The sequence below is a fragment of the Methylobacillus draconifructus genome (assembly GCF_045984385.1).
Taxonomy (GTDB): Bacteria; Pseudomonadota; Gammaproteobacteria; order Burkholderiales; family Methylophilaceae; genus Methylobacillus; species Methylobacillus flagellatus_A.
In genome coordinates, this window is sequence record NZ_JBJQIJ010000004.1 from 170,015 (window position 1) to 281,151 (window position 111,137).

A 111,137-nucleotide genomic window follows, 5' to 3' on the forward strand; every position below is an offset into this window, starting at 1 on the left:
CCGGTGGTGATGATTTCCTCGCTGACCGAGCGCGGCTCGGAAATCACCATGCGGGCCATGGAGCTGGGCGCGGTGGATTTCATTACCAAGCCGAAAATGTCGATTGCCAGCGGCATGCATGAATATAGCGAGATGATTGCGGACAAGATACGCGCAGCTTCCAGGGCGCGCCTGATTGCCAGGAAACCATTGACTCCGGCGACAGGCAGCACTGGTTTGCCTTCGGTCGGCAATCCCCTGATCAGCAGCGAGAAGCTCATCATCATTGGCGCCTCCACGGGCGGCACCGAGGCGATCAAGTCCTTCCTGATGCAAATGCCGTCGGACTGTCCCGGCATCCTGATTACGCAGCATATGCCGGCAGGCTTTACGCAATCTTTTGCCAATCGCCTGAACGCCTTATGCAAAATCTCGGTGCAGGAAGCCAAGGGCGGCGAGCGCGTCCTGCCCGGCCATGCGTATATTGCGCCTGGGCATTCGCACCTGTTGCTGGCGCGTAGCGGCGCCAATTACGTGACGCAGCTGGATGACGGCCCGCCCGTGAGCAGGCACCGCCCCTCGGTGGATGTCTTGTTCAGTTCTGCCGCAAGCAATGCGGGCAAGAATGCGATTGGTGTTATTCTCACGGGCATGGGCAAGGATGGTGCCGACGGCATGCTGAAAATGAAGCAGGCCGGGGCCTACAACTTTGCGCAGGACGAGGCGAGCTGCGTCGTCTTCGGCATGCCCAAGGAGGCAATTGCCATGGGCGGGGTGGACGAGGTGAGCTCATTGTATGATATGCCTGGCAGGGTGCTGCAATACCTCGCAACCAACAGCGCGCGGGCATTGCGTGTTTAATATGGAGGTGCCGCAGCATGATCGACCGGCATTTCCGGCAATACAAATAAAAGTTGAAATGGAGTAACAAATGGCAAATCCCAATACTAAATTTCTGGTGGTCGACGACTTTTCGACCATGCGGCGTATTGTGCGTAACCTGCTCAAGGAGCTGGGTTACAACAATGTCGATGAAGCTGAGGATGGCGTCATGGCCCTGGCCAAGTTGAGGAGCGGAAGCTTCGATTTCGTGGTGTCCGACTGGAACATGCCAAATATGGACGGGTTGACCATGTTGCAGCAGATACGCGCCGACCCGGCGCTGTCATCGCTGCCGGTGTTGATGGTGACCGCAGAAGCGAAAAAGGAAAACATCATTGCGGCTGCCCAGGCAGGCGCCAATGGCTACGTGGTGAAGCCGTTCACCGCTGCGACATTGGATGAGAAGCTTAGTAAAATTTTTGAGAAGCTTGAAAAAGCAGGGGGCTGATAATGAGTAACCCACTTCAACATGTAGAACCCGTACCGGGTGAAGCCGAGAACATGCAATCCCAGCATGATGAAATGCTGCACCGTATCGGCTTAATGACCAGGAACCTGCATGAAAGCTTGCGCGGCCTTGGATTCGACAAGCTGCTCGAGCAGGCGGCGCACGGAATACCCGATGCCAGGGACAGGCTCAATTACGTAGCGCGCATGACCGAGCAGGCGGCAGAGCGCGTATTGAATGCGACCGACATTGCGACACCCTTGCAGGATGAGTTGAACCAGCAGGCCGTCAGCCTGGAAGAGCGTTGGAAAAACATTCTGGCCGTACCTTCGCTCAAGAAGGATTATGACCAGGTGGCCGACGAGACGATGGCATTCCTCACCAAGACGGTAAGCCATACCGATGCGACCAAGGCGCAATTGCTCGACATCATGATGGCGCAGGATTTCCAGGACCTGACTGGACAAGTGATCAAGAAAATCACCGAGCTTGCGCAGGAAATAGAACAGCAACTGGTGCAGGTGCTCATCGACTTCTCCCCAGGCACCGGGGTGAAAAAGGAAGACAACAGCCTCATGAACGGCCCGCAGATCAATCCTGATACCGCCATCGACGTGGTGGCGAACCAGGAGCAGGTGGATGATTTGCTCGACAGCCTCGGTTTTTGAGCGGCTGGCAGCCGATGGCGATGGATGGCTAGTCCGATTGGCCTATTGTTCGCCAATTAAGGATGAGCGACCATGCGTACCCAAGAGCAGTACAAAATAAAATGTGCAAAAAAGCACGCAGTACATCACATTTTCCAGGGGAGCTTCCGCGTTATACGCATAGAAGCGACAAGTTGCGCTTAACCTAAGGTAAATGACAATCGAGAGGTGGGGAGGCTGTGGAGATCACGGCCTTTTTAGTACCTGCCGTGATTGAAGGAACGGCTATTTGCGGAACTTGGCGACGGCCTGTGCGCGATTCAGCACATTGAGTTTCTTGAAAATGCGTTGCAAATGGTTTTTGACAGTGAAGGCGCTGATGTCGAGGATCATGCCGATTTCCTGATTGGTTTTGCCCTTGGTGACCCAGTCCATGATTTCCAGCTCCCGGCCGGAAAGAATATTCAGGCTTTCATCCTTGGGCTCTGGTTCGACCTTGACCGGTGTGGGCTGCTGTTCCGGCAAATGCTCGATCTGCCGCAACGCACTGTCGATGTAAGGCAGGAGCGCTTCCAGCATGGGGCGCGAGGCCGGAGGAAAACTCAAGTTGGAGCTGAGCAACACATAAAGACAATCGTGCCGGCCACGATGATCCTTGATGGCATGCACCAAGGCCGATTTCATGTTTTTTAAGTAATAACTTGATTCTACGTTCGAGAACTCGCAGTCGTGCAAGATATTGTCGGCTGCGGCAAGCGTAAAGGGGGCCTTGGCATGGTTCAGCCAATAGTTGAACAGGTTCTGCAGGAACTTATTGATTTCGTGGCTGGCAATCTTGTCGGAGCGGATGCCAGGCAGGGGCGAAACAACATTGAAGTATATGACTCCAAGTGAAAAGTCTCCCCAAGCCGTGATCATGATCTCATGCGGAAGGAAAATCTGCAGTTTCCCCTGCATCCAGAGAAAAAGCTCGAAGTGCGAGCGAATTCTCAAGGATTCGTGCATTAGCTCAATTAACTGGCTTTTCTCGATATCGTTTAAGTTTTTATTTAAGGACATGTGCTCGGTTATAATTTACTAAGCAATTCAGGTCTAATTTTTGTGTCATATATATACTCTTGCATTATTATGACGCAAATAGCTTGAGTATGAGAATTTTTGAGAGCATTTATCCATTAATTTCCATAAATATTTTATGGGTAATTAATACATTCCTTTAAATCTAAGGGCAAAAATTACATGTATCCTGATTTGGTGCATCTGGGCGGAGCCGATAAATACGTCGAAGAAATCCTAGAAATCGTCAATACAATCAAGCTGTTTGGCGATTTCACCGATGAAGAAGTGCGTTATTTATGCTCTTACATGCAATGCTATGCTGCGCCCAGGGACTGTCAATTGCTGACCGAAGGCGATACGGGCGATTACCTGCTCCTGATCCTCACGGGCGAAGTCAATGTCATCAAGGACATTCCGAATAAAGGCATCCAGACGATTGCCCAGGTGGGCGCCGGCGCGATTATCGGCGAAATGTCCATGATCGACGGCATGCCGCGTTCAGCCAGCTGCGTCGCCAGCTTGCCCACGGACTTTGCGGTGCTGACCAGGGAAGCGCTCTATCAATTGCTGGCCAATATGCCCAAGCTGGGCAACAAGGTGCTGGTAAGATTGCTGCAATTGCTCACGGCGAGGTTCCGCGAGACCTCCGACAGGTTTCTTCCGAAAACGTTGGGCGAGCTGGTCTGACCGGCGAATGTCAATGTAAGGACTAGCCCGCTGGTGTTGAACGGTGCGCCGAAGAATAAAGCCACTGAAATCCCGCTTTGCGGGATTTTTTTATGTCCGGCAAAAATAGTGAGGCTTCACCCACGCATGGCGCCATTATCAAGATTCGCTTGCTAGTCAAATTGGCAGTTTTCGCGATGGCTGCAAGTATCAATCGAGAGTGAGTTGATTCAATTATTGTTTTAAGGATGCTGGATAGCTCGCCAATTTTGGCAGCGTTTACGGAAAGTAACTGGGAAGCGAAAACACAAAAGGGTTAGCGTAATTGCTAACCCTTTGATTTGACTGGTGGGGCATGTAGGGGTCGAACCTACGACAAACGGATTAAGAGAGTCATTTTATAAAACCCTTCATTGCACAAAGCTATACTACGCAAGGGTTTTGAAGCACTACGGATGCCTGACAGCCTCTATAGATTCCAGATTTGTCGACAACTGGTTGCCACTAAATCCTTCCTTTGGCCTTATCCCGTTCCCATGCCCGGCGCAATTTCCTGCTCATTGTGCGAGGGTCAATCTCACCATTGTCCAACAGCTTGATATCCCCCGGCTCTTCTCGTTGTGGACGCACCTGGGATACTTGCACCTTTGGCAGTTCTGGTTTGGCCGGAGCTTGTGATATTGGAGCAGGGGCGGGCGGCTCTATTTCAGCTTTCCCCTTTTCAACTTCTCTAGCCAAAGCGGCTACAGCAGCCTGCGCATATTCACCTTCCATGAAGGAACGATGATATGCAGAGTCCTGGGCTCTCACTCGATGATGCTGCCTGATCAGGTCACGCATGCATCCTCTCAAATAGGCCGACAATGTCTTGTCCAGATACGCACATGCCTCTTCTGCATCCTTCTTTAATTTCGGCTCAATCCTGATCGTCAAATTCACCGTCTTTTCCATATTTTCCCCTGTTGTGCTCAGCACGTACACAGCACTATGCGGTGCACATACATGAATTCAGGTCAAACCCGCGCCAATGCTGGTTTTCCCCCTTACATACCCTCATTTAATCTTTCCCCCCGTATTACAAGTGGGGGCGGTGTGAGCGCATGATGCAATTGAGGGCTTTTTCAGGGCAAGGGGCTAAATTTGAATGGCTTGCGATGGGGCGCAAAGCAATATTTGAATTTCTTATGGTTTGTGCTTTATTGATAATCCAGATAGCAAAAGGCCGTTGCGTATAGCCGCCCCTGGCTGGCACAACGCAACGGCCTTTTGCTTTCCGGGATTTACCTGATCAGGTCTATTCCCGCCGCCCCTTTCCAGTTATCCACAGCGCTTGCGTCGTATGCGCTGCGCTATGGATAACTGGGGCGGCTATGTTGTATGGCATTGCTTGACTTTATCCCTCATTACCATCTATCCTGAAATCCTCTCAAAACTACAAGCGGCCTGTCGCCCCGTCAGATCGCGGCTATTTTTACGTCCATTGCTTTCTTATGGCGGGGTAGAGACTGGGTATACAACACCGTAAGGGAAGCCCAGACGCGGCTTCTTGTAGGCCGAGAGTGCGCCCGCCACCCCGTAAGCAGTATGGGTGGCCTCTCTCTAAACTACAGGAGGTCACTATGACCAGTCAGCAATCCAATCCCCTGAACGGGAAATTCTGGGTGGAAGCCGAATATGGCGGACGCCACATCCAAAACAAAGCAGCCCAAGCCCTGACAGCTATTTATGGCGCCATGGGCGTGGCCCATCTCATCGAGCGCAGCATTGCCGAAATGAACCTGGCCCGGGACACCGAGCATGAGTATTCAGGTTTGCAGCCCGTGCTACTGGAGAACATTCTTTGTGCGCAGCATGTGTTGCTGAACGTGATCAGCAAGCATGTAGAGGAATTATGCGAGCACCACAAGGAAGGACAATGAGATGGCCATCAAAAAAATGGAGGGTGGCTGGCTAGTCGATATTCAGCCAGGTGGACGAGGATCTAAACGCTTCCGTAAAACGCTAGGTACCAAGAGCGAGGCCTTGGCTTATGAGGCTTGGCTGAAATCCAAGGTCTTGACGACGCCAGCATGGCAGCCAGCAAAGCGTGATCTGCGCAGATTGTCCGAGCTGGTTGATATTTGGTACGAACATCATGGGGCCAACTTACGGGCCGGGCAGGACACTTACAACCGCTTGAAGGCGCTTTGTGTTGCCCTGGGCAATCCTTACCTGGATCGTTTCACTACTGGGATGTTTGCACACTATCGCAAGGCACGTGCAGAGGCTGGCATCGCCCCGAATACGATTAACCGTGAGCATGCGTATCTGCGCAGTGTGTTTAACGAAGCCAAGCGGCTGGGACACTGGAATGGCGATAACCCCTTGTCAGCAGTAAGACAGATCAAAGTGCCAGAGCGGGAGTTGTCATACTTGTCCAAGGAGGACATCAAGCGCTTGCTGGCTGCACTCGAACAGTCCAAGAGTCGAGACACATTGCTGATTGCGAAAGTGTGTTTGTCTACAGGGGCACGATGGAGTGAGGCCGAGCAATTGAAGCCAAGTCAGGTGCGGGATGGGATGATCCATTTCAGCAACACGAAGTCAGGGAAGAACCGATCTGTACCGATCCCCGAGTTCCTGATCAAGGAGCTGAAAGCGCAGGACAAGCTCATGAGCGGTTATGGGCGTTTGTTTCAGTATTCCTATAATGCATTCAGGGAGGCGGTGAAACGAGCGCAGCTAGCGCTGCCGGACGGGCAAATGACGCATGTCTTGCGCCATACCTTTGCCAGCCACTTCATGATGAACGGCGGCAACATCCTGGTGTTGCAGCGACTACTAGGACACAGCAGCCTGACGATGACGATGCGATACGCGCACCTTTCCCCCGATCACTTACAGGAGGCTAGGAAGCTAAACCCAATGATGAATCTGGATTAGGTGGCTTTATAGTTCTTTATGCCACTATGATGGGTTGTCAGTAGGTTGACACTCTGAAAACACAAAAGGGTTAGCGATTTTGCTAACCCTTTGATCTGACTGGTGGGGCATGTAGGGGTCGAACCTACGACAAACGGATTAAGAGTCCGCTGCTCTACCAACTGAGCTAATGCCCCAATCGAGAAGCGAGATTATGCTTGGGTTTCGAGCCTATGTCAACTTGAAAGTGAGAAGTTAATCGAGTAAGTTAGCTGCTGCATTCAATCTTAACAACCCCCCGAAAGTATATTGCATGGCAATTCATATCATTACCACTCAACCGTTCAGCGACCAACGGCCGGGAACATCCGGGTTACGCAAGCGAGTCACGGTTTTTCAGCAGCCGCATTATCTTGAAAATTTCGTACAGAGCGTTTTCGACGCGATCGAGGCGCCTGTCGGGGCGTCATTGGTTATTGGAGGGGACGGACGTTTCTATAACGTCGAAGCAATACAGGTTATCCTCAAAATGGCTGCTGCCAACGGAATAGGGCGCGTATTGGTCGGCAGGAACGGGATCTTGTCCACGCCGGCAGCATCCTGCGTGATCCGCAAGCATAAGACGTTCGGCGGCATCATTCTGTCGGCTAGCCATAACCCCGGCGGACCGCAGGGCGATTTTGGCATCAAGTTCAATTCGGCCAATGGCGGGCCAGCATCGGAAAAAGTAACGGAAGCGATTTTTTCGCGCAGCAAGGAGCTGGTCCAGTACAAGATCGTGGATGCGCCGGATGTGGCGCTGGATGTTGTGGGGGAAACCGAGTTGGCGGGAATGAAGGTAGAGGTCATCGATTCCGTCAGCGATTATGTTGACTTGATGGCGACATTGTTCGACTTCGATGCCATCCGCCAGCTGCTGGCCAGCGGCTTCCGTTTGCGTTTTGATGCGATGCACGCGGTGACCGGGCCCTATGCGCGTGCCATTTTGGTCGACCGGCTCGGCGCTCCACCGGATGCTGTGATGAATGCCGAGCCTCTCCCTGATTTTGGCGGCGGCCACCCCGATCCCAATCTTACCTATGCGCATGACCTGGTCGAGATCATGTATGGGGACGACGCGCCGGATTTCGGCGCGGCGTCGGACGGCGACGGGGACCGCAACATGATCCTGGGCAAGCGTTTCTTCGTGACGCCTTCGGATAGCCTGGCATTGCTTGCCGCCAATGCGCGGCTGGCGCCGGGCTATGCGCAAGGGATTGCCGGGGTCGCACGCTCCATGCCGACCAGCGCGGCGGTGGACCGTGTGGCGCAGGAGCTGGATATCCCATGTTTCGAGACACCGACCGGCTGGAAATTCTTCGGCAACCTGATGGATGCGGGCAGGGTGACATTGTGCGGCGAGGAGAGCTTCGGCACCGGATCGGACCATGTGCGCGAAAAAGACGGTCTGTGGGCGGTATTGTTCTGGCTCAATATCCTGGCGATCAAGCGCCAGCCTGTGGAAACCATCGTCAAGCGCCATTGGGCCAGGTTCGGCCGCAATGTCTATTCGCGCCATGATTACGAGGAGCTGCCCAGCGATGCCGCCAACGGCTTGATCGAGCATGTCCGTGCCCAGTTTGCCTCGTTGCCCGGGCAGGTGTTGGGCCGCTATACCGTCAAGACATGCGACGACTTCAGCTATACCGATCCTGTCGACGGCAGCGTGAGCCAGAAGCAGGGGATACGCATCTTGTTCGAGGATGGCTCGCGTATTGTGTTCCGCCTTTCGGGAACAGGCACCGCCGGCGCAACGCTACGCATCTATCTCGAGTCTTTCGAGCCGGATACTACCAAGCATGACGAGGATGCGCAGGATGCCTTGGCGGAATTGATCGCCATTGCCCAGCAAATCTCCGAGCTGAAACAGCGTACCGGACGCGAGCAACCTACTGTCATCACCTGATCCAGTACCTTGCAGTCCCGACCGGCAGGTTGGTGTTGAGGCAATGGCGTGAGGCGGATCTTGCGCCATTTGCTTTACTCAGTACCGATCCTGAGGTCATGGAGTATTTTCCTGGCGTCTTGGATCGGCACAGAAGTGCTTCGACCATCTCGCTGTTGCGGATATTCCGATATTCCGAGATCTAAGACCTCATGTGTTATATCGTCGGGGTCGGCAGGCGCAAGGAAGCTGGCTATTCCTCAACCTGTGTGATCGTCATCTTGCCCTGGAACAGGCGCACGTCCATGCGCGCCAGGAACGACATTCCCAGCAGCACGTCGCCATCCAGCCCGGGGGCGATCACCGCCGCAACATTGTGCGCCTTGACGCCACCCAGCTGTACGGATTGCAGCCGGGTCATGTAGGCGACGGTATCGCCGTTGGCGGTGGAGGTGCGGATTGCCTGGTTGCTTTGCAACTGCAGGCGCTCCGCAGTGCGTTGCGAGATGGCAACGCCGGTGGCGCCGGTGTCCACCAGCACATTGACCATGACGCCGTTGATGAGCGCCTCGGCGCGGTAATGCCCGTCAAGCCCGCGCTGCAGTGTAACGCTGGGCGCATCGCCCAGGATGCCGATGCGGTTCGGGTTGAGGGCGCGATCCGCCAGGAAGTAAAGCCCGCTGGCCAAAGCAAGCCAGACCGCCAGCCAAAGCAGACGCGCGCCGCTCATGCTCAGAACGGCAGCTTGGCGTCAGGCGCGGCAGCGAGAATGACGCTGCGGAACTGGTCCTGGATGCGCTTGAGCGCTGCGGCGTTGTCGGCCTCGAAGCGCAGGACGATCACCGGTGTGGTATTGGAAGGGCGCATAAGGCCGAAACCGTCGCTGTATTCCACGCGCAGGCCGTCGATGGTGATGACTTCTTCGGCGCCTTCGAACTTGGCGCTGGCCTGCAGCTGGCTGATGAGTTGGTGCGGCTCGCCTTCCTTCATATTGATGTGCTGCTCTGGCGTGCTGACGCTGTCCGGCAACGCATTGAGCACGGCGGACGGGTCGTCGAACTGGCTGAGGATTTCCAGCAGGCGTGCGCCGGAATACAAGCCATCGTCGAAGCCGTACCAGCGTTCCTTGAAGAATATGTGGCCGCTCATCTCGCCTGCCAGCGCAGCGCCGGTTTCCTTCATCTTGGCCTTGACCAATGAATGACCGGTTTTCCACATCAGCGGCTCGCCGCCGCGCTGCTTGATCCAGGGGGCGAGGTTGCGGGTGGATTTCACGTCGTAAATGATGGTGGCCTGGGGATTGCGCTTGAGCACGTCTTCGGCAAACAGCAACAGCTGGCGGTCCGGGTAGATGATGCTGCCATCTTTGGTGACCACGCCGAGACGGTCGCCGTCGCCATCGAAGGCGAAGCCGATTTCGGATTGGCCTGTCAGCAGGTTCTCAATCAAGTCCTTGAGATTTTCCGGGACGGACGGGTCGGGATGATGGTTGGGGAAATGACCGTCGACTTCGCAGAACAATTCCTCCACTTCGCAGCCGAGCGCGCGGTAAAGTTTGCCCGCAAACGCACCGGGCACGCCGTTGCCGCAATCTACGGTGAGCTTGAGCGGACGCTTGAGCTTGATGTCGGAGGCGATACGGTCGATGTACGCAGGGGCGATGTCGTGGCTGCTTTCCGTGCCGTTGCCATGCGTGAAGTCGTTGTTGTCGATGCGTGTGCGCAGACGCTGGATGGTCTCGCCCGATAATGTTTCCCCGGCGATGACCATTTTCAGGCCGTTGTATTCGGGCGGGTTGTGGCTGCCGGTGACCATGACGCCGGAGCCGGTATTCAGGTGGTAGGCGGCGAAATACACCATGGGAGTTGCCACCAGCCCGAGGTTGATGACGTCCAGGCCGCTTTTGCGGATGCCGCGCGAAAGCGCTGCGGCAAGCTCGGGACCTGAAAGACGGCCGTCGTAGCCGATGCAGATGGTTTTCTGGCCGCGCAGCGCAGCTTCGCTGCCGATCGCATGGCCGATGGCTTCCACGGTTTCCGGCGTGAGGGTCTTGCCGACGATGCCGCGGATGTCGTAAGCCTTGAAGATTTCTTTTGGTGCTGTCATGGTGCTCCCTTGATTGATGCTGAAATGCTGTGAATTCGGGGTTATTCCGCTTCTTCTATCCATGCCATCTGGATGGCTTCCAGGATGCGCTCGCCGCATTTTTCCGGTTCGTCATCGAAATCATCCAGCGCCAATATCCAATCGTAAAGATCAGTGAAGCGGATGAGCTTGGGGTCGACATCAGGATGTTTATCAAAGAGTTCTTCAGCAATGCGCTGGCTATCAGTCCATTTCATTATGTTTCCCTTTCAATCAGTTGCTTATATTATCCGGCAACTATGAAAATTAAGAGTCGCTTTAAATGTGCTTGGCGCGTACATATTGCTCCGGCCATGTGACATCGGTACGCAACTCCTTTGCTGCATGCAGCGGCCAGTGCGGGTCGCTCAGCAGCTTGCGCGCGAGCATGATCACGTCGGCTTGGCCTGAAACGAGGATATGCTCGGCCTGGATGGCGGAAGTGATCAGCCCGACCGCGCCGCTGGCAATACCTGCCTCATGGCGGATACGTTGCGCGAACTCGGTCTGGTAGCCGGGCCCGGCAGGGATCTTGGCGTCCAGGAGCAGGCCGCCGCTGGAGCAGTCTATCAGGTCGATGCCGATGTCCTTGAGCCATTTGGCAAACTGTATCGATTGCTCGATGTCCCATCCGCCTTCCACCCAGTCGGTCGCGGAAATACGCACGAAGACAGGCTTGTCCTGCGGCCACAATGTGCGCAGATCGCGCGCGATGTCGAGCGCCAGGCGGCAGCGGTTTTCCAGGCTGCCGCCGTATTCGTCCTCGCGTCGGTTCGACAGGGGTGAAAGGAACTCGTGCAATAGATAGCCGTGGGCGCAATGCAATTCCAGCACCTCAAAGCCTGCATCCAGCGCGCGCTGGGCGGCCGCATGGAATTGGCCTGCGACTTGCTGGATTTCCTCGCGGTCGAGGGCGAGGGGCGTGCCATGCTCCGGCGTGACGGGAATGGCGGAGGGCGCCACGGTCTGCCAGCCGCCTTGTTCCAGGCTCAGGAATTTGCCGTCGCGCCAGGGCACGTCGCAGGATGCCTTGCGTCCGGCATGGGCTATCTGGATCGCGGGGACGGCCCCTTGCTGCTTGATGAATTCCACGATCGGCTTGAACGCCTGGGTGTGCGCCTCGGACCACAGCCCCAGGCAGGAAGGGGTGATGCGGCCTTCGGGTGAGACCGCTGTAGCTTCGACAATGACCAGGCCGGCGCCGCCCACGGCCAGGCCGCCCAGGTGAACCAGATGCCAATGGTTGGCAATGCCTGCCTCGGCAGAGTACTGGCACATGGGGGAGACAAAGATACGGTTCTTGATTTCAGTCTCGCGGAAGCGGATCGGGGTAAATAGCTTGGCCATGCGTGAATCCTGTCTATTCGCTGAAAATGGGGATGTCGGCAATCCGGGGGCGCCATTCGGCAGGGCCGGAGTCATGCACCGAGTGCCCCAGGCTGTCCACGGCCACGGTCACTGGCATGTCCTCCACCGTGAATTCATAGACGGCTTCCATGCCCAGGTCGGCGAAGGCGACGACGCGTGACGCCTTGATGGCTTGCGAGATCAGGTAGGCCGCGCCGCCGATGGCGATCAGGTAGACCGATTGATGCCGCTTGATCGCCTGCACGGTGGCTTCGCCGCGTTCGGCCTTGCCTATCATGCCGAGCAGGCCGGTCTTGGTCAGCATGGTTTCCGTGAAGCGGTCCATGCGCGTGGCGGTGGTAGGGCCCGCCGGACCGATGATTTCGTCTCCCACCGGGTCGACCGGGCCGACGTAGTAAATGAAGCGGTTGGTGAAATCCAGGCCTTCCGGCATGGGTTCGCCCCGCGCGATCAGGTCGACGATGCGCTTGTGGGCGGCATCGCGGCCGGTAAGCAACTTGCCCGAGAGCAGTAGTTTCTCTCCCGGCTGCCATTGCGTGATGTCGTCCGGCGTCAGCGTATCCAGGTTGACGCGGCGCATGGGCGTGCTGGCGTCCAGCGCAATCTGCGGCCAGTCTTCGAGCCTGGGGACAGGCAGCCGGGCAGGGCCGCTGCCGTCCAGCGTAAAGTGCACATGGCGCGTGGCGGCGCAATTGGGGATGATGGCGACCGGCAACGAAGTCGCATGCGTCGGGGCTTCGAGTATCTTCACGTCCAGCACGGTGGTGAGCCCGCCCAGGCCTTGGGCGCCGATGCCGAGCCGGTTGACCTTCTCATATATCTCCAGGCGCAGTTCCTCCGCGCGGGTCTGCGGCCCACGCGCCTTCAATGCCTGGATGTCGATGGAGGCGAACAGGGACTGCTTGGCGAGCAGCACGGCTTTTTCTGCGGTGCCGCCGATGCCGATGCCGAGCACGCCGGGCGGACACCAGCCGGCGCCCATGCCGGGAACCGCCTGCAGCACCCATTCCACGATGTCATCGGAAGGTTCCAGCATGGCGAGCTTGGATTTGTTTTCCGAGCCGCCGCCCTTGGCGGCGATATGGATGTCGACCGTGTCGCCGGGCACCATCTCGACATGCACGACGGACGGCGTGTTGTCCCGGGTATTGAGGCGCTTGCCCGCCGGGTCGCGCACGATGGAGGCGCGCAGGCGGTTATCCGGGTCGAGATAGGCGCGGCGCACGCCTTCGTCCACCATCTCCTGCAGGCTCATGCCGGCCTGCCATTGCACGTTCATGCCGACGGAAACAAAGGCCACGACGATGCCGGTATCCTGGCAAAGCGGGCGTTGCCCTTGCGCGCAGAGATAGGAGTTGATGAGGATTTGGCCGATGGCATCGCGCGCGGCCGGGGAAGGCTCGCGTTGCCATGCATCGTGCATGGCCGCGAGGAAGTCCGGCGAATGGTAGCAGGCAATGTATTGCAATGCCTGGTGGATGCTGTCGATGAAATCTTCTTGGCGGATGACGGCCATGATGCGGAATTAGAGATGGAATATTAAGGAGGGATTATACCTGACCGGGGAGAAAAGGCCGCCAGCAACATCAGACGAAGAGGTTGCCGGCGGAGAGAGAGTGTGATGAGATGGGGATGCATCTCAAGATGATCGTAGCAATCGATGTGTCAATTGGTAATATCTATATATTTCAATGATATATGAATTTCAACGCGGAGCGGCCCGGCTGTATTGGCGCAGGTGGTGGCTGCAATTGGCTGCAGGCAGGCAATGAATCATTTTCATTGGCTGTGAATCTGTTTCAAAGCTGTTGTGCAGCGAACATGTTAAAATCCCGCCTATCATTTTCATCCCCGAGATATAGAACATGTTTAGCACGGCCAAAAACCTAAGCGTTGTTGATCCCGATCTGTGGAAATATGTGGAAGCCGAGCGCCACCGCCAGGACGAACACATCGAACTGATCGCCTCCGAGAACTACACCAGCCCTGCCGTCATGCAGGCGCAGGGTTCGCAACTGACCAACAAATATGCAGAGGGTTATCCGAGCAAGCGTTTCTATGGCGGCTGTGAATTCGTTGACGGCGTCGAGCAATTGGCGATCGACCGCCTGAAGAAGCTGTTCGGTGCCGAATACGCCAACGTTCAGCCGCATTCCGGCTCCCAGGCCAACCAGGCCGTGTATTTTTCCATCCTCAAGCCCGGCGACACTGTCATGGGCATGAACCTGGGCCACGGCGGCCACTTGACGCACGGCTCCCCGGCCAACCTGTCCGGCAAGCTGTTCAATATCGTGCCTTACGGCCTCAATGACAAGGAAGAGATCGACTACGACGAAATGGAGCGCATTGCACTGGACTGCAAGCCCAAGCTGCTGATCGGCGGCGCTTCCGCTTATGCGCTGCGTTTTGACTGGGCGCGCATGGCTGAAATTGCCAAAAAGGTTGGCGCCTATTTCATGGTCGATATGGCGCACTATGCCGGCTTGATCGCGGCTGGCGTTTATCCCAACCCCGTGCCGCATGCCGACTTTGTCACCTCCACAACGCACAAGACCTTGCGCGGCCCGCGTGGCGGTCTAATCATGGCCAAGGCCGAGTTCGAGAAGTCGCTCAATTCCAGCGTGTTCCCAAGCCTGCAGGGCGGTCCGCTCATGCACGTGATCGCAGGCAAGGCGGTCGCCTTCCTCGAAGCGGCGCAGCCAGAATTCAAGGCTTACCAGGAGCAGGTGTTGAAGAACGCCGACACCATGGCCAAGACCCTGGCTTCGCGCGGCTTGCGTATCATCTCCGGTGGCACGCAGTCGCACGTGTTCCTGGTCGACCTGCGTCCCAAGGGGCTGACCGGCAAGGCGGCCGATGCCTACCTCGGCCAGGCGCATATCACCGTGAACAAGAACGCAATCCCGAACGACCCGGAAAGCCCATTCGTCACTTCCGGCATACGCATCGGTTCGCCAGCGATCACCACGCGCGGCTTCAAGGAAGCGGAAGCCGCCGAAGTGGCCAACCTGATTGCCGATATCTTGGATAACCCGACTGACGAGTCGGTGATCGCGGCGACCAAGGCCAAGGTGCATGCCTTGACTTCGCGCTTCCCGGTATACGGCGTTTAGTGCGACTAACAAAACTCTCCTGGCGTTGTTGCTCTGCCTTGCCGTACTAAGATACTGCCCGCAGCAGAGCGCCTAGCCAGGACCGCTACGCTGCGCTCTGTTAGCCGCACTTGTACATAAATTATCTATACAGAGCGTGCCTTGTAGCCGGTGGGGGGCTTCTTTAAATTGCAGGAATTGCAGGGCAAAATTACTCAATGAAATGTCCGTTTTGCGGTGCCGACGATACGCAGGTGATTGATTCCCGTGTCAACGAGGAAGGGGACTCCATTCGCCGCCGCCGCCGCTGCAATGCCTGCGACAAGCGTTTCACCACCTACGAAACGGCGGAGCTGCACCTGCCGCAGGTGGTGAAGCAGAACGGCAACCGCGAGGAATTCAACCGGGATAAATTGCGCCTGTCCTTCACGCGCGCGTTGCACAAGCGCCCGGTGCCGACCGAATATGTGGACAGGGCGCTCGAGCATATCGTGCAGAAAATCCTCGCCAAGGGGGAGCGCGAGATCATTGCGCGCGACCTTGGCGAAATCGTCATGCAGGAATTGAAAGCCATTGACAAGGTGGCTTATATCCGCTTCGCTTCGGTTTACCGCAGCTTCCAGGATGTGGATGATTTCAGCGACGTCATCCGCGACCTGGATTGATTGCAGGACTGGCGACGAGCCAGCAGCCTGATTGAAAAGCACCGCTTCCAGTGATTTGGAGTGGTGCTTTTTTGTATTGATAGTTAAGAAGTAGGGGCGCCCTTGATTGTGATTTGACGGGAAGATGGTTTTCGTCCTGCCGGGCGAGTCGCTTTTCTTTGCTTCGTCAAAGGAAAGTGACCAAAAGGAGATGAAGGCACACACAATTGAGGGCGAGCGCAGCGATGCCAAGTGTTGGCTTTTCCTCCCGTCTGGCTGCGCCGAGTAGCGCAGCTTTTAATGGATTAAGGACTGGCGTCTGTCTGAGTGCTAGCGAGTTCAGCCAGTCCCCATTAAAAGCGAGCAACGCAGGTTGCCCGGAACAACGTTCCGGGACGCAGACAATCGGGTCGCCTTTTGGCTCCGCCGAAACTGCGTTTTCTTTCGTACCTTTCTTTTGGCGAAGCAAAAGAAAGGTACTCGCCCGGCGAGGCGAAAGCCATCCTCTCGCAATCACCGCATGGATGCGAACTAAAAACCGTTGAGTTTGATTAGGTTTGAGGGTTGGAGCTTGGATAGTAAGTTAAGCAACCATGGTCTTGACCACTATCGCAGGTGATTGACCCATTGCCTTTCGCTTGCCAGCGAGTTCCTTTATTTTGCTTCGCCAAAATAAAGGAACCAAACAAAAGGCGACCCCGGAGTCTGCACGGGCGCTGCGCTCCCGGTCCCCTGCGTTGCTCAATCTGTCTGGGAGCTTGCTGAACTCGCTATCGCTCAGACAGACGCAAGCTCTTTTTCCAGCCAGATTTCCGCTACTCGGCGCAGCCAGACGGGGAAACCAAAATCAAAAGCAACTTGACTTCGCTACGCTCGCCCTTGGGTTTGTGGCGGGCAGGCCCGCTGTTGATGTTTGATATTAAGGGCTGCGTGCACTGCTGCTCTCCGCTTGTCTCCCGCCCTTGCCAGCACTTATCATGACAGCATGAACACCTTTATTTCCCCGGAATTTTCCGCCAGCGACCATCACTATATGAATCTTGCCTTGCGCGAGGCGGCGCGCGGCTTGTACGGCACCAGCCCCAACCCGCGCGTTGGCTGCGTGATCGTCAAGGATGGTAGAGTGGTGGGGCATGGCGCGCATCTCAGGGCGGGCGAGCCGCATGCGGAGGTGCATGCCTTGAGGATGGCCGGGGAGCAGGCGGCAGGTGCGGACGCCTACGTTACCCTGGAGCCGTGCAGTCATTTCGGGCGTACGCCGCCATGTGCCGACGCCTTGATCAAGGCGGGCGTCAGGCGCGTAGTCGCCGCCATGCAGGACCCCAATCCGGTGGTGTCGGGCAACGGGCTGAGGCGGCTGGCAGAACATGGTATCGAGGTTGCCTCTGGTTTGCTCGAACATGAAGCCAGGGTATTGAATGCTGGGTTCATTTCGCGCATGACCAGGCAACGCCCCTGGGTGCGCAGCAAGATCGCCGCCAGCCTGGACGGCAAGACCGGCCTGAGCAACGGGCAGAGCAAATGGATCACCGGGCCCTCGGCCCGCCAGCATGTACAGCAATGGCGAGCGCAATCCTGCGCGATACTCACCGGCGTCGGCACCGTGCTTGCCGACGATCCGCTGCTAACCGTGCGGGATGAAGGGCTTCTGCAGGCGCGGCATGGCATCCAGCCCTGGCGCGTGATCGTCGATAGCCAATTGCGCACCCTGCCCTCTGCCGCGACGCTGTCGGCCGGCCGGGTGCTGATTGCCCATGCGGCGAGCCTGCCTGCACAGGAAAAGGCCTTGCGTGATGCTGGTGCCGAATTAATAGCGCTACCTGGCCAGGCAGGGCAGGTAGACCTCGAGGGCCTGCTGCAAGCCTTGGCCCAGCGGCAGATCAACGAAGTGATGGTGGAGGCGGGCGCGGTGTTGAATGGCGGCCTGCTGCAAGCCGGGCTGGTTGACGAGTTGCTGCTGTATTACGCACCAGTGCTGCTGGGCGGAGATGCGCGCGACATGTTCGCCATGCCTGCGTTGCAGGACATGCAGCAGAAGATTCAATTGCAGACGCTGGATTCGCGCCAGGTGGGTGCAGACTGGTTCGTGCGCGCCAAGCCTGTGAAGTGACGGCGGGCTCATGCTGATCGATACCCATTGCCACCTTGATGCGCCCGAGTTCGACCATGACCGTGCGGAGATGGTGCAGGCTGCTTTGCAGGCGGGAGTCGGCATCATCGTGGTGCCGGCGGTCGTGCGCAGCAATTTCGTCGCGGTGCAGGAGCTTGCAGCGTGTTACCCGGGCTGTGCGATGGCGCTGGGCATACATCCTTTATTCGTCGAGCAGTCGCAACCGCAGGACCTGGAAATCCTGGCAGGGGAAATCGCGCGCAACCGCGACGAGGTGGTTGCCGTGGGGGAAATCGGCCTGGATTTCTTCATCGAGCATTACGATCGCGAGCTCCAGGAGTTTTACTTCGTCGAGCAGCTCAAGCTGGCGCGGGAATACGACCTGCCGGTGCTGTTGCATGTCAGGCGCTCTGTGGACCAGGTATTGAAGCAGGTGCGGCGGTTCAAGGTGCGGGGCATTGCCCATGCGTTCAACGGCAGCCTGCAGCAGGCGCAGGAATTCATCAAGCTGGGCTTCAAGCTGGGGTTCGGCGGGGCCATGACCTATGACCGCGCACTCAAGATACGCCACCTGGCGCAGGCGTTGCCGCTGGAAACCATCGTGCTGGAAACCGATGCGCCTGACATCCCCCCCTCATGGCTGGGTCATCATGGACGCAATCAGCCGGATCAGCTTGTGCGGATTGCCCAGGTATTGGCGGAAATCAGGCGCGAAGATGTCGAATCGATCATGAAAAAAACCACTCAAAATGCGCTTGACATTTTGCCCGGGCTGGCGAATTTATACACACCACCTCAAGTGATACTTTAAAGCCTGTTAAAAAATGTTAACAATCCAATGGCTTACAATAAGTGATTGATTTTAAATGATTAATAAATAAGTTCATTTTTTGGGCGATAAAAAAAAACCATTATGGATTGGGACGTTACACTTTTAAGTCACAGCTATCCACAAAATTATCCACAGAATTTGTGGATAGCTCAGCAGATAGCGAATAGGCGCATTTGAGGTGCTAATATTGGTCCGGCAATGTTGGACGGCGTATGCCGGGTTGATGAAGCGAAAAGTCCGGAATTGCCATTAGAAAAATAAAGTTTCATTCTCATGACAGTTTTAATTTCATTTTTGCTGGATTGGCCCATTGCCATAGTTCTTGCCGATCAATTTACGGTCAGTTGTGCACACAAGCTCAAGTAATACTTAAGCTTTTTGCAAGAACCTTAACAAATCCAATGACATACTAAATTTTATTAAAAATCAATAGCTTATTATTTAGTGCAAAAAGTGGGCAAATTGAAAATTTCCTTTTAATTACAATAGTTACAATTTCAAGTCGCCTCTATCCACAAAATTATCCACAGAATTTGTGGATAGTAATATTTCTTGTTTCCAAATGGAAAAATGAACATAGGTCAACAACAATTTCGCACCATTTGGCCGCTCATTCAGGAAGAGGGCGGCCACGCTTTGCATCGCGTGGCCATCATCGACCAGACGGCGCTGCCGCATGAATGGCGTATCGTCACGCTGGACTCGGTGCAGCAGATGGCGGACGCCATCCGCAGGATGCAGGTGCGCGGCGCTCCCTTGATCGGGGCCGCCGCCGCTTATGGGATGGCGTTGGCAAGCCGGCATTCCGCAAGCGACGGTAATTTGCAGGCGGCAGCCTCCTGCTTGCTGGCCAGCAGGCCGACAGCCGTGAACTTGCGCTGGGCGGTGGAACGCATGATGCGGAAGATGACGGTGGTGGCCGAACCGTTGCGCTGTGAACATGCCTGGCGGGAAGCGGCGCAGATCGCCGATGAAGACGTGCGCATCAACCAGGCGATCGGGCGGCACGGGCTGGCCTTGCTGCAAGCATTGGCGGCGGACAGGCCGCGGCGGCTCAATATCCTCACGCACTGTAATGCCGGCTGGTTGGCGACCGTGGATTGGGGAACGGCGCTGGCCCCTGTCTATGCCGCCTTTGATGCCGGCATGGATGTCCATGTATGGGTGGATGAAACCCGACCGCGCAACCAGGGCGCCAGCCTGACGGCCTGGGAGCTGCAGCAGCACGGCGTGCCCTATACCGTAGTGTGCGACAATGCAGGCGGGCACCTGATGCAGCAAGGCAAGGTGGATTGCGTGATCGTGGGAGCGGATCGCGTTACGCGCACCGGCGATGTCTGCAACAAGATAGGCACCTACCTCAAGGCGCTGGCTGCGGCGGACAACGGGGTGCCGTTCTACGCTGCAGTGCCGACGCCGACAATAGACTGGCAGATTGCCGATGCGAAAGATATCCCGATCGAAGAGCGGGACGCCGATGAAATCCACATGGTGGCCGGGCGGGCGGAAAACGGATGCACGGCCAGCGTGCGCGTGACACCGGAAGGCAGCGCGGCAGCCAATCCCGCGTTCGATGTGACGCCCGCGCGGCTGGTAACTTCCATCATTACCGAGCATGGCTGCTATGCACCAGGCCGTCTAGGCGATATCCTGCAGATTGTCGATGCAACAATCAATCCAGTAACCAGCAACCATTGAAGCCGGCCCATGAATCCTTTATATGATCTAGTTCAACTGCGGGAAATCGAGCAGTGGTATGCTGCCGATGGTTTGATGGAAAAAGCCGGCCTGGCGGCCGCCGGCATGGCGCGCAAGCTGCTGCGCGAGCATGAATACAGCGTGCTGGTGCTGGCAGGGCCGGGAAACAACGGCGGCGACGCACTGGTCGCCGCACGCCATCTGAAGGCGGCTTGGCACCAGGTGACCGTGGTGTTTACCGGCGACCGGGCCAAGCTGCCTGCCGATGCGGCCGCCGCCTACGATGCATGGGTTGTCGCAGGCGGCGAGTTGCGTACTGAAATCCCGCCGCACGGTCGTTGGCAATTGGTGATCGACGGCTTGTTCGGGATCGGCTTGTCCCGGGAGCTGGACACCCGCTATTGCGGGCTGATCGGGCAGGTGAACGCGCTGGGCCTGCCTGTGCTGGCAGTGGATATTCCCAGCGGCTTGTGCACGGCGACAGGGCGCGTGCTCGGCGCTGTCATCAAGGCCAGTCATACATTGAGCTTCATCGGCCTCAAGCCCGGCTTGTTCACCCTGGATGGTCCCGATCATGCGGGCGAGGTCCATCTTGAGACGCTGGGGCTGGAGATCGATAATGTCCGGGCTGCTGGATCATTGATCGACCAACCTCCAGCCTTGCCCTTGCCGAGAAAGCTGAACAGCCACAAAGGCAGCCACGGCAGCGTTGGGGTGGTCGGCGGCGCGCAGCATATGGCAGGCGCCGCCATTCTCGCTTCCAGGGCAGCGCTGCTGCTGGGGGCAGGGAGGGTGTATTGCGGCCTGCTCGCAAGCCAGCCTTTGGCGCTGGATACGGCGCAGGCGGAACTGATGCTGCGCGATGCCGCCAGTGTGCCGACGTTGTCCAACGTATTGGCAGTCGGGCCCGGCATGGGGGTCTCGAGCGCAGCGATGGCGATTCTGCATGAGGTGCTGGCACATCCGCAATCCTTGGTGCTGGACGCGGATGCGCTGAACCTGGTGGCAGAACACCCCGAACTTCAGCAGAAATTAAAATGGCGCGCTGCAGGCAGCACGGTACTGACCCCGCATCCCGGCGAGGCGGCCCGCCTGCTCGGCTGCAGCAACGCCGAAGTGCAGGCCGACCGCATTGCCAGCGCGCTGAAGCTTGCCCATGGATATCAGGTCGCCGTCGTCCTCAAGGGTTGCGGCAGCATCATTGCCCTGCCGGACGGGCGCTGGTTCGTCAACCGGAGCGGCAATCCCGGCATGGCGAGTGCGGGCATGGGCGATATCTTGTGCGGCATCATTGCCGCCTTGCTTGCGCAGTCCATGGACATGGAGCAGGCGGTGTTGCTCGGGGTTTACCTGCATGGCGCCGCCGCCGATGCCTTGGTCGGGCGCGGTATCGGCCCAATCGGCCTGACTGCCGGCGAGGTGGCGTCGTCCGCAAGGGAATTGCTCAACCGCTGGGTGTACGGCAAGGCTTGAGGCTCTGCAACAGGGATCGTCAAGGCAGCTCCTGAAGCGATCATTCAAGTATTGATCCTTACTGGTTGAATATTAATCATAAGGGCTTCCGAGCCGCTGTGTTGGCGGATTTTCCCATTTGTCGGCAATAGGCGTTTGCAGTAAAATCTAGCCCCGTCCGCAATGTCCCAAAGTTTTTATTCCATGACCAAATTCGTATTCGTTACCGGCGGGGTTGTTTCCTCATTAGGTAAAGGCATTGCAGCTGCCAGCTTAGGCGCAATTCTAGAGTCGCGTGGCATCAAAGTGACCATGCTCAAGCTTGACCCCTACATCAACGTCGACCCGGGCACCATGAGCCCGTTCCAGCACGGCGAGGTGTTCGTCACCGACGACGGCGCCGAGACTGACCTCGACCTGGGCCATTACGAGCGCTTCATCAGCGCGCGCATGGGCAAGCGCAACAACTTCACCACCGGCCAGATCTACGAAACCGTGATCAAGAAGGAGCGCCGCGGCGAATATCTGGGCAAGACCGTGCAGGTGATTCCGCACATCACCGACGAGATCAAGGCGCACGTGAAGCGCGGCGCCGAAGGCGCCGACGTGGCGATTGTCGAAGTCGGCGGCACGGTGGGCGACATCGAGTCCCTGCCTTTCCTCGAAGCCATCCGCCAGATGGGCATCGAGGAAGGCCGCACCAATACCTGTTTCATGCACCTGACGCTGCTGCCGTGGATTCCCACCGCAGGCGAGCTCAAGACCAAGCCTACCCAGCATTCCGTGAAGGAGCTGCGCGAGATCGGTATCCAGCCCGATATCCTGCTCTGCCGCGCGGACCGCGCCATTCCCGAGGACGAAAAGCGCAAGATCGCCTTGTTCACCAACGTGCCGCACGAGGCGGTGATCTCGGTGGTGGACGCCGACAGTATTTACAGCATTCCCCGCATGCTGCACGAGCAGATGCTGGACGAGATCGTCTGTCACAAGCTCAACCTGCTAGCGCGCGCAGCGGACCTGTCGAGCTGGAACCGCATCGTGCATACGCTCAAGAACCCCAAGCATGAGGTCAATATCGCCTTCGTCGGCAAGTATGTAGACCTGACAGAATCCTATAAGTCGCTGACCGAAGCCTTGATCCATGCCGGCATCCATAACGAATCCAAGGTCAATATCCACTATATCGATTCCGAGGACGTGGAAAAGCAGGGCACCGGCGAACTCGAAAAGATGGACGCCATCCTGGTGCCGGGCGGTTTCGGCAAGCGCGGGACGGAAGGCAAGATCGCCGCGATCCGCTATGCACGCGAAAGCAAGACACCATACCTGGGCATTTGCCTGGGCATGCAGCTGGCCGTGATCGAGTTTGCGCGCAATGTCGCCAAGCTCGAGAATGCCAACAGCACCGAGTTCGACCCCAAGACCCCGCATCCGCTGGTGGGCCTGATTACCGAGTGGAAGAACGCCGACGGCAAGGTGGAGCAACGCAGCGAGGATTCCGACCTCGGCGGCACCATGCGCCTGGGCGCGCAGAAGTGTCCTATCGTGCCGGATACCAAGGCGTTTGCCATTTACGGCGCCGAAGTCAACGAGCGCCACCGCCACCGCTACGAAGTCAACAACAACTATGTGGAGAAGCTGGAAAAGGCCGGCCTGGTGGTGTCGGCGCGTACGCCGACCGAGCAGCTCTGTGAAATGGTCGAATTGCCAAGCGACGTGCATCCCTGGTTCGTCGCCTGCCAGTTCCACCCTGAATTCACTTCCAATCCACGCAGCGGGCATCCCTTGTTCAATGCCTATATTGCAGCGGCCCTGGCCAACAGAAAGGCGTAACCAACATGCAGCTTTGCGGTTTTGAGGTTGGCATAGACCAGCCCTTGTTCCTGATTGCCGGCCCATGCGTGATCGAATCGCAGGAAATGGCGATCGAGACGGCAGGCCAGCTCAAAGAGCTGACGGCTGCCTTGGGCATCAATTTCATCTACAAGTCCTCCTACGACAAGGCCAACCGCAGCTCCAACAAGACCTTCCGCGGTTTCGGCATGGACGAGGGCTTGAAGATTCTCGACGAAGTGCGCCGCCAGATCGGCGTGCCCATCCTCACCGACGTGCATACCGAAGAGCAGGTGCCGCACGTGGCCGCGGTGGTGGACGTCTTGCAGACGCCGGCCTTCCTCTGCCGCCAGACCGACTTCATCACCGCATGCGCCAAGTCCGGCAAGCCGGTGAACATCAAGAAGGGCCAGTTCCTGGCGCCCGGCGACATGAAGCAGGTGGTGCAGAAGGCGAAGGAGGCCAACGGCGGCGCGGATACCATCATGGTGTGCGAGCGCGGCGCTTCTTTTGGCTACAATACTTTAGTCTCTGACATGCGTGGACTCGCCATTATGCGCGAGACGAATTGCCCGGTAGTGTTCGATGCCACGCATTCAGTCCAGCAGCCTGGCGGCCAGGGGGACAAGAGCGGCGGCCAGCGCGAGTTCGTGCCTGTGCTGGCGCGTGCCGCAGTCGCCAGCGGCGTGGCAGGGGTGTTCATGGAAACCCATCCAGACCCTGCCAAAGCCTTGTCCGACGGCCCGAACGCCTGGCCTTTGTCCAAGATGAAGGCCTTGCTGGAAGTGTTGGTCGACCTCGACCGTGTGGTGAAAAAAGCCGGGTTCATTGAGCATACCCTGTAAGCCGGCATAAGAAATCCAAATCTAAAATTGAGGAAATAAAGCATGAGTGCAATTGTTGATATTATTGCCCGCGAGATCATCGATTCCCGCGGCAACCCCACTGTCGAGGTAGATGTCCTGCTCGAGTCCGGCGTGATCGGCCGTGCGGCCGTGCCTTCCGGCGCCTCCACCGGCACCAAGGAAGCGGTCGAGCTGCGCGACGGCGACGCCGCGCGTTACCTCGGCAAGGGCGTGTTGCAGGCGGTCGAGAACGTCAATACCGAAATCACCGAAGCCATCATCGGCCTCGACGTGGAAGAGCAGAGCTTCATCGACCAGACCCTGATCGACCTTGACGGCACCGAGAACAAGAGCCGCCTGGGCGCCAATGCGATTCTCGCGGTCTCCATGGCCTGCGCCCGTGCAGCGGCTGAAGAGTCCGGCCTGCCGCTTTACCGCTACCTTGGCGGTTCCGGCTTCATGCAACTGCCTACCCCGATGATGAACATCATCAACGGTGGCGCGCATGCCGAAAACAGCGTGGACATGCAGGAATTCATGATCATCCCTGCCGGCCTGCCGACATTCCGCGAAGCCCTGCGCGCCGGTGCGGAGGTGTTCCATGCCTTGAAGAAAATCCTGCACAACGAAGGCTTGGCGACCACCGTGGGCGACGAAGGCGGTTTTGCACCCGACCTGCCGTCCAACGAAGCCGCGATCCAGTACATCCTGCAGGCGATCACTGCCGCCGGCTACGAGCCGGGACGCGACATCCTGCTGGGTCTGGATTGCGCCAGCTCCGAGTTCTACAAGGACGGCCTCTACCACCTGGAGTCCGAAGGCCTGCAACTGACGTCGGAGCAGTTCACCGACTACCTGGCGACCTGGGTCGACAAGTACCCCATCGTCAGCATTGAGGACGGCATGTCCGAGCATGACTGGGACGGCTGGAAGCTGCTGACCGACCGCATCGGCAAGAAGGTGCAGCTGGTGGGCGACGACTTGTTCGTGACCAACGCCAAGATTCTGCGTGAAGGCATCCAGAAGGGCGTGGGCAACTCCGTGTTGATCAAGGTCAACCAGATCGGCACCCTGACCGAGACCTTCACCACCATCGAGACCGCCAAGCGCGCCGGCTACACCGCCGTCATCTCGCACCGTTCCGGCGAGACCGAGGACACCACGATTGCGGATATCTCGGTCGCGACCAATGCATTGCAGATCAAGACCGGCTCCCTGTCGCGTTCCGAGCGCATCGCCAAGTACAACCAGCTGCTGCGTATCGAGGAAGAGCTCGGCGATGCCACCAGCTATGCAGGCAAAGAAGCGTTCTATAACCTGAAGTGAAATTCCTCACCCTCATCTTCGTGGCCCTGATTGCCTTGCTGCAGTATCCGCTGTGGCTGGGCAAGGGCAGCTGGCTGAGGGTGTGGGACCTGAACCAGAAGATCGTTGCGCAGAAGAGCAGCAATGCCGAATTGAAACTGCGCAACGATACCCTGGACGCTGAAGTGCGCGACCTCAAGCAGGGCAATACCGCGATCGAGGAGCGTGCGCGCAGCGAACTGGGCATGATCAAGCAGGACGAAGTGTTCTATCAGGTGATAGACCAGCTTCCCAGCAAGCCGGCTCCCCAGCCTGTGGCGCCTCCCGGCGCGCAATGAGCTTTTGTCTAGCCGACTTTCATGAGCAGACATAAGCTAATTTTCCTCATCATCGCCATCCTGGCAACCGGTTTCATCGCCACCTCGGTGGTGAGCTACCAGGTGTCGCGGATGTCCATCCACAACGCGATCGTCGACAGCACGCTGCCGCTCAGCTCCGATAACATCTATTCAGAAATCCAGAAGGACCTCATCCGGCCGATTTTCGTGTCGTCCATGATGGCCTCGGATACCTTCCTGCGCGACTGGATTCTCGACGGCGAAGAGGATGTGGGCAAAATCAGCCGCTACCTGCAGGAAGTGCAGAGCCAATACGGCGCATTCATCAGTTTCCTGGTGTCGGAGCGCACGAGCAACTACTACTACGGCAAGGGCTTGCTGAAGCAAGTGCAAGCCGATGAAGAGCGGGATGCCTGGTATTACCGCGTACGCGACATGCGCAATTCCTATGAGATCAATGTGGACCGGGACATGGCGCATGCCGACGCCCTGACCATCTTCATCAATTACCGGGTGCTGGATTATGACAACCAGTACCTGGGCGCGGTAGGCGTCGGCCTGACCGTGGACTCGGTGCAGAAGCTGATCAGCCATTACCAGCGCCGCTTCAAGCGCGACGTCTATTTCGTCGACGCCTCCGGCCTGATCCGCCTGTCGGGCAGCAAGCACCAGGTGGTCGGCCAGAACATCAACCAACAGCCTGCGCTTGCCGGCATCTTCCAGCAAGTGCTCGACACGGCAAAAGACGATACTCACGGCGGCAGTTTCCAGTACGAGGACGCGGAGACGAAGCAACTCATCAATATTCGCTATATCCCGGAGCTGCACTGGTACTTGTTCGTCGGGCAGGATGAGCTGGAAGCAACCAGCGATATCCGCCAGGCGCTGCAGATCAACCTGTTGCTATGCCTGGTCGTGACCGCGATCGTCGTCGCGCTTACCCATGTGGCGTTGCGATGCTACCAGGACAAGCTGGAGACTATGGCGACGACGGATACCCTCACCGGCTTGCCCAACCGCCGCGCATTCGACGTAGTGATCAATGTCTTCCTCAATGAAAACGAGCGTGCGCGCAGCACCTTGGCGTTCATCGTGCTGGACGTGGATCATTTCAAGTCCATCAACGACAAGTTGGGACATCTGGGCGGCGACCATGTGCTGAACGTGGTGGCGCGTACCATCAAGGCCAATACCCGCGCCGCGGATTTCGTGTGCCGCTGGGGCGGGGAGGAGTTCCTCATCGTGATCAAGGATTGCGACGAGCACAACGCTATGCTGCTGGCCGAGAAAATCCGCAGCGCCATCGAAGACGAGCTTGTCGCCTACCAAGGCAGCCAAGTCGCGATGACGGCCAGCTTGGGCGTCGCCGTTGCCCGTGCTGGAGAGAAGCTGGAGCCGGTGCTGGAGCGTGCCGACAAGGCCATGTATGCCGCCAAGACGGCAGGGCGCAACCAGGTCCATTTAGGCAGTATTTAATTTAGGCCGGATTGGGGTATTGCCGCATCAGCGGCATAATGCCGGAATCCGCGCCATATCCTCCGGGCTCAATGCCCCGGTCTTGCGGAAACATATCGCCTGCCTGCTATCCAGCACCACGGTAAAGGGCAGCGCGCCGATCTTGTTGCCTGCCTTGCGCATCAGGCCTGCGACGTTCATGCCCGACCGCAGTACCGTGGACTGCACCGGGTGCTGCTCAAGGAAGCGCTGCGCCATGGCGGCGCTATCCGTATTGACCAGCAAAACGCTCCAATCCGGGCGTTGGGCCGCGAATTGATCGAGCATCGGCAGTTCCGCCACGCACGGCGGACAATCCACACCCCAGAAATTGACTAGCACCTGCTTGGCGGCCTGGCGCAATTCGATAAAGCGCGTGCCGTCCAGTGTCGGCAGCTTGAAATCCAAGGCCGGTTCCGCAGCGGCATGGCTGCTTGCCATCAACAGCGATATGAAGAGCAGTCTGCGCATCTATCGGCGATCCAGTCAGAAATTCAGCTTGAGCCCGGCGTAGAGATAGCGGCCGCGGCCCGGGCCCCATAAATGCGTGAAGTCCACGTTGCCCGCGCCGTCGATCCAGAGAAAGTTTTCCTTGTTGACCTGCTGGTAGTCGAACAGGTTGTCGGCGCCGGCATAGAGCGCCACGGTCTTGTTGACCTGGTATTCCGCACGTACGTCGGTGGTGGCGTAGGAAGGGCTATGGTCGCGCTTGCGGCTGCCGTCGAAGTTGTAGCGCGGATTGTTGGCGTAATCGTAGAACTTGGCGAGATCATGCGTGCCAGTCCAGTTGACGCGCAGGTAGGCGGTCCATGGACCTTGCTCATAATCCACAGTAAAGAAAGCGCGCGCCTTGGGTCGGGAAAAGATCAGCGTCCCGGGCGTAAACTCATAATGAAAACGTTCCCCGCCGACACTGACCACCGTGCTGGGCGTGAGCTGATAGGAAAGGTTGAAATCAATGCCCTGTACCACCACCTTATCAGGCGAATTCTCGAACAAAGTGACCGTACCGGTGCCGCCAGCCGGATCAGGTTCGCCCGGCGTCAGGATCGCCATATCATGGATGCGGTTGTAATTGTATGAGCTGACCACCGCCAGCCTCTCGTCGGCATAACTCAAGGCATAGCTGAGGTTGTCGGATTTCTCCGGCTTGCTCAGCAGCCGGATGATGCGGATGTCGTCGAGGATGCCGTGATCCTGCTCGAAGAAGCTGGTGGGCGCGCGAAAGCCGCGTCCTACACTGAAACGGCTTGCGACTTCATCAGTATGGTGGTAGAGCAGATTGAGCCGCGGCGAGGTGATGGTGCCGAACACATTGTGGTCGTCCGCGCGCACCGAGGCATTGAGTTCCAGCTTGTCTTCAAGGAAAGTGCGGTAGGCCTGCAGGAACATGGCCGGGGTGCGGTAGCGGTAATTGTCCACGCCCCGCACGAAGTCATCCTGCGCCGCGGAGTAGCCGTGGCTGCGCAAGTCTTCGTAGCGGTAATTCAGCCCGGCGGTCAGCAGCCAATCCGCCAGCGGAAACTGGTAAGAGGCTTCCAAATAGTATTGCTGCTGCTTGGCCTTATAGGTGGTGATTTCGTAAAAACTGTCCTGCTTGTGCTGGGCGGCGCCGACAGCCAGGCGTAGCTTGCCGTCGCCCAGCTGTTTTTCTGCCGACGTGGTGAACTGCACCCGGTCGGTGAAAATGATTTCCGATAGTCCGGCCCGGCCCAGATCCCAACGCTGGAATCCGCTGCCGTCCGGTGCGAACCAGCCGTTGCTCACAGGCGAGCCATGCCGTCCACGGCTGAAATCGAAAGGATTGCCCGACTGGTCCGCCTTGATGGCACTGTAGCTTTTGCCGAGCGCGCCGCCGTTGCGTTTTTCGTCCACGATGTCCAAGCGGCCGCGTATGGTAAATCCGCCCAGGTCGTCGGCGAACCAGCCTATGCCCAGCATCTTGCGGTCGTAGCCGGTATATTCGGAAACGCCTTCGCCGCTGGCATCCACCGCATCATGGCGGTTCTGGCTGAACGTCGCGGTCAACGCACCGGTGTCCAACGCTTTTGCCAGGTAGCCCTCATACAACCGCGAGCCGAAGTTGCCGCCTTGAATACGCAGCTTGGCGCTATCCTGCTGCGGACGCTTGCTGACGATATTGACCGATCCCGCGAGCGCTTCCGGCGCGATCAGGCTGGCGCCCGCGCCGCGTGCGATATCGATGCGTTCTATGCCCCAGACGCTGACGCTGTCGAGGCCATAGGCCGAGGAGACAGACGAGTAGATGGGGATGCCGTCGATCAGCAATGTGGTATAGCGGCCAGGCAGGTTGTTGAGCAGCACGTTGCGCACGTTGCAGATCGAGCATTCCACCTGCACGGCAATGCCGGGCTGTTTCTCCAGCGCCTCCGTCAGGTTGACGGCGCCGGATTGCTCAATGCGGCGCTCGCTGATGGATTCGGTCTTGACGATGTCGTCGCGCAGCGCGCCGGGCCTGGTCGAACCCTGGTTGGTGCGGCTCTTGATGGTGATCGGCGGGAGCTGTATCTGGGCAGTGTCCTCTTCGGCACGCGGGCTGGATAAGGGCAGCAATCCCAGGCAGAATGAGGCTAGCCATGCGGCAAAAAGTTTAGTGGGTGTCATATGCATCCCTTGAATAAGCGATAATTTATGAAAATGATAATTATTATCGTTTGATGATGCAATCCCTTTTTGACGAAATGGCTTTGTCGCGCTCCTGAAAGCGGATTATTTTTCCAAGGCATAAGGCAGGGATAATAGGGCGAGCTGCTGCCCTTGCCAGCTCAAGCCGCCAGCTTCCACGCTCTCGAGCCGCAATTCGGCAAGGACATCCTGCCCGCCAGCGGGGTTGGGCGCGCTGCGCACGATTTGGCCCGCGGCAATGCCGTTGGCGTCTACGATTTCCTCGCCTGCCGCAGGCTTGGCGTCACCGGCGATATGGGCAAGATGCGTGCGGCGCTTGACCTTGCCTAGGTAGTGCGTGCGTGCGACGATCTCCTGGCCGGTGTAGCAGCCTTTCTTGAAGTTGATGCCGTTCAGCAGGTCGAGATTGACCATTTGCGGCACGAATGCTTCCTGTGTGGCGGCGACGATCTCGGGAATGCCTGCCTGGATTTCGCGCCAGTCCCAATCGGCCTTGTTCGCCGGGACAAGGTGCTGGCTCAATGCGCTCCAGAGTTCGGCAGCCTGCGCGGCCGGGCTGAGCAGCTCGTAACGCGGCAACGCGCCGGGCAGGCGGATGACGGTGATGCCGTCCTGGCTCACCTGGGCATATTCGGTTTCAGGGATATGGCCGAAACGGGTTTTCAATGCCGCTTCCGCCGCATTGCCCGCAATGCCGATGCGCACGGTTTCATCGCTGCGGTCCGCAACCACCACCTTGGAGCGCAATACGTACATGCGCAGCCGCTTTGCGATGGGTTCGAGCAGGCCTCGGTCGAGCTGCAGGTACAATTTGCCATCCTGGGCAAAGGCGAGGAACAGCGCCAGCAAGCGGCCCTTGGGCGAGCAATAGCCGCTGTAATGGCTGCTTTCGCCATCCAGCCTCTTGACGTCATTGGTCACCTGGCCCTGCAGGAACGTGACCGCGTCTTCACCCTCCAGCGACAACAGGCCATAATGCGACAAGTCGGCGATGATGCCGTCGTCAGCCTTGGCCCGGCCGGGGAATTGAATAATGCCGTCCTGCACTGTCGCGCCTTGTTCGGACAGGAATTGCTGCCATGAAGTCATGAATCATCCTCTGAATGAATAAACTGCAGAAAACACCGCACCATTATAGCGTGAAGCCGGCGACCCTGATCCTGGGGGCGTCGCGCTGGCTCGCTTTCCTGTTCCTGTCGATGGGTGCCATCGCCAGTGTTTCCATCATCCTGCTGCCGTGGGCATGGTGGCTGAAAGCCATTCTCATCGCCGGCATCATAGCAGCCATTGCCAGGAAAACTTGGTGCGACGCCTGGCGCAGGCATCCGTCCTCGCCCGTGATGATCGAGCTGGATCATGCGGGCAAGCTTTGGCTCGCCACGCGCAACGGCATGCGTTATCCCGCCCAAGTGCAGGGCAGTACGTTGGTGACGGCGGGCCTGACCGTGCTCAACCTCAAGCTGGAGCATGGGCGGGTTTCATGCGTCATCTTGCCGGACGCCGTGGATGCCGAAGCCTTCCGGCGTTTGCGCGTGTGGCTGCGTTGGCGTGCGCATGAAGACGACGAGGCGGAAGCTGCTGCGGTGAAATGAGGCGGGTTGTCCGGCTTGATCGGCAACAGTGAAAACAAATTTTCCGCAGCGAGGATTGGGCCGGCTTTAACGGATAATCACCTGATGCTGGAGCAACGGCGGTCCCAATAGGTCTCGAACTGGTTTTTCTTGAACTCTTCAACCTCGTATGCAGAATCGGTCGGCTCTATCCACACCGACTCAAAACGCCCGGCTTCCTTGTCGAAAATCTTGATGAAGCGCGTCCATTCGGGTTCATCTGGCCGTTTCACCTCGCCGCAGAGGTTCAAGCTGTCGTCGAATTCCGTCACGATCAGCGCGCGGAATTGAATGCTGTCACGGTTGGATTGCCCATTCAGCATGTCCTGCTTGGCGGCTTCTTCGAATGCTTTTTTATCGGTATAAGGGCGTGCATGGGCTTGGTATTGAAATATCAATATCCAGGCAGACAAGGCGATTGCAATTAACTTCATACAAGTTCCTGAGCATCCAAAGGTTTTGGATTGTAATACATTGCTGAGATTGACTAATGGTCAATCCCATATTGGAGAGCACGGTATAAGCCTGAGCGAGATGTTCCCATCATTGCGGCGCAATGCTTATCGTGATTTCGTCCTACGCGGATTGGAAGCTTAAAACTGCCCTAATTGCCGGCGCAATGCCGCTACTTCCTCCATCAGGTCGACGGCGAGCGCAGCCAGTTGCGGGTCGGCATCGAAGCTGTGCTCCAGGTCGGCAATACGGCGGGCACGCAACAGGGTGGCGCTGGCAAACCGCCATTCGGCGGCAGCGTTACCGTGAGCTGGGTGCAGTACGCCGGCTTCGACATGGGTGAGCACCCATTCGGGTGCCTGGCGCACGCAGTGGGCCAGTTGTTCCAATGTCAGCGCTGCGTCTTCCAGCAGTTCTGTCAGTTCATCGGGTACGAGGGTAGGGGTGTTGGTGGTCATGGGATGGCTCCACAGAAATTTCAGCGCGGATCAAAGCCAGGGTAGGCGGCGGCCAGGGCGTTCCAGGCGGCCTTCTGCGCATCAGTGACGGCGCCGGGCACGGCGATGTCCAGTTCCAGGTACAAATCGCCTGGGGTGCTGGCCGAAGGAATGCCGCGTCCCTTCAGGCGCAGCTTGCGTCCGCTGCCGGAGCCGGCGGGCACGTTGACCTCGACCGTGGCGCCGTCAGGCGTGGTGACCTGTACACCGCCGCCCAGCGCAGCCTCCCAGGGCGTGATCCACAGCTTTTGCGTGATGTCGCGGCCTTCGATGCGCCAGCGCGTATCAGGACGGAAATGCACTTCCAGGAACAGGTCACCCGCAGCGCCGCCGCTGAAGCCGGGGCTTCCTTGGCCCGTCAAGCGGATAAGCTGGCCTTCCTTTACGCCCTTCGGAATCTTGACTTGCAAGGTGCGTTCTTCGGGTACGGGCTGGCCTTGCTCGTCCAACCGCACGCCGCGTAGCGTGATGCCGCGCTCGGCGCCCCTGTAGGCGTCGATCAATTCCAGCTCGATGCGGGCATGGCGGTCCTCGCCGCGCATCTGGGCAGAGCCCCGGCCTTGGCGGCCGCCGGTGCGCGCGCGACCCGCGCGGCCAAACAACTGCTCGAAGAAATCGCTATGATCGCCACCTTCACCAAACTGGCTGTGGAAGGCATGGCGGAAAGCCTCGTCATTTCCATCGCCGCCGAAGAACTCGAAGCCCTCGTTCCAGCCCGGGGGCGGCCGGATATCGTCACCCGAGCGGGCGCCTGCGGCCCAGTTCTGCGCACCCACGGTATCATAGGCCGCACGCTTCTCGGGATCGGATAGTACGGTGTTGGCCTCGTTCACCTCGGCCATGCGCTCGGTGGCATCGGGTTCCTTGCTCACGTCGGGGTGATATTTGCGCGCTAGCTTACGGTAGGCTTTCTTGATGTCGTCGGCGCTGGCTGATTTGTCCACGCCCAGAATCTGGTAATAGTCCTTGAATTCCATAAATAAACTTGCCTCAGTGCGCTGCGGTGGATGGTTTTCCAGCACGGAGTCTGCGTGCCTCGTTTGCCGTAAGGTTGTTTCGCTTCTGAAAGCAGCATACTGGCCGAGCATGTCTTTGTCGAGGGATGGACGTAAGTAGCGGGCGAGCGGCCTGGCTGGAGTTATCCTGACCTAGCGCCACACCTATTCAGCATGTAGGGCGCAATAACCAACGGGCATTGCGCCGTATTCTTCCTTTCCAATAAACTCATTGTATGGACTACAGGCGTGTATGGCATAAAGGTGGAATATATTTCTTCACCGTCAATTTGTTGCAACGGCAAAAGAATGACTTGTTGACCCAACACATTGATCTCTTGCGCCAAGTCGTATTATCTGTCAAACAACGGCATCCTTTTATCATCCACGGCTGGGTCGTATTGCCTGACCACTTGCATGCCCTGATTGAATTGCCTGCCAACGATGCAGACTATGCCGTTCGCTGGCGACTCATCAAGTCTGGGTTTTCCAAATCGATACCGAAACAGGAATATCGTTCTGTCGTACGACTCGAGAGGGGCGAACGAGGTATCTGGCAAAGACGGTATTGGGAGCATTGCATCCGAGATGAAGCCGATTTCCAAGCCCATATGGATTATATTCACATCAACCCGGTTAAGCATGGTCTGGTGGCGAGTGTAAAAGATTGGCCTTATTCGACTTTCCACCGATTAGTCGAGCAAGGCATCTATCCTTGCGATTGGGCCGGAGGGAGTGAGGGCAAAGTTGAATATGGCGATTGAGGGAGGTAGCATACGGCGCAATGCCCGTTGGTTATTGCGCCCTACGCGGGCTGGTTCCGGGGCGATTCATTCTCGCCTTGGCACTACTTCCATATCAGCACGCCCAAGAAAATCGCTTGTACGGCATTCTGGACCGTAGGAAATTGGACCAGCTCGCCTGGGTCCTGTTAAAACAAAGAGCCAGGCATAACCTGGCTCCATAGTCCAGATTTATCTGGACCTGTCTATTCTTGAAAATTATCTAATTCTGTAATGGTAGCAAGTGGCGTGATTTTTCTTGGTCTGTGAGTTCGATTGTATCCAATTTCAGGTTCATTCGATTTTAGTAACCGAATAAGCTCGCTTTCCTTTTTATTTACCTCCGATATGTTGGTCGATTCAAACAGAATTTGTTTCCTAAGCGTAAAATCGCTTAATTGTTCCTTTGTGAAATCTTTCTCTACTAATTCATTGCACCAGCTACCGAAATATCTTATTGAGTGACCAGCCGAGCCAATATCTTTACCGACGTATATTTTTCCGTTTGGGAAAACTATCTTATAGACGACATAGGGAAATTTCATTTAAATTCACTTTGTGGGCAGTTTAATAGGGCTGTATCGTTTTGTCGTTTGCTTATTATTATGTCTAACAGATTTCATAATGTCTGTTTGAGTGTTCAATGACCCAGTAGGCAAATCGGACAAATGGTTCTTTTCCAAGTGTCGGACATTTTCAATACCCAAAAGCTCACTAATAAGAATGGAGAAATTTGACCCGTCCATTCCTGTTGTCTGTCCGATATTAAACACAAGGTTACTGATTGCCTCGCGACGGAAAAAATGGAAACGAAAACCTTTCGATTTTAGCCCGAGTAGGGCGCAATAACCAACGGGCATTGCGCCGTATGTTATCTGACCTTTGACTGATTGAGCAAAGCGCCGAGTTTCACTTTTTCTCTAGTGATTAACTACCTTACGATATAAAGCCCGCTTGAGCAGCCTCCTCAACCGTTGCGGCGTATACGAGGCAAGTACCAATCCCCCAGCGACAATCGCAAGCAGCCAATCGATATGCATAGGCGCAAAGTCGCGTCTGCTGGACTTGAGCTGGTGCATCGCGGATTTGACATCCTCGACATGGTCGCCGTTGACGTAGGCGGCGCCGATTTCCTCGCTGAGTTTGATCAGGTATTCCTCATCCAGGGAGGACTGGTAGCGGTCATTCTCGGAGGTGGCTGTGCCCTTGTCGCGCGTGCCCAGGTTTTGCTGCGAAATCTGGGCGACGCCGGGTTGCAGGACGAAGTTTTCTGCTGACCAGTAACCCAGAAGCTTATTGTTTTCATCGAACTTGGGGATGGGTTGCGGCTCCTTGCTACCTATGCCGACCAGCAGCCAGTCGCCGTCTTTCTGGAAGTTGCCGAGGTCGCGGGTATTGAAGGCATGCAGGCGCGGGGCTTCTTCGCCGTCGGTAAAGAAGATGGCTTGGGTGGGCTCGGGCATGGTGCGCAGCAGGCGCGCCAGCGAGTCCACGCCTTCGCGCAGGCGGGTGTTGCCGGACCATGCCTGGCGCCATTCTATGCGGGCGATGGTGTCCTGGATGGCGGCGTAGTTCTCGCAGACTTCGATCGGCGTGTAAAGTGCGGCGACGCTGAGTCCGGAGAAAAGCGCCAGGCTGACGCGGCTGCCGCACGGCATGCTGGCGACCAGGTCGTGCGCGAGGTGCTTGGTGTATTCCAGGCGGGAAATATCCTCGCCGCGCCAGGTCATGCCCTTGGTGTTCATGCTCTGGCTGATGTCGATCACCAGCATGGTGCTGTAGATGTTGTGCGGCACCGGGATGGTGGGCTTGAATGCGGCCGTCAATAGCAGCAGCAGCGCTAGCATTGGCAGCAGGGTCTCTCGGTGCATATAAGGCTTGAGGCGGGCGGGCAGCATGGTCTTGTTACGGCAGCCCTACCGGGATGTTGCCCATGATCAGGCCGGGCGAGTCCGACTCCCCTGATCCCGGCGTGGGCGTCGATGGCAGCATGCTGAGCACGCGGTCGAGGTTATGGCGCGCATCCCAGAAGCTGTGGTCGAGACGCAGGGATTGCTCATAGGCCGTGCGCGCCTGGTTGAGCAGGTATTCGGTCTCGTCTCGCACAGTGATGTCCCGCCCGTTCACTGCCAGGCCGCGCAGGAAGAAGATATTGCCGGTGTTGAACTGCACTGCGGATTTTTGCGTGCTGTCGCCTTTTTCCAGCAGTTGCCCGAACAGTTGCGTGGCTTCCTGGTAGCGTCCGTTGCGGGCCTGCCAGTAGGCCACGGCGAACTTGGCCTCATAGCTGTCCTGGCGCGTACTGGGGGATTTGCCTTGCTGGATGGCCTGGTTGAAGGCGCGGATTTCCTGGATCTGGTAGGCCTGCCATCCGGCCAGCCCGAGAGAGCCGATGGCGAGTAGGGCGAATCCCCAGGTAAGTTTTCTGGCGCTTAGTGCCATGTTCTGACCTCGATGAATTTGGCCAGCAGCAGCAACGATAACAGCACGGCTGCCAGCAGGTAGCAATAGGGAGCGAAATCGCGACCGGGAATTTCTTCCTGGTAGCGGATGGGTTTCTTTTCCTTGCGGTTGATGTCCTCGATCGCGGCGGCCAGCGATTTCGGGTCTTCAGCCTCGTAGGCCTGGTAGCCGGTGCGCAGAGTCTTGAAGAAGTCGTTGAGCTCGAGCGCGGGCGGCAACGGCTTGTCTTCTGGCGGGACGTAGCTGGTATCGAAGATGCTGGTGGCGCCCGGCTGGCGCAGCACGATCCAGTACAGCGTGACGTTCATGCGCTCCAGCCAGTCGCGGATTTTCTGCTGGGTGTTGGCGCCCATGCGGCCGCCGCCGTCTGAGAGCAGGATGATGGCGCGCGAACCCGAGTCGGGGGTCTTGTCGAACTGGGCGAGTCCGGTGGTGAGCCCGCTGCCGATATTGGTCTGGAACAGGGCTGCACCACCGGCAGCACGAATCGCCGCCAATATGGCCTCGCGGTTATCCGTGAGCGGCAAGGCGTGCATGGCGGAGTTGCTGAAGGTGACCATGCCGAACATGTCGTTGCTGCGCTCATTGACGAAATGCGTGATGAGGCGCTCGGCCGCCGCGGCCTTGGATTCCCCGGCGACGCCGCTGGTTTCCGCGCCTGAGAAGGCTTCGTCCATGCTCGCGCTACGGTCGATCACCAGTACCAGTTGCGCGCCCTGGCCGATGCGCTCGATATATTGCGCATCGGTCGCCGGCCCGGCGGCTCCCAACAGCATGAAGCACAGCGCCAGCGCGGCGAGTATTTTCAGCAATATGCCCAGCAAATCCGAGATGCGGTCGCGAGGCAGCAGGCTCAGCCAGGAGTAGCTGCGGCTATGCTGGCGGTCCAGCAACAAGGGCACCAGGCTGAGCGGCAGCAGCATGAGCAGCCAGGCATGATTGAAATTCACTTACTTCATCCCCCGCTCGATGTCGCGGCAGCGGCGGCCAAACTGGCGCAGCCATGCGTGCGGGTCTGCCGGGATGTTCCGCTCGGAGCTGTCGAAAAATATCGCTCGGGACAATAAGAAAAAGCGCGCGACATCTTCCGCCAGCGGGGTGAAAGCGGGCTTGATGCGAATGATCTCCTCGGCGCTGAAGACGCTTTGCCTGCAACTCTGCTTGAACGCCTGGTGCAGGTGGTTGACGGCTGCTTCCAATCCGTCCGCGTCATGGCTGGTTTTCCTGAGCTTGCGATAGGCCTTGGCGAACGGGCCGCCCATGCGGGGCAGCCAGGCATGGTTGCCCAGGATGTACAACAGCCCGAGCAGGCTCAGGCCGAAGATGGCGAATGCGCCGTAAAGAACCTGCCGTTGTCTATGATCGCTGATCAGCAACGGGCCGCGCAGCGGGCTCATGTCCTTGCTGATATTGACCGAGCCATAGACGGCCAATGGCGAAATGCGGAAATTCCAGCTGGGGATGCGCACCTGGAACAGCTTGCCGTCGCCGGAAAACTTCACGAACTCTGGCGGCAGCGCCGCCGGCTTGGCGACGATGCTGGAGGTGAATACCTGGTAGCTGAGTTCCAGCGTGTAGATGTTCTGGCCGTTTTCGTGCGATTCGCTGACTTTGCTGGCATAGATCTCGATGCCTTGTTCCTTGTTGCGGTAGCGCTTCTGGTTGCCGGGAATGGGCAGCGAGGTCGGCAGCAGCTTGTACTGATCGTTGACCTTGAGCGTGATGGTGCGGCTGAGGACATCGCCGACGTGGTAGCCCACTTCGCGTGCCGGGTTTTTGGCTATGATCTCGACAGGCGGGTCGTCGGCCTTCGCGGTAGGAGTTTTAGACGCGGGAACCTCCGCCGCCTGGGCCGGAATGCTTGCCAGCATGGCGGCCAGCAAGAGGAATATGTTGAATCTGTGGAGTGCGATCATGTTCATGCCGTCACAAACTGGTAGAAGTATTCCGTCAAGGCGTCTGCGTCGAAGCCTTGCTCGATAAAGAAGGGCGGGACGTCGAAGCGCATGAACAACGCGTTGAGTGCGGCATGGCGTTCTGCAAATGCCGCTTGGATGCGGGCGTGGGTGGATTTGCGCAACATCAGCGTGCGCTTCTCGCCGGTCTCGCTGTCGGTGACATGCGTCAGCCCGAATTCGGGGATGGCGCTGTATTCGGCGGCATCCCACAGCACGATGGGCACGATATGGTGCCGCTGCATGGAAACTAGCGCTTCTTCGAGCGCTTCCAGCGGCATGTGGAAGTCCGAGACTAGCAGGACCAGCGCGCGTTCGCGCGGCAGATAGCGGCTGATCTGCAGGATGCCTTCACTACCAATATGTGGAGGACGGTAGTCTTGCAATTGTTCAGCCAGCAAGTAGGCCGCCTGCACTCGCGTGCTGGCAGGGATCACCCAGGCGTCGTTGACTTCCTCGTCGAAGCCGATGAAGCCGAACGGGTCGTTGACGCGCGAGGCCGACTGTGCCGCGGAGGCGGTGATTTCCGCGGCAATCCTGAGCTTGTTGAAATGGCCGGAAAACCCCATAGAGCCGGACAGGTCGCAGGCGACGAACACGGGCACCGCGCTGCGCTGGTTGTAGATGCGCACATAGACTTGCTCCATCGGGTCGCGCAGGCTGAGGCGCAGATCGATGCGGCGCGGGTCGGGATAGGAGATCAGGGGCGCATGCCCGACAAAATCCATGCCCAGCCCGCGTTGTGCGCTGGCATGGCGGCCAGGATGGCGGCCGCGGGAACGCCAGCCGATCTGGTAGCTGAATTCCTTGGCTAGCTCGTTCATGGCGTTCAGGTGGCGCTGATGGTGTGAATGGCCTGGCTGAGCAGTTCGCGTGCAATCTCGGTGCGGCGCATTTCGTAAATCGGGTTGAAGACCAGGCGGTGCGCGATGGTTTCGTGGAACACGGCATGAATGTCTTCGGGCAGCACCGCCTCGCGGCCGTTGAGCCAGGCGTTGACGCGCGCGGCGCGCATCATCATGGCGATCCCGCGCGGACTGGCGCCGGCCACCACCAGGCGCTTGATGTCCACGCCTTCGACCTTGAGGCCGTAATCGGCCGGGCTGCGGGTTGCCAGCCAGAGGTCGAGCGTATAGCGGCGCAGGGCCGGGCTGGCCTGCACGCTGGACTGGATCAACGAGGCGATCTGGTTGAGCCCGTCGAACTGCAGGATGCCTGGATTCACCTGGTCGACCAGGGCATCGACGTCATGGAAGCGCGTCTCGAAAATCAATGATTCCATGATGTCGGCGTCGGCCGGGACGGCGATGGGGATTTCCATCATGAAGCGGTCGCGCGCGGCGGAGGGAATTTCGAAGGTTTCCTCTTTTTCCACCTGGTTGCGGTCGGCGAACACCAGCATATGGGGGAAATGATGCTCGCGGTTGAAGGCGGACAATGTGCGTTCCGCCATCACGCGCAACAGCAGCGAGTGCACCTGCGGGCGTGCGCGGTTGATTTCGTTGAAGAAAAACACCGACAGGTTGGTGCCGTGCGACAGCAGCGGGCCTGGGCTCACGTGCGGGCGTCCGTCATCGCCGAGGTAGGTGTGGTACACCAGGTCGTTGGGCATCAAGTCTATGGTGCCCTCGATACGCTGGTAGCCGCCGCCGATGCCGCGCGTGAAGGCGCGCAGCAATGTCGTCTTGCCGACGCCGACATCGCCCTCGAGCAGTACGTGGCCGCGGGCAAAGATGGCGGTGGTGATCAGGCGTATCGCATTGGCCTGGCCGACCACGACCTGATTGACGTTGTTTTCCAATTGCAATGCCTGCGCACGCCAGTCGGCCAATTGACGGTCACTCATGTGGTGGATTCCAGTACTAGGTTGAATGGTTGATGGGGAAAATTTCCCGTATGGTAGGGTTTTTAATTCATGGTGTAAACAGATCGGTATAGTTTTGGCGTGGGCTTGCCGTTTTGTGCCGTCATACACGGCAAGCCGGTGGAACCGAGACTGGATTTGCGGAGATTTATTAATACTTTCACAGCTTAGGGCTTTTGTTAAAAAGCATTTCAGGCGAAAATAACGGGATTATCAGTACAGAATAATTAAATGCAAAAACAGAATAGTTTCACCTTTGAAGAATTGCTTTCCTGTGGTCGTGGCGAAATGTTCGGGGAAGGCAATGCGCAATTGCCATTGCCGCCGATGTTGATGTTTGACCGGATCGTCTCCATTACTGAAGATGGCGGTCAATATGGTAACGGGCAGATTATCGCGGAGCTGGACGTCAGGCCCGACCTCTGGTTCTTCAACTGCCATTTCGAGGGCGACCCGGTGATGCCGGGCTGTCTGGGCCTGGATGCCATGTGGCAATTGGTAGGGTTCTACCTCGGCTGGATGGGCGGCAAGGGCCGCGGCCGCGCACTGGGCGCGGGCGAAGTGAAGTTTACCGGCCAGGTGCTGCCTACTGGTAAACTGATTACTTATCGTATTGACCTCAAGCGCGTGATTATGCGCAAGCTGGTCATGGGCATCGCCGATGCCCACATGGAAATTGACGGTCGCGAAATTTATGCAGCCAACGACTTGCGCGTCGGCCTGTTCACACGCACCGACAATTTCTAGCAGATTATTCTGCTGAAACAGCCTATCGCTATTGATTGAATTAATGTGGGAGAACACGCAATGCGTCGTGTCGTCGTCACCGGGATGGGCATCATTTCCAGTCTCGGTAACAACAAATCTGAAGTCCTGGACAGCCTGAAGGCAGGCCGTTCCGGCATCCGTTTTCAACAGGAATATGTTGATCAGGGGCTGCGTTCGCACGTCGCCGGCTCGATCGAGAACCTCGAGCTGGAAGCCCTGATCGACCGTAAGCTCATGCGCTTCATGGGTAAAGGGCATGCTTACGCCTGGCTGGCCATGCAGGAGGCGATTGCCGATGCCGGCCTGCCGCCCGAGCTGGTGTCCAATATCCGCACCGGCCTGATCGTGGGCCAGGGCGGCGCCTCGCACGAGAACATTCTCTCCGGCGTGGATACCTTGCGCGCCAAGGGCGTGCGCCGCGTAGGCCCTTACATGGTGACCAAGGCCATGGCGAGCGGGGTGTCCGCATGCCTGGCGACGGGCGCCGAGATCAAGGGCATCAACTACGGCATCAGTTCCGCCTGCGCGACCAGCGCCCACTGTATCGGCGCAGCTGTGGAGCAGATCCAGCTCGGCAAGCAGGATATCGTATTCGCCGGCGGGGGCGAGGAAGAGCACTGGACGCTGTCCTTCATGTTCGATGCCATGGGCGCGTTGTCCAGCAAGTACAACGCCACGCCGGAGAAGGCGTCGCGCACTTATGACGTCGACCGCGACGGCTTCGTGATTTCCGGCGGCGGCGGCATCGTGGTGGTCGAGGAGTACGAGCATGCCAAGGCGCGCGGCGCGAAGATCTATGCCGAAATCGTCGGCTACGGCGCGACTTCCGACGGCTACGACATGGTGGCGCCTAGCGGCGAGGGTGCGGAGCGCTGCATGCGCCTGGCCTTGCAAGGCGTGGAAGGCCCGGTGGATTACATCAACACCCACGGCACCAGCACGCCGGTGGGCGACGTGAAGGAACTGGAAGCGATCCGCGCCGTGTTCGGCGGCAGCGATGTCGCGATCGCCTCCACCAAATCGCTGTCCGGCCATGCGCTGGGCGCCGCAGGCGTCAATGAGGCGATCTACACCCTGCTGATGATGGAGAATAACTTCATCGCGGCTTCGGCCAATATCGACAATCTCGACCCGGCAGCCGAAGGCCTGAACATTGTGCGCGAGCGCATCGATAACGCCAATATCCAGACCGCGGTGTCGAACAGCTTCGGTTTCGGCGGTACCAATGCCACGCTAACATTCTCGCGCAGGCAGCTTGCTTGATCTGATTGAACGGGGCCGATGGCCCCGTTGTCATGTTGGAGTCTGGAGTTTGTATCAATGGCTGTGGGTATGAAACGCTATGAAAAGCTGGTGCACGATATTGCGACGGCCATTCGCTCCGGGGTGCTCGCTCCAGGCGAGAAACTGCCTTCTGTGCGCCAGGCCTGCCTCAATCACAAGCTGAGCCCGGCCACGGTTTTCCGCGCCTATTACGAACTGGAAAACCTGGGCCTGATCCGCGCCCAGCCCAAATCGGGCTATTACGTCAGCAACCATGCCATCAAGCAGCTGGCTTCCAAGACCACGCCCGTGCCTGGGCAGGAAAGCACCGCCGTCAGCATTTCCGATATGGTGTTTTCCATCCTTGGCTCGATCAAGGACCCGGACACGGTGCCGCTTGGCTCGGCTTTTCCCTGGCCGGGATTGTTCCCGCTGGAGCGCCTGTCCCGCTCATTGGCGCATGCCACGCGCGACATGGGCCCGGCCGCCATCGTCGAGTCGCTGCCGCCCGGCAACCGCGACCTGCGCCGGCAGATTGCAAGGCGTTATCTCATGCAGGGCATAGAGGCGGATGTCGATAGCATATTGATTACCAATGGCGCCTTCGAGGCATTGAATCTGTGTCTCGAGGCCGTCACCAAGCCCGGCGACCTCGTCGCCATCGAGTCGCCGGCTTTTTACGGCTGTTTGCAGGCGCTGGAGCGCCTGCAGTTGAAGGCGGTGGAAATCCCGGTAGACCCGGTGCTGGGCATGGATCTGGATTATCTGGAAAAAATACTGGAAAAGTGCCCGATACGCGCCTGCTGGAGCATGACCAGCTTCCAGAACCCCATGGGGGTTTCCATGCCCGCGGAGCGCAAGCAGGCGCTGGTCGAGCTGTTGACACGGCACAGCATTCCCTTGATCGAGGACGACGTATACGGCGAGCTCTATTTCGGCATGCAGGAGCACAGGCCTGCCAAGGCGTATGACAAGGAAGGCTATGTCATGCATTGCAGCTCGTTCTCCAAGACGCTGGCGCCCGGCTACCGCATTGGCTGGGCGTTGCTGCCAAGCCGCTTCGAGCGCGAAGTGGAGCGGCTCAAGGTGATTACTTCCTTATCCACCAGTACGATCGCCCAGGCGGCGATCGCGGATTTCCTCCAGCATGGAGGCTATGATCGCCACTTGCGCAGGCTCCGCACCAAGTTCGAGTTGCAGCAATATCAGTATCTGCACTTGATCGCGCAGCATTTCCCCGCGGAAGCGCAGGTGACGCGACCCCATGGCGGGTATTTCCTCTGGGTGGCCTTGCCGGAGGAGGTGGACGCATTGATGTTGTTCCAACGCGCGCTGGAGCAGGGAGTGAGCATTGCGCCCGGTCCGATCTTCTCTGCCCGGCGTCAATGCTGCAATTGCATCCGCATCAATTACAGCAAGCCGGTGGATGCCGAGATCGAGCGAGCGTTCAAGACCTTGGGACGTTTGATGGGTACGCTTGAGAGGCGCGATGCGGCCATCAGTGCGGACGAAAGGTGAGGTTGCCTGGCTGTGATGCCAGCCAGGCCTGTTGACCAGCTTTTACTCCTTGATCGTGACGGACTGGATCACGATGTTCTGGAATGGCGCGTCGCCGCCGTCGGTGGGCATGATCGCGATACGCTGCACCACATCCATGCCCTTGATCACGCGGCCGAATACGGTATAGCCCCATCCCGTCTCGGAGCGTTCGCTGAAATTGAGCGAGGCGTTGTTGGCGACGTTGATGAAGAACTGGTCGGAAGCCGAATGGGGATCGCCGGTGCGCGCCATGGCGATCGTGCCGGTGGCGTTGGTCAGGCCGTTGTCCGCCTCGTTCCTGATCGGCGGATGCGTGGGCTTGGGCTCGAAATTGGCGTCCAGCCCGCCGCCTTGGATCATGAAGCCTGCGATCACGCGGTGGAAGATCGTGCCTGAGTAATGGCCTTCCTTGGCGTAGCGGATGAAGTTGGCCACGGTGTTGGGGGCTTTTTCGCTATTGAGGTCGACGACGATCAAGCCCTCGCTGGTCTGGATTTCGGCGAGCGGCTCGGCCATGGCCGGCATGGTTCCCAATAGGAGGACCAGGAGTGTTGGCAGATGCAGGAGTTTGGACAGCATAGAATAATTTCCTCAATGACAGGTTGGGGCTGAAGATACGGACAGCGGGGCAAACAAATACACCAGGCCTTCCAGGTCTACGTGGTTGAGCGCGTAGGTGGCCTGCTGCTGCACAACAGGTTTGGCATGGTAGGCCACGCCGCAGGCGGCGGCAGACATCATCTTGAGGTCGTTGGCGCCGTCGCCGATGGCGGCCACCTGGTCGTGCCGCAGGCCCAGCTCCTGGCGGAAGCGCTCCAGATAGTCGGCCTTGGCCTGGGCGTCGACAATATGGCCGAGCAAGCGGCCGGTCAGCTTGCCATCGACGATCTCCAGCGAGTTGGCCTTGGCGACGTCCAGGTCCAGCATGGCCTTGACCCGGTCGGCAAAGAAGTCGAAGCCGCCAGACACCAGCATGGTCTTGATGCCGTGCTGCTTGCACGCCGCGATCCAGGCTTGCGCGCCGGGCGTCAATTGCAGGCGCTCGTCGATCACGCGCTGCAAGGCAGACGCGTCCAGCCCCTTGAGCAGGGCCACGCGGCGGCGCAGGCTTTCGGCAAACTCGATCTCGCCGCGCATCGCGCTCTCCGTGATCGCCGCGACTTGCGGCTTGAGGCCTTGCATGTCGGCAATCTCGTCTATGCATTCTATGGTGATCAGGGTGGAGTCCATGTCCATCACCGCCAGGCCCAGGTTGTTCAGCTGATGTTTGTCTTCCACCAGCGCGACGTCAATGCGCTGCTCGAGGCAGAACGCATGCAGTGCGGGAGGAATCTCCGCCTGGCCAGCCAACTGATAGGCATGTTCGCCGATCTGGATAAACTGCTGGTGGCTGGCGCTGAGTAGCTGGTGGATATGGGCCAATTGCTCGAATCTGATTACCGGGCCCTGGATGACGAGGCGCATATGCGAAAACACTATGGGGTGAAAATTGGGCTTTATTATACATGGCTGCAACTATTGCCGGATTCGAACTTGCTCGCCTGCTGATGCGGCCCCTGGGTCTCCGTGCTGGCGCAATACGGGGATTTGCGCGAAAATACGCTATTAGTCCATCACAAAAGTAAAAACATGAATTTGCATGAGTATCAGGCCAAGGCGCTGCTGCAGCGTTACGGCGTGAACGTGCCCCGCAGCCAGGTGGCGGAGACGGCACAGGCGGCGGTGGATGCCGCACGAGCCCTGGAGGGCGACGCCTGGGTGGTAAAGGCCCAGGTGCATGCCGGCGGCCGTGGCAAGGCCGGCGGCGTCAAGCTGGTGCGCAACCTGGACGAGGTGCAGGATATCGCGGTCAGCCTGCTTGGCAAGCGCTTGGTCACCTACCAGAACGCTCCGGATGGCCAGCCCGTGGAAAAAGTGCTGGTCGAGGAAACGCTGCCGATCGCCCGTGAACTGTATGTCTCCATGCTCGTGGACCGCTCGCTGGAGCGCGTCGTGCTGGTGGCTTCGGCGGCGGGCGGCATAGAAATCGAGGAAATCGCCAAGGACAGCCCGGAAAAAATCCTGCAGGAGGTCTGCGACCCGCTGAACGGGCTGGTGGATTACCAAGCGCGCAATATCGCGTTTGCCCTGGGGCTGGCCGGCGACCAGATCGCGGCGTTCACGCGGCTGGCCAAGGGGCTGTACCGCCTGTTCAAGGAAAACGACCTGGCATTGCTCGAGATCAACCCGCTGATCGTTACCGCGGAAGGCGCGCTGGTGGCGCTGGATTGCAAGATGAGCGTAGATGACAATGCGCTCTACCGCCGCCGCGAACTCGCGGAGCAGCGGGACTGGAGCCAGGACGACGCCAAGGAGGCCGAGGCGCATAATGCCGGGCTCAACTACATCGCATTGAACGGCAATATCGGCTGTATGGTGAACGGCGCCGGCCTGGCCATGGCGACCATGGACCTGATCAAGCTGCACGGCGGCGCGCCCGCCAACTTCCTCGACGTCGGCGGCGGCGCTACCGCGACCACGGTGGCGCGCGCGTTCAAGATCATTCTCGCCGATCCCAACGTCAAGGCCATTCTCGTCAATATCTTCGGCGGCATCATGCGTTGCGACATCATTGCCGAAGGCATCATCACTGCAGTCAAGGAAGTGGGCATCGAGATTCCCGTGGTGGTCCGCCTGGAAGGCACCAATGTCGAGCTCGGCCGCAAGATGCTGAGAGAGAGCGGCTTATCCATAATTTCTGCCGCAGGCCTCACCGATGCCGCGCAGCAGGCAGTAGCAGCAGTGAAGGCGTAACGATGGCGATACTGGTCAACAAGCATACCAAGGTCCTCTGCCAGGGCTTTACCGGCAAGCAGGGCACATTCCATTCCGAGCAGGCGCTGGCCTACGGCACCCAGATGGTGGGCGGCGTCACGCCGGGCAAGGGCGGTCAACGCCATCTCGACCTGCCCGTTTTCAATACCATGCGCGCCGCAGTGGGCGAAACGGGGGCCAATGCCTCGGTGATCTACGTGCCTCCCGCATTCGCCGCGGATTCCATCCTGGAAGCCTGCGATGCGGGCATCGAGCTGATCGTCTGCATTACCGAGGGCATACCGGTGCTGGACATGCTCAACGTCAAGGCGGCGCTCCAGGCCAACGGGGCCAGGCTGGTCGGCCCCAACTGTCCTGGCGTGATCACGCCGGACGAATGCAAGATCGGCATCATGCCCGGCAGCATCCACCTGCGCGGCAAGGTCGGCATCGTATCGCGCTCCGGCACCTTGACCTATGAAGCCGTGCACCAGACGACGGCGCTGGGCCTGGGGCAGTCCACTTGCGTCGGCATCGGCGGCGACCCGATCCGCGGCATGGATTTCGTCGATTGCCTCGAGCTGTTCGAGGCCGATCCGGAAACCGAGGCGATCATCATGGTGGGCGAGATCGGCGGCAGCGACGAAGAGGCGGCGGCGGAATACATCAAGCAATACGTGAGCAAGCCGGTCGCGGGTTACATTGCCGGCCAGACGGCGCCAGCGGGCAAGCGCATGGGGCATGCGGGCGCGATCATTTCCGGCGGCAGCGGCAAGGCCGAGGACAAGATCAGGGCATTGGAGCAAGCCGGGGTCGTGGTGGCCAGTTCGCCGGCGGGGCTGGGCGAAGCGGTCCAGGCCGCGATCAAGGCCAAGCAATAGGTATCGGGTAGGCAATTTGTGTTCAATTTATCAGCCATGGAAATCTCTATGTTGCGTCGTTTAACTGCAGTGGTGCTCTGTAGCGCATGGCTGGGCATGGCGGCAGCGCCCGCCATTGCGCAGGACCAGGTGCCTTACCTCCTGACCGTGTCGTCCAAGGGCGACCTTGCCACCGTCAAGTCATTGCTGAACAGCGGGGTCAATCCCAATACCAAGGATGCGGAGGGCATCACCGCCCTGATGTACGCGGCGCGCAAGGACAAGGCGGACGTCGCACGCGCCTTGCTGGAAAAAGGGGCCGACGTGAACGCCAAGGATGCGGGCGGCTGGACGGCGCTCATGTTCGCAGCCAAGAAGAACTTTGTCGCCACCGCCAAGGTGCTGCTCGAGCATGGCGCGGATGCCAAGGTGCGCGACGAGTCCGGTTGGAGCGCATTGGGCATGGCGGCAACCTCCGGCTACAGCGAAATGGTGGGCCTGTTGGTGGAGCGCGGCATCGACCCCAGCAGCAAGAGCGACGACGGCAAGAGCATCCTCATGTATGCCGCCAGAAACGGCGATATCGACACTATCAATACCCTGCTGGCCCAGGGCGCCGACATCGCCGCACGCGACCGTTTCGGCCTGACCGCGCTCATGTATGCGGCGCGCGAGGGCAACGCAGAGGCGACCGCATTGCTGCTCGACAAGGGGGCCAAGGTGGACGCCCAGGACAAGACCAAGTGGACAGCGCTGGGCTGGGCAGTCAAGAAGTCCCAGGAGGCAACGGCCAAGGTGTTGATCGAGAAGGGCGCCAACGTCAACCATAGGGATTCCGAAGGCACGCCCATCCTGCAATATGCAGTGAGCGAGGGCAATGTCGAGCTGGTCAAGCTGCTGCTGGCCAGCGGCGCCGACGTGAAGGCCAAGGACCAGTACGGCCTGACCGCGCTGGTCTACGCCCTGAAAGGCAAGAAACCCGAAATCGTGCAGTTGATCAAGGATGCAGGTGGCAGCTACTAAAGTGCAGTTATGCCGGATGCAGCAATGTCGCGGATGCCGGCTTTTGCAAATTGCAGGCGTGACATGAAGATCGCGGTTGCTCAACTCAACGCCACGGCCGGCGACCTGGCAGGCAATGCCGCCAGGATCGTCGAACAGGCCCTGTGTGCCGAAGCCGTCGGGGCGACCTTGCTGCTCTGTCCCGAACTGGCGTTGTCCGGATATTCTCCTGAGGACCTGCTGTTGCGGGACGATTTCAACCAGGCATGCGAGCGCGCGCTGCATGCCTTGGCGCAGGAGTTGCCCGCTGCATTGACCGTGGTGGTCGGGCATCCGCGCAAGCATCTTGGCAACCGCTATAACGCGGCCTCGGTGCTGGAGGGCGGCAAGGTCCGCCATACCTATCATAAAGAACTGCTGCCCAACGACAGCGTGTTCGACGAAGTGCGCTACTTTAGCGAGGGCAGCGAGGCGCTGGTCATCGACCACCGGGGCCACAGGCTCGGCATCGTGATCTGTGCCGACGTCTGGGCGCCCGAGCCCGCCCGCCGCGCGCGCGATGCGGGCGCGGACTTGCTGCTGGTGCTGAATGCCTCGCCGTATCACATCGGCAAGCAGCAGGAACGCCATGCCGTGGTGCGCGACCGCATCAAGGAAACCGGGTTGCCCGTGGTCTATGCCAACCTGGTCGGCGGCCAGGATGAGCTGGTATTCGACGGTGCGTCGTTCGTGATGAACGATGAAGGCACATTGACGCAGCAACTGCCGTCATTTGAGGAGGCATTGGGCATCGTGTCCTTCAGCGATGGTGCGCCCGAGCTGGGGGAGGTTCATCCTGTGCCCGAGTTGGAACCAGCGGTTTACCAGGCGCTGAGCCTGGGGTTCCGGGACTACGTCGTCAAGAACAATTTTCCCGGCGTGCTGCTTGGTTTGTCGGGAGGCATCGATTCCGCGCTGACATTGGCGATTGCCGTGGATGCGCTGGGTGCCGACAAGGTGCAGGCGGTGATGATGCCTTCGGAGTTCACGGCTTCCATCAGCATGGAGGATGCCCGTGCGATGGCGGCAGGGCTCGGCGTGCGCTATAGCGAGATTGCGATCGGCCCGGTATTCGAGTCGTTCTGCGCCGCATTGGCGCCGGAGTTTGCCGGCAAGCCGTTCGACACTGCGGAGGAAAACCTGCAGGCGCGCATTCGCGGCACCTTGCTGATGGCGATTTCCAACAAGTTCGGCGGCATCGTGGTGACTACCGGCAACAAGAGCGAGACTGCGGTAGGATATTCGACACTGTATGGCGATATGGCGGGCGGGTTTGCCTTGCTCAAGGACGTTTCCAAGACATTGGTCTACCAGCTGGCCAAATACCGGAATATGATCAGCCCGGTGATTCCGGAGCGTATCATCGTGCGGCCGCCGTCGGCCGAATTGCGCCATGGGCAGACCGATCAGGACAGCTTGCCGGATTACGCCGTGCTGGACGGTATCATGGAGGCTTACGTCGAGCACGACTATAGCTGGGAAGAGATACTGGCTCTGGGTTACCGTGAGCAGGATGTGCTCCGGGTCACCCGGTTGATTGACAGGAACGAGTACAAGCGGCGTCAAGCCCCTATTGGAGTCCGTGTGACGAAACGCGGGTTTGGCAAGGACAGGCGCTACCCATTGACCAACAAGTTCGCGTTCAATGGGTAGTTTCGAGACGGAAAGCAAACAGGAGAAGGAACAAGCGATGAAGAAAATTGAAGCAGTGATCAAGCCATTCAAGCTCGACGAGGTGCGCGAGGCGTTGTCCGAGATCGGGGCAAACGGGCTCACCGTGACCGAGGTGAAGGGTTTCGGCCGCCAGAAAGGCCATACCGAGCTTTACCGCGGCGCGGAGTATGTGGTGGATTTCCTGCCCAAGATCAAGGTCGAGCTGGTGGTGACCGACGATATCGTCGATGCGGCGGTGGAGTCCATCATCAAGGCCGCGCGTACCGGCAAGATTGGTGACGGCAAGATTTTTGTCACGCCCGTAGAGCAGATCATCCGTATCCGTACCGGCGAGACTGACGAGGCTGCCATCTAATTAGTCTACGCGTTCGTTTTACCCAAATGTTTGCCTTGAATGGAGGGTGAGCTGTGATCAAGATCAAGCAGATGCTGCATACCGGCATCATCGTGTCCGACATGGAGCGTTCGCGCGCCTTCTACGAGGGCGTGCTCGGCCTGGTGCCGAGCGACAAGCGCCCGCCATTGAGCTTTGACGGCGCCTGGTACGATATCGGCATCAACCAGTTGCACCTGATGGTCGTGCCCGACCCCTATGCCGATGCCGAGCTTCCCGCCCACGGAGGGCGCGACTACCACGTGGCCTTTGCCGTGGACGACGTGATGGAGATCAAGCAGGCATTGGACGAGGCCGGCGTGGAGTACACCATGAGCATGTCCGGGCGGGCGGCCTTGTTCTGCCGCGATCCCGACGGCAATGCGATCGAGTTCTCCGCCGTGAAGATGGATTGACCGCGCTGTTCATTGCGTCGATCAGTCTGGGAGCAACCGGCTGATCTTGTCGAGCAGACAAAAAAGCCTGGCATCATGCCAGGCTTTTTTTTGCGTTTAATGCTTTTCCTGCTGCCGGCTGAGCAGCGTGCCGGCGACGATGAGCGCCAGCACTATGCCTTGCGCGGTCAGTGTCTGGATGGTGGGGTGTATGCCCAGCAGCGGCAGGCTGAAGAAGTGGATGCGGTCTGCGGCAATGACGCCTGCCTCCTGCAACGCTGCGATGCCATTGCCTGCGAACACGACGGCCAGCAAGGCCAGCAGGCCTGCCGTGGCGGCAAAGAACTTGCCCAGCGGCAGGCGGACGCTGAATTTGAGGATCGCCCATGAGATGATCGCCAGCAGGACGGCGGCCGCTACGATGCCGCCGACCACGGCGCCCTGGCCTTCCGCTCCTGCCTGCGCCCACAGCGCCTGGTAGAACAGGATGACCTCGAACAGCTCACGGTATACCGCGAGGAACGACACCCCGGCAATAGCCCACCAGGTGCGCTTGTTGAGCGCGGCGGTCACGTGGTGGCTGATGAATTGTTGCCAGGCGTGGGCGTGCGACTTGCTGTGCAGCCAGTAGCCCACGTACAGCAGCATGGCGGCGGCAACCAGCGCGGTGACGCCCTCTGTCATCTCGCGGCCCGCGCCGGAGATGGTGAGCAGGTAGCTGGCGACGAACCAGGTGACGCCGCCCAGCACGACGGCGAAGATCCAGCCGAGGTGGAAGTAGGGCAGGGCATCACGCCTGCCGGTCTTGCTGATGAAGGCGCTCAATGCGGCGAGGATCAGGATGGCTTCCAGCCCTTCGCGCAACAGGATCAATAGCGAGCTGACGAACGCGGTCACGCCGGTCAGGCTGCCGGACCCCAGCCTTTCATCGGCTTCGTCGAGCAGGTCGTTGATCCGATCGATTTGCGCTTCGACTTCATCAGCGCCGGCATTGCGCGCGATGGCGCTGCGCAGATCCATCATGTGGCGCTCGATATCGAGGCGGAGCGGCTTGTCGATGTTGTCCAGGCTGTTTTCCACCAACTCGAAACCTTCGAGGTAGGCGCTGATGGCATGCTGGCGCGCATTGGCATAGTCGCCATCGCGATAGGCTGCCAGCGCGGCCTCCAGCTTGCTGCGCGAAATGTTGAGCGGATTGCCGGCAACCGCCTGCAACGCGGACGGCTGTGCGGCAAGGTAGGTTTGCACGTCGCTGAGGCCGGCCTGCTCAAGCTCGGCAGGGGCCTGCATCACCAGTTGCTTCAGGCTGCCCAGTTCCGTCTTGCCGCGGCCCTGTTGCCATGATTGCTCGCCAGCGGCCTTCTGCTCGTCGGTGGCGCGCAAGATGCTCACATAGAACGCCAGGCTCCAGCGGTCGGCCTCGGGCAGCTGCGCATAGGATTGCATGGGGGTGCCGTTCACGCCCAGAGTGATGGTGTTGTACAGGCCGTAGATGCTGCGCATGCGCATGCGGTCCTGGTCGTGGAAATTGCTGGGTTCCGGCTCCAGCCCCTTTGCCAGCGGGCCATCCCCGTGGCCGGTGGCGCCGTGGCAGGCGGTGCAGGTTTCGCCGAACAATTGCGCGCCGCGGTTGAGGTCGGGAATGTCCTTGGGCGCGACGGTAATCTTGTACGCCTGGATCACGGCAAGGCGCAGGTTGTTGGCAGTTGCCGATACGGCTTCGCCTTCCGCTTTTGCCAGAATCTGCTCGCGCAGCTTTGCCGCCTGCTTGAGCAATTCCGCCTGCTGGGCAACGGCAGGCAGTTCCGAAATCAAGTTGGCGGACTGGGTGGCGAACTCGAGCTGTTCTTCATATTCCTCGGGGTTGAGCACTTCGCCGCCCTGCACGAACTCTGGGTAGTCCACGCTGACGTAATCCAGCATATGCACCGCAGTCTGCGCTTTTTCTTCGTTGGTGACGGCAAATGCAGGGTGATAGCTGGCCAGCCAGATCAAGCTGCCGATCACAAGCATGTGCAAGGGGGGCAACAGGCGGGACAGGGCAATGGGTATCATGAGATATAACCTTGTTTTAATGCAGGTGCGGGTAATGTCGTATTTTATCAACTTATGGCAAGCCAGTCCTGGCGCAGTTGATCCTGTTCCGGTTTGCGTTTGTCGCCCACGGCGAGCGTGACGTCGGCCAGCGCATGATCGCGCGGCTTGATGACGGTCGTCATGAGTTCGTCGCGGCGGAAGAAATGCAGGCCGATTGGGTTGCGCCCGCGCTTGAGCTGCTGCTTGAGCCCTTTGGCGCTGGCCTTCAGCTTGTCTTGCGCGACGAGCACGTCGCCTGCCGCCAGCCCTGCCTGTTCAGCCGCGCTGCCGCTGAAGACATGGCTGATGCGGGTGTCGTCGTTCGCGAGCTGCAGGCCCAGCCATTGGCGTACCAGGTCGGCATCGCCGGTTTTGGGAGCCGTATAGCGGATGCCGAATTTCGACAGCAGCTTTTCCAGCGGCGGGTCTTCGCAGCCTTGCACGCAGTCGCGGAACAGCGAGGCGAGCCTGTCGCCGCAGGTTTCCCTGATCAATTCCTGCATGCTGCCTTCATCTACGAGCATGCCGTGTTTGAAGTTTTTCCAGAGCGCCAGCATGACGTCGTCGAGCGAGCGCCCCTTGAGCCGCAGGCTGAGGTCTATCGCCAAGGCGACCAGCGAGCCCTTGAGGTAATAGCTGACCTGGCTGTTGGGCGTGTTTTCATCGGGTTTGTAGAGCTTGATCCAGGTGTCGAAGCTGGACTCCTCCAGCGACTGTACTCGGCGCCCCGGCGTGCGCAGGTAGCGCGTGAGGTCCTTGCTCAACGCGGCGAGGTATTCCTGCTCGCTCATGAGGCCGCTGCGCACCAGCGCCAGGGTGTCGTAATAGGCGGTGAAGCCCTCGAACACCCATAATAGGCGCGTGTAGGCCTCGCGGCTGAGGTCCAGGTTGGCAAAGGCGCTGGGGCGGATGCGCTTGACGTGCCAGGCATGGAAATACTCATGGCTGCACAGGCCGAGAAAGTCCTGGTATTGCTGCCGGTCGTGCTGTTCATGCTTTACCGGCAGCCAGCTGCGCGGGCAGATCAGGCTGGTGGAGTCGCTATGCTCCAGGCCGCCGTACTGGTTGTCGGCTGCGGCATAAAGCAGGAAGTCGTAGCGCTTGAACGGGGCCTCGCCGAAAAAGCGGATATGGTGTTCGCAGATTTTCTTCAGGTCGCGGCTGATGGCTTTGAGGTCTGCTTCGTGCCTGCCCGAGACGACCAGGCGGTGCGGCACGCCCATGGCCTTGAACTCCGCAATCGCCAAGGTGCCGATCTCGACCGGGTAGTCGATCAAGGCCTGGTAGTCGCTCGCCTCGTAGAGGCCGAAGCCGTTCGAGCTAGTTTTGTGGGCCGGCAGCGTGGTGGCGATGGTCCAGCCTGCATAGGCCTTGCCCGGATGGTGGATTTCGACACTGCAATGTTCCTGCTCTTGCCCGGCTACTTGCAGGAACAGGCTGCTGCCGTTGAAGTAGGCGCGGGTGTGGTCGAGGTAGGCGGTGCGTACCGAGAGGTCGTAGGCGTACACCTGGTAGCGGATGACGAGCGGGTGCTTGCAAGGCGCTGCGACCCAGGTGCTTTTGTCGACTTTGCGCAGCTCGACTTCTTGCCCATCGCTGCTTGCATTGATACTGACGATGTGGCGCGCGAAATCTCTGACCAGGTAGCTGCCGGGTAGCCAGGCCGGCAACGACAGGCGCTGGCCTTCGGCTGCCGGGTGGGCGATGCGGCATTCCAGCTCGAACAAGTGGCTTTGCGGCGTATCGAAACGCACGTCATAGTGGATATTGTGTGGCTTCATTGGCAGTAAGCTCGATCAGGTCAGTATCAATATGAAAAAAGCCCGCCGCCGGGCGGGCTTTTCCGTGTCAAGCAGAGTGTTGCTTAAGGATTACTTGGCGACAGTGGCGCCGGCGGGAGCCTCGATCTTGGCCTTGCTGCGCAGGTCGGTCAGCAGTTTTTCCAGGTTGCGCTGTTGCAGCTGCTTTTGCAGGCCTTCCTTCACGTCATCGTAGGAAGGCGGTTGCGTGGTGCGGGTGTCTTCCAGCTTGATCACATGCCAGCCGAACTGGGTCTGCACCGGCGCGGTGGTGTACTTGCCCTTTTGCAGCTTGGCGACGGCATCGCTGAACGGCTTCACCATGCCGGCCGGTGCGAACCAGCCCAGGTCGCCGCCTTTTTCCTGTGAGCCGGGGTCCTTGGATTTTTCCTTGGCCAGCTTGGCGAAATCACCGCCCTTGCCGAGCTGGGCGATGATGTCCTTGGCTTCGGCCTCGGTTGGCACCAGGATGTGGCGCGCGCTGTATTCCTTGTCGCCCAGCTCCTGTTTGTATTTCTCGTATGCCAGCTTGGTATCGGCCTCGCTCACGGGATGCTTCTTGATGTAGTCCTGCAGGAAGGTGTTGACCAGCAGTTCGCGGCGGGTCAGCTCTTCCTTGGCAAGGTAGTCAGGCTGCTTGTCCAGGCCAGTGCGCTGTGCTTCCTGGTAGATCAGTTCACTGCCGATCAGCTTGTTGATGATGACGTTCTTGACGTTGTCGTCCACATTCTGACCGCGGGAAGAGGCTTCCTTGGCAATGTAATCGTACAGGGATTGCTTGATCGGCTTGCCGTTGACGGTGGCAACGCTGCCGTTGGCGCCAGCAGCAAAAGCGGGTTGCAGGACACCGAAGGCAACCGTGGCAAGCAGGGCGCTGGTAGTGAGTTTCATGAGAATTCCTTGGCTGGTTAAAATGGATGTCATAAAGTTGAGCGTGCTAACGTATCAGTCAATTGTGACAACAGGAGGTTCATCTGCCGCAATCGCCTGGATGCTGAGCGCATGTATTTTCTGTGGGATCAGGTCGCCCAGTATTGCATAAACCTGGCGGTGCCGCATGACCTGGGACTTGCCGGAAAATTGAGCGCTGGCAATGGTCACGAAGAAATGCCCGCCGCCGTTGTTGCCGGCGTGGCCCCTGTGTAGGGCGCTGTCGTCACGGATATCTAGAGTGGTGGGTTCCAGTATCGAGAGTCTGCTGCGGATTTCTTCTGTCAGGGTCATGCTGGCAATGTCTTGCGAAAAGGTTTGACTGTGACAGCCGAATAAACGCCTGCGTTCACGAACGGGTCGTCATTGGCCCAGGCTTGCGCAGCCTCCAGGCTGTCGAACTCCGCCACGATCAGGCTGCCGGTGAAGCCGGCCGGGCCCGGGTCATTGCTGTCAGTCGCGGGAAAGGGGCCGGCCAGCAACAGGCGGCCCGCGTCCTGCAACGCCTTCAGACGCTCAAGGTGGGGAGGACGGGCAGCCAGGCGCTTTTCCAGGCTGTCGGGGGCGTCTTCCGCGATGATGGCGTACCACATTATTTCTTATCCTGTTCAATGATGTGCTTGTTGAGCAGCAGGGTCTGGCCGATCACGAACACAAACATCAGGCCCATGGTGCCAAACAGCTTGAAATCCACCCAGAGGTCGGTGGAATAGTTGAAGGCGACATATAGGTTGAGGAAACCCAGCAGCAAGAAGAACATCGCCCATGCCAGGTTGAGGCGGCTCCAGATCGGGTCCGGCATGGCAATCTGCTTTTCCATGAAGCTGCGGATCAGGTTGCGTTTGAACAGCCATTCGCTGCCCAGCAGGCCGACGGTGAATACCCAGTAGAGGATGGTGGGTTTCCATTTGATGAAGCTTTCATCGTGCAGCCACAGGGTGGCGCCGCCAAACACCACGATGATGACGCCGCTCATGATCAGCGCGTTGTCCACCTTGCCGGTCCTGGCCTTGGCCCAGACGATCTGGGCGATGGTGGCGACAATCGCAGCGGCAGTGGCTTCGTAAATGCCGAACAGCTTGTAAACGATGAAAAAAAGAATAACCGGGAATAGATCGTAAAGAAACTTCATGTGTCGTCCGCAGGCCGTGCGCTAGGGTGCATCGGGATTAGGTTTTAAGTTGATGCGGTATTTTGCTATGATTCGGCAAGACTAACAAGCTGTACTGCCAACCCGCCTCCATGCCATCCCTTATCGACTTGCATAGTCACTCCACGGTTTCTGATGGATTGCTCGCGCCGGAGGCGCTGGTGGCGCATGCCGCGGAGCAGGGCGTGAAGGTATTATCCCTGACGGATCATGACGATACGGCAGGCCTGGCGGCGGCTGCCAGCGCGGCGGCCGGGCACGGCATGCAGTTCATCAATGGGGTGGAAATTTCCGTCACCTGGCGCAGGCGCACCATCCATGTCGTGGGTTTGAGGGTGGATCCGGACTATGCCCCGTTGCGCGACGGGCTTGAAAAAATCCGCGCAGGACGCCATGTACGTGCGGAAGGCATTGCCGCCAGCCTGGAGAAATTCGGCATCAGCGGCAGCCTGGAGGGCGCCTACGCCCATGCCGGACAAGGCATCATCGGACGCGCGCATTTTGCGCGTTACCTGATCGAGCAAGGATACGCCTCCAATATGAAGAGCATATTCAAGCGCTACTTGGTCAAGGGCAAGCCAGGCTATTTCGAGCATCACTGGGCCACGCTGGAGGAGGTCGTCGCCTGGATCAACGGCAGCGGCGGCATGGCGGTGCTCGCACATCCCGGCCGCTACGATATCGGGCGAAGCAATATGCTGTTATTGTTGGAAGAGTTCCGCAACCTGGGCGGCGAGGCGATCGAGGTCGTCACCGGCAGCCATACCGCGGACCAGTTCCAGGAGTACGCGAAGCTTGCGCATATGTTCGGCCTCAAGTCCTCCATGGGATCCGATTACCACGGCCCGGGCCATGGCTATATTGAAATGGGCCGGCTGCCGGATTTGCCGCGCGGCTGCATCCCGGTCTGGCAGGATTGGCCGGAAACCCGATCGCTTAACAGTTAAGGTAGAGTCAAGTTGGCGCAATATTTTGTTATTCATCCTGAAAACCCGCAGACGCGGCTGATCAACCAGGCGGTTGCCATCCTGCGCGATGGCGGCGTGATCGCCTATCCCACCGATTCCAGCTATGCGCTTGGCTGCATGCTGGGCAACAAGGATGCGCAGGACCGCATCCGCGCCATCCGCGGCGTGGACGACAGCCATCATTTCACGCTGGTCTGCCGCAACCTGGCCGAGCTTTCCACCTATGCCCAGGTGGACAACAGCCAATTCCGGTTATTGAAAGCCAATACGCCGGGGCAATATACCTTCATCCTCAAGGCCACGCGCGAAGTGCCGCGCCGCTTGCAGCATCCCAAGCGCAGCACCGTGGGCCTGCGGGTGCCGCAGCATGCCGTCACCCTGGCATTGCTGGAAGAGCTGAACGAACCGATGTTGAGCATGACGCTGCAACTGCCCGGAGACGACGCGCCCCTCAATGAAGCCTGGGAAATCCGCGACCAGCTGGAGCACCAGGTGGAACTGGTGATCGATGCCGGCGCATGTTCGATCGCCCCGACCACGGTGATTGACCTGACGGCGGAAAGCCCCAGCCTGATCCGCCTGGGTGCGGGCGATCCAGCGCCGTTCGGATTGGAGGCATGATGGAGCTTACCCTGATCCAGAAAATCGCCATCTACGCCTTGCCGGTGATTTTCGCGATTACCGTGCATGAGGCGGCGCATGGCTACATTGCCCGCTATTTCGGCGACACCACGGCGGAAAGTATGGGCCGGATTACGCTCAATCCGATCAAGCACATCGACCCGATAGGCACCATCCTGGTTCCGGCATTGCTGGTGCTTTCCGGCACCGGCTTCCTGTTCGGCTGGGCCAAGCCGGTGCCTGTCGATTATGCGCGCCTGCGCAACCCCAAGCACGACATGCGTTGGGTGGCGGCTGCAGGCCCTGCGTCGAATTTCCTCATGGCGATTTTCTGGGCGATGGTCTACAAGTTTGCCACCACCATCTCGGGCGATTTCGCCATGCCGCTCAGCCTGATGGGGCAGGCCGGCATCCTGGTCAACGTGGTCCTGATGGTGCTCAACCTGCTGCCATTGCCGCCGTTGGATGGCGGCAGGATCGCGGTCAGCCTGATGCCCAACCAGATGGCGTACAAATTTGCCCAGGTCGAGCGCTACGGCTTTATCATTCTGCTGGTATTGATGTTCACTGGCATCCTGTCCAAGATCATGATGCCCTTCATCATGCTCTTGCTGGCAATGTTTGCCGGTATTTTCAGCTGAACTATCAAACCAGGAATCAGCAGACCAATAATCACCAAGGAGGCTGTATGGCGATGCGGATTGCGCTCTGGTGCCGGCCTGACTCCACGGCTTGCCTGCGAGCTGCCTGCCCATTGAGGGCCGTGTGAACAATGGCGACGCAACTTGCATTCGATGTCCGCATCTATGGCGAACAGCTGGACACCATCCCGCAGGATCTCTATATCCCGCCGGATGCGCTCGAAGTCTACCTCGAGGCCTTCGAGGGCCCGCTGGACCTGCTGCTGTACCTGATCCGCAAGCACAACCTCGATATCCTCGATATCCCCATGGCGCAACTGACTCGCCAATACATGGAGTATGTCGAGAAAATGCGCGAAAGCAAGCTCGAATTGGCGGCGGAATATTTGCTCATGTCGGCGATGTTGATCGAGATCAAGTCGCGCATGCTGCTGCCCAAGCCGGAAAGCATAGAGCAGGAAGAAGACCCGCGCGCCGAGCTGGTGCGGCGCCTGATGGAATATGAGGCGATCAAGCTGGCGGCGGAGCGGCTGGACGCCTTGCCGGTGGCCGGCCAGGAAATCCAGGTGGCGCGCGCCTATTACGAACATATTGCCGAGACGGTCTGGCCCGAGGTCAGCTTCGACGAGCTGATGGCTGCCTGGCAATCGGTGCTCAAGCGCGCGAGCCATTTCCAGCACCACAAGGTCGGTCGTGCCGAGCTTTCGGTGCGCGAGCACATGAGCCTGGTATTGCGCCGCCTGCAGCAGGAATCGCTGGTGGAGTTCACTGCCTTGTTCGATATAGAAAACGAAGGCCTGCCCACGCTGGTGGTGTATTTCCTTGCCATACTCGAGCTGGCGCGCGAGGGCCTGGTACGCATCACCCAGCAGGAACCCTTCAGCCCGATTTACCTGCAGGCGGCAGACATGCCGCTGGCGAGCGTCAACTAAGCCATGAGCGCATCGCAAAACATCAGCGAAATGAAGCAGGTGCTCGAGGCCGTGTTGCTGACGGCGGGGGAACCGCTGTCGCTGGACATGTTGTTGCGCCCGTTCGAAGGCCGCATGGAGCGCGCCACCTTGCGCATGCTGCTCGACGAGTTGCGCCAGGAGTGGCAGGGCCGCAGCATGGAGCTGGTGCAGGTGGCGAGCGGCTGGCGCTTCCAGGCGCGCGCCGACCTTGCCCCCTTTATCGCCCGCCTCAATCCCGAGCGGCCGATGCGCTATTCGCGCGCCGCCCTTGAAACGTTGGCGATCATTGCCTACCGCCAGCCGGTCACGCGCGGCGATATCGAGGAAATCCGCGGCGTGGCGGTCAATCCTAACATCATGCGCCAGTTCCTCGAGCGCAACTGGATCGATGTCGTCGGACAACGCGACGTGCCGGGGCGGCCTTCGCTCTATGCGACCACCAAGACTTTCCTCGATGATCTTGGCTTGCGCTCCTTGTCCGAATTGCCGCCCATCCAGCATTTCACCCAGCAGGAAATTCCGCTCGATATCGGATAATCTGTGCCAGGGCGGCGGAATGAACGCGCTCTGGCTTATAATACGCGCAATACTCTCAAGGTCGATTCCATGGCACGCCCGTTCAAGCAACAACGCAATCCCCGCAATACCTCTCCTGCCAAGCCTGCAGCGGCAGATCCCAATGCCGTGCCGCAAAGGCTGCACAAGCTCCTGGCGCTGGCCGGCCTGGGCTCGCGCCGCGAGATGGAAACCTTGATTGCGAGCGGCCGCATCACCATCAATGGCAAGACCGCGGAAGTAGGGGCCAGCGTGGTGCCCAGCGACGTGGTGCGCATGGACAGTCGCCCGCTGCACCTGCCGTTCGAGCCGGAGTTGCCGCAAGTGCTGCTGTACCACAAGCCGGAGGGCGAGATCGTGAGCCAGGGCGACCCGGAAAATCGGGCTACCGTGTTCGACAAATTGCCACGCATCCGCAACGGCAAGTGGATCGCGATCGGCCGTCTGGACATGAACACGTCGGGGCTACTGATCTTTACCACCTCCGGCGAGCTGGCAAACCGCTTCATGCATCCGCGCTACGAAGTGGAGCGCGAGTACGCCGTGCGTATTTTTGGCGAACTCACCGACGGCGAGATGGCGCAGCTCACCTACGGCATCGAGCTGGACGACGGCCCGGCCAATTTCGATAGCATCCGCCCGCAGGGCGGCGAGGGCGCCAACCACTGGTACGAGGTGATCCTGCGCGAGGGCCGCAACCGCGAAGTGCGCCGCTTGTTCGAGGCGTTTCAGAAACCCGTGAGCCGCCTGATCCGCGTGCGCTTCGGCCCGGTCAACCTGCCGCCCCGCCTCAAGCGCGGGCAGATGCTGCACCTGGGCGTCAAGGAAGTCATCGGGCTGATGGAGTGGGCCGAGCTGGCGGTGCCCAAGGGGCCTGCGCGCCAGTTGACCCCGCGTGAGAAGGAAAAGCTGGGCAAGGTATTCACCCCTAAGGCGAAAAGGTCGCGGTTCGATCTAGAAGCCGGCTTGGAAAGCAGGGGACCAAGGCGCGTAACCAAGACGCGTGAAGAGGGAATACGGCAGGAACTGGAAAAGCAGCAACCAGTCCGCAGGTCGCGTTCCCGGCATGGCGCCGTCGAGCCTGAGGAAGCGCAACGTCCTGCAAGGCAGCCTAAACAGGCTGCCAAGCCTGCGCGCAAACCGGCAAACCGCCGTATTCGGCAGGCTGCAGATATCGCGCCGGCAAAGCAGCCCGCAGGCAAGCGCGCGAAGCGCTAGGGCAAAGTTGTGAACAAGCTCTTAGAACAGCAGCAAGTCGACAGCAAGCAAGCTGCCGGCCAACGCCACTGCAATGGCCAATACCGAGGATAGCCAGGGCAAGGCCAGCTGAGGGACATCCTCGGGCGGCAATGTTTGGACGTAGCGGCGATGGTTGTACTGCGCGCAGAGAATCACGGCCGCGCCGCTGAGGACGAGCAGCAGGCCGAGCAGGTCAGAGAGCCAGCGGTGCGAATTGAGGTGTTCCACCTGGCCGGGCGCGAGCAGGGTGAGGAACAGGCCGAAGCGCGCCACGACGAACCCCAGCGCCATGAGCGTGAGGCCGGAACGCAGCCATGCCAGCAGGGTGCGTTCGGCAGCGAAGAATACTCTTGGATCTGACACGGATGATCCTGTTTAAGGCAATTGTTCTTTGGTCAGCAGGAAGACGAATTCGTTGCCCGAGTCCACCTCCAGCCAGGTAAACGGCAAATGGGGATACGCCTCCAGCAATGCGTCGCGGTTGTGGCCGATTTCCACTACCAGCAGGCCGTTGTCGTTCAGGTGCTTCTTGGCTTCATGCAGCAGGGTTTGCGTGTGGTCCAGCCCCGCGGCGCCGCTGCCCAGCGCGATCTGCGGCTCGTTGCGGTATTCCTGCGGCAACAGTTCCATGGAAGGCGCGTCCACATAGGGCGGATTGCTGATGATGAGGTCGTAAGTCTTGCCTTGCAGGTTGCTGAACATATCGGACTCCACGGCGCTGATCTGGTCTTCCAGGCCGTAGTTGCGGATATTGATGTTCGCCACCGCCAGCGCGTCGGGGGAGATGTCCACGACGTCGATCTGGGCGTTGGGGAAGGCATTCGCGAGCAGCACGCCAAGACAGCCGCTGCCGGTACAGATGTCAGCGGCGCTTTCCACCATTTCCGGATATTCGACCCAGGGGTTGAGGCTGTCCTCCAGCAGTTCGGCAATGAACGAACGCGGCACGATGACGCGTTCGTCCACGTAGAACTTGAAGCCCTTGAGCCATGCCTCGTTGACCAGGTAGGCGGTCGGGGTGCGGTCGGTGATGCGGCGGCGGATCAGTTCTTTCAGGCGGGTGCGTTCCGGCGGCAGCAGGCGCGCATCCAGGAAGTTGTCCAGGGTGTCGTGCGGCAGGTGCAGTGACGACAGGATCAGCCATACAGCTTCGTCATAGGCATTGTCGGTGCCGTGGCCGAAAAAGATGCTGGATTCTTCGAAGCGGCTGACGGCGAAACGCAGCCAGTCGCGGATGGTGTGGAGTTCTTCAGTAATGCCGGGGAATCTCATCATTTCAATAGCGCTTCCAGGGTGAGCTTGTATGCATGCTGCAGGGGTTCTATGTCCGCGACGGCAACGCATTCGTTGAGTTTGTGGATGGTCGCGTTGAGCGGGCCGAATTCGACGATTTGGGCGGCAATGTCGGCAATGAAGCGGCCGTCGGAGGTGCCGCCGCTGGTGGAAAGCTCGGGCGTGACGCCGAATGCCTGTTCAATCGCGGACGAAATGGCAGTGACCAGGGAGCCTTTCGGTGTCAGGAACGGTTTGCCGGAGAGCTCCCAGGCCAGGTCGTAGTCCAGCTGGTGGCTGTCGAGGATGGCATGGACGCGCTGCTTGAGGTTTTCGGCAGTGCTCGCGGTGGAGAACCTGAAGTTGAACAGGATCTCGACTTCGCCGGGCACGACGTTGGTGGCGCCGGTGCCGCCATGGATGTTGGATATCTGCCAGGAGGTAGGCGGGAAGTATTCGTTGCCTTCATCCCATACGGTGTCGGCCAGCTCCTTGATCGCAGGCGCAGCCATGTGGATCGGGTTTTTCACCAGGTGGGGGTAGGCGATATGGCCTTGTATCCCCTTGACGGTCAGCCTGCCTGAGAGCGAGCCGCGGCGGCCGTTCTTGATCATGTCGCCGCCGACCTTGCTGGAGGTTGGCTCGCCGACGATACAGTAATCGATCAGCTCGTTGCGCGCCTTGAGGGTTTCGACCACCTTGACGGTGCCGTTGACTGCCACGCCTTCTTCATCCGAAGTGATGATGAGGCCGATCGAGCCGGGATGGTCGGGATGGTCTGCCACGAAGGCTTCGATTGCAGTGATGAAGGCCGCCAGCGAGGTCTTCATGTCGGCAGCGCCCCGGCCGTACAACATGCCGTCCTTGACGGTGGGTTCGAACGGCGGGGTATGCCATTGCTCTACCGGGCCGGTAGGGACGACATCCGTATGTCCGGCAAACACCAGCAACGGGCCGGTATTGCCGCGACGTGCGTAGAAATTGTCCACATCGCCGAAGCGCAGGCGTTCAACGGTGAAGCCCAACGGCTCCAGGCGGGAGATCAGCAGCGCCTGGCAGCCTTCGTCGCTGGGAGTGACGGATTGGCGGGCAATCAGGTCCTTGGCTAGCTCCAGCGTCCTGCTCATGCATTGAACAGCTTGGCATAAGCTGCCTCGGTGAAGCCTAAGCTGAGCACCTGTTCGCCCTTGACCAGCACCGGACGCTTGATGACGGAAGTCTTTTCCTGCATGAGCCGGATGGCGGAAGCGTCGTCGGTAACCGCCGCCTTTTCCGCCTCGCTCAAACCGCGCCAGGTCATGCCTGCCCGGTTCACCAGTTTTTCCCACTCCATCTGGCTGAGCCAGTGCTTGAGCGTTTCTTCACTGATGCCGGATTTCTTGAAATCATGGAATTCGTAAGCAACGCCGTGCTCGTCCAGCCAGGTGCGCGCTTTCTTCACCGTATTGCAGTTGGGGATACCGTAGAGCTTCATGTATATGCATCTTGATGACTATGGATCCCTGCATTTTACACTAGCGCGCTGGCGTGAGGCCCTCGGTCGTCATCGCGGGGTATGTAGACCATGCGATTTCTTCAGGCTGGGTTTTTTCCTGCGGCGATGCGAACTTGCTGGACATCAGGAACTCGATCAACTGTGCCTGATGCACGGGGTTGGCACAGAAAAATCCTTGGATTTCGTTGCATTCCAGGGACAGCAGTGCATTGCGCTCGTCCTCATTGCTCACATGCTCTGCCGCTACCTTGAGGTTCTGGGTATGCGCCAACTCAATGATCGCGCCGGCAATGGCACGGGTTTTCTGGTTGCTGATGAGTGCATGGGTAAAGCTGCGGTCCAGCTTGAGCGCTTTCAGGCCCAGATGCTTTATGTAGGGCAGGCTAGAAAAGCGCGTGCCGAAATTTTCCAGGCTGATCTTGAGGCTGATGGCAGGCAGCTGTTTGAGCAGGTCGGTGTAATGCTCTGGCTGTTGCATGAAGTCCGACTCAGCCACTTCCAGGATCAACGCGTCGGCCGGCAGCCTGAAGTGGCTCAGCTTGGCCGCGACCTGTCGCTGAATATCGGGAAAACGCAATTGCATGGAAGTGAGCGGCAGGTAGACCGGCACATGGATGCGCTGCTGGCGCAATGTATTTACGACGCGGTAGCTTTGTTCCAGCACCCAGGCATTGATGTCATCGATCAGGCCGATGTTTTCCGCCATGGGAGCGAAGGTGGCGGCGGGGATGGCGCCTTTGGTCGGATGCAGCCAGCGGGGTTGTATTTCCAGCCCGGTGATGGTGTTGCCGATGATGTCCATGCGCGGTTCGAAGTAGAGCACCATTTCCCCATTCTCGATCGCGTGGCGCAGCTCCTGCCGGGTTTCCAGCAGGTCGAAGGAAGAGGGTTCCAGCCGGTCGTCGAACAGGCGGAAACCATGGTTGTCGCTGGGCTGCACGCGGTGCATGGCAGCTTCGGCATAAGTCAGCAGCCGATCGGCATCACCGTGCTTGGGGTACAAGGACAGCCCGGCCCTGGCTTCGAGCGTGATGTCATGGCGGTCAATGCGGAATGTGGTGTTCAGCGACTGCATGATTCTTTCCATGACAGGCATGATGTCATGTTCGTGCTTGATGTCCTCGAAGAGGACGAGAAACTCTTCCGATCCGTTGTAAGCCGCCATGTCGCAACCGCGAATGGTGTCCTGGATGCGCTTTGCCGCCGAGCGCAGGATTTCATCGCTGATATGCTGGCCTAATTCCTGTTTGATCAGCTTCAGGTTGTCGAGCTTGATGATGGCGACGGCCAGTGCCGTGCCGAGCCTTGCAGTGCGGCGGACACCAATACTCAGGTGATGTTGGAAATAGCGGTGGTTAGGGAGCTGGGTCAGGTTATCCAGCATGCTCATGCGGCTGAGCTTGTCCTGCGTGTCTGCATGCAACCAATTGCCCTTGTCGCGGTGGCGCGAATTCACGATGGTCAGGATGGCGGCAAGCATGATCAAGGTACAGATACCCAGTGCGATAATCACCGAAAACAAGCCGGGCTGCGATGTGGATGCCGCGGTCAAGACAACGTGAGGCGGAATCTCGACTGCAGCCATCGCGGTAAAGTGAGTGCAGGCAATACCGCCCGCCATTATCGTGGCAGCGTAAAGCTGCGAGCTGAGGCTGGACTTCCTGGATTGGTGGTCATGAAACATGCGGGCCAGGGCCAGTATCGAGATGGCGATGGCAATGCTGACGGATAATGCCAGCAATGTCTTATTGTAGGTGATCTCGGGATACATCTGCATGGCATGCATGCCGGTGTAGTGCATGCCGCTGATGCCCAGCCCCATCACCACTCCGGCAACAATCAGCATCTGCAGCTTGAGGTCGGGCCTGCTGGCGATATCCAGCGTGAGCCATGAGACGCTGACGGCAATCAGCCAGGACAATACGGTGTCGTCGAGCATGGACTCCATCGGAGTAGGCAGGGACCATGCGAGTATGCTGATGAAGTGCATGGCCCAGATGCCCGAGCCCATGGCGACGGCTCCCAATCCCATCCACGCCTTGGCGGATCGGCCTTGATTGCGGACAACACGATTGGTGAACATGAACGCAGCCATCGATGAGATGAATGCAATCACAATCGAGAGCAGCACCAGTTTGTAATCGTAATCGCCTGTCATGGTTATCCTTATATCCTGCAAAAAAATGTGGATTCGATATCAATATGGCAACTTTTATGCCGTCAGGAAAAAACGGGACAGGGGATGGGGTGCTGGAATGATTTTCTTGTATTTTTTATATAAAACAGGGTCTTATTTTTTTATTCTTTGAAGGTGACGCTGGATGGAAAACAATAAAAAACCTGCCAGTGGCAGGTTTTTGTTGGAGCTTCGACGCCAGTGTCAGAATATTGACAGCTTCGACCGAGGGTTTGGCTTAGATGCCACGCAATAGTTCGTTGATGCCCACTTTACCCAAGGTCTTTTCATCGACTTTCTTGACGATGACGGCGCAGTAGAGGCTGTAGCTGCCGTCCTTGGAAGGCAGGTTGCCCGATACGACGACAGAGCCTGACGGTACGCGGCCATAGGTCACTTCGCCGGTTTCGCGGTCGTAGATCTTGGTGCTCTGGCCGATGTAGACGCCCATGGAAATCACGCAGTTGTCTTCGACGATGACGCCTTCGACCACTTCGGAGCGCGCGCCGATGAAGCAGTTGTCGCCGATGATGGTGGGGCCGGCCTGTACAGGCTCCAGCACGCCGCCAATGCCTACGCCCCCGGAGAGGTGTACGTTCTTGCCGATCTGGGCGCAGGAGCCGACAGTGGCCCAGGTGTCCACCATGGTGCCTTCGCCGACGTAAGCGCCGATATTGACGTAGGAAGGCATCAGGACGGCATTCTTGGCAATGAACGAGCCACGGCGCACGATGGCGTTGGGCACCACGCGGAAGCCGCCGGCCTTGAAATCGGCTTCAGTGTAATTGGCGAACTTGGGGGGAACCTTGTCGAAATACTTGGTGACGCCGTCGTCGAGCAGGACGTTGTCTTCAAGGCGGAAGGAGAGCAATACTGCCTTCTTGATCCATTGATGGGTAACCCAGTTCTGCCCGTCGGTGCGTTCTGCCACGCGCAGTTTGCCGCTATCGAGGTCGGCAAGCACGCTGAACACGGCATCCTTGATTTCTGCGCTGGCAGTGGATGGGGTAATCTCGGCACGACGCTCGAACGCGTCTTCGATAATGGTTTGCAAATTGCTCATCTAAGATTCCTAGGGATCGCTTCAGATAAAACCGCTATTTTACCTGAAAACGGCCCCATGGTTAGGCTTGGCAAGCATTTGAATTGCCTTATTTACCTTGCTTCTTTGCCTGTTCGTACAGCGGCATCACGGAAGGGATCAGGCGCTTGATGTCCGCCATGCGTGATTCGTCCGAGGGGTGGGTGCTGAGGATTTCGGGCGGTTTCTCGCCGCCTACCGCGCTCATTTTCTGCCAGAGGCTCAAGGCGGCATTCGGGTTGTAGCCCGCGCGGGCAGCAAGCTCGAGACCGATTTGATCGGCTTCGTGCTCCGCGGTGCGACTGTTGGGCAGCGTCAGGGCGACCGCGGCGACAGTGCCGCCAACCGCGAGGGCCTGGACTGCGTTGTCGGCATTCTTGGTGCTGAGGCCGACGACTGCTGCCAAGCCCAGCAGGCCGTATTGCTGGGCCTTGGCGCGTGACATGCGCTCGCGCACGTGCTCGCGCAGCGCATGGGCGATTTCATGGCCCATCACGGCGGCGAGCTCGTCATCGGTGGGCTTGATCTGGTCGATCAGCCCGGTATAGACCATGATCTTGCCGCCCGCCATGCAATAGGCGTTGATTTCCTTGCTTTCCTGCACGTTGACTTCCCATTTCCAGTTCGGGGCATCCGGGCGGAATACGCCGACATGCGCAATCAGCTTGTCGGCGATATTGCGGACGCGCTTGGTCTCGGCGCTGTCCGTATTCAGGAGTTTCTTGGATTGCGCGTCCTTGACGGTTTGCTGGTAGGCGAGGGCCGACTGCTCCACCGCCTCCTGTTCGGTAACGAGTCCGACGTATTGCTTGCGGTCGACGCCCACATTGCCGCTGCTGGTCGTGCTGACGGTGGTGCAGCTCGTAAGCTGGGCTAGTGCCAGCGCAATCAATATCAGTCTGATGGAATTCATGTTTACAACCTTATAAGCGATTTGATGATGTCGATCAATATCTATTCTAGACCGCGCCTTGCTGGGCCGACAATCCTAAGAGCCTGTTCACGCTCTTAGATTGTCACTTGCGCCCCTAGTTCGATCACGCGGTTTGGCGGCAGCTTGAACTGATTGGTGACGCTGTCTGCATTGCGGAACATGCCGACGAACAGTTTGTTCCGCCAATAGGCCATGCCCGAGGAGCGGCTGGCAAACAGGGTTTCTTTGCCGATGAAGAACGAGGTATCCATGGTGTCTAGCTCCAGGCCCAGCTGTTTGGTCAGCTCTAAGTCGCGCGGCAGGTCCGGGTCGTCCTTGAAGCCGTAGTTCACCGTGATGCGGTAGAAGCCGTGCGGCAATTCCTCCAGCCCCAGCCGGCTGCGCTCTGCAACGTAGGGGACGTCGGCAAAGTTGACCGTCAGCAGGATATTGCGCTCATGCAGTATCTTGTTGTGTTTGAGGTTGTGCAGCATGGCATGCGGGACGCCGTGCGGGTTGGGCGTCATGAAGATGCCGGTGCCTTGCACGCGCTGCGGCGGATGGGCGCCGATGGCGTCGATGAAGGGTTCCAGCAGCATGGACTCGTTGCGCAGGCGTTCGAGCAGCAGGCCGCGCCCGCGCTTCCAGGTGGTCATCAGCGTGAAGATAACGATCCCGATCAGGATGGGCGCCCAGCCGCCATCGGGAATCTTCAGGATATTGGCGCTGAAGAACGCGAGGTCGATGACGAGGAACAGGCCGACCAACGCCAGGGTGCGCGGCCAGCTCCAGTGCCAGATGCCGTGGAACACGATGCCGGCCAGCAGGGTGGTGAACAGCATGTTGCCGGTGACGGCAATACCATAGGCGGCGGCCAGGTCCCCCGACGAGCCGAAGCCGACGACCAGCGCCATGACGGCGACCATCAGGCTCCAGTTGATGTAGGGCATGTAGATCTGGCCTTTTTGCCGCTCGGAGGTGTGCAGGATGCGCATGCGCGGCAGGTAGCCAAGCTGCAATGCCTGGGCCGAGATCGAGAATGCGCCCGAGATCACGGCTTGTGAGGCGATCACGGTGGCGAGCGTCGCCAGGCCGATCAGCGGGTAGAGCATCCATTGCGGGGCCATGAGGTAAAAGGGGTTCTTGATCGCTTCCGCATCGTGCAGCACCAGGGCCCCCTGCCCGAAGTAGTTCAATATCAAGGCGGGCAGGACGAAGCCGAACCATGCGTAGCGGATCGGCCTGGGGCCGAAATGGCCCATGTCGGCATAGAGCGCCTCCACGCCGGTGACGGCGAGCACCACGGAACCCAGCGCAACGAAGGCGATCCAGGGCGCGTTGATGAAGAACTGGATGGCGTAGAGCGGATTCAGCGCTTCCAGCACCCTGGGCTCATGCAGGATATTGACGACGCCAAGCGCGGCTAAAGTGCCGAACCACAGCAGCATCACCGGCCCGAACAGCGCGCCTGCCACCGCCGTGCCCTTGCTTTGCAGCCAGAACAGGGCGAACAGCACCGCCAGGGTAACGGGCACGATGAATTGGTCCAGCGCCGGTGCGGCCACTTCCACGCCTTCCACCGCCGACAGCACCGAGATTGCGGGCGTGATCATGCCGTCCGCGTAGAACATGCAGGCGCCGACGATGCCGGCATATATCACCAGGCGCTTGCGCTCGCCCTTGATATTGCGGCTTGCCAGCGCAAGCAGCGCCATGATGCCGCCTTCGCCGTTATTGTCGGCGCGCATCATGAACACGGTGTATTTCACCGATACCACCATGATGAATGACCAGAGGATCAAGGCCAGGATGCCGAAGACGTTGTCGTGTGTGAGCGGCACCGGATGCGGGCTCACTGCAAACACTTCCTTCATGGTGTAGAGCGGGCTGGTGCCGATGTCGCCGAATACCACGCCGAGTGCCGCGAGGGCCAGGAGCGGGAGGGCCGGCTTGGTGGTCCCAGAGGATTGCATATGGCAGGCTCAGTGAAAAATTGCCGCCATTCTACGCCGCTTGCAAATGCTTAGATAGCGCATGCGATCGCGCTGGTTTGGCGATAAATTGTGAGAGATCAGCGTTTTCGCCCGCGCGCGGCGCGCAATGCGGCGGCATAGGCGAGGCGCGCCCAGTAGACGGCTTGTTCCGTTTCTTCGAGCATGTCGGCAGGCGCCTGGCAATAGGACATGGTGATCTCCTTTCCCTGCTTGGCGTAGCGAAAGGCGGGCAGGCCGAGTTTCTCGAACTCCTTGCGGTTTTCCGCATCGGCCTTGAGGTAGAGCGTATCGTCCGCGATCAGCGCGAACATCAGGCCGTCGTGGTAAATGCCATAGCCGCCGAACATGTGCTTGGCATGGATGGGGCCGAAACCGTGCAGCAATTCCTCCAGGTGGCTGATGAGTTCGTTCATGTCGTTAGGTCCTTGGTAGCTTAAGCGTGATTAACAAATCTCAGCGAAGCGGTCCTGGCTAGGCGCTCTGCCGCAGGCAGTACAAGGTGTATGGCAAGGCAGGGCAATAACGCCAGGAGAGTTTTGTTAGCCACTCTAGGTGCTTTTGTCGCGGATCTCAGCCTGGGCGCTGCCTTTGCCCAGGGTGAGCTTGACCTGGTCGCCGGGAGCGAGCTGGCTGCTGTCCTGCACCAGCTCGCCGTTCAACTTCTCCACCAGTGCGTAGCCGCGCTGCAATACCGCGCTCGGGTTCAGGTGCGTCAGGCTTTGCTGCACTGCCTGCAAGTGCTGGCGCTGCCTCTGCAGCTGCCTGGCCATGGCCTGGGTCAGGCGCAGATGCAATTGGGACAGGTGCTGCCGCTTGTGCTCGGCCTGCTGCATGGGGGACAACAGCCTGCGGCTGAGATAGTCGAGGTGCTGGCTGCGCTGCTGGAGCAGGCTTTGCATGCTGCGCGCCAGGCGGTTGCGGTGTTGCTGCAGGTTGCGCAGCAGGCTGCCGCGGTCAGGAGTAGTCAGTTCCGCGGCAGCGGTGGGGGTGGGCGCGCGCACGTCGGCGACGAAGTCCGCGATCGTGAAGTCGGTCTCATGGCCGACGGCGCTGATCACCGGCAATGCGCAGGCATGGATGGCGCGCGCGACGACTTCCTCGTTGAACTGCCACAAATCCTCGATGCTGCCGCCGCCCCGGCACACGATGAGCACGTCGCATTCCGCGCGCTGGTCGGCGGCGCGGATGGCGGCGGCAATCAGCTTGGCCGCGCCCTTGCCCTGCACCGGCGTGGGGTAGATGACGACATTGACCGTAGGCATGCGGCGGCGCAGCGTGGTGAGCACGTCGCGCAAGGCGGCAGCGTCGGGCGAAGTGACGATGCCGATCTGGCGCGGGTGTGCGGGAATTGCGATCTTGTGCTCCGCGGCAAACAGGCCTTCGGCGGCGAGCTGGTTCTTGAGCTTCTCGTAGGCTTCGAACAGGTTGCCCAGTCCTGCGCGCTGCAGGAACTCGATGGTAAGCTGGAAGTCGCCGCGTGCCTCGTAAAGCGTCACCACGGCCCGCGCCTCGACCTTGTCGCCCTCGCGCGGCGCCCAGTCCAGGTAGGCGTTGCGGCCGCGGAACATCACGCAGCGCACCTGGGCGCCCTGGTCCTTGAGCGAGAAATACCAATGCCCCGAGGCGGCCCGGGTCAGGTTGGAGATTTCGCCGCTGATCCAGAACAAGGGGAAGCTGGTTTCCAGTAGCTCGCGCGCCATGCGGTTAAGTTCGCTGACGCTGAGGATGCGCTGAGGGTCTGCCATATAGGGTTTATCTATTAGGTTTGTCTATTAAGGTTGTCTGCCGGCCATGCCCGGGTGTGCAGCATGGATTGGTGCTAACCGGGGTGTATCCGTTACAATTGCGGGACTTTCATTATAAGTGCTGGGGCTTTGTTTATGTGCAATAAGCTGTTTGCTGGGCGCCGCGGGTATTTCCTCGGCTTCGTCGCTAGTTTCGGGCTGGTGGGCCTTGCCTTGTTCCTGCAGCAGAAATACAACCTGGAGCCCTGTCCGTTGTGCATCTCCCAGCGGATTGCATTCATGGCGCTGGGGGTGTTGTTCCTGGTTGCCGCGCTGCACAATCCCGGCAGCCTGGGCCGCAAGGTGTACGGCCTGTTGCACGTCATTGCCGCGGCGACCGGCATCGGCATCGCGGCACGCCATATCTGGATCCAGGCCAACCCGGACAAGGTAATGGCCGAATGCGGCGCGGGATTTGACTACATCATAGAAACCTTTCCGTTGAAAAAGGCGCTGGACCTGATCTTCAAGGGCACCGGCGAATGTTCGGCAATAGACTGGACCTTGTTCGGCCTGACCATTCCGCAGCTTTCCCTGGTCGCCTTTGCCGGCCTGGGCCTGTTCGCCGTTTTGTTGGCCTTCCACAAGAAAGCCTGATTTGGAATTCCGGGCAGTCCAGCCAGGCCTGCCCAGCAACTGATTGAAACTACATGTATAAAACCCTGGATGATTTCGTAGGCAACACCCCCTTGGTCAAGCTGCAGCGCATGGCGGGCAAGACCAGCAACACCATATTGCTCAAGCTCGAAGGCAACAACCCCGCAGGCTCTGTGAAGGACCGGCCGGCGCTTTCCATGATCAAGCGGGCAGAGGCGCGCGGCGACATCAAGCCTGGCGATACCCTGATCGAAGCGACTTCAGGCAATACCGGCATTGCGCTTGCCATGGTGGCGGCGATGCGCGGCTACAAGATGGTGCTGGTGATGCCGGACAACCAGAGCGTGGAGCGCCGTCAGAGCATGAAAGCCTACGGCGCCGAGCTGGTATTGACGCCGCGCGACGGCGGCATGGAGCTGGCGCGCGACGTGGCGACCAAGCTGCAGGCAGAGGGCGAGGGCATCGTGCTCGACCAGTTCGCCAACCAGGACAACCCGTTGGCGCATTACGAAGGCACCGGGCCGGAAATCTGGCGCGACACGGCAGGCAAGATTACGCATTTCGTCTCCAGCATGGGCACGACCGGCACTATCATGGGCACTTCGCGCTATCTCAAGGAACAGAACCCTGATATCCGCATCGTCGGCGTGCAGCCTGACGAAGGCGCGCAGATTCCTGGTATCCGTAAATGGCCTGAGGAATACCTGCCCAAAATTTATGACGCCAAGCGCGTCGATGAACTAATCTACGTCAGCCAAGCAGATGCCGAGAAAACCACTCGTAAACTGGCAGAACAAGAAGGTATTTTTGCCGGCATCTCTTCCGGTGGCGCATTGTATGCTGCTTTGCAGCTATCTAAGCGTGTTGAAAACGCAGTAATCGTTTCTATCGTCTGCGACCGTGGTGATCGGTATCTTTCTACTGGCGTCTTCCCATCCTGATGACATTGATGCACTGATGTCCTAAGTCCTATGCAAGTGGTTAGTCTGACCAGGTCAACCTTGCAGGATTGAAGAAAGGCGCTGCATGAGCAACAAGAAAATCCGTATCGGCATTGCTGGTTACGGCAACCTGGGGCGCGGTGTAGAAGCCGCTATTGCCAAGAACCCGGATATGGTGCTGGTTGGCGTTTTTACCCGCCGAGCGCCTGCATCGGTGCAGCCATTGTCTGCGCAAACTGCGGTATATCCCATCACTTCGTTGTCTGATTATCAGGATGCCATCGACGTATTGATTCTCTGTGGCGGTTCCAAGGACGACCTGCCACGCCAGGGGCCTGAAATGGCGGCCATGTTCAATATCGTGGATAGCTTCGATACTCATGCCCGTATCCCAGAGTATTTTGATGCGGTTGATGCGCAAGCTCAGGAAAATAGCAAAACAGCGTTGATCTCTATTGGCTGGGATCCCGGCATGTTCTCCATCAATCGTTTATACGGTGAGGCCTTGCTGCCGGATGGTGCAACCTACACATTCTGGGGAAAGGGACTCAGCCAGGGGCATTCTGATGCCATTCGCCGTGTGCCGGGCGTCAAGGCGGGCGTACAGTACACACTGCCTTCGCCAGAAGCCATCGCACAAGTGCGCAGTGGACAGCGCCCTGACCTGACCACCCGCCAGAAACACACGCGTGAATGCCATGTCGTGCTGCAAGAAGGTGCCGATGCCAAGGCCGTCGAGCAGGCGATTGTCACCATGCCAGACTATTTCGCCGATTACGACACCACCGTGCACTTCATCAGCGAAGAGACGTTGCGCAACGAACACAACCGTATGCCGCACGGCGGCTTCGTCATTCGAAGCGGCAATACCACCCAAGCCCACGCCCAGATCATCGAATATTCACTGCAACTGGACAGTAACCCCGAATTCACTGCCAGCGTTCTGGTTGCCTATGCACGCGCCGCTCATCGGTTGAGCATGCAAGGCCAGTTTGGAGCCAAAACTGCCTTTGACGTTGCCCCTGGATTACTTTCCATCAAATCTCCCGGGCAACTGCGGAAAGAACTGCTTTAAGAGGTTACGGGTATTAGGTTTGGCTTATTACGCTGCCGCCTAACATCTTAATCCAGCAGGACTAAACCAATCGAAGATAGACGAGCAAGCACATCATCCTGACCAAATATCCAGTCGTTTGGCATTGTGGTTTTAAATTGCTTATTAATGAGACTCGCTTGCGCTGGCTCAAGCAGGGCTATCCAGAGATATTTGTCGAGCAACTCTGAGACCTGTTCTACTGAATCACCTGAGCGATAGAGGTCTAAGCACCTGTCTCGAAGATATACCCGGGGGACAAGATGCTCACGATAGTTCGCATTGACGCTCGTTTTTCCCAAAATCGTATAGTCATCGTGAATGAAAGGATGGTCAAAGTAGCGTGTATCCATCCCCAATCCTTCCACTAAATGATCTTGAATGATTTGGGCAAGTCGATAGATTCGACGTTTGCGAACTTCCTCAGGAGGGTGCAAGTTTGTGTTTATGAGAGATCTAACGTTCGAGCTAAGCTGCCCGCGGAGGATACGCATGCAGCAAGCTGTGTTCCATTAGGAGGGATCATTCACCTTTGGATGATTCCAACGATTCTTTAGGTAGATTCCATTGATAATCCAAAGAATCGGATTGATACTAATTACGGTTGCGATCAAGAAGGCGTATTTGTTAAACCGCAAAACGAGAACCATCAAGACAGTGTTTACCGCAGCGATGGTTAGGCCCAGCCCAAGCATGTCATTCATTGAGCCAAGGACGTACAGGTTTCCAATGGTTAGTCCGAGCCAAGCCCAAATTGTCCACCAGCGAAACCCGATACTTTCGTTACTAGCGTTCGTGACATCGTTCATTATGATTCCTCCCCTGTGATGACTGTCTAGAAACTGAACTTTTAATATTGTAGTAGGTGACACATGCCGGCGGCAATGTGACGTTCGCTTTGGCCTATGCTGCTACCTCTTGCCTACGTGATGAGGTGGTTGGATTGTGCGGCCTAACGTAGAAGCTCAGCGGGCGGCGAAGCCGTCCGCTGCAGCGACCGGTTGAGCAACACACGGAACTGAAAGAGACTTTTCGTAATGCGACGGGTCATCTGCAACTTGGACGTAGCCAACCTTCATGTACCAGTCAACTAATTGAGTGCTATCTGGCTCTGATTCCAGCGCATGGGGCTTTAATCGCAGCACACAGCAGCCCAATCCACGAGCGTATTGCTCGGCGTAGGCCAGCAAACATGCTCCCACGCCCATTTTCCTGGATGAGGGAATCACGAAGATCTCATATATGAAACCAGAGCCGCTATCACTCCAATCTTCGTACGAAAGTAGACCTGCCTCCTCCCCATCGACGGAAGCGACAAACTCAATTGATCTACCGCCGTGAGCATTTTCCGCACGCTCGCGAAGCAATGCGTTCTGCAGCTGTCCGAGGGATGCGGTTTGTGAAATATCAACCATACTTGGTTTGTGCTGCTCAACTATATTTAGATAGCTTCATCGTATTAGATGAGCCAGAGCTAAGTCAATGTACTTTTCAATGATTTCGATGTGCTTAGTCTATACATAATAAATTAGGCCGCCTAAAATTTGGCTGATCATTCTCTTGAAAAAAGCCATCATGCCTAAGCATTCTCAAGCAGGTTCTCAACCACCAAATTGCTTGATCGGGTGCGTGCTGTAATTAGAGTCAGGCATTACTCAATTCGTACTGAGGATACATACGTGGATTGGGTTCGGCGCTATATCTTGTTGCATTGGAGATGCCATCCAATCGATATGGTTGTTGATGGGTATTCCACCCTTAAGTTTTCTAGCTTTTTCACGGCATGTCTCACCTCACCCAGAATCAAAATGAAAGTGAAAGTGGCATGATGATGCAGGAGTTACTTAGGCATTCTGACTTTAAGGCAACAATGATCTATGCGTATGTATTAAATAAGGTGAGCACGGTGTGTTAAATACATTGAAAGCACAAGTTGTTCATTGGCATCCTGTTGTCTTGGTCTGGATGGGAGTGCTTTTCTGCATGCTGGCCTGGGCTTCACCTGCGTATGCAGTCAGCAGCATTAGCATAGAGGCAGACACGGTTGAGACGCCGTCTGCTAGTTTGCGCAAGGTGAAGGGAGCGGTCAGTCTAGATGGGCAAGTGCGTTTTCAGGCAGAGTTGCGCCAGAAGGATGCGGCTGATTGGCAGGCGTTGGCGTTGGCTTGTGACCAGGCTTTGCAACCAGCATCAGATGAGTGGCGTTGTGAGCGGGGGGAGTTGACGGCTGCCAATGTGAAGTTGCCGTTTAGTTTGTCGATCAAGCAGCAGAAAGCGGTATTGCCTCAATATCAGGTGGTTGCGAGTTTTCGTGAGGCTTCGTTCAGTAATCAAGCCGGGACACAGGCGGCGGAAAAGTTGAATGTTGATGTATCGCTGGGGTTGAGCCAGCAGGCTGGTGGCTGGCAATGGCAGGCGTTGCTGGATTGGAAGGGTGGCGAGGTGTATTGGCAGCCTTGGTATGTTGCGCATGGCGGGCATCGGCTGTTGGCGCAGGGGCATTATGCGGATGATGCGCTGGTAATCGAGTCGGCAACGTTAGCCTTGGCCAAGGTTGGTGAGGCTAAACTTTCTGGACGCTGGCAAGCGGGCAAGATGCAGGACTTGGTGGTGGATGCGCCAGACTTGGTACTGGATGAGTTGTATGCGCTGGTATTGCAGCCGTTGTTGACGGATAGTGCTTTGAATAAGTTGAAGCTAGCCGGCAAGGGGAGTATGAAGCTGGCGTTGAAAGACGGTGAGCCTGTCTCTGCGTTGCTGGTACTGAAAGACGTGGATGTGGAGGATGGGGAGGGGCGCTTTGCGCTGCACAAGCTCAATAGCCATATTCCGTGGTCGTATGATGAGCCGCACGTGGTCCAGCTCGCCTATGCCGGCGGCCATTTCCTCAAGATTCCCCTGGGAGAGGCCAGCGTGCTGGCGGAGGTCAACCGCTATTCATTGACCATGTCGCAGCTATACCTGCCTATCCTTGACGGCGCGCTCAGCCTGACGGATGTCTCGGCCACCCGTGCCGCGGGGGAGTGGCATTGGCACTTGCGCGCTAACCTGGTGCCGATCTCCATGCCGGTGTTGAGCCAGGCGCTGGGCTGGCCGCGCATGGAAGGGAAGGTGGCTGCGGCGATCCCGATGGTCACTTATAGCCGCGGCCAGCTTACGGCCAACGGCGACATGCTGTTCCAGATGTTCAACGGCAGTATCGCCGTGCGCAACCTCGGCATGCAGACCCCGCTGGAGGCGGCTTCCAGGCTGCATGCCGACCTGGAGTTGCGCAGGCTGGACCTGGGCGACATCACGCGTACCTTCTCGTTCGGTGCGATCGAGGGCAAGCTGGATGGCGATGTGCGCAACCTGGAGTTGTCCAACTGGCAGCCCGTGAGCTTCGATGCGCGCCTCTACAGCAGCCCGGGCAGCTACCGCAAGAAGATTTCCCAGCGCGCGGTAGAGAATATTACCGCACTGGGCGGGGCAGGGGCTGCCGCGGCGATACAGCGCAGCGTGCTGCGCTTCTTCAGCGAGTTCAACTATAAGCAGATCGGCTGGAATTGCCAGTTGCGCAACGACGTTTGCCAGATGAGCGGCGTGGAATACACCCCGCAGGGCTATGTGATCGTCAAGGGCAGCGGCATCCCGGCGATCACGGTGATGGGCTACAACCATAACGTGGGTTGGAGCGACCTTCTCACGCGTCTCAAACGCGTCACGGAAGGCAATGCCAGCCCGGTGATCCAATGACCGTTATCTCCAGCTTTGCATGCAGACAAAGGGCTGGCTGGGGTACAATCCCGACTGATGAGCGGCGGCGAACCGGCCGCCAATGCAAGAGGAAACATGCGATGCAAATTACCTGGAAATGGATGGCGCCCTGGCTGTTGGTGCTGGCGCTGCCAGCCTGCGTCACCATCAATATCTACTTCCCGGCGGCCGCGGCGGAAAAGGCGGCAGACCGTATCATCGACGATGTCTGGCAACTGAAGGAAAAGGCCGCGTCGTCCACCCCGGCAGAGGAGAAAGACAAATGAAGCGTTTCATCACCACATGCCTGTTGTTGGGCGGATTGTTGACCTCCGTGCTGGCGCATGCCGCGGCTGACCTGGAGATCAACACGCCCGCGATCACATCCATCAAGAGCAGCATGCAGGCCAGGCATGGGCAATTGTCCGGCTTCTACGCCAGCGGGGCGGTCGGCTTCACGCGCGACGGACTGGTGGCGGTGCGGGATGCGAATGCCGTGCCGCTGGCGCAGCGCCAGAACCTCAATGCGCTGGTGGCGGCGGAAAACAACGACCGCAATGCGCTCTATAAGGAAATCGCCAATGCCAACAGCCATCCCGAATGGGAGGCAGAAGTGCGCAGCACCTTCGCCCAACGATGGATCCAGAAGGCCCAGGGCGGCTGGTACTACCAGGACGGCAGCGGATGGGTGAAGAAATAGGCATGAAAACGAGCAAAGCTGCAACATGACGCCTACGCTGATATTCGACATAGAGACCGTCCCGGATACCGACGGCCTGCGCAAGCTGTACAGCCTGCCCGCGGAAACCACGGACGAGGACGTGGCCCACGTGGCGTTCCACAAGCGCCGCCAGCAGAATGGCAGCGAATTCCTGCCCTTGCACCAGCACAGGGTAGTGGCGATTTCCTGCGCGCTGCGCGAGGGCGATGGATTCCGCGTCTGGACGCTGGGCAGCCCGGATGCGCCGGAACAGGAAATCATCCAGCGTTTCTACGACGGCATCGAGAAATACACGCCTAACCTTGTTTCCTGGAATGGCGGCGGGTTCGACCTGCCGGTGCTGCATTACCGCGGCCTCGTGCACGGCATCGTCGCGCCGCGCTACTGGGACATGGGCGACGACGACCGCGAGTTCAAGTGGAACAATTACATCAGCCGCTACCATACCCGCCACCTGGACCTGATGGACCTGATGGCGCTATACAACGGCAGGGCCAACGCGCCGCTGGACGAGATCGCGCAATTGTGCGGCTTTCCCGGCAAGCTGGGCATGGACGGCAGCAAGGTGTGGGAAGCCTTCGCGAATGGCGAGATCAACGCGATTCGCGATTATTGCGAAACCGACGTGGCGAATACTTATCTCGTGTACCTGCGCTTCCAATTGATGCGCGGCGCGCTGGACCATGCCGCATACGAACGCGAAATCGCACTGGTGCGCGACACCCTGGCCGGATACAAAGGCCGGCATTGGCAGGAATTCTTAAATCACTGGCAGCAATGACATAGTTGTCAGGCATGACTTGAAACAACCCATGAGCACTACTCCTATAGCATTGGTCGAATCCCTGGATCACGAAGGCCGCGGCGTGGCCCACGTTGAGGGTAAGACTATTTTCATCGACGGCGCCCTGCCCGGGGAGCATGTCACTTACAAGACCCGCCGCCGCAAGGACAGGTACGAGGTCGCCGATGTGGTGGACGTCTTGCAGGCCTCGAATTTGCGCACCCAGCCCGCTTGCGAGCATTTCGGCGTCTGCGGCGGCTGCGCGATCCAGCACCTGGAGTTTTCCGGGCAGGTGGCGGCCAAACAGCGCATGCTCGAGGGTAACCTCTGGCATATCGGCAAGACCCGTTCCGAGCGCATGCTGTCGCCGATCTACGGCCCCGCATGGGGGTATCGCCACAAGGCCCGCTTGCGGGTGCGCCATGTGGCGAAGAAAGGCGGCGTGCTGGTCGGGTTCAATGAAAAATCCAGCAGCTTCGTCGCGGACATGGACAGCTGCAAGGTGCTGCCGCCCCATGTTTCCGCCCTCATCGTGCCGATGAAGGAACTGGTGGGCCAGCTCAGCATACGCGACCGCCTGCCGCAGATCGAGGTGGCGGTAGGGGAGCTGACCACGGTGCTGGTGCTGCGCATACTCGAACCCTTGCAGCCGCAGGATGCCGCGCCCATCAAGGCGTTTGCCGACCGCTACGGCGTGGAGGTCTGGACCCAGAGCAAGGGGCCGGATACCGTGCAGCCGTTCTACCCGCAGCAAGGGCCTGGCTTGAGCTATTCCTTGCCCGAATTCAACCTGACCTACCCGTTCAAGCCCACCGAGTTCACGCAGGTCAACCCGCACATCAACCGCGTGATGCTGCGCCGCGCCATGCAACTGCTGCAGCCGCAGCCGGGAGAGCGTATTGCCGATTTCTTTTGCGGCCTGGGCAATTTCACCTTGCCGATCGCGCGCAGCGGCGCTTCGGTGTTCGGCATGGAAGGCTCGGCCGCGCTGGTGGCGCGCGCCAATGAAAGCGCGGCCCTCAACGGCTTGGCCGGGCAGGTGGAGTTCCAGGAGGCGGACTTGTTCAAGATGATGCCTGAACTGCTGCAGTCCTTGGGCCGTTTCGACAAATGGCTGATCGACCCGCCGCGCGACGGCGCGATCGAGCTGGTGAAGGCATTGCCCGATATTGATGATGCGAAGGCCGATGCGTCGCATGCGCCACAGCGCATCGTGTATGTGTCGTGCAACCCGGCAACGTTGGCGCGCGACGCGGGGATACTGGTGCATACCAAGGGGTATCGCCTGCTGGCCAGCGGGGTGATCAATATGTTCCCTCATACCTCGCACGTGGAGTCCATCGCGTTGTTCGAGAGGGCAGGCCCGTGATGTGGCGGCAGGCATGGCGGCTCGGCAGCCTGGCCACCATGATGGTGGTGTCGCTGCTATTGCTGGATGCCTGCAGCCGTGATACCGCCCCGGTGCAAATCCGCAGCGCGGTCAGCCAGCTGCCGCAAACGCTGGACCCGCGCTATGCCACGGATGCGGCTTCCGCGCGGGTCAACCGCCTGCTGTACCGCTCCCTGGTCGATTTTGACGTCCATGCCCATCCGACGCCATCGCTGGCCAGCTGGCGCGTGCTGTCGCCGCGGCTATTCCGCTTCACCCTCGGGCAGCATGGCCGCCATTTCCATGACGGACGCTACCTGACGGCGGAAGACGTCGCTGCGACTTACCAGTCCATCCTGGAGCTGGCGGATTCCCCGCATGCGGCCGAGTTCGCCAATATCAGCAAGATAGAGGTGCGCGACGAAAATACCCTGGATTTCTTCCTTAAGGATGCCGACAGCAACTTCCCCTCGCGCCTGATATTGGGGATACTCCCCGCCGAACTGATCGCGCGGCAGCACGACTTTTCGAACGAGCCTGTCGGCAGCGGCCCGTTCAAGTTTGTTTCGTGGCAGCGCTCGCTCAAGCTGGAGCGCCGGTCCGACCGCAAGCGCTTCGTGTTTGAGGAAATCCGCGACCCGACCGTGCGCGTGCTCAAGCTGGTGCGTGGCGAGACGGACATCCTGCAAGGGGATTTGCCGCCGGAGCTGGTAAGCTACCTGCAGAAGCAGCCGGGGCTGGAGGTGCAGGAGTCCGAGGGGTCCAATTTCGCCTACATCGGCCTGAACCTGCAGGATGCCATCCTGCAAAACCCCTTGGTGCGCCAGGCATTGGCGCATGCGATCGACCGCAAAGCCATCATCAAGCATACCCTGGTCGGCGGCAGCCGGCTGGCGGAAAGCATCCTGCCGCCCGAGCACTGGGCGGGCAACGGCAACCTGCAGCCGTACGAATATGATCCGGCGCTGGCGCGCGAGCTGTTGCAGCGCGCCGGGGTCAGCCTGCCCTTGAAGCTGATATATAAAACCTCCACCGATGCCCAGCGGGTCCGGCTCGCTACCATGATGCAGGCGCAGATGCGCGAGGCCGGCATCCAGCTCGACATCCGCAGCCTGGACTGGGGAACGTTCTTTGACGACATCAAGCGCGGCAATTTCCAACTCTACGGCCTGATGTGGGTGGGGATCAAGACGCCGGAAATTTACCACCTGGCGTTCCATTCCTCCTCCATCCCGCCCAAGGGCGCCAATCGCGGCCATTATGCCGACCAAAAGACGGACGAATTGATCGCCGTGAGCGACTGGGCCAATGTCGCGGCGCGCGTTCATGAGCAGTTGCCGTATATCCCGCTCTGGTACGAAGGCCAGTTTGCCGCCACACGCAATAACATCACGGGCTACCGGCTGCAGCCGGACGGAAGCTGGGACGGCCTGGTCAACGTCAAGCGCAGCAAGCTGAAGTCTGTATTCCCGGGCAAGAACCCATTGGAGGGGTTCTAGATGAGGATTGAGGTCTCTATCCCGTTGCAAACGCTGCGCGTGCTCGACGATGCCGGGCGTTTGCTCGGGGACTATCCTGTATCCACGGCGCTTAACGGGGGCGGCGAGCAGAAAGACAGCTACTGCACGCCCCGCGGCCTGCATGTCGTGCGCGCCAAGATCGGCGCAAAGCAGCCGCTGGGCGCGGTTTTCCGCGGGCGCAGGCCCACGGGCGAGGTATGGACGTCCGCATTGCATGCGCAACATCCCGGGCGCGACTGGATATTGACGCGCATCCTCTGGCTGTCCGGCTGCGAACCCGGTTTCAACCGCCTCGGCAACGTCGACAGCATGCAGCGCTATATCTATATACACGGCACCCCGGATAGCGAACCCATGGGTGAGCCACATTCCCACGGCTGCATCCGCATGCGCAACGCCGATGTGCGCGAGCTGTTTGACTTGGTGCCGATCGGAACCCAAGTGATGGTGCTGGATGCTTAAACGCGTGCTGGGCATTGTGCCGGTGGTCTTCGGCGTCCTGCTGCTCACATTCCTGCTGGTGCACCTGGTGCCGGGCGACCCGGTCGAGGTGATGCTGGGCGAGTCTGCCCCGATGGCGGACCGCGACAAGCTGCGTGCGGACTTGGGGCTGGACCAGCCCTTGCCGGTGCAATTCGCCCATTACCTGGCAGCGTTGTCACATGGGGATTTCGGCCGCTCCATCCACAGCCGCAAGCCGATCTCGGATACCTTGCTGGAGCGCCTGCCTGCCACTGCCAGCCTGGCGTTATGCGCCTTGTTGATTGCCATCGGGCTGGGCTTGCCCCTGGGAATTGCCGCCGCCTTGAGGCAGGGCAAATGGCAGGATAGCCTGGCGACATTGCTGAGCCTGGCCTTGTCCGCCATGCCGCATTTCTGGCTCGGCCCCTTGCTGATGCTGCTGCTGGCGTTATGGCTGGGCCTGTTGCCGGTCAGCGGCATGAGCGAGCCGAGCTCCATCGTGCTGCCTGCGCTGACCTTGGGCTTCGGCCTGGCGGCCATTCTCACGCGCATGACCCGCGCCAGCCTGCTGGAAGTATTGAACGAGGATTTTGTCCGTACCGCGCGCGCCAAGGGCATCAGCGAACGCAAGGTGATCCTGCGGCATGCCTTGCGGGCTGCGTTGTTGCCGATCGTCACCGTGGTCGGCTTGCAGCTTGGCAGCCTGCTGGCGGGTACGGTGATTACCGAGACGGTGTTCGGCTGGGAAGGCATAGGGCGTTTGCTGGTGGAGTCGATAGAGAAGCGCGACTACCCGGTGACGCAGGCCTGCGTCGTGGTGATTGCGCTGACTTACGTCGTGATCAACCTCCTGACCGATCTCCTGTATGCCCGGCTCGATCCCAGGGTGAGGTTCGCCTCGTGAAGCGCTGGCCATATTGGGTGTTGGCCTTCTGGCTCGCGGTGGTGGCATGCTCGCTATTGCTCGACCTGAAGCCGGACGACATCGACTTGGCACAAGTGCTGGTTGCACCGGGAACATATCACGTGCTCGGCACCGACGACCTCGGCCGCGATATCGCCGCGCGGCTTGCCGCCGGGGCGGGCGTTTCCATGCTGGTGGCATTGCTGGTGACGGCCGTGACGCTGAGCGTGGGCACCGCGGTCGGATTGCTTGCCGGCTATTGCGGCGGCTGGGTGGACCGGGCGCTGATGCAGGTGACGGACGTATTCCTGGCCTTTCCCGGCATTCTGCTGGCGATCGCATTTGCCGCCGTGCTAGGGCCCGGCCTGGACAACCTGCTGCTGGCATTGTGCATGACTTCCTGGGTGGGCTATGCCCGCCTGACGCGCGCGCAGGCCCTGAGCCTGCGCCAGCGCCAGCATGTGCAGGCGGCGCAATCGCTGGGGGCGTCGGCATGCCGCATCATGCGCAAGCACATGCTGCCCCTGTTGGCGGCGCCATTGGTGGTGGAAGCGACTTACAGCATCGCTGGTCTGGTAATCGCCGAAGCTAGCCTGTCTTTCCTCGGGCTGGGCATCCAGGCGCCGCATGCCTCCTGGGGCGCCATGCTCAGGGACGGCGTGCGCTATTTGCTGGTCGCGCCGCATTACGTACTGGCAGTCGGCATCAGCCTGATGTCGGTGGTGCTGGCTGTCAACGTGCTCGGAGACCAACTGCGCGACGCTTGGGATGTCAGGCGAGCCAGGGATTGAGAGGAAGGACCATGCAACAGCGCAGTTATCGGTACTATGATTTCGTGATGGTGGCGTTCGTGGTGGTGCTGGTCTGCTCCAACCTCATCGGCCCGGCCAAGATCGCCCAGCTCGATTTGCCGCTGGTCGGCACCCTTACTTTCGGCGCCGGTGTGTTGTTCTTCCCGATTTCCTACGTGTTTGGCGACGTGCTGACCGAAGTCTACGGCTATGCCCGCTCGCGCCGCGTGATCTGGACCGGGTTTGCCGCACTCGCATTCGCTTCTGCGATGGCCTGGATCATCGTCGCCTTGCCGCCCGCCCCGTTCTGGGAGAACCAGCGCGCCTACGAGATCGCGTTCGGCTCGGCGTGGCGCATATCGCTGGCCGGGTTGATCGCCTTTGCCTGCGGCGAGTTCGTCAACTCCATAGTGCTGGCGAAAATGAAGGTCTGGACCGAAGGGCGCTGGCTCTGGATGCGCACCATAGGCTCCACCATCGTCGGCGAAGGCGTGGATTCTTTGCTGTTCTACCCGCTGGCATTCTATGGCAGCGGCATCATTCCAGACGATAAACTGCCGCTGGTGATGCTGGCGCAATTTCTCGCCAAGACCGGGGTTGAGGTAGTATTGACGCCGGTGACCTACCGCGTGGTGGCATTCCTCAAGCGCGCCGAGAACGAGGACTACTACGACAGGCATACCGATTTCAATCCGTTCCGCCTGCAATAGCGGGCTTTTACACTGACTTGACTGAATAAACATGACACTAGGCCCCATCATGCTCGATGTCGTCGGCACCGAGCTTACCAAGGAAGACATTCGCCGCATCCGCCATCCCCTGGTGGGCGGCGTCATCCTTTTCGCGCGCAATTTCGAGTCGCCAACACAGCTCAAGGCGCTGACGGACAGTATCCATGCCGTGCGCCAGCCCCCCTTGTTGATTGCGGTTGATCATGAAGGCGGACGCGTGCAACGCTTCCGTGAGGGCTTCACGCGCATCCCGCCTATGCGCGAGTTCGGCAAGATATGGGACGAGCACCCGCGCAAGGCAAGGCAACTGGCGGAGGAGGCGGGCTGGATCATTGCGGCGGAGCTACGCGCCCATGGCATTGATTTCAGCTTCACGCCCGTGCTCGATATGGATTACGGCGAAAGCCAGGTGATCGGCGATCGGGCTTTCCACGGCGACAAGCAAGCCATCAACGAACTGGCGTTTTCACTGATGCAAGGCCTCAAGCGCGGCGGCATGGCGGCCGTGGGCAAGCATTTCCCCGGCCATGGGTATGTGGTGGCGGATTCCCATGTGGCGATTCCCGTGGATGAGCGCGATTTCGACCAAATCGCTTCAACGGATATGCAAACCTTCCGCCAGCTTATCGACGACGGCATCCAGGCCATCATGCCCGCCCATGTCATCTATCCCAAGGTGGATGACAAACCCGCAGGCTTCTCCGAGCGCTGGCTGCAGAAAGTGCTACGCCAGCGCCTGGGTTTCAACGGCGTGATCTTCAGTGACGACCTCTCAATGGAAGGCGCAGGCGTGGCGGGAGACGTGACCCAGCGGGCGCTTGCGGCGCTCAACGCGGGTTGCGACATGGTGCTGCTCTGCAACCAGCCGGAGAAGGCGGACGAACTCCTAGCCAATCTCAAGTGGGACATCCAGGCGCAAAGCCTGGCACGGCTTGCCCGCATGCATGGCGGACGGCATCCTTCCAGCATGGTGGCCCTGCATGAAGACCCTGACTTCATGCAGGCGGTGCATAAGGTCGGCCTGGTAGGCAAGGCGGATGGGGATTTGCCATTCGCGTGACGTAGGCTGCAAAGAATGATTGAATTTGAAGCGGGCGGTAGTGGTTGACGCTGCAAGGTTTCAATTAAAAAGTCGACTTGGTTTTTAATGCATGCGATGCTTCACCTGTAGCCTTGGTGTATTTATTTCAGCCAATCACCGCGATATGGTTGAAACTTTCGAGGTTATTGGCTAGTCTTAGCGACATAGTTTCAGTTTTTTCCTAGGGGGTACATTAGATGCAAGCGAATTACCAAGTCGCCAATACTCAAACGCTGCCGGCAGGCGCGCACAAGGTATTGCGCAATACTTACATGATGCTGGGCCTGACCATGGTGCCGACCGTGATCGGCGCGCTGGTCGGCATGTCCATGAATTTCTCGTGGATGGCCGCCAGCCCGATCATGTCCTCGCTGATCATGCTGGCCGTGATGTTCGGCCTGTTCTTCGCGATTTCGGCCAACCGCAACAACAGCTTCGGCGTGGTATTGCTGCTGGGCCTGACCTTCTTCATGGGCCTGATGCTCGGCCCCATCCTGCAGGTGGCTTTGAACCTGCGCAACGGCGGTCAATTGGTTGGCCTGGCTGCAGGCGGCACCGGCCTGATCTTCCTGACTCTGGCCGGGATCGCAAGCACTACCAAGAAGGATTTCAGTTTCCTCGGCAATTTCCTGTTCGTCGGTTTGATCCTGTTGATCATTGCCTCGCTGGCTAACCTGTTCTTCCAGGTGCCTGCCGCTTCGCTGGCGATCTCTGCCGTGGCAGTGCTGCTGTTCTCCGGCTTTATCCTGTTCGATGTGAACCGGATCGTGCGCGGTGGCGAGACCAACTACGTGATGGCAACCCTGGCCTTGTACATCAATATCTACAACCTGTTTGTCAACCTGCTGCAATTGCTGATGGCATTCATGGGCGAGCGTGATTGATCTTTAGCCGCTAAGACAAGAACCCGTCCTTGTGGCGGGTTTTTTGTTTCAGCGTATCATCGAGCATATCCTGTCGAATCCAATACATGACTGACCTTACCGCCAACTGGCCCTCTCTCGGCTCAGCGATCAAGCAGCGCACGCCCGGTATTCCGGTGACTAAGTGCCTGATCGCGGCCAACCTGCTGGTGTTTATGCTGATGTTGTTCAATGGCGCCGGTTTCTGGCACTCCCCCAACAACGTGCAGCTTGCCTGGGGCGCCAACTTTGGCCCGGCGACGCAGGATGGGGAGTGGTGGCGTTTGTTCACGGCCTTGTTCCTGCATTTCGGCGCCGTGCACCTGGCGCTGAACATGATCGCGTTCTGGGACGGCGGCCAGCTCGTGGAGCGTATGTACGGTCATTGGCGTTACCTTGCGATCTATCTGGTCAGCGGCTTGGCGGGCAACCTGCTTTCGCTGGTATGGCAGGGTAACCAAGCGGTTTCCGGCGGGGCCTCGGGTGCTATTTTCGGCATCTACGGCGCGATGATCGTTTTCCTCTGGTTGGAAAGGGCATTGCTGGATCGCCATGAGTTCCGCTGGCTGTTCGGCGGCGCCTGCGTATTCGCCGTCGCGACCATCGCATTGGGTTTCATGATTCCCGCGATCGATAATGCAGCGCATATCGGCGGGTTTGTCGCGGGTATGCTGACCGGCTTGCTGTTGATGCGCGGCTTGAAGCCGCAAGAAGTAGTGCCGCGTCTGCCCAGGCTGATCGGCGGCGGCTTGCTGCTGGCTGCCGTTTCCATCATGCTGCTCAAGCTGCCTACGCCTAAATACAGCTGGGGCGATGAATTGCTGTTGCAGAAGGAAATCAATGCCTTTATCCAGGAAGACCAGGCGATCAACCGCTCCTGGCTGCATATCATGCATGAAAGCAAGCAGGGCAACGTGACTTATCTGGAGCTGGGGGAGCAGATCGAGAACGATATCACCGACCGCTACCAGGAGCGCTACGAGGCCTTGTCGCAACTGCCCTACGACCCCAACCTGCCGTCTGCCGCCAAGCTGGAGAACATACTGCAGTACACCAAGCAAAAGCGCGATGCTTCGCGCGCCCTGGCCGAGGAGCTCAAGCAGGGCAGGAAGCCGGCCAAGCCTGCTCCTTGAGCATTTGACCTACCGAGTCTTGAGCCTGTCCAGCCATGTCACTAGCAGCGATAGCAGCCAGAGCATGGCCTTGAACGTGTTCATGACCGGGATCAGGCTCCAGAACACGCTGCCGAGAATCTGCCTGCAGAGCATGGATTTGAAACAGGCCGTCTTGTAGATGGTGGAAAGCAGGCAGAGCCCAAGCGATACGAAGTAGATCACGATATACTCTTCTGGAATCATTGTTTCCTCCTCGGTTTTCCTGCCTGTTCATCCAGGCGTTTAATTGTCGCCGGGTTTTTCTGCCTTTTGTTGCCGCCGCCGTTCGGCAAAGAATTGCGTGAGCGTAGCGCTGCACTCTTCCGCCAACAGGCCGCTTTCCACCGTGGTGTGGTGGTTGAGTTTTTCTTCTGCCATGAGGTCGATGACGCTGCCGCAAGCACCGGTCTTGTAATCATGGGCGCCGAATACCAGGCGTGCGATGCGGGCATGCTGGATCGCGCCTGCGCACATGGCGCAAGGCTCCAGCGTGACATACAAGGTGCAGCCGGTCAGGCGGTAGTTGCCCAGCCTGGCCGCGGCATCGCGCATGGCGCGGATTTCGGCATGCGCGCTGGGGTCGTGGCCCGCAATCGGCGCGTTGCTGCCGCGGCCAATCACCACGCCGTCTTTCACGACCACGGCTCCCACGGGGACTTCGCCGATCAGGGCCGCTTCCTGTGCCAGTTGCAGTGCGATGCGCATGAAGTATTCGTCGGTGGCAGGGGGGGCTATATGAAGTGCTGGCATCAACAATCTAGTCTTTCTATCAATGACCGTAATTCTGCCATGGTTTTGCGTTCAGCATGCGGTTCTGCATGCGGTCCGTAACGAAATGCGAGGTAAAGCCGGGTGATGCGGGCAATTTCTGCTTCGTGCTGCGGCAACAGCTTGCCGGCGCGTTGCTGGATGCTGAGCGGTCCTTCGCCGGCCCCGGCCTGTATGCCGCGGCGCGAAAGCTTGGCCAGGTAGCGCAGGTAGAGCGCTTGCGCCGGGTCGATTGGCATGCGCTTGCGGCGGAACAGCAGGGCGCACAACAGTAATGCCATGAGCAGCAGGCTGCCGGTGAGCCACAGCATGAGTTGCTGCCAATTGACTGTCGTGCCCGTGATGCGCGAGAGTAATTCAAGCTGGCGCTGCTGGTTGTAGCCTAGCACCCATTGGTTCCAACCGTTGTTGACGGCGTCCCAGTTCAGGTACAGCTTGCGCAGCCAGGCGTGATCTTGCCGTGCCAGGATGGGCAGCAGGGTATTGTCGGTCAATGCGGTATTGATGCCGCTATCCACCCGGGATGGCGCGACCGCTGCGGTGGGGTCCAGCCTGACCCAGCCCCGGCCTTCCAGCCAGACTTCCACCCAGGCATGGGCATCGGATTGGCGCACGATCAGATATTGCCCCACGGGATTGGTCTCACCGCCTTGGTAGCCCGTGACGATGCGTGCGGGAACGCCTGCTGCGCGCATGAGATAGGCAAAGCTGCTGGCATAGTGTTCGCAGAAGCCGCGCTTGCTGCTGAAGAGAAAATCGTCGATAGCATCGTCGCCTAGTTGCAGCGGGGTCAAGGTATAGAAAAATTCCTGGCTGCGGAACATGGACAACGCGGCATCGATGATGCGCTCAGGCGTTTGCAATTCACGTTGCCAGGCCAGTGCCAATGCGCGGCTGCGCGGATTGCCGCCTGATGGCAGTTGCAATGCCTGGGCAAGCTCCTCGCTATTGAGTTCGGGAGCAAGGCGGTATTGCGCGTGGGAGCTGCCGCTGTAGCGCATCCGGGTGCGGACCGGCATTTGCGCGAGGGCCTGCCGTTCGCTGGTCAGGTAGCTGCCCGCCGGCAGGGTGTGCGGAATATCCAGCATCAACAGCCAGCGGCGGTTGTGCGGTTCCAGCGTGACGGTGTAGTCGACGGTTTCCCCGAGTCCTTCCAGCTTTTCCACGGCATGGCCATTTCCTGCCATATGCCAGCCGCGGCCATCGTATTGCCAGAGTACCGGCCCGCGCCAGTAAAGCTGTTGCTGCGCAGGAATAGCTCCCTGGAACTGCGCACGGAAGGCCACTGCGCCGGACAGGCTGAGTTCGCTGATGTCGCCTGGCTGCATATGGTCATTCAGGCCGCTCATGGCGCGGTAGGCGTCCTGCGGCACGCCCCAGAGCGGGCCTGGAATGCGCGGGAACAGCAGGAACAGCACCAACATCAGCGGCGCTGCCTGCAACAGCAGGGTCAAGCTTAGGCGGCTGCGCAAACGGTTGGACAGGACGCCGTGCGGGTAGCTGATGCCGACCAGGCACGCTGTCAGGCCGAATACCGGGAGCAGCAGGTAGCCGCCGACCCATAGCGACTGGTCGAACAGAAAGGCGGTGACGGTGAGAAAGTACCCGGCAAAGATCAGGATGACGTAGTCGCGCCGGGTGCCGGACTCCATGAGCTTGAGCGACAGCATCAGCGCAAGCAACGCCACGCTGGCGTCGCGCCCGAACAGGGTGCGGTATTGCAGGTAGATCCCGGCGACGCCCAGCAGGGTGATCGGCAGCAGCAGCCACAGCCTGGGCATGGTCCAATGCCTCCATTGCAATAGCAGGCGCCAGGCCATGAATAACAGGATCAACGCGCTGGTCCACAACGGAAAGTGGCTGAAATGCAGCGTCATGGCGAGCAGCATGGCCCCCAGCAGCCAGTGGAGGTCGGCCTTGCCGGGCTTGATGGCGAGGCTCATTCAGCCTCCAGCAGGGCAAGCGCGCGCAGGCAGGCTTCATAATGCGCCTGGCTGTGTGCCGGGGCGATATGGGTGCCGGGCAGGCGCAGGCCATAACGCTGGTCGGCGTCGTGCGCCTGCATGATCCAGCTGGTGAGCTGGCTCAGGCGCTGCTCCAGGCCGTTGCCGGGCGTCTGGGCCAGGTCCAGCCATACCTGCTGTTGCGATTCGGCATGGAATTCGCGGCTGTACATGCCTTGTTCGCGCGAGGACGCTTTCCAGTCTATGCGGCGCGGAGAGTCGCCTCGTTGGTAGAGCCGCAAGCCGGCAAAGTCTTCGTCCCCGACCTGGGAGGAGAGGCTGCCGCCCCGGCCCGGCATATTGCCTTGCGGCAGTGGCAGGGAGCTGGATGCCGGGCGGGGATACACCAGGCAACGCACGCCGGGCTCCAGTTTGCTCCACGCGCGAAACAGCCCGCCGGGGAACCCGGTGGAGAGGGTAAGTGTGCCGATAGCGTGCCAGCCGCGCTTGAGCGTCGGGCTGCCGATTGCCAGCGTGCCTGTGCCGTTAGCCGGCACATCGACGAACAAAGGCTGTTGGCCCCCGATGCCGGCGGCAATGGCGAGGCGGTCACGTCCGCGGTCCTCCGTCAGGGTGATTTGCAGTATGGCATCCTGCCCGGCAAAAACGGCGGGTGGCGGGGCGGCCTCCACCTGCAGCCATGCCAGGTTGCGCCAGGTGTGCAGCAGGGAAACCAGCGCCATGCCTGCGAGCAAGAAGGTGAGGATGAAGCCCAGGCTCAAGGTGTAATTGATGGCTCCTGTGAGCATGGCGAACAACACGATGGCAAGACCCCAGCCTGCGCGGCTGGGCATGATGTATATCCGTTGCCGCGTCAGCCGGGCGGGCAAAATTGCGCTATGCCGCCGTAACAGCCTGGCCGGCCAAGTTGGCTTGATGTCAGGGGATGGCGACGGCATTCAGCAAATGCTGGGCGGTGTCCGCGACGGCGCTGCCGGAGATGGGCTGCAGGCGATGGCCTGCCACGCCGGGCAGTACGGCCTGGATGTCTTCGGGGATGGCGAAGTCGCGGCCATGGATCAACGCCCAGGCTTGCGCGCATTGCCGCAGCGCAAGCCCGGCACGGGGCGAGAGGCCAGCCGTGAACTGGCTGGAATTGCGGCTGTATTGCAACAGCGCTTGCAGGTAGTCCAGCAGCGCATCGGAAAGATGCACGCGGTCCACTGCCTGTTGCACGGCAAGCAACCCGGCAGCATCGATCGCCTGTTCGGGCGCATGGATGCCGTGGCGCCCGCCATTGTTCCGCAGCAGGTCGCGTTCGGCGCGCGGGTCGGGGTAGCCCAGCTTGATGCACATGAGGAAACGGTCCAGCTGCGATTCCGGCAGGGCGAAGGTGCCGATATGCTGGGATGGGTTCTGGGTGGCGATCACGAAGAAGGGTTTTGGCAGCGGGCGCGTTTCGCCTTCTAGCGTCACCTGGCCTTCTTCCATTACTTCCAGCAGCGCGCTCTGGGTCTTGGGCGTGGCGCGGTTGACTTCATCCGCCAGCAGCATCTGGGTAAACACGGGGCCGGGATGGAACTTGAAATCGGCTTCATTGCGGTCGTAGACCGATACGCCGAGGATATCGCCCGGCAGCAGGTCGCCGGTGAATTGTACGCGGTTGAACTGCAAGCCCAGCACCTGGGCCAGCGTATAGGACAAGGTGGTCTTGCCCATGCCTGGCAGGTCCTCTATCAGCAGGTGCCCGCGCGCGAGGAGGGCAGCAAGGGCCAGCTTGATTTGCTGCTCCTTGCCTAGAATGATGCGGCCGGTATTGTGGATGATGGCCTGGATCTGGGCCTGCATGCTGTTTCCTTAAGGTTTGTTTCAATCGACTTGCTGTTTCTGGCCCCAGCGTACCAGTACGAATGTCAGTCCGAGCATGAGGCCCGCGCCGACCCAGAGCACCACTTCCATGGGATCGGGCGTGACTTCCTGCACTGGCATGATGATGAGTTTGCGCAGCACCAGCACCATGGCGACCTCGATAAAGGTTTCCACTTCCAGCTTGGCGCCCATGAGGTAGCGGATCTCGGCGGAAATCAACGCCGAGATCGACCACAGCAGCATCAGCGTGCCCAGGGCGTTGAGGAAGCCGTGCACGAGGTTGTTGGCGGCAAAGGCCTCGCGCACATCGATGAAAAATAGCCAGGTGAACATCATCACGGACACTGCGAGTGCCAGCCCGATGGTGATATGCGCGAAACCATTCAGCCAAAGCATGGCGCGGATGGTGTAGCGGTTGATGACATTAAATTCGCGTGGAAAATGGTTCTGTGCCATGGTTGTGCCCTGTCTCCCCTTTGTTTGTTTATGGCGTGTCGTTATTCAACGGCATCATTGCTTGATTTTTGAGGCGGGACGATGCTCAGCGACCAATATACCAAATTTCCGCTGAACAAATGCTGGCTCGTCTCATCCGGGCATGAACGCCTCGACGTCGATGGTCTGCAATTCCTGCAGCAGCCATTGCTGCGCCTTGCCCCCGCCGCTGCGCCAGGCGATGTAGGCGACGACCTCCGGCTTGGGTTCCGCCACTTCGCGGATCAGCAGTTCGCCGCGGGCGGCATGGTATTCGGCGAGCTTGCGCGGCAAATAGCCTACGCCCAGCCCCTTGATCTGCGCCAGCGCCTTGCTTGGAATATCGGGAACCGACAGCACATCCTGCCCGTCCAGGATGCCGGAAGTCTTTGGCGGCAGGTGGCGCGAGCTGTCTGCCGCCGAGATGGAACGGTGCTGCTGGATGTCGTGGTTCGTCAGCGGCTCTGGCGCTTGCGCCAAGGGATGGTGGGGCGCCACGGCGAATACGAACTCCATCGTGCCGAGCAGGCGCGTGGTGTAGCCGCCGCCCGGCGGCCCTTCGCCTGGCGCGCCTATCGAGATGTCCGCCCGGTTGCTGATCAGGGCATCCCAGCTGCCGCCGTAGACCTCGCGCAGCAGGTGCACGCGGGTGCCGAAGCCTTGGCGGTAGAAGCGTTCCATGATGTCGTACAACGGCTCCAGTCTGAGGATGTCGCTGATGGCGATGCGGATGTCGGTTTCTATGCCGGTGGCGACGCGGCGCACCCGGCATTCCAGTTCGCCGGCCGCCTTGAGCAGGTGGCGGCCTTCGCGCAACAGCTCCAGCCCGGCCTCGGTGAGCTTCGCCTTGTGCCCGCTGCGGTCGAACAGCTTGATGTTGAGGTCGTCTTCCAGCGTGCGGATGGTGTAGGTGATGGCAGAGGGGACACGGTAGAGGCTCTCGGCTGCCGCGGAGAAACTGCCTTCGCGGTCAATTGCATCCAGCACTTCCAGCGCCTCGATGGAGAGCTTGATGCTCATGCCGAGGCTTTCGGGAGCGGGTCGCGCTCGCGCACCCAGAACAGCGTGGCGCCCGCAATCGCCGCCGGCATTATCAATACGTTGAGGCCGGGAACCCACAGCGCCGCATAGACGCTGGCGCCAAAGCCCAGGCTTGTCAAGCGCTTCTGCCTCAGCCAGGCCAGCATGTCCTGCCAGCCAAGCTTGTGGTTGTCCGCAGGGTAGTCGAGGTATTGCACGCACATCATCCAGACGCCGAACAGCAGCCACAAGGGCGGAGCGAGCAAGTTGAGTCCGGGGACCAGCGACAGGATCATGAGGCCGAGCGCGCGCGGCAGGAAGTAAAGCAGCTTGCGCAGTTCCCGGCCCAGGGTGCGGGGGACGATGGCCAGCAGTTCCTGCAGGTTGAACGCCGGAAAGTCATCCTGGCCGCGGATCATGACTTCCGCCTTTTCCGCCAGCAATCCGTTGAAAGGCGCGGCAATCAGGTTGGCGAACAAGCTGAAGGTGAAGAAGATGATCAGCGCGAGCAGGATGACGAACAGGGGCCAGGCAAGATAGGAAAGGAACTCCAGCCAGCCGGGCAACGTGGACAATAAGCCCGCGATCCATCGGTCGAACTGCTTGACGGCGTAATAGACCATGCCGATGAAGAGCGCGAGGTTGGCAAGCAGCGGCAGCAGCACGAACAGGCGCAGGCCCGGGCTCAATACCAGCTTCAGGCCTTGCAATAGATATTGCGGTCCTGAAAGGCCACGAAGTTGAATGTCGGTTGTCATCGGCTGTGGGCGGCGTTGCGCAACATGTTCATAATTTTTGAACAATATATACAAAATTCTTTGCTATTCATACTGCAAGCGATTATCTACCATGCCTGCTGACGTTCAATATTATTGAAAATGAAAAGAGGGGCATCATGATCAGTCTACGTAAAGCCCAGGACCGCGGCCATGCCAACCATGGTTGGCTCGATAGCTACCATTCGTTTTCCTTTTCCGGCTACCACGATCCCGAGCACATGCACTATTCGGTGTTGCGCGTGATCAACGAGGATGTGATCGCGCCCGGCATGGGGTTCGGCATGCATCCGCACCGCGACATGGAAATCATCACCTATATGCTCAAGGGCGAGCTGCGCCACGAGGACAGCCTGGGCAACGGCTCGGTGATCCGTGCGGGCGACGTGCAGCGCATGAGCGCGGGCACCGGCATCGTCCACAGCGAATTCAACGCTTCCGACCGCAGCCAGGCACATCTTTTGCAGATATGGCTGTTGCCCGAGAAGGAAGGGATAGCGCCTGGCTACGAGGAGAAGCATTTTGCCGCCGAGCAGAAGCGCGACCGCTGGTGCCTGATCGCGTCGCGCGACGGCAGCGAGGGTTCATTGCGCATCCATCAGGACGTTGCTCTGTATGCAACAGTACTGTCTGAAAACCAGCAGATCGAATACGGCATGCAGCCCGGTCGCAGCGTATACCTGCAGGTGGCGCGCGGAAGCGTCACCCTGGATGGGTTGCTGCTCGAGGCTGGCGATGCCGTCAAGGTCGACGCGCAGCAACATATTGAGATCACGGCAGGGGAAGAAGCAGAAGTGCTGCTGTTCGACCTGCCATCTCATACGTCCCATTAATCTTGTGTATTGAAAGGAATATCATGACGAAAGTTGTAGTGGTGTATCACAGCGGCTATGGCCATACCGAAGTTCAGGCGAAAGCGGTTGCGCGCGGGGCGGAAAAAGTGGCCGGCACCGAGGTGCGGTTGCTCAATTCCGAGGAGGCGCAGCAGGATTGGGAGGCGCTGAACGCGGCGGACGCCATCATCTTCGGCAGCCCGACCTACATGGGCTCGGCTTCCGCCCAGTTCAAGGCATTCATGGATGCCAGCTCCAGCATCTGGTATAACCGTGGTTGGAAGGACAAGGTGGCGGCAGGCTTTACCACTTCAGCAAGCCAGAGCGGCGACAAGCTCAACACCATCGTGCAGCTCACCATATTCGCCGCCCAGCATGGCATGATCTGGGTAGGCAATGATCTGCTGCCGGGGAACAATAGCAGTGCGGGCTCAGTCTATGACTTGAACCGCCTGGGCGGGTTTCTGGGCGCGTTGGCCCAGGCCAATAGTGACCAAGGCCCTGACGTCGCCCCATTGCAGAGCGACTTGCTTACCGCGGAACACCTGGGCGAGCGTGTTGCCGATATCACCAAGAAGCTACGCGGTTAATATTAATAACGACTTTTTGATACGCAGAGAGGAAATGCAATGAAACATTCCATCGCTAAACTGGGCCTGGTTGCAGGCCTGTTCGCGGCAAGCAGCCTGGCGTTTGCCGCTGCCGAGACTTACGAGATCGACAACAAGCACAGCTTCGCCAACTTCGCGATCCGCCATGTGGTTTCCAAGACTTCCGGCACCTTCAGCGACATCACCGGCAAGCTGGTCATCGACAAGGACAACCTCGCCAAGTCTAGCGTCGATGCCAAGATCAACGTGCTGAGCGTCAACACCAGCAACGAAAAGCGCGACGAGCACATCAAGAAAGAGGAATACCTCAATGCCGGCAAGTTCGGCGAGATCCACTTCGTCAGCACCAAGATCGAACCCACCTCCGCCAGCCAGGGCAATGTCACAGGCAAGCTCACCATCAACGGCGTGACCAAGGACGTGACCTTCCCGTTTGCCGTGCTCGGTTTCGGCAAGGACCCATGGGGCGGCTTGCGCACCGGTATCGAAGCCAAGACCATCATCCGGGCGTCCGACTACGGCTACACCTGGGGCAAGCCTGGCTCCCCGGTGGGCGATGACGTCGAAGTCACTTTGCTGATCGAAGGCGTCAAGAAGTAGGCCTTGCCCGTCCTGCCTTAACCTGAAACGCCCGCAGGTGCCGCTTGCGCGGCGTTTTGTTGTTTGATCACGGAGGAAATTCATGTCTGCCGATTTATTCAGCCCGACCAAGTTGGGCAGCATCGCGCTCACGAACCGCATCGTCATGGCGCCCTTGACCCGCAACCGCGCCGGCAAGGGCAACGTGCCGCAACCCATCAATGCAGAATATTACGCCCAGCGCGCTTCCGCCGGGCTGATCATCACCGAGGCGACGCCGATTTCCGCTACGGGGCACGGTTATCCCGCCACCCCGGGCATACACGATCTCGAGCAAGTCGAAGGCTGGAAGCTGGTCACCCAGGCCGTGCATGCCAAGGGCGGCAAGATTGTGCTGCAGCTCTGGCATGTGGGGCGTATCTCGCACCCGTCCCTGCAGCCCGGCAATGCCTTGCCGGTCGCGCCTTCCGCCATCAAGCCGGCAGGTCAGGCCTTCACCTACGAAGGCTTGCAGGATTTCGTCACGCCGCGTGCATTGGCAATCGAGGAGCTGCCTGGCATCGTGGCGGATTATGCGCGTGCCGCGCGCAATGCGCTCGAGGCCGGTTTCGACGGGGTCGAGATTCATGCTGCGAACGGCTACCTGCTCGACCAGTTCCTGCGCGACGGCACCAACCATCGTACCGATGAATACGGCGGCAGTATCGAGAACCGCACGCGTCTGCTGCTGGAAGTGACCAAGGCGGTGGTCGAGGTAGCGGGCGCCGACCGTGTCGGCGTGCGCATCTCGCCGCTGAATCCGTTCAACGATATCAGCGATTCTGACCCGCAGGCATTGTTCAACCATGTGGCCGAGAGCCTAAGCCCGTTTGGCCTGGCATACCTGCACGTTGTGGAAGGCGGCATGGGTGGAGAGGGTGTGCCGCCGTTCGATTTTTCCGCGCTGCGCAAGCATTTCAAGGGCGGCTACATCGCCAACCTCGGCTACGACAAGGCCAAGGGCGATGCCGCGATTGCCTCGGGCCATGCCGACGCGGTCGCCTACGGCGCGTTGTACATTGCCAACCCCGACCTCGTGGAACGCTTCCGGCAGGATGCGCCGCTGAATACCCCTGACCAAGCCACATTCTATGGCGGCGATGCCAAGGGCTATACCGATTACCCAACTCTACAAGGATAATAAGATGTCAAGAAAACCAGCAGTCACCAGCGTACCCATCGATTCCACCATTGCCGAGCGCTGGAGCGGCCGCGCCTATGACGCCAGCAAGCCGGTCAGCCACGAGCAGACCATTGCCTTGCTGGAGGCAGCCCGTTGGGCGCCGTCCTGCTACGGCGACCAGCCGTGGCGCTTCATCGTTTGGGACAAGAACAAGGATGCCGCGGCATGGCAAAAGGCCTTCGACACCCTGGTGGAGTTCAACCAGGGCTGGGTCAAGAATTCACCGCTCCTGGTCTTGATCGCCGCGGACACCAAGTTCCACCATAACGGCAAGCCCAACCGCTGGGCAGCGTATGACAGCGGCGCGGCCGCAGAAAACCTCTGCCTGCAATCAACCGCACTGGGGCTGATGGCGCACCAGATGGCAGGCTTTGACGCCGACAAGCTGCGCGCCGCTTTTGCCATCCCCGAGCAGATCGAGATCATTGCCATGGTCTCGGTAGGCTATGCAGCCGACCCTGCCACGCTGGAAGGGGAAGCCAAGGAGCGTGAGCTGGCGGCACGCAGCCGTCGCGAACTGGGCGAGTTGTTCTTCGACAGTGCCTGGGGCAAGCCTATTGTCTGAGTTGCCGGTATACAGGTCTGTTATAATGAAAAATTCCATCCATTAACCGGGATTTAATCATGCCTGTTTTGCAGCTTACAAAAGCCAACTTCAAGCAAACCATCGAGAGCAATGACTTTGTGATCGTCGATTTCTGGGCACCCTGGTGTCAGCCGTGCGTCGCTTTCACGCCTGTTTTCGAGGCTGCTTCCGAGCAGAACCCGGATATCGTGTTCGGCATGGTGAATACCGAGGAAGACCCGGAAATCAGCGAGTATTTCGAGGTCGATAAGATCCCGGGCATCCTAGTGATCCGCGAGCAGGCCGGCATTCATGCCCAGGTCGGCGAGATCGGCGCTCCTGCGCTGGACAAAATCATCGAGTGGGCAAGGGCCTACGACATGACCCAGGTGCGCGAGTATTACGCACAGCAGGAGGCAGCCGCCAAGTAGCAATCAGGCTTGATGTATAGAAGCACATTGAGTGCCGCCCACTTGAGAAAGTGGGCGGCATTTTTATTTGCTACTATCCGGTGTACATGGATGATCAAGCCACATGGAGAGCATCATGAACGTCATGTTGAAGCGCGCCTATGAACTTCCGACCGAGTCGGATGGCACGCAGCGTGCTGGTAGATAGGCTCTGGCCGCGCGGATTGGCGAAAGCCAAGGCTTGCATCGATCTCTGGCTCAAGGAGGTCGCGCCTTCTACCGAACTGCGGCAATGGTTCGGGCACGACCCGGAGAAATGGCAGGAATTTAAGCGGCGCTATCGTGCCGAATTGAAAAATAACCCGGCATGGGCGGAACTGCAGAAACTCGCGCAGCAAAAAGACATCTCCTTGATATATGCGGCCCGCGACCAGTTGCATAACGAGGCCGTGATCCTCAAGCAATGGCTGGATGCTTCCGCCTGACTGACGGCAGTCTCAGGGCCGGTTTGGCAGGGCGGGAGCGCAAAGGATTCAGGAGTTAGAAGCCGCCCGTGCTGAGCAGGCGGAACAGGAAAAATACGCCTATCCCCATCATGAGGTAAAGCGGCAGGTCGCCCCGTTTGCTCAATTCGCCGCGCCTCGGGGCGGTCAGCCAACGGTTGGCAAGATAGATGATCAATATCGCGGCGGGAACGGCTAGCAATGTCCAGGTGCCGGAAAATACCCAGGCCATGGAGCGGTCCAGCCAGCCTTCGTCATTGAACAGGTGCACGGCAATGCCGACGATCCCGACCAGCATCAATCCCAGCCGGAGGCCGGCCAGCAAGGTGGCGAGCAAGGACTCTGGCTTGGCATCGGGGTTGCGCGCAGGTTTGCTCATATTGGCTGGCTCCTGGAGGCTGTATCTAGCCCGGGGATGACGGCAGGTATTTGCTCGGGTCTACCGATTTGCCCTGGCGGCGAATCTCGAAATGCAGCTTGACCTTGTCGGTATCGGAATCGCCCATTTCTGCAATCTTCTGCCCGCGGGTGACCTGCTGGCCTTCCTTCACCAGGATATTGCTGTTGTGGGCATAGACCGAGAGGAAAGTATTGTTGTGCTTGATGATGACAAGCTTGCCGTAGCCGCGCAGGTCCGAGCCGCTGTAAATCACCTTGCCGGGTGCGGCCGCATGGACGGGTTGGCCCATGGTGCCGCCGATATCCAGCCCCTTGGTGCTGGCGGAATCGTTGAAGTCGGCGATCACCTTGCCGTTGGTAGGCCATGCCCAGTCGATGCCTTCGATGCTGTTCGTGGCGGATGAGGCCGCCGCGGCCGCTGCCTGGGCAGGGGCTGCAGTTGGCGTGCTTGGCGTTGCGGTTGCAGGCGTGGCCGCCGCTGGCGCTGCCGCGACCTGGGGTTGCGGCGCAGGCACCGGAGCGTTCAGAGCCGCTTCACTGTATGGCTGTCGCAGCGCCTTGGGCTCAACCACCAATAACGGCTGGCCGGGCGCCGGCGTGGCGGCGCCTGTCTGGCCTGTCACAGTGGCGGGGCCGCTGCCGCCATCCAGGTTGAGCGGCGTGATGATGACATCGCCATCGGCAATGCTGGCCGGCTGGCCTGGGATCGGGCTGGCTGCCGGGGCTGCATCTGCCGTGCGGGCAGGCAGGTTGAGCTGCTGGCCGATATGGATGGTGTAGGCTGGCGGCGCGATATTGTTGAGCTGGGCAATCTCTTTGTAGTCGAACCCGTATTCCAGGCCGATGCTGTAGAGCGTGTCGCCTTTCTTGACCGTATGCGTATTGGGGCGCCAGTCGCTGGATTGCTGGCCGGCGCTAGGCTTGCTCTGTGTGGCGACCGGCGGCTTGGCTGCCGGCGCGCGGTCCACCACCGGAGCGTGCTCGGTCGTGCTGCAGCCGGCCAGGCCGATCAGGAATAGGCTGACGAGCCAGGATTTGTTGACTTGCTTAGTCCATTGCATTAGTTGGTTCCACCTAGCAGCGGTACGAATTTCACCGCTTCCAGTTTACTTTGTCTGTATTCAGAGCCTGTTGCCGTCTTGATGTGTTCGACCAGGTACAGGATTTGTTCTTCGGTGCCGACGGGGATCACCATGCGCCCCCCCACGGCAAGCTGCTCAAGCAGCTCGTGCGGGATATGGCGCGCAGCCGCTGTGACAATAATACCGTTAAAAGGTGCCAGTTCCGGCAAGCCCATGGTGCCGTCGGCATGCTTTAGCTTGATATTAGCAAGACGCAATTCGCGCAAATGGCCGCGCGCCTTCATCAGTAGCGGGCGGATGCGCTCCACCGAGTAGACTTCCTTGGCAACCTTGGAAAGCACAGCAGTCTGGTAGCCGCAGCCGGTGCCGATCTCCAGCACTTTTCCGAGCGGGCCGCCATTGCGCAAGATCTCGGTCATGCGCGCCACGATGTAGGGCTGGGAAATGGTCTGCCCGAAGCCGATCGGCAGCGAGCCGTCCTCATAGGCGCGCGAGGACAGCGCCTCGTCGACGAAGATATGGCGTGGAATGGCGCCCAAGGCCGCCAGTACCACCTCGTCCTTGATACCTTTCTCGCTCAGGCGTCCCAGCATGCGCTCGCGCGTACGCTGGGAAGTCATGCCGATGCCGCGTAATGCCGTGCTGCTCATGCTTTACAGCGCAAGCCAGTTCTTGACCTGTTCACGCTGGCTGTATTGCGTGAGGTCGATTTGCAGGGGCGTGATGGATATACGGTTCTGGCTCACGGCATGGAAATCCGTACCGTCCCCGGCATCCTGCGCGCTGCCTGCCGCACCAATCCAGTAGACCGTCTGGCCGCGCGGCGTGGTGGACTTGATCACAGGCTCCGCCTTGTGTCGCTTGCCGAGGCGCGTGACCTCCGTGCCCTGGATCTGCTCGAACGGCACATCAGGCACATTGATATTCAGCAGCACGGGCGGCGGAAAGCGGTCCTTCTGGTAACGCTCGACCAGGCCGACCATGAAACGTGCCGCCGTCTCGAAATGCTGTACGCCGTGGCGCGACATGGAGACGGCAAAGGAAGGCACGCCGAGCAGGAAACCCTCGGTGGCCGCGGCGACTGTGCCGGAATAGATGGTGTCGTCCCCCATGTTGGCGCCGTCGTTGATGCCGGAAATCACCATGTCGGGCAATTCGTCGAGCAAGCCCGTCACGGCGAGGTGCACGCAATCGGTCGGGGTGCCGTTGACATAATAAAAGCCATTGCTGGCTTTATGCACCGACAGCGGACGGTCTAGCGTCAAGGAATTGCTGGCGCCGCTACGGTCGCGCTCGGGCGCGACCACCACGATGTCCGCCACCTTCGCCAGGTGCTGGGCCAGGATATTGAGCCCGGGGGCGAAATAGCCATCGTCATTGGAAAGAAGAATACGCATTTTTTTATTATAACCGAGTCATGGAGCGCTTTTCACGCCCATCCGACAACAATCGCGTAAAAAATGTGACAGGCGGTTTCAGCCGCCGCGCTTGAGTTTGACGGCAGTTTCCGCCAGGCGTTTTCCCAGTGCGATACACAGCGCTTTTTCCTCGGCGCTGACCGGCTTGTCGTTCATCACTCCGGCAAGATGGCTGGCGCCGTAGGGCGTACCGCCGGTGCTGGTGGCAGCCAGCGCAGGTTCGGAATACGGCAGGCCCAGCACCATCATGCCGTGGTGCAGCAAGGGAATCATCATCGAGAGCAGCGTGCTCTCCTGCCCGCCATGCATGGAGGACGTGGAAGTGAACACCGCGGCAGGTTTGCCGATCAGCGCGCCCTTGAGCCAGAGACCGCTGGTGCCATCGATGAAATACTTCATCGGCGCCGCCATATTGCCGAAGCGGGTCGGGCTGCCTAGTGCCAATGCCGCGCATTCCTCAAGGTCGGCAAGCTCGACATAAGGATCGCCGCTCTGCGGAATCTCGGGTTCCGTCACTTCATGATTGGCCGATACCTTGGGCACCGTGCGCAACCTGGGCTGCGCGCCTTCGACGGAAGCAATGCCGCGCGCGATGAGCTTGGCCATTTCGCGGGTGGCGCCACCTTGGGAGTAGTAGAGGACGAGGATATCGGTCATTTTTTGCGCTTGTCCTTAATTCGTTGTTTGGTTTTATCAATCTCGAATAATCCAGTGGCTTTGATCAGCTCGCTGAATTTGCTATAGCCATAATTGCGGGAATCAAAGGCCGGAAAATTCTTGGTCATGTGTTTTTTTGTCTCTCCAATGTGGGCATAACCATCGTCATCAGATAATGCGCTGATCGCAGAGCGAATAAGCGTGATCAAACGTGTATCCATAGCCAGCTCTCGACTGCTTTTGCGTACGCCAGGCGCAGAGGCTGCTGGTGTTGTGGATGACGGTGAGCCAACCTTGGGTTTGGATTCCGTGTTCGAAGGAGATTCTGGCGTTGACGCTGGCGTGGACTCTGGATTATCAGATGGTTTTTCTTTTGAAAGAATCTCGATATAGATAAATTTATTACATGCCGCGATCAAGGAGTCAGGTGTTTTTTGTTCGCCAAAACCATAAACCTGTTTACCCGATTCACGTAATCGGGTGGCTAGCCGGGTAAAGTCGCTATCACTGGATACGATGCAAAAACCATCCAGGGGCGCCGTGTATAGCAAATCCATGGCATCAATGATGAGAGCACTGTCGGTAGAGTTCTTGCCTTTTGTATTGGCATATTGCTGGATAGGCTGAATTGCATATTTGGGCAGAATTTCTTTCCAACGCTGCATCCTGGTTTCAGTCCAATCCCCATAAATACGACGAATGCTGACATCGCCGAATTTCGAGATTTCCTCCAATAATTCATCGACGACATTGATAAATTTGAACGTATTGTCGGCATCAATCAATATTGCCAGGCGAGGGCTGCCAATCTCGGTATGGTGCATGTTGATACTTCCTTAGATTTATTATTGGAAACGGAAAGTATAAAGCACATCCACCGCGCTCTCCGACCCGGCTTGCGACACTACCGACCAGTTGCGGCTGATGGTATAGGTTAGCTTGGCGACGTTGAGCAGGCCGGTGAGGCTCTTTTCGTAGCTGAGGTAGAGTTTGGAGGATAGGCGCTTGCCGAAGTTGACGGTGGAGCTTTCCATGTCGCTGCCGCCTATGCTGAAGCTGTCGAGCCCGGCGGCGCGGGCCATCCTGGTCTGCAGGGGCACGGAATCGCCTTGGGAGAGCAGGACGCCGGCGGCGAGCGATAGCATGGCGAACTCGTTCTTGCCTGCCTGGTCGAGGCCGTGGCCCAGCACCAGCCAGGAGAGTTTTTCGCTATCCGGCACGCTGGGGGTTGAAACCAGCTTGACGGTGGGCATCTGCGCATTGCCGGTGATCTCGACGCCGGCCTGCACGGTCTGGTTCTGGCGCATGGCGATGATGTTGAGGCCCGGGTTGTCGACGGGGCCGCTGAAGTTGACAATGCCCTTGGTGATGTTGAGCAGTTGTCCATAGGCCATGTAGGTGCCGCCGACGACGATGGAGCCTTCCGCGCGCAAGCTGTCGGGTACGCTGCCCGACAGGGTGAGGATGCCGGTGAGGTAGCCGTCCAGGCCGAAACCGCGCAGCAGGAACTGCTTGCTTGGGTCGACGATGCCGACGACTTCGTCGCCGAGGTTGATCCTGAGCCTGCCGATGGTGAATTGCAGCGGGCTGCTTTCTTCCTCGCGCTCGCGCCCGATCACGACAACGTCATTACCTAGCTGCGGCGCGCCTTCGGGAGCCAGTTCGATCAAGCCCCGAACGATGCGCAAGTCGCCGTCCAAGGTAAGCTGGTTGTCCTGCAATGTGGTTTTCGCGCTGCCTTTCAATACCACCGTGCGGTCGGTGCGCTCTGCGGCCGTGAAATCGTCCAGCAGCCAGTCGATTTCCATTTCCGGCTTGCCCGCTGCGAGGCGGATGCCGCCGCTGGCATTGATGGTGCCCTTGCCACCGGTGAAGCGCAGCGTGTCCAGGGTGAGCCTGTCGCCCGACAACGAGGCGTCAAGCTGGCCGTTGGTGAGGTTGACGCCTTCGGCTGGCAGGCTGACGGTCAGGTTACGGCCGCGGATGTTGCCGCCGAGGTTGGGGTTGCCGATGCTGCCGTCGGCATTGATGCTGACGTTGAGCGTGCCGTCCGCTTGGACCTCGGCAGAGGGCAGCCAGGCAAGGCTGTTGATGTCCGCCGTCAGGCTGGCTTGCAACGGCGCGTTGCTTTCCAGGCTGAAACTGCCTGCAGAGCTCGTGACGCTGGTATTGAGGCTGCCTGCGATATTGCCCAGTTTGCTACCGCGGATGCTGGTCGTCAGGTCGACCTGGTTGTCCCGCATCGTCAGCAGCAATTTGACTTCGCTGAGGCCGAGCGGCTGCTCGGGCTGGCCTTCGCGTACCACGACAAGGTCGCCGGATTCGCGCTGCAGCGTGACGGTGCCATTGAGCGATTCCCCGGCATTGATGTCCCATTGTCCTGAAAATACCGGATTGCCCTTGAGATTGGCGGGCAATGAAAACAGCAGTGGCGGGATGTCCTGCAAGGCCAGTTGCTCAATGCGGCCGTGCGTCTGCAGACCGCTGGCGCCTTGCTGTAGCGCATCCAGGCTGATGCGGCCCTGCTTGAACTGCAGGACCAGGTTGTCGATGGCAAGGCCGGTCTCGTCGTAGCGGATGGGGGCCGGGGCCTGCAGTTTTACCGGGGCTTCCGATTGGTATTCGAGTTGCTGCAAGGCGCCTATCCAGGCACCGGTGGTGTCGATGCCGCCGGCGATAGTTGATTGCAGATTCAGTCCGGTACCGGCGGCCTCCAGCTTGAGGACATGTTGCGCGCGGTTGCCGTTCAGGGCGATCTTGCCGTCGATGAAGCTGCCCTGGTTGATGCGCAGGCCCTCGGCATTGAGTGTTGCCGCGAGGTCGCCCATGGCGTGCAGATTGCCGTTGCCGCTGATTTTGCGTGCCGTGATATTGCCCGGCAGGCGCAGGTTTTCCGCGAGCAGCTGGAATTGCGCGCGTAGGTCGTCGAACTCGCCGGCTACCGTGCCGCCGGCTTCGGCCTTGCCGGCAAATGCCGGGCCCAAGGCATTCAATGCAGGCAAGGCGGCTTGCCAGGCGAGGCTGCTGCCGGGTTGACCGAGGCTGCCGTTTGCGGTGATGCGGTTGCCGCCCAGTAAAGCATCCACCTGGATGCTGTCCAGGATGTTGTCGAGCAGGCGCAGGCTGGCTTTGGCCTGCAGGGGCTGGCCGCGCCATTGGCTATCCAGGCTGTTGAATGCCAAGGTGAGGTCGGCGGAGGGCAGCAGCTTGCCGTTGAGGCTGAGATCCGCGCTCAAGCGGGCGTCGGTTGCCTGGCCCAATGCTTTCGGGTCCAGGTCGCGCAGGCGGATGTCGAGTTTGAGAGGCAGGTCGCCTTCCAGGGTGACTTCCCCGGCGATATCCAGCTTGCCTGCGGCAGGCAGTGTGCTATCGGCTGCTACCATGGCTGGCGACTGATCCTGCATGGCAAAGAGGTTGTGCATCTCGAAACCCAAGGCCTGGAGGTCGCCGGAAAGGATGGTGTTGAGGTCGTAGGGCATGTTGCCTTGCGCCTGGCGCACATGGATGTTGCCGGAAAGCGGGAAAGGCTTGCGGTTCTGCAGCGCGACTTCGGCCTTGATGTCGCCCCAGGGCGTTTCCGCGCGCGACAGTTGCAGGCGGATGGTATTGCTGTCCGCCGCCATGTTGAGGGTGACATGCTGCAGCACCTGGCGGCTGTTGCCGGAGACGATCTCGATTTCGGCTATGGAAGCCTGTTCCACCTCTATGGGGAACGGTACCTGGATGGTATAGGGCAGCTCGGGCAGGCTGCTGGCAGGCTCGTCGGGCTTATCGTCTGCCGGGGCCTGCTTCATGGTGATGACCAGGCGCTGCGCGTGCAGCCGGTCCACGCGCAGGCGGCCTTCGCGCGTGGGCAGCAGCCTGAGATGGCTGTCGAACTGCAACAGGTCGATCTCCATGTTGCCGGCATCGTAATGCAGATCCTGCAGGCTGGAGCTGAGCTGGATCAAGGCGTACGCCGGGGCGATACAGGGCAGGAACCATATCAGCAGGATGAGCAGCAGCCGCTTTGCCATTAGAAAGTGACTCCCAGATTGAAGTGCAGCCGGTATTCGCCGGTTTCCTGGCCGCGGGCGATGTCGACGCCGATTGGGCCTGCGGGGCTCTTGAAACGGGCGCCCAGGCCGTAACCATATACCGGCTTTAGGTCGCGCGTGTTGTTCGCCGCATTGCCGAAATCCACGAATGCGGCGGCGCCCCATGACTCCGTGAGCCATTGGATCACCTCAATGCTGCCGGTGACCAGGTAGCGCCCGCCGATCACGGCGTCGCCGTCGGCAACGCCCAGGCTCTGGTAGGCATAGCCGCGCACCGATTGGTCTCCGCCGGCGCGGAACAGGTAGGTGGCGGGAGCGTTGTCGGCACCGCTGACGATGCCGCCTTCGAGCCTGGTGATCAATTGCGTGCTGCGCGTCAGTGGGTAGTAAGCCTGGGTCTTGGCATAGCTTTGCAGGAATTTGCCGTTGGCCATGACATCGAGCGGGGCGCTGGTGAACAAGGCGTTGAACAAGTAGCCGCGCGTCGGGTTGAGCTCGTTGTCGATGCGGCGCAAGGTGATGCCGTAGGAGATGGTGGCGGCATAGTTGTTCTGGGATTCGCTGCCATCAATCGCCACGTGCTCCAGCAGGTAGGCCGCCCCTATGGTCTGCTCGAAGCTGCGCGGTCCCCATGAGCGCTTTACCCCGGTGCCCAGGGTAGAGGTGGTCTGGCCCTCGATATCCAGGCGGTTGAGGTCGGCATTGAAGCTGTCGCGGTAGCCGTTCTTGTCGGTGGGCAGGCGGATCAGGGAATTGAGCGATTGTGCTTTCTGCTCGATCTTCAAGGTGTTGGTGAAGCGCCAGCCGCGGTTGAACAGGTTGAGGTCCTGGTAGGTCAGCGTGGTGCGTGCGCCCGTGTTGGTGCTGGCGCCGACGCCGATGCCGACCTGCACGGACTGCATTTCGGTGACGTTGACGACGATGGGGGCGGCTTCCGGGTCGGCATTGTCGGTATGCGAAGTGACTTCGACATTGCTGAAATAGCCGCTGGCTTGTAATTCAGATTGGAAAAACAGCAGCCGAGCCTGGCTGTAGGTTTCGCCAGGCTTGATCGGGTTGATGTTCTCGACCAAGCTGCGCGGGTAGCGCTGCAGGCCGTTGACCTCCAGGCCGCCGAAGCGGAAAGGCGCGCCGCTGTCGATTTCCACCATCAGCTTGACCTTGTTGCTGGCAGCGTCGATCTCGGCCTTGCTGCTGGTGATCTTGGCATTGGGGTAGCGTTGCAGCACCAGACCGCTGAGCAGGCCGCGTTTGGCGCTGGACCAGCGGTCCTGGCTGAAGCGCATATCCTGCTTGAGGGACCAGTTTTCAATGAGTTGCGCAGGCTCGGGCTTTTCGCCGCTGGCCTGATTGGTGATATCGCCCGTGAAGCGGATATCGATTTCCTGGACGGTGACCGGGTCGCCAGTCTGGACCGTGAACTTGGCGCGGTTCCTCGTGGTGTTGCCTTCCGTACTGGTCTCGAGGCTTTGCTCGATGGTGGGCGAGAAATAGCCCTCGGTGGCCAGAAGGTCCTCGATATTGCGCGGGGCGGCCTGCAATAGCCGGTGCCACTCGGCGGTATTCATGCGCGGGCTGTTGAGCCAGCGCATGATATCCATGTGTTTCTCCAGCAGGTCGTCGACGGAGGACGGAGCGTCGATATCGACGCTGTAACGGTTCTCCGCAGCGTGGCCGGTTTGGTTCAAGAGCAGGAACCAGGCCACGAGCGCTAGAGAACAAGCGCGCAAGGCCTGGAAGGATAGAGAAATAACTTGGGCGCAATGAGGGCGTAACAGCGCCAGGATATGGGTTTCTCTAGATCGATTTTGCAAGTGCGCTAGCTTTTCCTGTGTAAGTGGCGGGGGTCAGTTCCAGCAGCGCCTGCTTGGCCTCGGCGGGGATCTTGAGCTCCTGGATGAAGGCATGCAGGGATTCCTTGTTGATG

At 59.2% G+C, this 111,137-nt stretch carries 118 protein-coding genes and 1 tRNA gene (2 of these 119 running past the window's edge); 60 read left to right on the top strand and 59 right to left on the bottom strand.

What is annotated here, in order from left to right; genetic code table 11:
* The 3 genes from ACKF11_RS09845 to cheZ form a co-directional block, all read left to right on the top strand.
* On the top strand, positions 1-840 hold the 3' portion of the coding sequence (locus ACKF11_RS09845) for a protein-glutamate methylesterase/protein-glutamine glutaminase (protein WP_407996915.1). It extends 228 nt beyond the left edge of the window; only the last 840 of its 1,068 coding nucleotides appear in the window; the start codon falls outside the window, past its left edge; its stop codon occupies positions 838-840.
* A 70-nt stretch (positions 841-910) separates the two neighbouring features.
* Positions 911-1,309, top strand: coding sequence for a chemotaxis response regulator CheY (cheY, locus tag ACKF11_RS09850; RefSeq protein ID WP_230347692.1), 399 nt, complete (start codon positions 911-913; stop codon positions 1,307-1,309).
* A gap of 2 nt (positions 1,310-1,311) precedes the next feature.
* Positions 1,312-1,977 carry a protein phosphatase CheZ gene (cheZ, locus tag ACKF11_RS09855; RefSeq protein WP_407996916.1) on the top strand — a complete coding sequence of 222 codons (666 nt, stop codon included), beginning with the start codon at positions 1,312-1,314 and terminating at the stop codon, positions 1,975-1,977.
* A 264-nt stretch (positions 1,978-2,241) separates the two neighbouring features.
* Here cheZ and epsA read toward each other — a convergent pair whose 3' ends face one another.
* Entirely contained in the window at positions 2,242-3,015 is a 774-nt protein-coding gene (epsA, locus tag ACKF11_RS09860; protein WP_309566509.1) for an XrtB/PEP-CTERM-associated transcriptional regulator EpsA, read from the bottom strand.
* Between the two features lie 180 nt (positions 3,016-3,195).
* On the opposite strand from epsA, the gene ACKF11_RS09865 reads away from it, so the two are divergent.
* Positions 3,196-3,702, top strand: a complete 507-nt coding sequence (locus ACKF11_RS09865; protein WP_309566507.1) for a Crp/Fnr family transcriptional regulator — start codon at positions 3,196-3,198, stop codon at positions 3,700-3,702.
* A gap of 483 nt (positions 3,703-4,185) precedes the next feature.
* On the opposite strand, the gene ACKF11_RS09870 is transcribed toward ACKF11_RS09865, so the two are convergent.
* Positions 4,186-4,632: a hypothetical protein gene (locus tag ACKF11_RS09870; RefSeq protein WP_407996917.1), complete on the bottom strand. Its 447-nt coding sequence runs from the start codon at positions 4,630-4,632 to the stop codon at positions 4,186-4,188.
* Between the two features lie 668 nt (positions 4,633-5,300).
* Here ACKF11_RS09870 and ACKF11_RS09875 point away from each other — a divergent pair.
* Positions 5,301-5,600 carry a hypothetical protein gene (locus ACKF11_RS09875; protein WP_407996918.1) on the top strand — a complete coding sequence of 100 codons (300 nt, stop codon included), beginning with the start codon at positions 5,301-5,303 and terminating at the stop codon, positions 5,598-5,600.
* 1 nt (position 5,601) lies between these two features.
* On the top strand, positions 5,602-6,603 hold the full coding sequence (locus tag ACKF11_RS09880) for a phage integrase (protein WP_407996919.1): 1,002 nt from the start codon (positions 5,602-5,604) through the stop codon (positions 6,601-6,603).
* 100 nt (positions 6,604-6,703) lie between these two features.
* On the opposite strand, the gene ACKF11_RS09885 is transcribed toward ACKF11_RS09880, so the two are convergent.
* Positions 6,704-6,779 (bottom strand) — tRNA-Lys (locus ACKF11_RS09885).
* Between the two features lie 116 nt (positions 6,780-6,895).
* Between ACKF11_RS09885 and ACKF11_RS09890 the strand changes: the two genes are divergently transcribed.
* Positions 6,896-8,527, top strand: a complete 1,632-nt coding sequence (locus ACKF11_RS09890) for an alpha-D-glucose phosphate-specific phosphoglucomutase (RefSeq protein WP_407996920.1) — start codon at positions 6,896-6,898, stop codon at positions 8,525-8,527.
* A gap of 32 nt (positions 8,528-8,559) precedes the next feature.
* Positions 8,560-8,712 carry a GNAT family protein gene (locus ACKF11_RS09895; protein WP_407996921.1) on the top strand — a complete coding sequence of 51 codons (153 nt, stop codon included), beginning with the start codon at positions 8,560-8,562 and terminating at the stop codon, positions 8,710-8,712.
* Between the two features lie 47 nt (positions 8,713-8,759).
* Here ACKF11_RS09895 and ACKF11_RS09900 read toward each other — a convergent pair whose 3' ends face one another.
* From ACKF11_RS09900 to ACKF11_RS09920, 5 genes are all read right to left on the bottom strand, one after another.
* The gene (locus ACKF11_RS09900) at positions 8,760-9,236 is read right to left on the bottom strand and encodes a retropepsin-like aspartic protease family protein (protein ID WP_407996922.1); all 477 of its coding nucleotides are present in this window, start codon (positions 9,234-9,236) and stop codon (positions 8,760-8,762) included.
* Between the two features lie 2 nt (positions 9,237-9,238).
* Positions 9,239-10,612: a phosphomannomutase/phosphoglucomutase gene (locus tag ACKF11_RS09905; protein WP_407996923.1), complete on the bottom strand. Its 1,374-nt coding sequence runs from the start codon at positions 10,610-10,612 to the stop codon at positions 9,239-9,241.
* A gap of 41 nt (positions 10,613-10,653) precedes the next feature.
* Positions 10,654-10,848: a Fe-S cluster assembly protein IscX gene (gene iscX, locus ACKF11_RS09910; RefSeq protein ID WP_407993839.1), complete on the bottom strand. Its 195-nt coding sequence runs from the start codon at positions 10,846-10,848 to the stop codon at positions 10,654-10,656.
* A gap of 61 nt (positions 10,849-10,909) precedes the next feature.
* Positions 10,910-11,977, bottom strand: coding sequence for an NADH:flavin oxidoreductase/NADH oxidase (locus tag ACKF11_RS09915; protein ID WP_407996924.1), 1,068 nt, complete (start codon positions 11,975-11,977; stop codon positions 10,910-10,912).
* Between the two features lie 13 nt (positions 11,978-11,990).
* A complete protein-coding gene (locus ACKF11_RS09920) occupies positions 11,991-13,514 on the bottom strand; it encodes a fumarate hydratase (protein WP_407996925.1) in 1,524 nt (507 codons plus the stop codon).
* 349 nt (positions 13,515-13,863) lie between these two features.
* Between ACKF11_RS09920 and glyA the strand changes: the two genes are divergently transcribed.
* The 11 genes from glyA to ACKF11_RS09975 all read left to right on the top strand — a co-directional run bounded on the left by glyA (position 13,864) and on the right by ACKF11_RS09975 (position 27,623).
* Entirely contained in the window at positions 13,864-15,111 is a 1,248-nt protein-coding gene (glyA, locus tag ACKF11_RS09925) for a serine hydroxymethyltransferase (protein ID WP_407996926.1), read from the top strand.
* Positions 15,112-15,308: 197 nt separating this feature from the next.
* On the top strand, positions 15,309-15,755 hold the full coding sequence (gene nrdR, locus ACKF11_RS09930) for a transcriptional regulator NrdR (protein WP_230341323.1): 447 nt from the start codon (positions 15,309-15,311) through the stop codon (positions 15,753-15,755).
* A gap of 964 nt (positions 15,756-16,719) precedes the next feature.
* Positions 16,720-17,844: a bifunctional diaminohydroxyphosphoribosylaminopyrimidine deaminase/5-amino-6-(5-phosphoribosylamino)uracil reductase RibD gene (gene ribD / locus ACKF11_RS09935; protein WP_407996927.1), complete on the top strand. Its 1,125-nt coding sequence runs from the start codon at positions 16,720-16,722 to the stop codon at positions 17,842-17,844.
* A gap of 10 nt (positions 17,845-17,854) precedes the next feature.
* Complete coding sequence (locus ACKF11_RS09940) at positions 17,855-18,655, top strand: TatD family hydrolase (protein WP_407996928.1); 801 nt, start codon at positions 17,855-17,857, stop codon at positions 18,653-18,655.
* 591 nt (positions 18,656-19,246) lie between these two features.
* Positions 19,247-20,374: an S-methyl-5-thioribose-1-phosphate isomerase gene (mtnA, locus tag ACKF11_RS09945; protein ID WP_407996929.1), complete on the top strand. Its 1,128-nt coding sequence runs from the start codon at positions 19,247-19,249 to the stop codon at positions 20,372-20,374.
* Between the two features lie 9 nt (positions 20,375-20,383).
* Positions 20,384-21,847, top strand: coding sequence for an NAD(P)H-hydrate dehydratase (locus tag ACKF11_RS09950; protein ID WP_407996930.1), 1,464 nt, complete (start codon positions 20,384-20,386; stop codon positions 21,845-21,847).
* A 183-nt stretch (positions 21,848-22,030) separates the two neighbouring features.
* Complete coding sequence (gene pyrG / locus ACKF11_RS09955) at positions 22,031-23,659, top strand: CTP synthase (protein ID WP_407996931.1); 1,629 nt, start codon at positions 22,031-22,033, stop codon at positions 23,657-23,659.
* 5 nt (positions 23,660-23,664) lie between these two features.
* Positions 23,665-24,504 (top strand): 3-deoxy-8-phosphooctulonate synthase, encoded by an 840-nt coding sequence (kdsA, locus tag ACKF11_RS09960; protein WP_407996932.1) that lies wholly within the window; start codon positions 23,665-23,667, stop codon positions 24,502-24,504.
* A gap of 42 nt (positions 24,505-24,546) precedes the next feature.
* Complete coding sequence (gene eno, locus ACKF11_RS09965; protein ID WP_407996933.1) at positions 24,547-25,830, top strand: phosphopyruvate hydratase; 1,284 nt, start codon at positions 24,547-24,549, stop codon at positions 25,828-25,830.
* Complete coding sequence (ftsB, locus tag ACKF11_RS09970) at positions 25,827-26,147, top strand: cell division protein FtsB (RefSeq protein WP_407996934.1); 321 nt, start codon at positions 25,827-25,829, stop codon at positions 26,145-26,147. The genes eno and ftsB overlap by 4 nt, the downstream gene beginning before the upstream one ends.
* A 21-nt stretch (positions 26,148-26,168) precedes the next feature.
* Positions 26,169-27,623, top strand: a complete 1,455-nt coding sequence (locus ACKF11_RS09975; protein WP_407996935.1) for a sensor domain-containing diguanylate cyclase — start codon at positions 26,169-26,171, stop codon at positions 27,621-27,623.
* A gap of 27 nt (positions 27,624-27,650) precedes the next feature.
* Here ACKF11_RS09975 and ACKF11_RS09980 read toward each other — a convergent pair whose 3' ends face one another.
* The 3 genes from ACKF11_RS09980 to ygfZ all read right to left on the bottom strand — a co-directional run bounded on the left by ACKF11_RS09980 (position 27,651) and on the right by ygfZ (position 31,376).
* Positions 27,651-28,112: a TlpA family protein disulfide reductase gene (locus tag ACKF11_RS09980; RefSeq protein ID WP_407996936.1), complete on the bottom strand. Its 462-nt coding sequence runs from the start codon at positions 28,110-28,112 to the stop codon at positions 27,651-27,653.
* Positions 28,113-28,127: 15 nt separating this feature from the next.
* Positions 28,128-30,266, bottom strand: a complete 2,139-nt coding sequence (locus ACKF11_RS09985) for a TonB-dependent receptor plug domain-containing protein (RefSeq protein WP_407996937.1) — start codon at positions 30,264-30,266, stop codon at positions 28,128-28,130.
* A gap of 105 nt (positions 30,267-30,371) precedes the next feature.
* Positions 30,372-31,376, bottom strand: coding sequence for a CAF17-like 4Fe-4S cluster assembly/insertion protein YgfZ (gene ygfZ, locus ACKF11_RS09990; protein ID WP_407996938.1), 1,005 nt, complete (start codon positions 31,374-31,376; stop codon positions 30,372-30,374).
* Positions 31,377-31,390: 14 nt separating this feature from the next.
* Here ygfZ and ACKF11_RS09995 point away from each other — a divergent pair, with 14 nt between their 5' ends.
* On the top strand, positions 31,391-31,879 hold the full coding sequence (locus tag ACKF11_RS09995; protein WP_407996939.1) for a protein YgfX: 489 nt from the start codon (positions 31,391-31,393) through the stop codon (positions 31,877-31,879).
* A 77-nt stretch (positions 31,880-31,956) separates the two neighbouring features.
* Here the strand turns inward: ACKF11_RS09995 and ACKF11_RS10000 are convergent, their stop codons facing one another.
* The 3 genes from ACKF11_RS10000 to ACKF11_RS10010 form a co-directional block, all read right to left on the bottom strand.
* On the bottom strand, positions 31,957-32,331 hold the full coding sequence (locus ACKF11_RS10000; RefSeq protein ID WP_309566471.1) for a hypothetical protein: 375 nt from the start codon (positions 32,329-32,331) through the stop codon (positions 31,957-31,959).
* 159 nt (positions 32,332-32,490) lie between these two features.
* Positions 32,491-32,808: a chaperone modulator CbpM gene (locus ACKF11_RS10005; RefSeq protein ID WP_309566469.1), complete on the bottom strand. Its 318-nt coding sequence runs from the start codon at positions 32,806-32,808 to the stop codon at positions 32,491-32,493.
* 20 nt (positions 32,809-32,828) lie between these two features.
* Positions 32,829-33,824, bottom strand: coding sequence for a DnaJ C-terminal domain-containing protein (locus ACKF11_RS10010; protein ID WP_407996940.1), 996 nt, complete (start codon positions 33,822-33,824; stop codon positions 32,829-32,831).
* A gap of 254 nt (positions 33,825-34,078) precedes the next feature.
* On the opposite strand from ACKF11_RS10010, the gene ACKF11_RS10015 reads away from it, so the two are divergent.
* The gene (locus ACKF11_RS10015) at positions 34,079-34,606 is read left to right on the top strand and encodes an REP-associated tyrosine transposase (RefSeq protein WP_407996941.1); all 528 of its coding nucleotides are present in this window, start codon (positions 34,079-34,081) and stop codon (positions 34,604-34,606) included.
* Between the two features lie 224 nt (positions 34,607-34,830).
* Here ACKF11_RS10015 and ACKF11_RS10020 read toward each other — a convergent pair whose 3' ends face one another.
* The 7 genes from ACKF11_RS10020 to ACKF11_RS10050 form a co-directional block, all read right to left on the bottom strand.
* Entirely contained in the window at positions 34,831-35,169 is a 339-nt protein-coding gene (locus tag ACKF11_RS10020) for a GIY-YIG nuclease family protein (protein WP_407996942.1), read from the bottom strand.
* A 375-nt stretch (positions 35,170-35,544) separates the two neighbouring features.
* A complete protein-coding gene (locus ACKF11_RS10025; RefSeq protein ID WP_407996943.1) occupies positions 35,545-36,522 on the bottom strand; it encodes a vWA domain-containing protein in 978 nt (325 codons plus the stop codon).
* A 7-nt stretch (positions 36,523-36,529) separates the two neighbouring features.
* Entirely contained in the window at positions 36,530-37,066 is a 537-nt protein-coding gene (locus ACKF11_RS10030) for a tetratricopeptide repeat protein (protein ID WP_407996944.1), read from the bottom strand.
* Positions 37,057-38,037, bottom strand: coding sequence for a vWA domain-containing protein (locus ACKF11_RS10035; protein WP_407996945.1), 981 nt, complete (start codon positions 38,035-38,037; stop codon positions 37,057-37,059). The genes ACKF11_RS10030 and ACKF11_RS10035 overlap by 10 nt, the downstream gene beginning before the upstream one ends.
* Positions 38,038-39,003, bottom strand: coding sequence for a hypothetical protein (locus ACKF11_RS10040; protein ID WP_407996946.1), 966 nt, complete (start codon positions 39,001-39,003; stop codon positions 38,038-38,040). It lies immediately after the preceding gene.
* 2 nt (positions 39,004-39,005) lie between these two features.
* Positions 39,006-39,866, bottom strand: coding sequence for a DUF58 domain-containing protein (locus ACKF11_RS10045; RefSeq protein ID WP_407996947.1), 861 nt, complete (start codon positions 39,864-39,866; stop codon positions 39,006-39,008).
* 5 nt (positions 39,867-39,871) lie between these two features.
* Positions 39,872-40,888 (bottom strand): AAA family ATPase, encoded by a 1,017-nt coding sequence (locus ACKF11_RS10050; RefSeq protein ID WP_407996948.1) that lies wholly within the window; start codon positions 40,886-40,888, stop codon positions 39,872-39,874.
* A gap of 249 nt (positions 40,889-41,137) precedes the next feature.
* On the opposite strand from ACKF11_RS10050, the gene fabA reads away from it, so the two are divergent.
* The 3 genes from fabA (at position 41,138) to ACKF11_RS10065 (ending at position 44,455) form a co-directional block, all read left to right on the top strand.
* On the top strand, positions 41,138-41,653 hold the full coding sequence (gene fabA / locus ACKF11_RS10055) for a 3-hydroxyacyl-[acyl-carrier-protein] dehydratase FabA (protein ID WP_309566741.1): 516 nt from the start codon (positions 41,138-41,140) through the stop codon (positions 41,651-41,653).
* A 60-nt stretch (positions 41,654-41,713) separates the two neighbouring features.
* Positions 41,714-42,937, top strand: a complete 1,224-nt coding sequence (fabB, locus tag ACKF11_RS10060; RefSeq protein WP_309566742.1) for a beta-ketoacyl-ACP synthase I — start codon at positions 41,714-41,716, stop codon at positions 42,935-42,937.
* A gap of 69 nt (positions 42,938-43,006) precedes the next feature.
* Positions 43,007-44,455 carry an aminotransferase-like domain-containing protein gene (locus ACKF11_RS10065; protein ID WP_407996949.1) on the top strand — a complete coding sequence of 483 codons (1,449 nt, stop codon included), beginning with the start codon at positions 43,007-43,009 and terminating at the stop codon, positions 44,453-44,455.
* 42 nt (positions 44,456-44,497) lie between these two features.
* Here ACKF11_RS10065 and ACKF11_RS10070 read toward each other — a convergent pair whose 3' ends face one another.
* Entirely contained in the window at positions 44,498-45,055 is a 558-nt protein-coding gene (locus tag ACKF11_RS10070) for a peptidylprolyl isomerase (protein WP_407996950.1), read from the bottom strand.
* 12 nt (positions 45,056-45,067) lie between these two features.
* A complete protein-coding gene (gene serB / locus ACKF11_RS10075) occupies positions 45,068-45,940 on the bottom strand; it encodes a phosphoserine phosphatase SerB (protein WP_407996951.1) in 873 nt (290 codons plus the stop codon).
* Between the two features lie 165 nt (positions 45,941-46,105).
* On the opposite strand from serB, the gene sucC reads away from it, so the two are divergent.
* The 6 genes from sucC (at position 46,106) to ACKF11_RS10105 (ending at position 51,633) form a co-directional block, all read left to right on the top strand.
* Entirely contained in the window at positions 46,106-47,269 is a 1,164-nt protein-coding gene (gene sucC / locus ACKF11_RS10080; protein ID WP_407996952.1) for an ADP-forming succinate--CoA ligase subunit beta, read from the top strand.
* 2 nt (positions 47,270-47,271) lie between these two features.
* Positions 47,272-48,150 (top strand): succinate--CoA ligase subunit alpha, encoded by an 879-nt coding sequence (sucD, locus tag ACKF11_RS10085; protein WP_407993811.1) that lies wholly within the window; start codon positions 47,272-47,274, stop codon positions 48,148-48,150.
* 48 nt (positions 48,151-48,198) lie between these two features.
* Complete coding sequence (locus ACKF11_RS10090; RefSeq protein WP_407993810.1) at positions 48,199-49,152, top strand: ankyrin repeat domain-containing protein; 954 nt, start codon at positions 48,199-48,201, stop codon at positions 49,150-49,152.
* 63 nt (positions 49,153-49,215) lie between these two features.
* Positions 49,216-50,823, top strand: coding sequence for an NAD+ synthase (locus ACKF11_RS10095; protein ID WP_407996953.1), 1,608 nt, complete (start codon positions 49,216-49,218; stop codon positions 50,821-50,823).
* A 37-nt stretch (positions 50,824-50,860) separates the two neighbouring features.
* Positions 50,861-51,199, top strand: coding sequence for a P-II family nitrogen regulator (locus tag ACKF11_RS10100; RefSeq protein ID WP_309566749.1), 339 nt, complete (start codon positions 50,861-50,863; stop codon positions 51,197-51,199).
* Between the two features lie 53 nt (positions 51,200-51,252).
* Positions 51,253-51,633 (top strand): VOC family protein, encoded by a 381-nt coding sequence (locus ACKF11_RS10105; RefSeq protein WP_407996954.1) that lies wholly within the window; start codon positions 51,253-51,255, stop codon positions 51,631-51,633.
* A 96-nt stretch (positions 51,634-51,729) separates the two neighbouring features.
* On the opposite strand, the gene ACKF11_RS10110 is transcribed toward ACKF11_RS10105, so the two are convergent.
* From ACKF11_RS10110 to ACKF11_RS10135, 6 genes are all read right to left on the bottom strand, one after another.
* Complete coding sequence (locus ACKF11_RS10110) at positions 51,730-53,667, bottom strand: FTR1 family protein (protein WP_407996955.1); 1,938 nt, start codon at positions 53,665-53,667, stop codon at positions 51,730-51,732.
* Positions 53,668-53,714: 47 nt separating this feature from the next.
* Positions 53,715-55,469 carry a M61 family metallopeptidase gene (locus ACKF11_RS10115; protein WP_407996956.1) on the bottom strand — a complete coding sequence of 585 codons (1,755 nt, stop codon included), beginning with the start codon at positions 55,467-55,469 and terminating at the stop codon, positions 53,715-53,717.
* Positions 55,470-55,559: 90 nt separating this feature from the next.
* Positions 55,560-56,411 carry a peptidylprolyl isomerase gene (locus ACKF11_RS10120; RefSeq protein WP_407996957.1) on the bottom strand — a complete coding sequence of 284 codons (852 nt, stop codon included), beginning with the start codon at positions 56,409-56,411 and terminating at the stop codon, positions 55,560-55,562.
* 21 nt (positions 56,412-56,432) lie between these two features.
* A complete protein-coding gene (locus ACKF11_RS10125; RefSeq protein WP_407996958.1) occupies positions 56,433-56,711 on the bottom strand; it encodes a BolA family protein in 279 nt (92 codons plus the stop codon).
* Positions 56,708-57,010 (bottom strand): YciI family protein, encoded by a 303-nt coding sequence (locus ACKF11_RS10130; protein ID WP_407996959.1) that lies wholly within the window; start codon positions 57,008-57,010, stop codon positions 56,708-56,710. The genes ACKF11_RS10125 and ACKF11_RS10130 overlap by 4 nt, the downstream gene beginning before the upstream one ends.
* The gene (locus ACKF11_RS10135) at positions 57,010-57,549 is read right to left on the bottom strand and encodes a septation protein A (protein ID WP_407996960.1); all 540 of its coding nucleotides are present in this window, start codon (positions 57,547-57,549) and stop codon (positions 57,010-57,012) included. Before ACKF11_RS10135 ends, ACKF11_RS10130 begins: the two co-directional genes overlap by 1 nt.
* Positions 57,550-57,659: 110 nt before the next feature.
* Here ACKF11_RS10135 and ACKF11_RS10140 point away from each other — a divergent pair, with 110 nt between their 5' ends.
* The 6 genes from ACKF11_RS10140 (at position 57,660) to ACKF11_RS10165 (ending at position 62,523) form a co-directional block, all read left to right on the top strand.
* The gene (locus ACKF11_RS10140; RefSeq protein ID WP_309566757.1) at positions 57,660-58,514 is read left to right on the top strand and encodes a 3',5'-nucleoside bisphosphate phosphatase; all 855 of its coding nucleotides are present in this window, start codon (positions 57,660-57,662) and stop codon (positions 58,512-58,514) included.
* A 12-nt stretch (positions 58,515-58,526) separates the two neighbouring features.
* On the top strand, positions 58,527-59,156 hold the full coding sequence (locus ACKF11_RS10145) for an L-threonylcarbamoyladenylate synthase (RefSeq protein WP_407996961.1): 630 nt from the start codon (positions 58,527-58,529) through the stop codon (positions 59,154-59,156).
* A complete protein-coding gene (locus ACKF11_RS10150) occupies positions 59,156-59,797 on the top strand; it encodes a site-2 protease family protein (protein WP_407997169.1) in 642 nt (213 codons plus the stop codon). The genes ACKF11_RS10145 and ACKF11_RS10150 overlap by 1 nt, the downstream gene beginning before the upstream one ends.
* A gap of 131 nt (positions 59,798-59,928) precedes the next feature.
* Positions 59,929-60,729: a segregation and condensation protein A gene (locus ACKF11_RS10155; protein WP_407996962.1), complete on the top strand. Its 801-nt coding sequence runs from the start codon at positions 59,929-59,931 to the stop codon at positions 60,727-60,729.
* 3 nt (positions 60,730-60,732) lie between these two features.
* The gene (gene scpB, locus ACKF11_RS10160) at positions 60,733-61,287 is read left to right on the top strand and encodes an SMC-Scp complex subunit ScpB (RefSeq protein WP_407993799.1); all 555 of its coding nucleotides are present in this window, start codon (positions 60,733-60,735) and stop codon (positions 61,285-61,287) included.
* A gap of 69 nt (positions 61,288-61,356) precedes the next feature.
* On the top strand, positions 61,357-62,523 hold the full coding sequence (locus ACKF11_RS10165; protein WP_407996963.1) for a pseudouridine synthase: 1,167 nt from the start codon (positions 61,357-61,359) through the stop codon (positions 62,521-62,523).
* 21 nt (positions 62,524-62,544) lie between these two features.
* Here the strand turns inward: ACKF11_RS10165 and ACKF11_RS10170 are convergent, their stop codons facing one another.
* The 10 genes from ACKF11_RS10170 to xseA all read right to left on the bottom strand — a co-directional run bounded on the left by ACKF11_RS10170 (position 62,545) and on the right by xseA (position 73,220).
* Positions 62,545-62,907, bottom strand: coding sequence for a YidH family protein (locus tag ACKF11_RS10170; RefSeq protein WP_309566762.1), 363 nt, complete (start codon positions 62,905-62,907; stop codon positions 62,545-62,547).
* Between the two features lie 12 nt (positions 62,908-62,919).
* Positions 62,920-63,819 (bottom strand): 50S ribosomal protein L3 N(5)-glutamine methyltransferase, encoded by a 900-nt coding sequence (gene prmB / locus ACKF11_RS10175; protein ID WP_309566763.1) that lies wholly within the window; start codon positions 63,817-63,819, stop codon positions 62,920-62,922.
* Positions 63,816-64,943, bottom strand: a complete 1,128-nt coding sequence (dapE, locus tag ACKF11_RS10180; protein WP_407996964.1) for a succinyl-diaminopimelate desuccinylase — start codon at positions 64,941-64,943, stop codon at positions 63,816-63,818. Before dapE ends, prmB begins: the two co-directional genes overlap by 4 nt.
* Entirely contained in the window at positions 64,940-65,290 is a 351-nt protein-coding gene (locus tag ACKF11_RS10185) for an ArsC family reductase (protein WP_407996965.1), read from the bottom strand. The genes dapE and ACKF11_RS10185 overlap by 4 nt, the downstream gene beginning before the upstream one ends.
* Before the next feature lie 40 nt (positions 65,291-65,330).
* Positions 65,331-67,469: a putative bifunctional diguanylate cyclase/phosphodiesterase gene (locus ACKF11_RS10190; protein ID WP_407996966.1), complete on the bottom strand. Its 2,139-nt coding sequence runs from the start codon at positions 67,467-67,469 to the stop codon at positions 65,331-65,333.
* Positions 67,470-67,725: 256 nt separating this feature from the next.
* Positions 67,726-68,550 carry a 2,3,4,5-tetrahydropyridine-2,6-dicarboxylate N-succinyltransferase gene (dapD, locus tag ACKF11_RS10195; protein WP_287111087.1) on the bottom strand — a complete coding sequence of 275 codons (825 nt, stop codon included), beginning with the start codon at positions 68,548-68,550 and terminating at the stop codon, positions 67,726-67,728.
* 88 nt (positions 68,551-68,638) lie between these two features.
* Positions 68,639-69,481, bottom strand: a complete 843-nt coding sequence (locus ACKF11_RS10200; protein ID WP_407996967.1) for a M48 family metallopeptidase — start codon at positions 69,479-69,481, stop codon at positions 68,639-68,641.
* 95 nt (positions 69,482-69,576) lie between these two features.
* On the bottom strand, positions 69,577-71,454 hold the full coding sequence (locus ACKF11_RS10205; RefSeq protein WP_407996968.1) for a potassium transporter Kup: 1,878 nt from the start codon (positions 71,452-71,454) through the stop codon (positions 69,577-69,579).
* A 98-nt stretch (positions 71,455-71,552) separates the two neighbouring features.
* A complete protein-coding gene (locus ACKF11_RS10210) occupies positions 71,553-71,888 on the bottom strand; it encodes a TfoX/Sxy family protein (RefSeq protein ID WP_407996969.1) in 336 nt (111 codons plus the stop codon).
* A gap of 135 nt (positions 71,889-72,023) precedes the next feature.
* A complete protein-coding gene (gene xseA / locus ACKF11_RS10215) occupies positions 72,024-73,220 on the bottom strand; it encodes an exodeoxyribonuclease VII large subunit (protein WP_407996970.1) in 1,197 nt (398 codons plus the stop codon).
* A 135-nt stretch (positions 73,221-73,355) separates the two neighbouring features.
* On the opposite strand from xseA, the gene ACKF11_RS10220 reads away from it, so the two are divergent.
* The 3 genes from ACKF11_RS10220 to ACKF11_RS10230 all read left to right on the top strand — a co-directional run bounded on the left by ACKF11_RS10220 (position 73,356) and on the right by ACKF11_RS10230 (position 75,872).
* A complete protein-coding gene (locus ACKF11_RS10220; RefSeq protein WP_407996971.1) occupies positions 73,356-73,856 on the top strand; it encodes a disulfide bond formation protein B in 501 nt (166 codons plus the stop codon).
* 53 nt (positions 73,857-73,909) lie between these two features.
* Entirely contained in the window at positions 73,910-74,797 is an 888-nt protein-coding gene (cysM, locus tag ACKF11_RS10225) for a cysteine synthase CysM (protein ID WP_407996972.1), read from the top strand.
* Between the two features lie 85 nt (positions 74,798-74,882).
* Positions 74,883-75,872 (top strand): diaminopimelate dehydrogenase, encoded by a 990-nt coding sequence (locus ACKF11_RS10230; RefSeq protein ID WP_407996973.1) that lies wholly within the window; start codon positions 74,883-74,885, stop codon positions 75,870-75,872.
* Positions 75,873-75,919: 47 nt separating this feature from the next.
* On the opposite strand, the gene ACKF11_RS10235 is transcribed toward ACKF11_RS10230, so the two are convergent.
* The 3 genes from ACKF11_RS10235 to ACKF11_RS10245 all read right to left on the bottom strand — a co-directional run bounded on the left by ACKF11_RS10235 (position 75,920) and on the right by ACKF11_RS10245 (position 77,305).
* Positions 75,920-76,243 carry a hypothetical protein gene (locus tag ACKF11_RS10235; protein WP_407996974.1) on the bottom strand — a complete coding sequence of 108 codons (324 nt, stop codon included), beginning with the start codon at positions 76,241-76,243 and terminating at the stop codon, positions 75,920-75,922.
* A gap of 159 nt (positions 76,244-76,402) precedes the next feature.
* A complete protein-coding gene (locus tag ACKF11_RS10240; RefSeq protein WP_407996975.1) occupies positions 76,403-76,699 on the bottom strand; it encodes a hypothetical protein in 297 nt (98 codons plus the stop codon).
* A 156-nt stretch (positions 76,700-76,855) separates the two neighbouring features.
* Positions 76,856-77,305, bottom strand: a complete 450-nt coding sequence (locus tag ACKF11_RS10245; RefSeq protein ID WP_407996976.1) for a GNAT family N-acetyltransferase — start codon at positions 77,303-77,305, stop codon at positions 76,856-76,858.
* A gap of 210 nt (positions 77,306-77,515) precedes the next feature.
* Between ACKF11_RS10245 and ACKF11_RS10250 the strand changes: the two genes are divergently transcribed.
* The 14 genes from ACKF11_RS10250 (at position 77,516) to ACKF11_RS10315 (ending at position 90,023) form a co-directional block, all read left to right on the top strand.
* Positions 77,516-77,719, top strand: a complete 204-nt coding sequence (locus ACKF11_RS10250; RefSeq protein WP_407997170.1) for a phage integrase N-terminal SAM-like domain-containing protein — start codon at positions 77,516-77,518, stop codon at positions 77,717-77,719.
* Positions 77,720-77,873: 154 nt separating this feature from the next.
* Positions 77,874-79,625, top strand: a complete 1,752-nt coding sequence (locus ACKF11_RS10255; protein ID WP_407996977.1) for a translocation/assembly module TamB domain-containing protein — start codon at positions 77,874-77,876, stop codon at positions 79,623-79,625.
* 101 nt (positions 79,626-79,726) lie between these two features.
* On the top strand, positions 79,727-79,912 hold the full coding sequence (locus tag ACKF11_RS10260; RefSeq protein ID WP_407996978.1) for a hypothetical protein: 186 nt from the start codon (positions 79,727-79,729) through the stop codon (positions 79,910-79,912).
* Positions 79,909-80,325: a YdbL family probable chaperone protein gene (locus ACKF11_RS10265; RefSeq protein WP_287111101.1), complete on the top strand. Its 417-nt coding sequence runs from the start codon at positions 79,909-79,911 to the stop codon at positions 80,323-80,325. The genes ACKF11_RS10260 and ACKF11_RS10265 overlap by 4 nt, the downstream gene beginning before the upstream one ends.
* A gap of 25 nt (positions 80,326-80,350) precedes the next feature.
* On the top strand, positions 80,351-81,127 hold the full coding sequence (locus ACKF11_RS10270) for a 3'-5' exonuclease (protein ID WP_407993786.1): 777 nt from the start codon (positions 80,351-80,353) through the stop codon (positions 81,125-81,127).
* Between the two features lie 31 nt (positions 81,128-81,158).
* On the top strand, positions 81,159-82,499 hold the full coding sequence (gene rlmD / locus ACKF11_RS10275) for a 23S rRNA (uracil(1939)-C(5))-methyltransferase RlmD (RefSeq protein ID WP_407996979.1): 1,341 nt from the start codon (positions 81,159-81,161) through the stop codon (positions 82,497-82,499).
* Complete coding sequence (locus ACKF11_RS10280) at positions 82,499-83,998, top strand: ABC transporter substrate-binding protein (RefSeq protein WP_407997171.1); 1,500 nt, start codon at positions 82,499-82,501, stop codon at positions 83,996-83,998. The genes rlmD and ACKF11_RS10280 overlap by 1 nt, the downstream gene beginning before the upstream one ends.
* Positions 83,999-84,481, top strand: coding sequence for a L,D-transpeptidase family protein (locus ACKF11_RS10285; protein WP_407996980.1), 483 nt, complete (start codon positions 83,999-84,001; stop codon positions 84,479-84,481).
* A complete protein-coding gene (nikB, locus tag ACKF11_RS10290; RefSeq protein WP_407996981.1) occupies positions 84,474-85,385 on the top strand; it encodes a nickel ABC transporter permease in 912 nt (303 codons plus the stop codon). Before ACKF11_RS10285 ends, nikB begins: the two co-directional genes overlap by 8 nt.
* Complete coding sequence (locus tag ACKF11_RS10295; RefSeq protein ID WP_407996982.1) at positions 85,382-86,176, top strand: ABC transporter permease; 795 nt, start codon at positions 85,382-85,384, stop codon at positions 86,174-86,176. Before nikB ends, ACKF11_RS10295 begins: the two co-directional genes overlap by 4 nt.
* A gap of 11 nt (positions 86,177-86,187) precedes the next feature.
* Entirely contained in the window at positions 86,188-86,886 is a 699-nt protein-coding gene (locus tag ACKF11_RS10300; protein WP_407996983.1) for a queuosine precursor transporter, read from the top strand.
* A 31-nt stretch (positions 86,887-86,917) separates the two neighbouring features.
* A complete protein-coding gene (nagZ, locus tag ACKF11_RS10305; protein ID WP_407996984.1) occupies positions 86,918-87,967 on the top strand; it encodes a beta-N-acetylhexosaminidase in 1,050 nt (349 codons plus the stop codon).
* A 218-nt stretch (positions 87,968-88,185) separates the two neighbouring features.
* Positions 88,186-88,872 (top strand): Bax inhibitor-1/YccA family protein, encoded by a 687-nt coding sequence (locus ACKF11_RS10310; RefSeq protein WP_407993779.1) that lies wholly within the window; start codon positions 88,186-88,188, stop codon positions 88,870-88,872.
* A gap of 86 nt (positions 88,873-88,958) precedes the next feature.
* On the top strand, positions 88,959-90,023 hold the full coding sequence (locus ACKF11_RS10315; RefSeq protein WP_407996985.1) for a rhomboid family intramembrane serine protease: 1,065 nt from the start codon (positions 88,959-88,961) through the stop codon (positions 90,021-90,023).
* A gap of 9 nt (positions 90,024-90,032) precedes the next feature.
* Here the strand turns inward: ACKF11_RS10315 and ACKF11_RS10320 are convergent, their stop codons facing one another.
* From ACKF11_RS10320 to cysZ, 8 genes are all read right to left on the bottom strand, one after another.
* Positions 90,033-90,248, bottom strand: a complete 216-nt coding sequence (locus ACKF11_RS10320) for a hypothetical protein (RefSeq protein WP_407993777.1) — start codon at positions 90,246-90,248, stop codon at positions 90,033-90,035.
* Between the two features lie 39 nt (positions 90,249-90,287).
* Complete coding sequence (gene tadA, locus ACKF11_RS10325) at positions 90,288-90,794, bottom strand: tRNA adenosine(34) deaminase TadA (RefSeq protein WP_407996986.1); 507 nt, start codon at positions 90,792-90,794, stop codon at positions 90,288-90,290.
* Positions 90,794-92,755 (bottom strand): transglutaminase TgpA family protein, encoded by a 1,962-nt coding sequence (locus ACKF11_RS10330; protein ID WP_407996987.1) that lies wholly within the window; start codon positions 92,753-92,755, stop codon positions 90,794-90,796. Before ACKF11_RS10330 ends, tadA begins: the two co-directional genes overlap by 1 nt.
* Positions 92,752-93,609 (bottom strand): DUF58 domain-containing protein, encoded by an 858-nt coding sequence (locus ACKF11_RS10335; protein ID WP_407996988.1) that lies wholly within the window; start codon positions 93,607-93,609, stop codon positions 92,752-92,754. Before ACKF11_RS10335 ends, ACKF11_RS10330 begins: the two co-directional genes overlap by 4 nt.
* Before the next feature lie 85 nt (positions 93,610-93,694).
* Complete coding sequence (locus ACKF11_RS10340) at positions 93,695-94,603, bottom strand: AAA family ATPase (RefSeq protein ID WP_407996989.1); 909 nt, start codon at positions 94,601-94,603, stop codon at positions 93,695-93,697.
* A gap of 21 nt (positions 94,604-94,624) precedes the next feature.
* Positions 94,625-95,080 carry a phosphate-starvation-inducible PsiE family protein gene (locus ACKF11_RS10345; protein ID WP_309566792.1) on the bottom strand — a complete coding sequence of 152 codons (456 nt, stop codon included), beginning with the start codon at positions 95,078-95,080 and terminating at the stop codon, positions 94,625-94,627.
* Positions 95,081-95,212: 132 nt separating this feature from the next.
* Entirely contained in the window at positions 95,213-96,118 is a 906-nt protein-coding gene (locus ACKF11_RS10350; RefSeq protein WP_407996990.1) for a LysR family transcriptional regulator, read from the bottom strand.
* Positions 96,115-96,876, bottom strand: coding sequence for a sulfate transporter CysZ (cysZ, locus tag ACKF11_RS10355; RefSeq protein WP_407996991.1), 762 nt, complete (start codon positions 96,874-96,876; stop codon positions 96,115-96,117). The genes ACKF11_RS10350 and cysZ overlap by 4 nt, the downstream gene beginning before the upstream one ends.
* 137 nt (positions 96,877-97,013) lie before the next feature.
* On the opposite strand from cysZ, the gene ACKF11_RS10360 reads away from it, so the two are divergent.
* From ACKF11_RS10360 to ACKF11_RS10390, 7 genes are all read left to right on the top strand, one after another.
* Positions 97,014-97,727 carry a pirin family protein gene (locus ACKF11_RS10360; protein ID WP_407996992.1) on the top strand — a complete coding sequence of 238 codons (714 nt, stop codon included), beginning with the start codon at positions 97,014-97,016 and terminating at the stop codon, positions 97,725-97,727.
* 23 nt (positions 97,728-97,750) lie between these two features.
* The gene (locus ACKF11_RS10365) at positions 97,751-98,317 is read left to right on the top strand and encodes a flavodoxin family protein (RefSeq protein ID WP_407996993.1); all 567 of its coding nucleotides are present in this window, start codon (positions 97,751-97,753) and stop codon (positions 98,315-98,317) included.
* Positions 98,318-98,356: 39 nt separating this feature from the next.
* Positions 98,357-98,938 (top strand): YceI family protein, encoded by a 582-nt coding sequence (locus tag ACKF11_RS10370; protein WP_309566796.1) that lies wholly within the window; start codon positions 98,357-98,359, stop codon positions 98,936-98,938.
* Between the two features lie 82 nt (positions 98,939-99,020).
* Complete coding sequence (locus ACKF11_RS10375; RefSeq protein WP_407996994.1) at positions 99,021-100,097, top strand: alkene reductase; 1,077 nt, start codon at positions 99,021-99,023, stop codon at positions 100,095-100,097.
* 4 nt (positions 100,098-100,101) lie between these two features.
* Positions 100,102-100,704, top strand: a complete 603-nt coding sequence (locus ACKF11_RS10380; protein ID WP_407993766.1) for a nitroreductase family protein — start codon at positions 100,102-100,104, stop codon at positions 100,702-100,704.
* Between the two features lie 59 nt (positions 100,705-100,763).
* Positions 100,764-101,135 (top strand): thioredoxin family protein, encoded by a 372-nt coding sequence (locus tag ACKF11_RS10385; protein ID WP_309566799.1) that lies wholly within the window; start codon positions 100,764-100,766, stop codon positions 101,133-101,135.
* 173 nt (positions 101,136-101,308) lie between these two features.
* Positions 101,309-101,599 (top strand): DUF488 domain-containing protein, encoded by a 291-nt coding sequence (locus tag ACKF11_RS10390; protein WP_407996995.1) that lies wholly within the window; start codon positions 101,309-101,311, stop codon positions 101,597-101,599.
* 55 nt (positions 101,600-101,654) lie between these two features.
* On the opposite strand, the gene ACKF11_RS10395 is transcribed toward ACKF11_RS10390, so the two are convergent.
* The 9 genes from ACKF11_RS10395 to purB all read right to left on the bottom strand — a co-directional run.
* Positions 101,655-101,996 (bottom strand): hypothetical protein, encoded by a 342-nt coding sequence (locus ACKF11_RS10395; protein ID WP_407996996.1) that lies wholly within the window; start codon positions 101,994-101,996, stop codon positions 101,655-101,657.
* Between the two features lie 25 nt (positions 101,997-102,021).
* Positions 102,022-103,077 (bottom strand): peptidoglycan DD-metalloendopeptidase family protein, encoded by a 1,056-nt coding sequence (locus tag ACKF11_RS10400; RefSeq protein ID WP_407996997.1) that lies wholly within the window; start codon positions 103,075-103,077, stop codon positions 102,022-102,024.
* Positions 103,077-103,748 (bottom strand): protein-L-isoaspartate(D-aspartate) O-methyltransferase, encoded by a 672-nt coding sequence (locus tag ACKF11_RS10405; protein WP_407996998.1) that lies wholly within the window; start codon positions 103,746-103,748, stop codon positions 103,077-103,079. The genes ACKF11_RS10400 and ACKF11_RS10405 overlap by 1 nt, the downstream gene beginning before the upstream one ends.
* A 3-nt stretch (positions 103,749-103,751) precedes the next feature.
* Positions 103,752-104,495 carry a 5'/3'-nucleotidase SurE gene (gene surE, locus ACKF11_RS10410; RefSeq protein WP_309566806.1) on the bottom strand — a complete coding sequence of 248 codons (744 nt, stop codon included), beginning with the start codon at positions 104,493-104,495 and terminating at the stop codon, positions 103,752-103,754.
* A gap of 78 nt (positions 104,496-104,573) precedes the next feature.
* Positions 104,574-105,173, bottom strand: a complete 600-nt coding sequence (gene wrbA / locus ACKF11_RS10415) for an NAD(P)H:quinone oxidoreductase (protein WP_407996999.1) — start codon at positions 105,171-105,173, stop codon at positions 104,574-104,576.
* Positions 105,170-105,997 (bottom strand): NYN domain-containing protein, encoded by an 828-nt coding sequence (locus tag ACKF11_RS10420; protein WP_407997000.1) that lies wholly within the window; start codon positions 105,995-105,997, stop codon positions 105,170-105,172. Before ACKF11_RS10420 ends, wrbA begins: the two co-directional genes overlap by 4 nt.
* A 21-nt stretch (positions 105,998-106,018) precedes the next feature.
* Positions 106,019-109,189 (bottom strand): translocation/assembly module TamB domain-containing protein, encoded by a 3,171-nt coding sequence (locus ACKF11_RS10425; RefSeq protein ID WP_407997001.1) that lies wholly within the window; start codon positions 109,187-109,189, stop codon positions 106,019-106,021.
* Positions 109,189-110,898: an autotransporter assembly complex protein TamA gene (locus tag ACKF11_RS10430; RefSeq protein WP_407997002.1), complete on the bottom strand. Its 1,710-nt coding sequence runs from the start codon at positions 110,896-110,898 to the stop codon at positions 109,189-109,191. Before ACKF11_RS10430 ends, ACKF11_RS10425 begins: the two co-directional genes overlap by 1 nt.
* A gap of 109 nt (positions 110,899-111,007) precedes the next feature.
* Positions 111,008-111,137 carry the 3' end of an adenylosuccinate lyase gene (gene purB, locus ACKF11_RS10435; protein ID WP_407997172.1) on the bottom strand. Its footprint extends 1,241 nt past the window's final position, so 130 of the gene's 1,371 nt are visible here — the last part of the coding sequence; its start codon lies beyond the right edge, outside the window — the gene reads right to left on this strand; its stop codon occupies positions 111,008-111,010.

Excerpts from the sequence above, each read along its gene's own strand:
- ACKF11_RS10165 (WP_407996963.1), top strand. The coding sequence starts at position 61,357 with ATGGCACGCCCGTTCAAGCAACAACGCAATCCCCGCAATACCTCTCCT.
- ACKF11_RS10135 (WP_407996960.1), bottom strand. The coding sequence starts at position 57,549 with ATGAAGTTTCTTTACGATCTATTCCCGGTTATTCTTTTTTTCATCGTT.
- ACKF11_RS10140 (WP_309566757.1), top strand. The coding sequence starts at position 57,660 with ATGCCATCCCTTATCGACTTGCATAGTCACTCCACGGTTTCTGATGGA.
- ACKF11_RS09875 (WP_407996918.1), top strand. The coding sequence starts at position 5,301 with ATGACCAGTCAGCAATCCAATCCCCTGAACGGGAAATTCTGGGTGGAA.
- surE (WP_309566806.1), bottom strand. The coding sequence starts at position 104,495 with ATGCGTATTCTTCTTTCCAATGACGATGGCTATTTCGCCCCCGGGCTC.
- ACKF11_RS10265 (WP_287111101.1), top strand. The coding sequence starts at position 79,909 with ATGAAGCGTTTCATCACCACATGCCTGTTGTTGGGCGGATTGTTGACC.
- ACKF11_RS10150 (WP_407997169.1), top strand. The coding sequence starts at position 59,156 with ATGGAGCTTACCCTGATCCAGAAAATCGCCATCTACGCCTTGCCGGTG.
- ACKF11_RS09900 (WP_407996922.1), bottom strand. The coding sequence starts at position 9,236 with ATGAGCGGCGCGCGTCTGCTTTGGCTGGCGGTCTGGCTTGCTTTGGCC.
- ACKF11_RS09915 (WP_407996924.1), bottom strand. The coding sequence starts at position 11,977 with ATGGCCAAGCTATTTACCCCGATCCGCTTCCGCGAGACTGAAATCAAG.
- ACKF11_RS10345 (WP_309566792.1), bottom strand. The coding sequence starts at position 95,080 with ATGGCACAGAACCATTTTCCACGCGAATTTAATGTCATCAACCGCTAC.
- rlmD (WP_407996979.1), top strand. The coding sequence starts at position 81,159 with ATGAGCACTACTCCTATAGCATTGGTCGAATCCCTGGATCACGAAGGC.
- ACKF11_RS10360 (WP_407996992.1), top strand. The coding sequence starts at position 97,014 with ATGATCAGTCTACGTAAAGCCCAGGACCGCGGCCATGCCAACCATGGT.
- fabA (WP_309566741.1), top strand. The coding sequence starts at position 41,138 with ATGCAAAAACAGAATAGTTTCACCTTTGAAGAATTGCTTTCCTGTGGT.
- dapE (WP_407996964.1), bottom strand. The coding sequence starts at position 64,943 with ATGAGCAGGACGCTGGAGCTAGCCAAGGACCTGATTGCCCGCCAATCC.
- mtnA (WP_407996929.1), top strand. The coding sequence starts at position 19,247 with ATGAACATAGGTCAACAACAATTTCGCACCATTTGGCCGCTCATTCAG.
- nikB (WP_407996981.1), top strand. The coding sequence starts at position 84,474 with ATGCTTAAACGCGTGCTGGGCATTGTGCCGGTGGTCTTCGGCGTCCTG.
- ACKF11_RS10245 (WP_407996976.1), bottom strand. The coding sequence starts at position 77,305 with ATGGTTGATATTTCACAAACCGCATCCCTCGGACAGCTGCAGAACGCA.
- ACKF11_RS10370 (WP_309566796.1), top strand. The coding sequence starts at position 98,357 with ATGAAACATTCCATCGCTAAACTGGGCCTGGTTGCAGGCCTGTTCGCG.
- ACKF11_RS10270 (WP_407993786.1), top strand. The coding sequence starts at position 80,351 with ATGACGCCTACGCTGATATTCGACATAGAGACCGTCCCGGATACCGAC.
- ACKF11_RS09985 (WP_407996937.1), bottom strand. The coding sequence starts at position 30,266 with ATGACACCCACTAAACTTTTTGCCGCATGGCTAGCCTCATTCTGCCTG.
- ACKF11_RS10400 (WP_407996997.1), bottom strand. The coding sequence starts at position 103,077 with ATGCAATGGACTAAGCAAGTCAACAAATCCTGGCTCGTCAGCCTATTC.
- ACKF11_RS10210 (WP_407996969.1), bottom strand. The coding sequence starts at position 71,888 with ATGAACGAACTCATCAGCCACCTGGAGGAATTGCTGCACGGTTTCGGC.
- nagZ (WP_407996984.1), top strand. The coding sequence starts at position 86,918 with ATGACACTAGGCCCCATCATGCTCGATGTCGTCGGCACCGAGCTTACC.
- ACKF11_RS10335 (WP_407996988.1), bottom strand. The coding sequence starts at position 93,609 with ATGCCCAGCCGCGCAGGCTGGGGTCTTGCCATCGTGTTGTTCGCCATG.
- ACKF11_RS10125 (WP_407996958.1), bottom strand. The coding sequence starts at position 56,711 with ATGACCCTGACAGAAGAAATCCGCAGCAGACTCTCGATACTGGAACCC.
- ACKF11_RS10260 (WP_407996978.1), top strand. The coding sequence starts at position 79,727 with ATGCAAATTACCTGGAAATGGATGGCGCCCTGGCTGTTGGTGCTGGCG.
- ACKF11_RS10255 (WP_407996977.1), top strand. The coding sequence starts at position 77,874 with ATGCTGGCCTGGGCTTCACCTGCGTATGCAGTCAGCAGCATTAGCATA.
- ACKF11_RS09920 (WP_407996925.1), bottom strand. The coding sequence starts at position 13,514 with ATGGCCGTCATCCGCCAAGAAGATTTCATCGACAGCATCCACCAGGCA.
- ACKF11_RS10010 (WP_407996940.1), bottom strand. The coding sequence starts at position 33,824 with ATGGAATTCAAGGACTATTACCAGATTCTGGGCGTGGACAAATCAGCC.
- ACKF11_RS10015 (WP_407996941.1), top strand. The coding sequence starts at position 34,079 with ATGGACTACAGGCGTGTATGGCATAAAGGTGGAATATATTTCTTCACC.
- ACKF11_RS10130 (WP_407996959.1), bottom strand. The coding sequence starts at position 57,010 with ATGTGGTACGCCATCATCGCGGAAGACGCCCCCGACAGCCTGGAAAAG.
- ACKF11_RS10240 (WP_407996975.1), bottom strand. The coding sequence starts at position 76,699 with ATGAACGATGTCACGAACGCTAGTAACGAAAGTATCGGGTTTCGCTGG.
- ACKF11_RS10425 (WP_407997001.1), bottom strand. The coding sequence starts at position 109,189 with ATGGCAAAGCGGCTGCTGCTCATCCTGCTGATATGGTTCCTGCCCTGT.
- ACKF11_RS09880 (WP_407996919.1), top strand. The coding sequence starts at position 5,602 with ATGGCCATCAAAAAAATGGAGGGTGGCTGGCTAGTCGATATTCAGCCA.
- iscX (WP_407993839.1), bottom strand. The coding sequence starts at position 10,848 with ATGAAATGGACTGATAGCCAGCGCATTGCTGAAGAACTCTTTGATAAA.
- scpB (WP_407993799.1), top strand. The coding sequence starts at position 60,733 with ATGAGCGCATCGCAAAACATCAGCGAAATGAAGCAGGTGCTCGAGGCC.
- ACKF11_RS10050 (WP_407996948.1), bottom strand. The coding sequence starts at position 40,888 with ATGAGTGACCGTCAATTGGCCGACTGGCGTGCGCAGGCATTGCAATTG.
- ACKF11_RS09870 (WP_407996917.1), bottom strand. The coding sequence starts at position 4,632 with ATGGAAAAGACGGTGAATTTGACGATCAGGATTGAGCCGAAATTAAAG.
- ACKF11_RS10120 (WP_407996957.1), bottom strand. The coding sequence starts at position 56,411 with ATGACATCCATTTTAACCAGCCAAGGAATTCTCATGAAACTCACTACC.
- ACKF11_RS10375 (WP_407996994.1), top strand. The coding sequence starts at position 99,021 with ATGTCTGCCGATTTATTCAGCCCGACCAAGTTGGGCAGCATCGCGCTC.
- xseA (WP_407996970.1), bottom strand. The coding sequence starts at position 73,220 with ATGGCAGACCCTCAGCGCATCCTCAGCGTCAGCGAACTTAACCGCATG.
- kdsA (WP_407996932.1), top strand. The coding sequence starts at position 23,665 with ATGCAGCTTTGCGGTTTTGAGGTTGGCATAGACCAGCCCTTGTTCCTG.
- ACKF11_RS10420 (WP_407997000.1), bottom strand. The coding sequence starts at position 105,997 with ATGCACCATACCGAGATTGGCAGCCCTCGCCTGGCAATATTGATTGAT.
- sucD (WP_407993811.1), top strand. The coding sequence starts at position 47,272 with ATGGCGATACTGGTCAACAAGCATACCAAGGTCCTCTGCCAGGGCTTT.
- serB (WP_407996951.1), bottom strand. The coding sequence starts at position 45,940 with ATGCGCCTCGTCATCCAGGGCCCGGTAATCAGATTCGAGCAATTGGCC.
- ACKF11_RS10220 (WP_407996971.1), top strand. The coding sequence starts at position 73,356 with ATGTGCAATAAGCTGTTTGCTGGGCGCCGCGGGTATTTCCTCGGCTTC.
- ACKF11_RS10040 (WP_407996946.1), bottom strand. The coding sequence starts at position 39,003 with ATGATCGCACTCCACAGATTCAACATATTCCTCTTGCTGGCCGCCATG.
- ribD (WP_407996927.1), top strand. The coding sequence starts at position 16,720 with ATGAACACCTTTATTTCCCCGGAATTTTCCGCCAGCGACCATCACTAT.
- ygfZ (WP_407996938.1), bottom strand. The coding sequence starts at position 31,376 with ATGACTTCATGGCAGCAATTCCTGTCCGAACAAGGCGCGACAGTGCAG.
- ACKF11_RS09980 (WP_407996936.1), bottom strand. The coding sequence starts at position 28,112 with ATGCGCAGACTGCTCTTCATATCGCTGTTGATGGCAAGCAGCCATGCC.
- epsA (WP_309566509.1), bottom strand. The coding sequence starts at position 3,015 with ATGTCCTTAAATAAAAACTTAAACGATATCGAGAAAAGCCAGTTAATT.
- ACKF11_RS09865 (WP_309566507.1), top strand. The coding sequence starts at position 3,196 with ATGTATCCTGATTTGGTGCATCTGGGCGGAGCCGATAAATACGTCGAA.
- ACKF11_RS10315 (WP_407996985.1), top strand. The coding sequence starts at position 88,959 with ATGACTGACCTTACCGCCAACTGGCCCTCTCTCGGCTCAGCGATCAAG.
- ACKF11_RS10280 (WP_407997171.1), top strand. The coding sequence starts at position 82,499 with ATGTGGCGGCAGGCATGGCGGCTCGGCAGCCTGGCCACCATGATGGTG.
- ACKF11_RS09950 (WP_407996930.1), top strand. The coding sequence starts at position 20,384 with ATGAATCCTTTATATGATCTAGTTCAACTGCGGGAAATCGAGCAGTGG.
- ACKF11_RS10190 (WP_407996966.1), bottom strand. The coding sequence starts at position 67,469 with ATGACAGGCGATTACGATTACAAACTGGTGCTGCTCTCGATTGTGATT.
- nrdR (WP_230341323.1), top strand. The coding sequence starts at position 15,309 with ATGAAATGTCCGTTTTGCGGTGCCGACGATACGCAGGTGATTGATTCC.
- ACKF11_RS10115 (WP_407996956.1), bottom strand. The coding sequence starts at position 55,469 with ATGAAGCCACACAATATCCACTATGACGTGCGTTTCGATACGCCGCAA.
- ACKF11_RS10330 (WP_407996987.1), bottom strand. The coding sequence starts at position 92,755 with ATGAGCCTCGCCATCAAGCCCGGCAAGGCCGACCTCCACTGGCTGCTG.
- ACKF11_RS10090 (WP_407993810.1), top strand. The coding sequence starts at position 48,199 with ATGTTGCGTCGTTTAACTGCAGTGGTGCTCTGTAGCGCATGGCTGGGC.
- ACKF11_RS10320 (WP_407993777.1), bottom strand. The coding sequence starts at position 90,248 with ATGATTCCAGAAGAGTATATCGTGATCTACTTCGTATCGCTTGGGCTC.
- ACKF11_RS10100 (WP_309566749.1), top strand. The coding sequence starts at position 50,861 with ATGAAGAAAATTGAAGCAGTGATCAAGCCATTCAAGCTCGACGAGGTG.
- wrbA (WP_407996999.1), bottom strand. The coding sequence starts at position 105,173 with ATGACCGATATCCTCGTCCTCTACTACTCCCAAGGTGGCGCCACCCGC.
- ACKF11_RS10380 (WP_407993766.1), top strand. The coding sequence starts at position 100,102 with ATGTCAAGAAAACCAGCAGTCACCAGCGTACCCATCGATTCCACCATT.
- ACKF11_RS10310 (WP_407993779.1), top strand. The coding sequence starts at position 88,186 with ATGCAAGCGAATTACCAAGTCGCCAATACTCAAACGCTGCCGGCAGGC.
- ACKF11_RS10065 (WP_407996949.1), top strand. The coding sequence starts at position 43,007 with ATGAAACGCTATGAAAAGCTGGTGCACGATATTGCGACGGCCATTCGC.
- cheY (WP_230347692.1), top strand. The coding sequence starts at position 911 with ATGGCAAATCCCAATACTAAATTTCTGGTGGTCGACGACTTTTCGACC.
- fabB (WP_309566742.1), top strand. The coding sequence starts at position 41,714 with ATGCGTCGTGTCGTCGTCACCGGGATGGGCATCATTTCCAGTCTCGGT.
- ACKF11_RS10395 (WP_407996996.1), bottom strand. The coding sequence starts at position 101,996 with ATGAGCAAACCTGCGCGCAACCCCGATGCCAAGCCAGAGTCCTTGCTC.
- cheZ (WP_407996916.1), top strand. The coding sequence starts at position 1,312 with ATGAGTAACCCACTTCAACATGTAGAACCCGTACCGGGTGAAGCCGAG.
- glyA (WP_407996926.1), top strand. The coding sequence starts at position 13,864 with ATGTTTAGCACGGCCAAAAACCTAAGCGTTGTTGATCCCGATCTGTGG.
- ACKF11_RS10155 (WP_407996962.1), top strand. The coding sequence starts at position 59,929 with ATGGCGACGCAACTTGCATTCGATGTCCGCATCTATGGCGAACAGCTG.
- cysM (WP_407996972.1), top strand. The coding sequence starts at position 73,910 with ATGTATAAAACCCTGGATGATTTCGTAGGCAACACCCCCTTGGTCAAG.
- ACKF11_RS10025 (WP_407996943.1), bottom strand. The coding sequence starts at position 36,522 with ATGCTGCCCGCCCGCCTCAAGCCTTATATGCACCGAGAGACCCTGCTG.
- ACKF11_RS10340 (WP_407996989.1), bottom strand. The coding sequence starts at position 94,603 with ATGCAGGCCCAGATCCAGGCCATCATCCACAATACCGGCCGCATCATT.
- ACKF11_RS10000 (WP_309566471.1), bottom strand. The coding sequence starts at position 32,331 with ATGAAGTTAATTGCAATCGCCTTGTCTGCCTGGATATTGATATTTCAA.
- sucC (WP_407996952.1), top strand. The coding sequence starts at position 46,106 with ATGAATTTGCATGAGTATCAGGCCAAGGCGCTGCTGCAGCGTTACGGC.
- ACKF11_RS09940 (WP_407996928.1), top strand. The coding sequence starts at position 17,855 with ATGCTGATCGATACCCATTGCCACCTTGATGCGCCCGAGTTCGACCAT.
- ACKF11_RS10285 (WP_407996980.1), top strand. The coding sequence starts at position 83,999 with ATGAGGATTGAGGTCTCTATCCCGTTGCAAACGCTGCGCGTGCTCGAC.
- ACKF11_RS10350 (WP_407996990.1), bottom strand. The coding sequence starts at position 96,118 with ATGAGCATCAAGCTCTCCATCGAGGCGCTGGAAGTGCTGGATGCAATT.
- ACKF11_RS10205 (WP_407996968.1), bottom strand. The coding sequence starts at position 71,454 with ATGCAATCCTCTGGGACCACCAAGCCGGCCCTCCCGCTCCTGGCCCTC.
- ACKF11_RS10235 (WP_407996974.1), bottom strand. The coding sequence starts at position 76,243 with ATGGATACACGCTACTTTGACCATCCTTTCATTCACGATGACTATACG.
- eno (WP_407996933.1), top strand. The coding sequence starts at position 24,547 with ATGAGTGCAATTGTTGATATTATTGCCCGCGAGATCATCGATTCCCGC.
- ACKF11_RS09890 (WP_407996920.1), top strand. The coding sequence starts at position 6,896 with ATGGCAATTCATATCATTACCACTCAACCGTTCAGCGACCAACGGCCG.
- ACKF11_RS10030 (WP_407996944.1), bottom strand. The coding sequence starts at position 37,066 with ATGGCACTAAGCGCCAGAAAACTTACCTGGGGATTCGCCCTACTCGCC.
- ACKF11_RS10385 (WP_309566799.1), top strand. The coding sequence starts at position 100,764 with ATGCCTGTTTTGCAGCTTACAAAAGCCAACTTCAAGCAAACCATCGAG.
- ACKF11_RS10070 (WP_407996950.1), bottom strand. The coding sequence starts at position 45,055 with ATGCTGTCCAAACTCCTGCATCTGCCAACACTCCTGGTCCTCCTATTG.
- ACKF11_RS10005 (WP_309566469.1), bottom strand. The coding sequence starts at position 32,808 with ATGACCACCAACACCCCTACCCTCGTACCCGATGAACTGACAGAACTG.
- ACKF11_RS10405 (WP_407996998.1), bottom strand. The coding sequence starts at position 103,748 with ATGAGCAGCACGGCATTACGCGGCATCGGCATGACTTCCCAGCGTACG.
- ACKF11_RS10300 (WP_407996983.1), top strand. The coding sequence starts at position 86,188 with ATGCAACAGCGCAGTTATCGGTACTATGATTTCGTGATGGTGGCGTTC.
- cysZ (WP_407996991.1), bottom strand. The coding sequence starts at position 96,876 with ATGACAACCGACATTCAACTTCGTGGCCTTTCAGGACCGCAATATCTA.
- ACKF11_RS09995 (WP_407996939.1), top strand. The coding sequence starts at position 31,391 with ATGAATAAACTGCAGAAAACACCGCACCATTATAGCGTGAAGCCGGCG.
- ACKF11_RS10045 (WP_407996947.1), bottom strand. The coding sequence starts at position 39,866 with ATGAACGAGCTAGCCAAGGAATTCAGCTACCAGATCGGCTGGCGTTCC.
- tadA (WP_407996986.1), bottom strand. The coding sequence starts at position 90,794 with ATGCCAGCACTTCATATAGCCCCCCCTGCCACCGACGAATACTTCATG.
- ACKF11_RS10110 (WP_407996955.1), bottom strand. The coding sequence starts at position 53,667 with ATGATACCCATTGCCCTGTCCCGCCTGTTGCCCCCCTTGCACATGCTT.
- ACKF11_RS10200 (WP_407996967.1), bottom strand. The coding sequence starts at position 69,481 with ATGAATTCCATCAGACTGATATTGATTGCGCTGGCACTAGCCCAGCTT.
- ACKF11_RS10095 (WP_407996953.1), top strand. The coding sequence starts at position 49,216 with ATGAAGATCGCGGTTGCTCAACTCAACGCCACGGCCGGCGACCTGGCA.
- prmB (WP_309566763.1), bottom strand. The coding sequence starts at position 63,819 with ATGATGAGATTCCCCGGCATTACTGAAGAACTCCACACCATCCGCGAC.
- ACKF11_RS09975 (WP_407996935.1), top strand. The coding sequence starts at position 26,169 with ATGAGCAGACATAAGCTAATTTTCCTCATCATCGCCATCCTGGCAACC.
- ACKF11_RS10185 (WP_407996965.1), bottom strand. The coding sequence starts at position 65,290 with ATGAAGCTCTACGGTATCCCCAACTGCAATACGGTGAAGAAAGCGCGC.
- dapD (WP_287111087.1), bottom strand. The coding sequence starts at position 68,550 with ATGAGCAATTTGCAAACCATTATCGAAGACGCGTTCGAGCGTCGTGCC.
- ACKF11_RS10020 (WP_407996942.1), bottom strand. The coding sequence starts at position 35,169 with ATGAAATTTCCCTATGTCGTCTATAAGATAGTTTTCCCAAACGGAAAA.
- ACKF11_RS09905 (WP_407996923.1), bottom strand. The coding sequence starts at position 10,612 with ATGACAGCACCAAAAGAAATCTTCAAGGCTTACGACATCCGCGGCATC.
- pyrG (WP_407996931.1), top strand. The coding sequence starts at position 22,031 with ATGACCAAATTCGTATTCGTTACCGGCGGGGTTGTTTCCTCATTAGGT.
- ACKF11_RS10230 (WP_407996973.1), top strand. The coding sequence starts at position 74,883 with ATGAGCAACAAGAAAATCCGTATCGGCATTGCTGGTTACGGCAACCTG.
- ACKF11_RS10365 (WP_407996993.1), top strand. The coding sequence starts at position 97,751 with ATGACGAAAGTTGTAGTGGTGTATCACAGCGGCTATGGCCATACCGAA.